The 96,499-nt window shown below is 69.7% G+C and carries 72 protein-coding genes and 1 pseudogene (1 of these 73 cut by a window edge); 47 read left to right on the top strand and 26 right to left on the bottom strand.

What is annotated here, in order from left to right; translation table 11 throughout:
• The 4 genes and pseudogenes from BLS95_RS21520 to BLS95_RS21510 all read right to left on the bottom strand — a co-directional run.
• Positions 1-184 (bottom strand): annotated as a pseudogene (locus BLS95_RS21520) (RICIN domain-containing protein); the annotation flags it as partial.
• Positions 185-199: 15 nt separating this feature from the next.
• Positions 200-2,176: an RICIN domain-containing protein gene (locus tag BLS95_RS21515; protein WP_245765193.1), complete on the bottom strand. Its 1,977-nt coding sequence runs from the start codon at positions 2,174-2,176 to the stop codon at positions 200-202.
• A 41-nt stretch (positions 2,177-2,217) separates the two neighbouring features.
• Positions 2,218-2,439, bottom strand: coding sequence for a hypothetical protein (locus BLS95_RS54320; RefSeq protein WP_143043818.1), 222 nt, complete (start codon positions 2,437-2,439; stop codon positions 2,218-2,220).
• Between the two features lie 453 nt (positions 2,440-2,892).
• Positions 2,893-4,335, bottom strand: coding sequence for an endo-1,4-beta-xylanase (locus BLS95_RS21510; RefSeq protein ID WP_090933935.1), 1,443 nt, complete (start codon positions 4,333-4,335; stop codon positions 2,893-2,895).
• Between the two features lie 817 nt (positions 4,336-5,152).
• Here BLS95_RS21510 and BLS95_RS21505 point away from each other — a divergent pair.
• The 6 genes from BLS95_RS21505 to BLS95_RS21480 all read left to right on the top strand — a co-directional run bounded on the left by BLS95_RS21505 (position 5,153) and on the right by BLS95_RS21480 (position 13,970).
• Complete coding sequence (locus tag BLS95_RS21505; protein WP_425434744.1) at positions 5,153-6,358, top strand: extracellular catalytic domain type 1 short-chain-length polyhydroxyalkanoate depolymerase; 1,206 nt, start codon at positions 5,153-5,155, stop codon at positions 6,356-6,358.
• Positions 6,359-7,152: 794 nt separating this feature from the next.
• On the top strand, positions 7,153-8,166 hold the full coding sequence (locus BLS95_RS21500) for a LacI family DNA-binding transcriptional regulator (protein WP_090933931.1): 1,014 nt from the start codon (positions 7,153-7,155) through the stop codon (positions 8,164-8,166).
• 181 nt (positions 8,167-8,347) lie between these two features.
• Complete coding sequence (locus BLS95_RS21495) at positions 8,348-10,525, top strand: alpha/beta hydrolase (RefSeq protein ID WP_090933929.1); 2,178 nt, start codon at positions 8,348-8,350, stop codon at positions 10,523-10,525.
• A 183-nt stretch (positions 10,526-10,708) separates the two neighbouring features.
• A complete protein-coding gene (locus BLS95_RS21490) occupies positions 10,709-12,070 on the top strand; it encodes an ABC transporter substrate-binding protein (protein ID WP_090933927.1) in 1,362 nt (453 codons plus the stop codon).
• A 143-nt stretch (positions 12,071-12,213) separates the two neighbouring features.
• Positions 12,214-13,089, top strand: coding sequence for a carbohydrate ABC transporter permease (locus BLS95_RS21485; protein WP_218135904.1), 876 nt, complete (start codon positions 12,214-12,216; stop codon positions 13,087-13,089).
• The gene (locus BLS95_RS21480) at positions 13,089-13,970 is read left to right on the top strand and encodes a carbohydrate ABC transporter permease (RefSeq protein ID WP_090933923.1); all 882 of its coding nucleotides are present in this window, start codon (positions 13,089-13,091) and stop codon (positions 13,968-13,970) included. Before BLS95_RS21485 ends, BLS95_RS21480 begins: the two co-directional genes overlap by 1 nt.
• A gap of 148 nt (positions 13,971-14,118) precedes the next feature.
• On the opposite strand, the gene BLS95_RS21475 is transcribed toward BLS95_RS21480, so the two are convergent.
• Positions 14,119-14,673: a DJ-1/PfpI family protein gene (locus BLS95_RS21475; protein ID WP_218135903.1), complete on the bottom strand. Its 555-nt coding sequence runs from the start codon at positions 14,671-14,673 to the stop codon at positions 14,119-14,121.
• Between the two features lie 47 nt (positions 14,674-14,720).
• On the opposite strand from BLS95_RS21475, the gene BLS95_RS21470 reads away from it, so the two are divergent.
• The 12 genes from BLS95_RS21470 to BLS95_RS21415 all read left to right on the top strand — a co-directional run bounded on the left by BLS95_RS21470 (position 14,721) and on the right by BLS95_RS21415 (position 27,414).
• Positions 14,721-14,972, top strand: a complete 252-nt coding sequence (locus BLS95_RS21470) for a hypothetical protein (RefSeq protein ID WP_090933919.1) — start codon at positions 14,721-14,723, stop codon at positions 14,970-14,972.
• Positions 14,973-15,044: 72 nt separating this feature from the next.
• Positions 15,045-17,681 (top strand): helix-turn-helix transcriptional regulator, encoded by a 2,637-nt coding sequence (locus BLS95_RS59075; RefSeq protein WP_090933917.1) that lies wholly within the window; start codon positions 15,045-15,047, stop codon positions 17,679-17,681.
• 46 nt (positions 17,682-17,727) lie between these two features.
• Positions 17,728-18,189 carry an Hsp20/alpha crystallin family protein gene (locus BLS95_RS21460; protein ID WP_218135902.1) on the top strand — a complete coding sequence of 154 codons (462 nt, stop codon included), beginning with the start codon at positions 17,728-17,730 and terminating at the stop codon, positions 18,187-18,189.
• A 19-nt stretch (positions 18,190-18,208) separates the two neighbouring features.
• On the top strand, positions 18,209-18,682 hold the full coding sequence (locus tag BLS95_RS21455) for a YflT domain-containing protein (RefSeq protein ID WP_218135901.1): 474 nt from the start codon (positions 18,209-18,211) through the stop codon (positions 18,680-18,682).
• 19 nt (positions 18,683-18,701) lie between these two features.
• Positions 18,702-20,594 (top strand): molecular chaperone DnaK, encoded by a 1,893-nt coding sequence (gene dnaK / locus BLS95_RS21450; RefSeq protein ID WP_090933915.1) that lies wholly within the window; start codon positions 18,702-18,704, stop codon positions 20,592-20,594.
• A gap of 1 nt (position 20,595) precedes the next feature.
• Positions 20,596-21,099 (top strand): nucleotide exchange factor GrpE, encoded by a 504-nt coding sequence (locus BLS95_RS21445; protein ID WP_090933913.1) that lies wholly within the window; start codon positions 20,596-20,598, stop codon positions 21,097-21,099.
• The gene (locus BLS95_RS21440) at positions 21,099-22,037 is read left to right on the top strand and encodes a DnaJ C-terminal domain-containing protein (RefSeq protein ID WP_090933911.1); all 939 of its coding nucleotides are present in this window, start codon (positions 21,099-21,101) and stop codon (positions 22,035-22,037) included. The genes BLS95_RS21445 and BLS95_RS21440 overlap by 1 nt, the downstream gene beginning before the upstream one ends.
• Complete coding sequence (locus tag BLS95_RS21435) at positions 22,034-22,324, top strand: chaperone modulator CbpM (RefSeq protein WP_090933909.1); 291 nt, start codon at positions 22,034-22,036, stop codon at positions 22,322-22,324. The genes BLS95_RS21440 and BLS95_RS21435 overlap by 4 nt, the downstream gene beginning before the upstream one ends.
• A 24-nt stretch (positions 22,325-22,348) precedes the next feature.
• Positions 22,349-24,952 (top strand): ATP-dependent chaperone ClpB, encoded by a 2,604-nt coding sequence (gene clpB / locus BLS95_RS21430; protein ID WP_218135914.1) that lies wholly within the window; start codon positions 22,349-22,351, stop codon positions 24,950-24,952.
• Position 24,953: 1 nt separating this feature from the next.
• On the top strand, positions 24,954-25,385 hold the full coding sequence (gene trxA / locus BLS95_RS21425; protein WP_090933905.1) for a thioredoxin: 432 nt from the start codon (positions 24,954-24,956) through the stop codon (positions 25,383-25,385).
• Positions 25,382-27,130, top strand: coding sequence for an FAD-dependent oxidoreductase (locus tag BLS95_RS21420; protein ID WP_218135900.1), 1,749 nt, complete (start codon positions 25,382-25,384; stop codon positions 27,128-27,130). The genes trxA and BLS95_RS21420 overlap by 4 nt, the downstream gene beginning before the upstream one ends.
• Positions 27,028-27,414 carry an ester cyclase gene (locus BLS95_RS21415; protein WP_245765200.1) on the top strand — a complete coding sequence of 129 codons (387 nt, stop codon included), beginning with the start codon at positions 27,028-27,030 and terminating at the stop codon, positions 27,412-27,414. The genes BLS95_RS21420 and BLS95_RS21415 overlap by 103 nt, the downstream gene beginning before the upstream one ends.
• A 235-nt stretch (positions 27,415-27,649) precedes the next feature.
• On the opposite strand, the gene BLS95_RS21410 is transcribed toward BLS95_RS21415, so the two are convergent.
• Entirely contained in the window at positions 27,650-28,759 is a 1,110-nt protein-coding gene (locus BLS95_RS21410) for a DUF2267 domain-containing protein (RefSeq protein ID WP_090933901.1), read from the bottom strand.
• 416 nt (positions 28,760-29,175) lie between these two features.
• On the opposite strand from BLS95_RS21410, the gene BLS95_RS21405 reads away from it, so the two are divergent.
• The 5 genes from BLS95_RS21405 (at position 29,176) to BLS95_RS59070 (ending at position 34,016) form a co-directional block, all read left to right on the top strand.
• Complete coding sequence (locus BLS95_RS21405; protein ID WP_090934089.1) at positions 29,176-30,336, top strand: glutathione-independent formaldehyde dehydrogenase; 1,161 nt, start codon at positions 29,176-29,178, stop codon at positions 30,334-30,336.
• Position 30,337: 1 nt separating this feature from the next.
• Entirely contained in the window at positions 30,338-30,913 is a 576-nt protein-coding gene (locus BLS95_RS21400) for a type 1 glutamine amidotransferase domain-containing protein (protein ID WP_090933900.1), read from the top strand.
• Positions 30,914-31,248: 335 nt separating this feature from the next.
• Positions 31,249-32,142: an SRPBCC family protein gene (locus tag BLS95_RS21395; protein ID WP_090933898.1), complete on the top strand. Its 894-nt coding sequence runs from the start codon at positions 31,249-31,251 to the stop codon at positions 32,140-32,142.
• Positions 32,139-33,308: a zinc-dependent alcohol dehydrogenase gene (locus BLS95_RS21390; RefSeq protein ID WP_090933896.1), complete on the top strand. Its 1,170-nt coding sequence runs from the start codon at positions 32,139-32,141 to the stop codon at positions 33,306-33,308. The genes BLS95_RS21395 and BLS95_RS21390 overlap by 4 nt, the downstream gene beginning before the upstream one ends.
• Positions 33,309-33,893: 585 nt before the next feature.
• Positions 33,894-34,016, top strand: a complete 123-nt coding sequence (locus BLS95_RS59070) for a hypothetical protein (RefSeq protein ID WP_281250020.1) — start codon at positions 33,894-33,896, stop codon at positions 34,014-34,016.
• 275 nt (positions 34,017-34,291) lie between these two features.
• Here BLS95_RS59070 and BLS95_RS21380 read toward each other — a convergent pair whose 3' ends face one another.
• The 3 genes from BLS95_RS21380 to BLS95_RS21370 form a co-directional block, all read right to left on the bottom strand.
• Positions 34,292-35,185, bottom strand: coding sequence for a M23 family metallopeptidase (locus BLS95_RS21380; protein WP_090933892.1), 894 nt, complete (start codon positions 35,183-35,185; stop codon positions 34,292-34,294).
• Between the two features lie 344 nt (positions 35,186-35,529).
• Complete coding sequence (locus BLS95_RS21375) at positions 35,530-36,687, bottom strand: pyridoxal phosphate-dependent aminotransferase (protein WP_090933890.1); 1,158 nt, start codon at positions 36,685-36,687, stop codon at positions 35,530-35,532.
• Between the two features lie 129 nt (positions 36,688-36,816).
• Positions 36,817-38,325 (bottom strand): endonuclease/exonuclease/phosphatase family protein, encoded by a 1,509-nt coding sequence (locus BLS95_RS21370; RefSeq protein WP_090933888.1) that lies wholly within the window; start codon positions 38,323-38,325, stop codon positions 36,817-36,819.
• A gap of 355 nt (positions 38,326-38,680) precedes the next feature.
• On the opposite strand from BLS95_RS21370, the gene BLS95_RS21365 reads away from it, so the two are divergent.
• The gene (locus BLS95_RS21365; protein ID WP_143043817.1) at positions 38,681-40,660 is read left to right on the top strand and encodes a metallophosphoesterase family protein; all 1,980 of its coding nucleotides are present in this window, start codon (positions 38,681-38,683) and stop codon (positions 40,658-40,660) included.
• A 144-nt stretch (positions 40,661-40,804) separates the two neighbouring features.
• Here the strand turns inward: BLS95_RS21365 and BLS95_RS21360 are convergent, their stop codons facing one another.
• The gene (locus BLS95_RS21360; RefSeq protein ID WP_090933885.1) at positions 40,805-41,794 is read right to left on the bottom strand and encodes a helix-turn-helix transcriptional regulator; all 990 of its coding nucleotides are present in this window, start codon (positions 41,792-41,794) and stop codon (positions 40,805-40,807) included.
• Positions 41,795-41,915: 121 nt separating this feature from the next.
• Here BLS95_RS21360 and BLS95_RS21355 point away from each other — a divergent pair, with 121 nt between their 5' ends.
• The gene (locus BLS95_RS21355) at positions 41,916-43,025 is read left to right on the top strand and encodes a WD40/YVTN/BNR-like repeat-containing protein (RefSeq protein ID WP_090933883.1); all 1,110 of its coding nucleotides are present in this window, start codon (positions 41,916-41,918) and stop codon (positions 43,023-43,025) included.
• A gap of 134 nt (positions 43,026-43,159) precedes the next feature.
• On the opposite strand, the gene BLS95_RS21350 is transcribed toward BLS95_RS21355, so the two are convergent.
• The 3 genes from BLS95_RS21350 to BLS95_RS21340 all read right to left on the bottom strand — a co-directional run bounded on the left by BLS95_RS21350 (position 43,160) and on the right by BLS95_RS21340 (position 49,460).
• Positions 43,160-44,128: an SLAC1 family transporter gene (locus BLS95_RS21350; RefSeq protein ID WP_090933881.1), complete on the bottom strand. Its 969-nt coding sequence runs from the start codon at positions 44,126-44,128 to the stop codon at positions 43,160-43,162.
• A 371-nt stretch (positions 44,129-44,499) separates the two neighbouring features.
• Positions 44,500-48,327: a S8 family peptidase gene (locus tag BLS95_RS21345; protein WP_090933879.1), complete on the bottom strand. Its 3,828-nt coding sequence runs from the start codon at positions 48,325-48,327 to the stop codon at positions 44,500-44,502.
• Positions 48,328-48,740: 413 nt separating this feature from the next.
• Positions 48,741-49,460 carry an IclR family transcriptional regulator gene (locus BLS95_RS21340; protein ID WP_176993304.1) on the bottom strand — a complete coding sequence of 240 codons (720 nt, stop codon included), beginning with the start codon at positions 49,458-49,460 and terminating at the stop codon, positions 48,741-48,743.
• A 155-nt stretch (positions 49,461-49,615) separates the two neighbouring features.
• On the opposite strand from BLS95_RS21340, the gene BLS95_RS21335 reads away from it, so the two are divergent.
• The 7 genes from BLS95_RS21335 to BLS95_RS21305 all read left to right on the top strand — a co-directional run bounded on the left by BLS95_RS21335 (position 49,616) and on the right by BLS95_RS21305 (position 59,910).
• A complete protein-coding gene (locus BLS95_RS21335) occupies positions 49,616-51,028 on the top strand; it encodes an aldehyde dehydrogenase family protein (RefSeq protein ID WP_218135898.1) in 1,413 nt (470 codons plus the stop codon).
• Complete coding sequence (locus BLS95_RS21330) at positions 51,025-52,509, top strand: sugar ABC transporter ATP-binding protein (protein WP_090933875.1); 1,485 nt, start codon at positions 51,025-51,027, stop codon at positions 52,507-52,509. Before BLS95_RS21335 ends, BLS95_RS21330 begins: the two co-directional genes overlap by 4 nt.
• Positions 52,506-53,516 carry an ABC transporter permease gene (locus BLS95_RS21325; protein ID WP_090933873.1) on the top strand — a complete coding sequence of 337 codons (1,011 nt, stop codon included), beginning with the start codon at positions 52,506-52,508 and terminating at the stop codon, positions 53,514-53,516. The genes BLS95_RS21330 and BLS95_RS21325 overlap by 4 nt, the downstream gene beginning before the upstream one ends.
• Positions 53,517-53,598: 82 nt before the next feature.
• Positions 53,599-54,579 carry a substrate-binding domain-containing protein gene (locus tag BLS95_RS21320; protein ID WP_090933872.1) on the top strand — a complete coding sequence of 327 codons (981 nt, stop codon included), beginning with the start codon at positions 53,599-53,601 and terminating at the stop codon, positions 54,577-54,579.
• Between the two features lie 47 nt (positions 54,580-54,626).
• Positions 54,627-55,616 (top strand): PfkB family carbohydrate kinase, encoded by a 990-nt coding sequence (locus tag BLS95_RS21315; protein WP_090933870.1) that lies wholly within the window; start codon positions 54,627-54,629, stop codon positions 55,614-55,616.
• A gap of 163 nt (positions 55,617-55,779) precedes the next feature.
• Positions 55,780-58,449 carry a DUF5107 domain-containing protein gene (locus BLS95_RS21310; protein WP_143043816.1) on the top strand — a complete coding sequence of 890 codons (2,670 nt, stop codon included), beginning with the start codon at positions 55,780-55,782 and terminating at the stop codon, positions 58,447-58,449.
• 57 nt (positions 58,450-58,506) lie between these two features.
• Positions 58,507-59,910, top strand: a complete 1,404-nt coding sequence (locus BLS95_RS21305; RefSeq protein ID WP_218135897.1) for a hypothetical protein — start codon at positions 58,507-58,509, stop codon at positions 59,908-59,910.
• A 292-nt stretch (positions 59,911-60,202) separates the two neighbouring features.
• Here BLS95_RS21305 and BLS95_RS21300 read toward each other — a convergent pair whose 3' ends face one another.
• The 10 genes from BLS95_RS21300 to asnB all read right to left on the bottom strand — a co-directional run bounded on the left by BLS95_RS21300 (position 60,203) and on the right by asnB (position 73,821).
• A complete protein-coding gene (locus tag BLS95_RS21300; protein WP_176993303.1) occupies positions 60,203-61,741 on the bottom strand; it encodes a SagB family peptide dehydrogenase in 1,539 nt (512 codons plus the stop codon).
• Complete coding sequence (locus tag BLS95_RS21295) at positions 61,738-62,856, bottom strand: thiopeptide maturation pyridine synthase (protein ID WP_090933862.1); 1,119 nt, start codon at positions 62,854-62,856, stop codon at positions 61,738-61,740. Before BLS95_RS21295 ends, BLS95_RS21300 begins: the two co-directional genes overlap by 4 nt.
• 3 nt (positions 62,857-62,859) lie before the next feature.
• Positions 62,860-63,201: a lantibiotic dehydratase C-terminal domain-containing protein gene (locus BLS95_RS21290; RefSeq protein ID WP_090933858.1), complete on the bottom strand. Its 342-nt coding sequence runs from the start codon at positions 63,199-63,201 to the stop codon at positions 62,860-62,862.
• The gene (locus BLS95_RS21285; RefSeq protein WP_090933856.1) at positions 63,159-63,692 is read right to left on the bottom strand and encodes a thiopeptide-type bacteriocin biosynthesis protein; all 534 of its coding nucleotides are present in this window, start codon (positions 63,690-63,692) and stop codon (positions 63,159-63,161) included. Before BLS95_RS21285 ends, BLS95_RS21290 begins: the two co-directional genes overlap by 43 nt.
• Positions 63,689-66,337 (bottom strand): lantibiotic dehydratase, encoded by a 2,649-nt coding sequence (locus BLS95_RS21280; protein WP_090933854.1) that lies wholly within the window; start codon positions 66,335-66,337, stop codon positions 63,689-63,691. Before BLS95_RS21280 ends, BLS95_RS21285 begins: the two co-directional genes overlap by 4 nt.
• 8 nt (positions 66,338-66,345) lie before the next feature.
• Positions 66,346-67,836 carry a nitroreductase family protein gene (locus BLS95_RS21275; protein ID WP_090933852.1) on the bottom strand — a complete coding sequence of 497 codons (1,491 nt, stop codon included), beginning with the start codon at positions 67,834-67,836 and terminating at the stop codon, positions 66,346-66,348.
• Entirely contained in the window at positions 67,833-69,689 is a 1,857-nt protein-coding gene (locus BLS95_RS21270) for a TOMM precursor leader peptide-binding protein (protein ID WP_090933850.1), read from the bottom strand. Before BLS95_RS21270 ends, BLS95_RS21275 begins: the two co-directional genes overlap by 4 nt.
• Positions 69,686-71,683: a hypothetical protein gene (locus BLS95_RS21265; RefSeq protein ID WP_090933849.1), complete on the bottom strand. Its 1,998-nt coding sequence runs from the start codon at positions 71,681-71,683 to the stop codon at positions 69,686-69,688. Before BLS95_RS21265 ends, BLS95_RS21270 begins: the two co-directional genes overlap by 4 nt.
• A gap of 68 nt (positions 71,684-71,751) precedes the next feature.
• Positions 71,752-71,919, bottom strand: coding sequence for a thiomuracin/GE37468 family thiazolyl RiPP peptide (locus BLS95_RS55785; protein WP_176993302.1), 168 nt, complete (start codon positions 71,917-71,919; stop codon positions 71,752-71,754).
• Between the two features lie 93 nt (positions 71,920-72,012).
• Positions 72,013-73,821, bottom strand: coding sequence for an asparagine synthase (glutamine-hydrolyzing) (gene asnB, locus BLS95_RS21260; RefSeq protein WP_090933847.1), 1,809 nt, complete (start codon positions 73,819-73,821; stop codon positions 72,013-72,015).
• A 367-nt stretch (positions 73,822-74,188) separates the two neighbouring features.
• Here asnB and BLS95_RS21255 point away from each other — a divergent pair, with 367 nt between their 5' ends.
• From BLS95_RS21255 to BLS95_RS21220, 8 genes are read left to right on the top strand one after another with little or no spacing between them, the layout of a single operon-like run.
• Positions 74,189-74,905: a class I SAM-dependent methyltransferase gene (locus BLS95_RS21255; RefSeq protein ID WP_090933845.1), complete on the top strand. Its 717-nt coding sequence runs from the start codon at positions 74,189-74,191 to the stop codon at positions 74,903-74,905.
• A 10-nt stretch (positions 74,906-74,915) separates the two neighbouring features.
• Positions 74,916-76,118, top strand: coding sequence for a nucleotide disphospho-sugar-binding domain-containing protein (locus BLS95_RS21250; RefSeq protein ID WP_090933843.1), 1,203 nt, complete (start codon positions 74,916-74,918; stop codon positions 76,116-76,118).
• A gap of 29 nt (positions 76,119-76,147) precedes the next feature.
• Complete coding sequence (locus tag BLS95_RS21245; RefSeq protein ID WP_090933840.1) at positions 76,148-77,584, top strand: flavin monoamine oxidase family protein; 1,437 nt, start codon at positions 76,148-76,150, stop codon at positions 77,582-77,584.
• The gene (locus BLS95_RS21240; protein WP_090933838.1) at positions 77,584-80,649 is read left to right on the top strand and encodes a ferritin-like domain-containing protein; all 3,066 of its coding nucleotides are present in this window, start codon (positions 77,584-77,586) and stop codon (positions 80,647-80,649) included. The genes BLS95_RS21245 and BLS95_RS21240 overlap by 1 nt, the downstream gene beginning before the upstream one ends.
• Positions 80,646-82,274, top strand: coding sequence for an FAD-dependent monooxygenase (locus tag BLS95_RS21235; protein WP_090933836.1), 1,629 nt, complete (start codon positions 80,646-80,648; stop codon positions 82,272-82,274). The genes BLS95_RS21240 and BLS95_RS21235 overlap by 4 nt, the downstream gene beginning before the upstream one ends.
• Positions 82,271-83,476, top strand: a complete 1,206-nt coding sequence (locus BLS95_RS21230) for a cytochrome P450 (RefSeq protein WP_090933834.1) — start codon at positions 82,271-82,273, stop codon at positions 83,474-83,476. The genes BLS95_RS21235 and BLS95_RS21230 overlap by 4 nt, the downstream gene beginning before the upstream one ends.
• Complete coding sequence (locus tag BLS95_RS21225) at positions 83,473-84,582, top strand: DegT/DnrJ/EryC1/StrS family aminotransferase (RefSeq protein WP_090933832.1); 1,110 nt, start codon at positions 83,473-83,475, stop codon at positions 84,580-84,582. Before BLS95_RS21230 ends, BLS95_RS21225 begins: the two co-directional genes overlap by 4 nt.
• Before the next feature lie 5 nt (positions 84,583-84,587).
• Positions 84,588-85,646, top strand: a complete 1,059-nt coding sequence (locus BLS95_RS21220; RefSeq protein ID WP_090933830.1) for a glucose-1-phosphate thymidylyltransferase — start codon at positions 84,588-84,590, stop codon at positions 85,644-85,646.
• A gap of 23 nt (positions 85,647-85,669) precedes the next feature.
• Here BLS95_RS21220 and BLS95_RS21215 read toward each other — a convergent pair whose 3' ends face one another.
• Complete coding sequence (locus tag BLS95_RS21215) at positions 85,670-86,476, bottom strand: SAM-dependent methyltransferase (protein WP_090933828.1); 807 nt, start codon at positions 86,474-86,476, stop codon at positions 85,670-85,672.
• 225 nt (positions 86,477-86,701) lie between these two features.
• Between BLS95_RS21215 and BLS95_RS21210 the strand changes: the two genes are divergently transcribed.
• Both BLS95_RS21210 and BLS95_RS21205 read left to right on the top strand, forming a co-directional pair.
• Positions 86,702-87,289, top strand: coding sequence for a class I SAM-dependent methyltransferase (locus tag BLS95_RS21210; RefSeq protein WP_090933826.1), 588 nt, complete (start codon positions 86,702-86,704; stop codon positions 87,287-87,289).
• Entirely contained in the window at positions 87,286-88,593 is a 1,308-nt protein-coding gene (locus BLS95_RS21205) for a cation:proton antiporter (protein ID WP_245765191.1), read from the top strand. Before BLS95_RS21210 ends, BLS95_RS21205 begins: the two co-directional genes overlap by 4 nt.
• A gap of 28 nt (positions 88,594-88,621) precedes the next feature.
• Here the strand turns inward: BLS95_RS21205 and BLS95_RS21200 are convergent, their stop codons facing one another.
• Together BLS95_RS21200 and BLS95_RS21195 are read right to left on the bottom strand one after the other, a co-directional pair.
• Positions 88,622-89,605 carry an aldo/keto reductase gene (locus BLS95_RS21200; RefSeq protein ID WP_090933824.1) on the bottom strand — a complete coding sequence of 328 codons (984 nt, stop codon included), beginning with the start codon at positions 89,603-89,605 and terminating at the stop codon, positions 88,622-88,624.
• An 11-nt stretch (positions 89,606-89,616) separates the two neighbouring features.
• Positions 89,617-91,002 (bottom strand): NDP-hexose 2,3-dehydratase family protein, encoded by a 1,386-nt coding sequence (locus BLS95_RS21195; protein WP_090934083.1) that lies wholly within the window; start codon positions 91,000-91,002, stop codon positions 89,617-89,619.
• A 279-nt stretch (positions 91,003-91,281) separates the two neighbouring features.
• Between BLS95_RS21195 and BLS95_RS21190 the strand changes: the two genes are divergently transcribed.
• The 5 genes from BLS95_RS21190 to BLS95_RS21170 form a co-directional block, all read left to right on the top strand.
• Positions 91,282-92,625: a glycosyltransferase gene (locus BLS95_RS21190; RefSeq protein ID WP_218135896.1), complete on the top strand. Its 1,344-nt coding sequence runs from the start codon at positions 91,282-91,284 to the stop codon at positions 92,623-92,625.
• Positions 92,626-92,642: 17 nt separating this feature from the next.
• On the top strand, positions 92,643-93,995 hold the full coding sequence (locus BLS95_RS21185; RefSeq protein WP_090933822.1) for a nucleotide sugar dehydrogenase: 1,353 nt from the start codon (positions 92,643-92,645) through the stop codon (positions 93,993-93,995).
• Between the two features lie 4 nt (positions 93,996-93,999).
• Positions 94,000-94,992, top strand: coding sequence for an NAD-dependent epimerase/dehydratase family protein (locus tag BLS95_RS21180; protein WP_090933820.1), 993 nt, complete (start codon positions 94,000-94,002; stop codon positions 94,990-94,992).
• Positions 94,993-95,031: 39 nt separating this feature from the next.
• Positions 95,032-95,559 (top strand): MarR family winged helix-turn-helix transcriptional regulator, encoded by a 528-nt coding sequence (locus tag BLS95_RS21175; protein ID WP_090933818.1) that lies wholly within the window; start codon positions 95,032-95,034, stop codon positions 95,557-95,559.
• 63 nt (positions 95,560-95,622) lie between these two features.
• A protein-coding gene (locus BLS95_RS21170; protein WP_090933817.1) for a LuxR C-terminal-related transcriptional regulator crosses the window boundary here: on the top strand, positions 95,623-96,499 show its start. 1,973 nt of this gene lie beyond the right edge of the window; only the first 877 of its 2,850 coding nucleotides appear in the window; its start codon is at positions 95,623-95,625; its stop codon lies off the right edge, out of view.

The following is a 96,499-nucleotide window of genomic DNA, read 5'->3' as shown; positions in this document are numbered from 1 at the left end:
TGATGCGGGCGCCGTCGTTGGTGGCGAGGTTGTAGACGTCCAGGGCCTTGCCGCTGTTGCGGTTGATCAGGACGTACCAGGCGTTGGTGTCGACGGTGGCCGCGCCGGCGGGCTGCGCGGCCACGAACAGGCTTGCCAGTAAGGCGGCGACCGTCGCGAGGACGGACAGGGGTCTGAGTCTCACGGCTGTGCCTTTCGGTCAGGGGGTGGTGAGGTCGAAGCGGCGTACGGTCACCGCGCCGCCGAGGTTCTGGGTGGCGTAGTTGAAGATCCCGAAGCGGTAGCCCATGAAGAACTGCCAGGCGTTGTTCAACGTGAATGCCGGGCCGAGACTCACGAAGGTGCTGCCGTCGGTGCTGTAGGAGAAGCGGGCCTGCCTGCCGGAACCCGGCCGGATGTCGGCGTTGACCCGCAGCCAGATCCGGCCGCCCGAGACGTTCGCGCTCCCCGCCTCGGTGCCGGTGCCGGTGGTCTGCCACGAACTGTTCATGGTCAGCCCGTTGGTCATCACGACCCGGTTGACGCCGTTGTCACGTTTGACGCCGATCCAGGCCGACTGGTCGCGCAGCATGGCCAGCCCGGCGCGGTCGCCGTTCGCCATCTGCGAGTAGTCGAGCTCGATCGTCGCCGTTGATGATGGGCCCTGGATGCGGTGGGTCAGGGTGTTGCGGGCGTTGTAGAGGTCGCCGGTGACGGTCGCGGTCTGCAGGCGCAGGCCGTTGCCGGTGGAGTAGCGGCTGGTGTCGGGGTTGTGGTTCCACTCCCAGCGGTGGCCGAGGCTGCCCGAGGTGAAGGTGTCGGGGCCGATCATGGATGCCACGGTGCGGTTGGTCTGGATGTTCGGCTTGGGGTAGGTGGCGCCCCATCCGCCGTTGACGGTCTGCAGGGTCGGCCAGTCGCTGGTCCAGGTGATCGGTGCGAGCGCGGGGACCCGGCCGCCCGGGTAGGCGTCGACGAACGACATGTAGTACCAGTCGCCGTTCAGGGTCTGTACGAGCCCGCCCTGGTGGGGCACGCCGCCGCCCGAGATGGGGCCGGGCAGGTTGAGCAGGACCTGGCGCATCTCGTACGGGCCCCATGGCGAAGTGGAGCGGAGCACGTACTGGCCGTTGGCGGGGCGGGTCAGCCAGATGTAGTAGTAGCCGCCCCGCTTGTAGAAGCGGGCGCCCTCCAGCGTGCCGACACTGCTCGGGGTCTGGAAGACCTGCTGGGCGCGCACCTGGCTGAGCCCGTCGGCCGAGAGCTGGGCCACACTGATGGTGCCGTTGCCGTAGGCGACGTACATGGTGTCGTTGGTGTCGATCAGCAGGCCGGCGTCGTAGTAGCAGTTGTTGATCTGCGAGCGCTTGGTCCACGTGCCGTCGACGGCGGAGGCGGTGTAGACGTAGGTCCGGTTGAATTCGACGCAGCCGATCCAGTAATAGGTGCTGTTGCTCGGCCGGTAGTTCAGGGTCGAGGCCCAGATGCCCTTCACGTACGCCCGGCCGCCGTTGAGGTCGTAGGCGGCCGAGTTGAAGTCAAGCCTTGGGACCGAATGGCCGGCGTACTCCCAGTCGACCAGGTTGTAGGAGCGCAGGATCGGTGCGCCCGGCGAGTAGTGCATCGTCGAGGCCGAGTAGTAGTAGGCGTCGCCGACCCGGATGATGTCGCCGTCGGCGAAGTCCTGCCAGACCACCGGGTTGGCGTAGTCACCACTCGGATTCGGGTCGCTGGTGACCGGGACGAGTTGCCATTGCTGGTTGGCGCCGCCCCAGTCGTCGTACTGGACGATGTTGGCTCCGTCGGTCGTAGAGGCGTTCTGGACTTCGAGGGCTTTGCTGCTGTTGCGGTTGATCAGCCGGACGTAGCCGTCCGCCGAGTCGGCCGGGCGCCATTGCTGGTTGGTGCCGTTGCCGTCGGCCCATTGCACGATGGCGCCGCCGTTGGCGGTGGAGAAGTTGTAGACGTCGAGGACCTTGCCGGAGTGGCGGGACTTGATGCGGTAGTAGCCGCCGCCGGAGTCGACGAACTGCCATTGTTGCTGGTTGCCGTTGTTGCGGGTCCACTGGGTGATGCGGGCGCCGTCGTTGGTGGCGAGGTTGTAGACGTCCAGGGCCTTGCCGCTGTTGCGGTTGATCAGGACGTACCAGGCGTTGGTGTCGACCGTCGCGGCCGACGCCTGAGGCGTGAGTAACACGCCCACGAAGAGAAGGGACGAGAGAACCGCGAGCACGCGTCTCACAGGAACCTCCAGGGGTTGGTGTTCGCGCCGTTGTCCGGACGTACCGACAACCTGGCCGTCGGCGCGGAGACGCCGCTCTCCATCGGCTCGTTAGCGTTAACATCGCGTCGCCGCCGTAGGGTCGGGGCGAGGTGTTCCTTCCAGGGGGATGCGGACCTGCGGCTGTCATGGCCGTTGCGGAGCATCTCGTACGCCGTCATCGGGGATGAGGGGGACATCCGGGTCTCCTCGACTGGATCGCAGATGGGCCACAGGGTTGTTAGCGCTAACATTCGATCCCTACGGAACGATGTGGCTTGTTGGTAGAGTGCGTTGTCGCGGAGTACATCCGACGGCCCGGCCCGGCGTCAACGAGGGGCAGCCCTCGCCGACCTGGGCGTTGTCATCGGAACGCCTTCCCGCCTGGAGTTTCACCTTCTAGGAGATCACGCCGAACTGCTCGTGAATGTGAAAGTTTCACAGAAGTTACCCGTTGACAACAGGGTAATTTACGAAGGTTCGCTCGTTAACTTGCGGGCTTCAGGTTGAAGCCATCGCAGAGCGCGGTCGTGGTCATGACCATCGGCCGCGCCCCGCGATGAACCGCGTCGTCTGCGAGCGGTGAAGGCGGCACACCACCGGCGGGTCCCCAGTCCCGGCGATGTTGTGCGTAGAGTCCTACGTGGGCACGATCAGCTAGTGACGGTCCATTTCTGATTGTTGCCGCCCCAGCACGAGTAGAGCTGCAGCCCGGTCCCGTTGGCGGTGCCGGCGCCGACGGCGTCGAGGCAGAGCCCGGACTGCACGCCAACTATCGTGCCGTCCGAGTTGATGCGCCATTTCTGGTTGTCGCCGCCCCAGCAGGAGTAGATCTGGATTCTGGCGCCGTTGCCCGTGCCCGCGGCATCCAGGCACTTGCTGCCGTACACCTTCAACTCCCCGGCCGTGGTCGGCGTCCACTGCTGGTTGGTCTGACCGTTGCAATCCCACAGCTGCACCGCGGTGCCGTCGGCGGTGCCGGCGTTGGGCACGTCCAGGCAGCGGCCGGAGGCCACGCTCCTGATCTGCCCCGCGCCGCCCCCACTCGGAGGCGGCGTCGTGGTGCCGCCGTTGAGCGCGTTGAGCACCGCGGTGTAGGCAGGCTTCTTGTTGCCGTTGCCGTCGAACAGGAGCGGGGTGTCGCCGGAGCGCCAGGAGTCGCTGTCACGCACGCCCCACACCGTGATGCCGGTACAGCGGGGCACGGCCAGGCAGTCGTTGGTCACGTTGGCGTAGGTGGAGGATGATGCGCCCTGAATGTCCAGCTCGGTGATCTGCACGTCGACCCCGAGGGCGGCGAAGCTCGACAGGGTGGTACGGAAGTTGCTGTTGTACGGGCTCCCGCTGTTGAAGTGAGCCTGAAAGCCGACGCAGTCGATCGGCACGCCGCGTGACTTGAAGTCCCTGACCATGTTGTAGACGCCCTGCGTCTTGGCCCATGTCCAGTTCTCGATGTTGTAGTCGTTGTAGCACAGCTTGGCGGCCGGATCGGCGGCGCGGGCGGTGCGGAAGGCCACTTCGATCCAGTCGTTGCCGGTCCGCTGGAGGTTGGAGTCGCGCCGGCCGCCGGAGTTGCCGTCGGCGAAGGCTTCGTTGACCACGTCCCAGGCGTAGATGTTGCCCCGGTAGTGGGCCATCACGCCGTTGATGTGGTCGATCATCGCCTGGCGCAGCGTGCTGCCGGACAGGGACTGCATCCAGCCGGGCTGCTGGGAGTGCCAGGCCAGGGTGTGCCCGCGTACCCGCTTGCCGTTCTGGACGGCCCAGTTGTAGATGCGGTCGGCGTTGGTGAAGGTGAACTGCCCCCGGTTCGGCTCGGTGGCGTCGATCTTCATCTCGTTCTCGGCCGTCACCATGTTGAACTCGCGGTTGGCGATCGTGGTGTAGGCGGAGTCGCCGAGCCTGCCCACGGCGATGGCTGCGCCGAAGTAGCGACCGCTCTGCGCGGCCGCCGCGCCCAGCGTGCTCTCCGCGGCATTCGCCGCAATCGGCGCCGTCAGCGCTGTGATGAGGCCTAGCGCACCGGCGATCAGCGCCCAGCGGCGCCCGCCGAGCGGCCGCCGGGCGGCAGATGGGGACATGGCGTTGATGGGCATGCCTGAGCCTCCATAAGCAAATCGTGGGGAAGGAGCGTGCGGGACACACCCGCAGGATCGACGCCGCGCTCACCCGGAACGCACACCACAAGGGCGTCGTGAGGGCAGCCCCCGCCGCTCGCCACCGATCCGGCACGGGAGATCGCCTCGGGAACTCAGTGTGGGAATCTCGCCGAAAGTTGTCAAGGAATAAGTAAAAGTTTCGGCGACGTGCATTCCCACTGGTGGCCCTTGTAGTGGTCAAATGCCCTGCGCTGTGTTTTGAAAGTTTCGGCGTGGGGCTCACCAGCGGGAGCTCCAGATGAAAGTTTCATGGAAAGCTCGAGCTCACCGACTATGGCCGGAACCAATAACGCGAGGTGAGCGCGCTTGACCACTGCTCACTTCGATCCGCTGTCGGCCTGGGGCCCTTGACGGTTCCTTTCCGCCTCGTATTTGCTCCGTCCCGCCACCACCTCTCACGAACCAGAGGAGGATTCCCGAGCCAGTCAGAGTGCTTGTTAACGCTAACAGCAGGCTTCGCTCGACATGCGCCGAGGGCCTGCGGTAGCCGGCCCGAGGAGTGCCGGCCCTGGGAGTGAACCCAGCGACACAGAGCGAGGGCTCGCGCAACGCGCCCCACCGCAACGCGTCTCCGCCGAGATGGCGGCACCGAAGAGAGGCGGAACGATGAGAAGAAGCGCAGCCAATGAAAACGCGCACTAGAGGGCATGTCGGCATCGGAGCCGGCATGGTGGCACTGGTCGCCGTCGCGGCCGTTGCCCTGTCCATGTGTCTCACGGCTACGCCGCGAGCGTCAGCGGCGGCCTTGACCGAAGTGACGGACTTCGGCGACAACCCCGGCGGTCTGCGGATGTACCTCTACGTCCCCGACGGGGTGGCATCCCGGCCGGGCGTCCTGGTGGCGATGCACGGCTGCAACGGATGGGCGACGGCCTTTCACCAGAGCACCGAGTTCGCCTCGTTGGCCGACCGGCACGGTTTCATCGTCATCTACCCGCAGGCGAACAAGAGCGCCAACGGTATGTCGAACTGCTTCGACGTGTGGTCCAGTGAGGCCCTGCGACACGGCGGCGGCAGCGACCCGGTGTCGATCGTTTCCATGGCGAACTTCGTGCTGCAACGCTACAACGGTGACCCGCAGAGGGTGTTCGCCACCGGCTTCTCCTCCGGAGCGATGGAGACCAACAACCTTCTCGCCACTTATCCGGACGTCTTCAAGGCCGGTGCGCCGTTCGCGGGTGTGCCTTACGGTTGCCTCGGACCCGCCGGGTGCGGGGACAAGACGCCGCAGCAGTGGGGTGACCTGGTCAGGAACGCCTACCCCGGCTACACCGGGCTCCGGCCGCGCGTGATGGCCTGGCACGGCACCGCCGATTCCGTCCTGCCCTTCACGATGTTGCAGGAAGAGGTCGACCAGTGGACCAACGTGCACGGACTGAGCCAGACCCCCTCCTCCACCGACAGCCCGCAGTCCGGATGGACCCGGCGAGTCTTCGGTTCCGGGCAGGTTGAGGCGTACACCATCACGGGCGCCGGACACGACCTGCCGCGAGCCGGGATGGCCGCTCATGCCATCCGTTTCTTCGGCCTGGACGGTGGCTCCACCACCCCGACAACGAGTCCCACGCCGGGCGGTGGCACCGGGCAGATCAGGGGAGTGGGCTCCGGGCGTTGCGTGGACGTGCCCAACGCCGCCACCACTGACGGCACCGCGGTGCAGCTGTGGGACTGCAACGGGCGGAGCAACCAGCAGTGGGCCGCCACCTCGGCGGGCGAGATCAGGGTTTATGGCGACAAGTGCCTCGATGCGGCCGGGACGGGCAACGCCGCCAGAATACAGATCTACTCCTGCTGGGGCGGCGACAACCAAAGGTGGCGCCTGAACTCCGATGGCACCATCACCGGGGTGCAGTCCGGATTGTGCCTGGATGCCATGGGCCAGGGCACCGCCAACGGCACCCGGCTCCAGCTCTATGCCTGCCACGGTGGCACCAACCAGCGGTGGACCTGGACGAGATGATCACGCCACGTTCCGGTGCGGCGCGGCCTGTCCGCACCGGAGTGTGGACTTGGGGGAGCCACGGTACGGGCCCGCTCCACACCCTGATCGTCCGTACCCGCAGGCAAGATCGCGTCTTGCGTCTTGCCCGCCTGTGAGTGTCGCGGTGTCAGGGACGCCGTCCGACCGTCGTCAGTGGGGTGAGCGGTGCCATGGGAACACCCGATGTGCACCGGCGGCAGCGGTCACCGCGCGATCTGGAAGCCGGGCGCGTCCCGGTCCACGGTCCCATCCCCACCGCAGATTGAGAGCTTCACCCTGCTCGTTCTCGCCGCGGTCCGAGCGGGTGGCCGGCGCGAGCACAGGCACGAGGACCGCGGAAGGGGGCCTGACCTTCTGAGGGCCGCATGGGCCTCTCCCCTCGTCCTGAGCTGGTTCCGAAATCTTTCGCAACTTGTTCGGCGTTGCGAGGACATTAGGCGGCGCATCTGTCCCGTGTCAACGGCTGGATACGGGAGCCTGCCTGGCCGACAGCGCAGTGAGAAGGGTCCGAAAGTTTCGAAGCGCCGGGTGGCCGGCACCCGCGGTCTGCTGGGCTCCGCCCTTCTGAGCGATGGTCATCGCAGAGCAGCCGAACCCCAGGTCAGCAGTGGTCATCCCGGTTCTGTCGCCGCCATGCCCGGCTTGGTCCGCCCGATCCGGCGCATGTTTCATTCGATGTACGGTCGGCCGGAAAGGTCTTGTTTCTGCAATCGTGATCGCTTACCTTTGCGCTGCAAACGTAACCGATAACGATTGCAACTGGTGAGGGCGGCATGGCCGAAGGCGGCACGCCGGTGACGATGAGCGATGTCGCACGACTAGCGGGCGTCTCCACCGCGACCGTGTCGCGGGTGGTCAACAGGCGTTACGGCGTCAGTTCGAGCACCACGGCACAGGTCCGCGCGGCCATCGAGCAGCTCGGCTACGAGTCGAGTCTGGTGGCGACGAGCCTGCGGCGCAGCCGTACCAATGTCCTGGGCCTGGTGATCCACAGCTTCCAGTCCTATACGGCCGAGGTGCTCAAGGGGGTGATGGACGCGTTGAGCCAGTCGGGCTTCGACTTGATCATCTACTCCAACAGCGATCTCTACGGAACCTATGCCGAGGGCTGGGAGCAGCGGCATCTCGCCCGTCTGTCGGGCACGCTCACAGATGGTTGCATCGTTGTCACGCCCTGGGGCGAGGTGCGGAGCGGGAGTCCGATCGTGGTCATCGATCCGGCGAGGGGCTCGACGGTGCCGTCGGTGACGGCGGACAATCTCGCGGGTGCCACCACGGTGGTCGAGCATCTCCTTGGCCTGGGGCATCGGCGTATCGGATTCATCGCCGGCCGTTCCAGCCTGGCGGCCGCATGGGCGCGAGAGGAGGGTTACCGGAGGGCGCTGGCCGGGGCCGGTGTTCCCGTCGATCCGGAGTTGATCGCGAGAGGGGACTTCAATCCCGAATCCGTGGCGCCGCTCGCGCGGGCACTGCTGGACCGAGAGGACCGCCCGACGGCGATCTTCGCGGCGAGCGACGGGATGGCGCTGAAGGCGCTGGAGATCGCCAAGGAGCTGGGGCTGCACGTTCCCGGCGACCTGTCGGTGGTCGGCTTCGACAATATTCCGGAGTCCGCGCTGGCCGAGCCGGGGCTGACCACGGTGGACCAGTCGATGTACCGGCTCGGATATGAGGCCGCGCGCATGCTGAAGTCGCTGGTGTGCGGTGACTGGGAGGGCCCGAGCCAGATTGTGTTCCCGACCCGCTTGGTGATTCGCGGCTCTACTGCGACACCGAGAGCTTTGTGACAGTGGCCTTACTCACAGAAGCGGCGTCCTGTCGCACCTGACGCTCGGGCCAACGAACGTCAGGTGGGCAAGCTGAACCCAACGGACGGAGGTGCGGACACCACACCCACAAAACTATCCACCGCTGTATCAGGCTGACCGGTCGAGGATCAATCGGGGCCAGCCATCATGGGAGTTTCGCATGCCTTCATTACTTTATCATGGCAGTTCACGCCCGCTGGGCGTGCGTCGGCTGTCGGCGGCGATCGCCGCCGGAGCCATGGCGATCGCGGCAGCGTTGTTCGCGCCGCTGCCCGCGGCGGCGGACACGCCGTGGCTGAATGTCTCGGAGGACGGCTACGCGTCGTTCAGTGTCCCGGCCGCGTACGTCCAGGCCAACGCCGGCCAGGTGTCGCAGGTCGTCATCGAGGGGAATTTCGGCCCTTCCTTCGCCTGGGCGGAGTTCGGTCTCACCCGCCGGGGCGACGTCTGGTCGGGGGTCCTCGGCCCGCTCAAGCCGGGGCTGTACTCCTACCAGGTCACGGGCGACGACACCAAGGGTCTCAAGGATCCGACGAACAGCACCAGCGTGGCGTCCAAGCCTCTTTGGAGCACCTTCTTCGTGCCGGGCGACTCGGTGCGCCTGCTGGCGGATGCGCCTCAGGGTCAGGGCGGCAAGGTCGAGACCCTGACCTATCGGACCAAGCACGAGGAGCGGTCGGCTCTCGTATGGACGCCGCCGGGGTACGCGCCCCAGAGCCCCAAGCCCTACCCGGTGCTGTTCCTGCAGTCCGGCGAAGGTGAGAGTGCCACCGACTGGCTTGACCTCGGCCGTGCCAAGCAGATCTTCGACAACCTGTCGGCCCGGAAGGCCATGGAGCCGATGGTGGTCGTGATGAGCGACGGTGACGGGCTGGACGAGGAGGCGAAGGATCTCCGAAAGGCGGTCGGGGACCGCTACCGCGTCCTTCGCGATCCGGCGCATCAGGCGATCGCGGGTGTGGCCGAAGGCGGGGCGCAGGCGCTGCGTGCCGCGCTGACCCGCCCGGGTCAGTTCGCCTACGCCGGCTCGTTCTCGGGTCTTCTGGCGGACGGCATCGGCCCGGCGGACGCGAACGCGATCAACCACCACGTCAAGCTGGTACGGCTGTACACGGGGAACGTCACGGATCCCGCGTACAACCCGACCAACCGTTTGACCAAGGCACTGGACCGCGCCCGTGTCACGTACGAATTCGACGGGGTCAACCCCGATGCCGGGGGGAACTGGAACGCCTGGCAGGAGAACCTGATCGATTTCGTGCCTCGGCTGTTCCGCAAGGTGTCGGACCATGGTCCGAGCGCCGGCCATGGGAGGCTGAAGGGCGAGTTCACCCCGCCGGCGGCCGGCACCACTCCGACGCCGTTCGTGACTCGCGACGGTTTCGTCACTTTCGAGACCACGACCGACTTCAAGGACGCTCAGCGCGTCAAGGTGTGGGCGAACTGGGCTCCCAACGGAAGCTGGCTGCGCTTGCCGCTGTCTCGTGCGGGCGACCGGTGGCGGGTGACCGTGGGCCCGCTTGACCCGTGGTTCTACTACTACAAGCTGATAGTGGATCTGAACTCGGTCAAGGACGTGTCGAACCCGACGAAGGTGACCTCCGAGCCGACCTGGAGCAGCTTCCTCATCTCCGGAGAGAGGTCCCGCCTGCTCTCGGACGTTCCCGCCGGCCAGGGCGGAAAGGTCGAGAGCCTGACCTATCAGAGCACCGTGGCCAACGCCGAACGGACCGCGTTGGTGTGGACCCCGCCGGGCTACGACCCGGACCGCGCGGAGCCGTACCCCGTCCTCTACCTCCAGCACGGTGCCGGCCAGAGCTATACGGACTGGACGGAGATGGGACGAGCCAAGCAGATCCTGGACCACCAGCTCCTCGATGGCGACCTGGTGCCGATGGTGGTCGTGATGGGCAACGGCAACACCTCCAACTTCAACAAGGAGTTGCTGGAGAACATCGTCCCGGCGGCCCGCGCCCGATACCACATCTCCAGCGATCCGTCGCGGCAGGCCTTGGCCGGCCTCTCGATGGGTGGCGGGCAGACGTTGGGGGTGCTCAAGGCGTACCCGGGTCGGTTCGCCTACGTCGCGGCGTTCTCGGCCGGCTTCGGTAGCGGCACCGGCGTCGACGTGGCGGCGATCAACGACGGGACGAAGCTGTTGCGTCTGTACGTCGGCGACCAGACCGACTTCGTGTACCCGACGTTCATGGCGTCCCTGGCCACCTTGAACAACCTCGGTATCCGCTACGAGTTCGACGGGGTCACCCCGGGGCCGCACGGCTGGGACGTGTGGCAGAAGAACCTCATCGACCTGGCGCCGCGTCTGTTCAAGCGCTAGGCATGCCCGTCCGAGACGACATGCCAGAGTGACGTCTCACGCGCAATGTTATCGCTCACATGAGCACCGGCACGAAGGACGGGGCGCGGGTCGCGTACCTCGCCCCGTCCCCGTCGGTAGCTCCGTCTCAGCGGCAGCGCACGGAACCTTTGTGCGCTGCGATCCCGAAGGGGAAACACGTCCATGAAGAAGAGACTTCCCGCCGCGGCGGCCATACTCGTCACCGCGACCGCGCTCGTCGCCTGCTCTCCCGGCGAGCAAGGGGGCGGAAGCACCGCCGCGAGCGGAAACGGCGCGAGCAACTGCACGAACACGATCCCCAAGAAGAATCTGCCGGTCGTGACGATGTGGGGCTGGTACCCCAACATGCAACTCGTCGTCGACAACTTCAACAAGCAGAACGGCGAGGTGCAGGTCTGCTGGACCAACGTCGGCCAAGGCAGTGACGAGTACGACAAGTTCCAGACGGCCATCTCGGCGGGCACCGGCGCACCCGACGTCATCATGATCGAGATGGACCGGATCCCGACCTTCCAGATCCAGAAGTCTCTCGTCGACATCAAGAAGTACGGCTTCGATCGCGTCAAGGCCGACTACGGCGATGGCGCGTGGAAGGACGTCTCGGTCGGCGACGCGGTCTACGGTGTGCCGGTCGACGGCGGACCGATGGCGATGATCTACCGGAAGGATCTCTTCGAGAAGTACGACATCACGCCGCCGAAGACGTGGGCCGAGTACGAGCAGGCGGCGCAGAAGATGAAGGACGCGGGCGGCCCGCAGTTCGGCGACTTCGCCGCGAACGTGTCGGCCCTCACGATGGCGCTGCAGATCCAGAAGGGCGCTGTTCCGTTCACCTACGACCCGGCGCAGCCGAGCTCGATCGGTATCAAGCTGAACGACCAGGCCTCCAAGGACGTGCTGGACTACTGGGCGGGCCTCGTGAAAAAGGGTCTGGTCGGGACGCAGGACCAGTTCACGCCCGAGTACATCTCCGGTGTGATCAACGGTAAGTACGCCACGTACATCTCGGCGGCCTGGGCGCCCGGTTACCTCACCGGAGCCGGTGTCGGCAAGGGCGAGGACACCGGCAAGTTCGCGGTGGCGCCGCTCCCGCAGTGGGATCCCGCCAACCCGGTGCAGGTGAACTGGGGCGGGTCGGCCTTCTCCGTGACGAGCCAGGCCAAGAACCCCGAGCTCGCGGCGAAGGCGGCGTACGGCCTCTACGCCGACAAGGAGTCGCTCACCCAAGGCTGGACCAACCAGATCATCTTCCCGCTGAACCTCAAGGCGCTCAACGACCCCGCTTTCGTGGACCTGAAAGTGGCGTTCTTCGATGGGCAGCAGGCGAACAAGGAGGTCTACGTCCCCGCGGCCAACGCCTACAAGGGCGTCACCTACAGCCCGTTCGGCCAGTACTACTTCGACGCCATGACCAAGCAGGTCACTGCGCTCCACGAGGGTTCCGTCACCGGCGCGCAGGCCGCCGACCGGCTCCAGGAGGACGTGGCGAACTACGCCAAAGAGCAAGGTTTCACCGCTCAGTGACGTGAAGGGCAGGGCCGCGCCGTCTTCGGCCGGCCGGCCCACCCGCGATCCCCAGCATCGACATCCCGGAGCCCAAGTTGACCCTCCTGATCGAGAACAGTGCACCACGCACCCAAGAGAAGACACCCAGAATCCGCGGCAAGGTGCGCCTACGTGAGCATCTGATGGGGTGGCTCTTCGTCGGGCCATTCGGGATCGTCTTCCTGGCTCTTCTCATCGCGCCGCTCGCGTACGCGCTGTATCTCAGTCTTTTCCAGAAGAAGCTGATCGGCGGCACCAGCTTCGTCTTCCTCGACAATTACGCGAAGGCGTTCACCGACCCGAGCTTCCTGTCCGGATCGTGGTTCGTCATCCGCTTCTCGCTGGTCTCCATCCCGCTGCAGATCATCGTCGCGCTCGCGATGGCCCTGATCCTGGATGGCGTGACCTCGCTGTTCACCCGCTTCTCCCGCCTCATGATCTTTCTTCCCTACGCCATTCCCACGGTCATCGGGGCCGTCATGTGGGGATTCCTGTACAGCAAGAGCTTCGGGCCGCTCACCGACATCTTCGGGATGTTCGGCGCCACCCCACCTGACTTCCTCAGCGGCAACCTGATCTTCTACGGCCTGGTCAACGTCGTCACCTGGCAGTGGGCCGGTTACTACATGATCATCCTGTACGCGGCGCTCCAGGGCATCGACCCGGCGCTCTACGAAGCCGCCCGCATGGACGGCGCCGGCAAATGGCAGATCGCGCTCCGGATCAAAATTCCGCTGATCGTCCCCGCGTTGCTCCTGATCCTGGTCTTCTCGCTCATCGGCACCCTGCAATTCTTCAACGAACCGCAGATCCTGCGATTCCTGGCGGCCGGAACGATCAGTTCGGACTTCACCCCGAACATGTACGCGTACCAGCAGGCATTCGCACTCGCGAACTTCAACTACGGATCGGCGATCTCCTTCGCTCTCGGCGGGATCGTCTTCGTCGGCGTCTACGCCTTCCTGTTCATCACCCGCAAACGGAGGAGCTTCCTGTGATGAGCGACCGCTCCCGCGCCATGACCCGCCGCCGCCCGCAACGCCACCTCCCACTGCAGGTACTGCTCGGCTTTCTCGTCGTGTACTTCCTTGTGCCGTTCTGGTGGGTCATCGTGAACAGCTCCAAAGACGCCCCCGGCTTGTTCGGCGGCGGCAACACTTTGTGGTTCGCCGACCAGATCGACTATCTCGGCAACCTCGGGCAGCTGTTCAGCTACGACAACGGCATCTATGGCAGATGGATTCTCAACAGCACGCTGTACGCGGTCGCGGGCGGGGTCGGTGCCACGATCCTGGCCGTCATGGCCGGCTACGGATTCGCCAAATACCGATTCGCCGCCAGACGCTTCAGCTTCGCACTCGTGCTCGGCGCGCTCATGGTGCCCGCGACGGCCCTGGTGATCCCCACCTTCATGATGTTCTCCGCGTTCGGCCTGACCAACACGGTGTGGGCGGTGATCCTCCCCTCACTGCTCAACCCGTTCGGGGTCTACCTCATGCACATCTACGCGCGCGACGCGGTTCCCGACGAGATCCTGGACGCGGCGCGGGCCGACGGCGCGGGTGAGGTACGAACGTTTCTCCAGGTCGCATTCCCCCTGATGCGGCCCGCGGTGGTCACAGTGCTGCTGCTGTCCGCCGTGGCATCCTGGAACAACTATTTCCTGCCCCTCGCCATGCTCTCCGACAACCGCCTCTTCCCCGTCACCGTCGGACTCGGCGTCTGGCAGGGGATCGCCTCGGGGAACAATGCGGGCAGTACCTCCCTCTGGAGCCTCATCATCATGGGCGCGCTCGTGTCGGTCATCCCACTCGTCATCGCCTTCTTCACTCTGCAGCGGCACTGGCGCGGAGGGTTGTCCGTCGGTGGCCTGAGGTAGGCCGGGGCCCGCGTTCGGTGGGGAGGGGACCAACCATTCGGCGCCCCTGAGCCCTTCCTCCCACCGGACGAAGGGCTCTGCGCTTGAAGTGATTCTCCCTGGGGGCAAATCCCACCGTGCTACCGACGCTGCCGTCCCGACGAATCACCTACACCGACACGTTCGCGCCCTCCAGTACGCGCATGAAGGCGCGCGACCATTCGGGCAGGTCAGGCCAGCCACGACAGGAGACCATCGCGCCGTCCACCACGTCGGGGGCGTCCACGAAGGTCGCGCCGGCCAGCTCCATGTCAGCCCTCAGTGGTGGGAACGCCGCCGTGGTACGGCCGCGCAGCAGGCCGAGCGCGGCCGGCACCTGCGGGCCGTGGCAAATCGTGCCCACCGGCAAGCCGCGCTCGAAGAAGTGGCGCACGATACGGGCGACGTCGGGATCGGTGCGGATGTACTCCGGTGCGCGGCCGCCCGGGATCACCAGCGCCTGGTAATCCTCGGGGCGCACGTCGGCGAACGCGAGATCCACCGGCAACTGATGGCCGGGCTTCTCGGTGTAGGCGTCCCAGCCGGGCTCGAAGTCGTGGACCACCAGCTTTACCGCACGAGTGGTGGGGGCGGCCACGATCGCCTCATGACCCCCTTCCCGGAGCCGGAAGACGGGGTACATGGAGTCCAGCTCTTCCGCCGCATCACCGGTCAGAACAAGCACTCGGGCCATAACTCCTCCTATTCTTCCCACGGTGGATCTTAATCCGCATGCGGCAGGAATGGCAGACCTTGACCGGAAGCCTCACCCTCGGCATCGCCATGTACGCCGACGGCTCTGACCTGTGGTTTGACGAGGTTCGTGCCTGCAGGCACGCCAGCGGTAATGCGCTTCCTGAGCGCTCGCGAAGCCTTCTTGACCAGATCCTGGAGGTCGAAGGCCAGTTCGCCGCAGACGCGGTGGAGGAACTCCTCGCCATCGGCCTTGACCGGCACGGTGCTCGGCCGTTGAACGGCGCATAACCGGTGTGAAAGATCTTGGCGGGCTTGGGATTCACCGTTCCCCGTCGTGGTAGGCGGCCATGGGAGGACAGCATGCGGGGACGCGATCGGGAGTGGCGTCACGTCGATGGCCTGCTGCGGGTGTTGCGGCGAGGTGCGGGCGGGACGCTGCTGGTGGACGGCGAACCCGGATCGGGGAAGAGCCGGCTGCTGGCCGAAGCGGTCGCCGAGGCGTCCGAACGCGGCATCGGGGTTGTACACGGCAGGGTGGAGGAACTGGGCGAGGTCGCCCCGTGCGGCATGTTGCTGGAGGCCCTCGATCTGCGCTCTGAGCGGGGCGACGCCGCCGCCCGTTTCGGTCCGCCGGTCCTGGAGCGGCTGCGGGCAGGGTTCGAGCAGTTGGCCACGTCACCGGTGCTGGCCGTGCTCGACGACCTGCAACGGGCGGACCCGGTGACCCTGAGGACGTTGCACAGCCTGCACGACCGGCTGGCCAACTGGCCCATCGGCTGGATGATGAGCCGCTCGACAGTGCCGGACGGGGGCCAGGCCGTGTCGCTGTTCGACCTCCTGGAGCGGGAGGGGGCCGACAGGGTGACGCTCGCGCCGCTGTCACCGGACGCGGTCGCGGCGCTGACGCAGGACACGCTCGGGCGGTCGCCGGACCCGGCGACGCGGGCGCTGGCGGCGGCCGCCGGAGGCAATCCGCTGCTGATCACCGAGCTGTTCGCGGGGCTGCGCGAGGAAGGGCTGCTGGGGGACGCGACGCGGGCCCGCGTGCCCGACCGGCTGCGGATGGTGGTGCGGCACTGGATCGACACACTGAGCGCGGAGGCCAGGAGCCTGATGGAGACGATCGCAGTGCTGGGCCGTTCGTTGTCGCTGGAGCACGCCGCGTCGCTGCTGGACACCACGCCCGCCGCGCTGCTCCCGATGACGGAGGAGGCCACGGCCGCGGGCATCCTCCTCGTGACCGAGCACGGCCTCACCTTCCGTCACGAACTCGTCGGGGACATCGTCGCCGCGGGCATCCCCTCATCGGTGCGGCAGACCCTGCTCGACCAGTCCGGCGTTCTCATGGGCTCTGAGCGGCCGGGGTCGGCCGGCCTGCTCACCGGCCCGGCCTCCTCCGACATAGACGCGGCGGTCGCCAATGGCCGGCTGGACGAGGCCGAGCAGATGGTGCGTGGCCGCCTCGCCGAGCACGGCTCCGTGTACGGGGTGGCCGAACTGCGCTGCCTGCTCGCGGACACCATGTACCTGACGGGCCGGGGTGAAGAGGCGATCCGCGAGGCCGAGACGGTGCTGGCGGTGCCCGGCCTCCCCCGCCACGTACACGAGCGGGCGACCCTCGTGCATCTGTACGCCACGGTGCGCCTGCGGGAGGACGCCGGCTCGCGGTCGTTCGCGCAGGAGGTCATCGACGGAACGGATCGATACGGTCCCGCGGCCAGGACCGCCGCGCTGGTCGCCCTGGCCACCGCCGAGCGGCACGAGGGCAGGCTCACGGCCGCGCTGGCCTTGGCGGAGAGCGCCGGACGGCTGGCCGCCGCCGACGCGCCCGAGGACCGCCGCTACGAGGCCTGCCTGGCCACCGTCGCCGTGCTCGTCGACATCCACCGGCTGGACGAGGCACGGATGATGCTCCGCCAGGCACGCAAGGACATGTTCGGCCACGGTCATCTGGCCTGGGCGGCGGACGCCTCGGCGCTGGAAGCCCGCCTGGAGCTGCTCGCGGGCCGTTTCGATAACGCGGTCACCCAGGCGAACAGGGCCCTGGACCTGGCCGGCGCGCTCATCACGCCGCTGTCGGCCGCGGCGGCCCGCGCCGTGCTCGCCGCAGTCGCGCTGCGGCGCGGCGACCTGCAGGGGGTGGCGCATCACGTCGCGGAACAGCCCGGGGGCACGGCCGAGGCTCGCTTCCGGCACGCCTTGCTGTCCGCGCAGCTCGCGGAGGCACGAGACGGGCCGCGCAGCGCCATGCCCCTGCTCGCAGAGCTGCCCCGCCCGCTGCTGCTCAGCATGGAGCCCGCCGCCGGCCCCTGGATGGTCCGGGTCGCCCTGGCCGCCGGCGACCGGGCGGCGGCCGAGCACGTGGTGGCCGCCGCCGAGGCCCTCGGCCGGGCCAACCATGAGTTTCCCACGCTTGCCGCCGCCGCGGCGCATGCCAGGGGCCTGCTCGACGGGGATCACGACGCCCTGGCCCTGGCCGCCGGGCGGACCGAGGACGTGTGGGCGCGGGCCTCCGCCGAGGAGGATCTCGGCATGCTGCTCTCCACCGCCGGGCAGCGCGTGGCGGCGGCCGAGAGCCTGGACCGCGCCTTGGGCCTGTTTCACGACATCGGCGCCCTGCGGGACTCCGCGCGCATCCGCCAGAGACTGCGCGGAATGGGGGTACGCCACCGCCATTGGAGCTACGCCGAACGCCCGGTCTCCGGCTGGGACAGCCTGACCGAGACCGAGCACGCCATCTCGTTGCTTGCGGCGGACGGATGGACCAACCCGCAGATAGCCGAACAGATGTTCATCAGTGTGCACACGGTCGCGTTCCACCTGAAGCACGTCTTCCGCAAGCTGAGCATCAGATCCCGGGTCGAGCTCGCGCGGCTCGCGGCGGAGCAGTCGAGGGACGCCTCGCCGGGCGGCGGCCGCGGCGCACGGAGTCGCGGCGATGACTACTCAGTTGGGGGATGTGCCCGCGAGACGCCTGGGCCAGGTTCGGAAATGTAGGTCGTTACATTTTCGGCCTGTTCAGGAACCCATCTAGGAGGTCCAGATGGCGTTGCTCACAGTACGTCGCAGGGGCGGCGAGATGTTCCCCGCCCGCGAGATCGAAGACACCTACGACAGGCTGGGACAGCTCATGAACGCGGCTCTGGGCGAGGCTCTGGGCACTCTTCCCGGCGATGGCGGCATGGGGGCTTGGGTGCCCATGGCGGACGTGTCGGAGACCGAAGACTCCTACGTCGTGGAGATCGATGTCCCCGGAGCGCGCAAGGACCAGATCGACGTCCAGCTGTCCGAGCGCGAGCTGATCGTCACCGGGCAGATCGAGGAGCAGGAGCGTCAGCGCCGGCACCGCAAGATGCGCAGGACCGGCCAGTTCGAGCTGCGCACGACGCTCCCGGGAGACGTCGACGCCGACCGCGTGGAGGCTCACCTGTCCGACGGTGTGCTGACCATCACCGTGCCCAAGGCGGAGGCTGCGAAGCCCAAGCACATCGAGGTTTCCGCCTGAGGCGGGGAGAGGAGGAGCCGTGCCCATCGCGTCGTCAGGCCCCATCACCACCAACCGGGAACCGATCGGGAGCTACCGCAACTACGAGGAGGCGCAGAAAGTCGTCGACTACCTGGCCGACCATGGATTCCCCGTGCAGGGGACGTTGATCGTCGGTGCCGGGCTGCGCTCGGTGGAGCGGGTTCTCGCGCGGATGACCCTTCTGCGCGCGGCCGGATGGGGCGCGGCCGCCGGAGCCTGGTTCGGGCTGCTCATCGGTCTGTTCCTGGCGATTTTCTCGATCATGGCCGCGGCAGTGTTGCCTTTGGTGCTCTGGGGGCTGGTGTGGGGCGCGGTGGCGGGAGCGATCTTCGGGCTGGTCTCGCACGCCCTCCAGGGCGGCCGGCGGGACTTCGTCTCCGAGAGCACCCTCGTGGCCGACAAGTACGAGGTTCTCGTCGATTCGGCCCACGCGGCCAGGGCCCATGAGCTGCTCCGGGCGATGAGTGGATAGCAGTACGAGGGAGCGAGTAATGGCGAAAGCAGTCGGCATCGATCTCGGCACCACGAACTCGGTGATCGCCGCCACGGTGGACGGCCATCCCACGGTGTTGCCCAACGCGGAGGGCTCGCGGACGACGCCGTCCGTGGTGGCCTTCACCGATCAGGGCGAACGGCTGGTAGGCCAGATGGCCCGCCGCCAGGCCATACTGAACCCGAAGGGAACGATCTATTCCTCGAAACGATTCATCGGCCGCCGCTTCGACGAGGTCAAGAGCGAGATCCACGCGGTCTCCTTCGACGTGGTCGAGGGACCCCAGGGAGCCGTACGCTTCCAGGTCGGCGGCAAGCAGTACGCGCCGGAGGAGGTCTCCGGCCTCGTCCTGCGGAAGCTGGCCGCCGATGCGGCGAAATACCTCGGTGAGAAGGTGACCGAGGCGGTCATCACCGTTCCGGCGTACTTCAATGACGCCCAGCGCCAGGCGACCAAGGACGCGGGGCGGATCGCGGGGCTCGAGGTCCTGCGGATCATCAACGAGCCGACGGCGGCGGCGCTCGCGTACGGGCTGGACAAGAAGACGAACGAGACCGTACTGGTCTTCGACCTGGGCGGCGGCACGTTCGACGTCAGCATCCTGGACATCGGCGAAGGCGTGGTCGAGGTCCGCGCCACCTCCGGCGATGGCCACCTCGGCGGCGACGACTTCGACCGCAGGATCGTCGACCACCTGGCCGACGAGTTCCAGCGGGACCAGGGCATCGACCTGCGCAACGACCCGCAGGCCCTGCAGCGGCTCTTCGAGGCGGCCGAGAAGGCCAAGGTGGAGCTCTCGGAGGTCACCCAGACCACGATCAGCCTGCCGTTCATCACGGCGGACGCCACCGGGCCGAAGCACCTCAACACCACGCTCATGCGCTCCACGTTCGAGAAAATCACCGCCGACCTGGTCGAGCGTTGCATCGCCCCCGTCAAGCAGGCGCTGGAGGACGCCAAGCTCCGGCCCGCGGACATCGACGAAGTGATCCTCGTCGGCGGGGCGACCCGGATGCCCGCCGTACAGAACCTCGTGCGCCGGCTCACCGAGGGCAAGGAGCCCAACATGACGGTGAACCCGGACGAGGTCGTCGCGATCGGCGCGGCTGTCCAGGCGGGGATCATCAAGGGCGAGGTGCAGGACGTCGTGCTGCTCGACGTCACGCCGCTCTCGCTGGGCGTCGAGACCCTCGGCGGGCTCATGACCAAGGTGATCGAGCGCAACACGACCATCCCCGCGCGCCGTACCGAGGTCTTCAGCACGGCCGAGGACAACCAGAGCGCCGTGGACATCGTCGTCCTTCAGGGCGAGCGGGAGCGCGCCGCCGACAACCGGGTGCTCGGGCGCTTCCGGCTGGAGAACATCCGGCCCGCGCCGCGGGGGGTGCCGCAGATCGAGGTCACCTTCGACATCGACGCCAACGGCATACTCAACGTCTCGGCCCGGGACAAGGACACCGGCACCGAGCAGCGGATCACCATCAGCGAGAGCTCCAACCTGGACAAGTCGGAGATCGAGCGGATGGTCACCGACGCCGAACGGCACCGCGAGGAGGACGCCAGACTCCGCGAGACCATCGACGCGCGCAACGAGCTGGACTCGGTCGCGTACCAGGTGGAGCGCCGGCTGGAGGAGCTGGGCGACGCGGTTCCCGTGCACGAGAAGGCGAGGGCCGGGCAGCTCGTGGAGGAGGCCCGGCAGGCGATCAAGGAGGAGGCGCCGATCGACCGGCTGCGCACACTCAGCGGCGAGCTGCAGCAGGTCTATCACAGCCTCGGAGCCGCCGTGGGCGGCGGGCCCAGCGTGCCGCCGCAGGGCAGGACGGAAGGTGTCCCTGGCGGTGAGGAGGACGTGATCGACGCCGAGTTCACGACGTCGGAGCCCGAGTGACATGAACGAGCACACACCCCAGGCCCAGGCCGGCGCGCGGGGTGAGGAAGCCATCTCGCCCTCGGAGACCGACGCGAAGCTCGCGGAGCTGGAGGACCGCTGGCTGCGTGCCGTCGCCGACCTGGACAACCTGCGCAAGCGCATCTCCCGCGACGCCGAGCGGATCAGGACGGACGAACGGGCGAGGGTGGCGGCCGAGTGGCTGCCCATCCTGGACAACCTGGAGCTCGCGCTGAGCCACGCAGGCGACGGCGGCGCGGACGCGGTACTCGACGGGATACGGGCCGTGCGTGACCAGGCTGTCGCCCTCCTGGCCAAGCTCGGCTACCCCCGCCATGACGAGGTGGACGTACCCTTCGATCCCGCCCGCCACGAGGCGGTGGCCACCGTCGAGCGGGCCGATGCCGACCCGGGCACTGTGGTGGAGGTGCTCCGTCCCGGCTACGGCGATGCCGAGCGGCAGCTCAGGCCGGCGATCGTGGCCGTCGCGAAGAAGGTGGAGTGATGGCCCCACGGCGCGACTACTACGAGGTGCTCGGCGTGGGCAGGAACGCCGACCCCGACGAGATCCAGCGGGCCTACCGCAAGCTCGTGCGCGCCTATCACCCTGATGTCAACAAGGATCCCGGCGCCGAGGACAAGTTCAAGGAGATCTCGGAGGCGTACTCCGTGCTCTCCGATCCCGAGACGCGCCGCCGCTACGACGCGTTCGGACACGATTTCCGCCAGGTGCCGCCCGATGTGGACCCCGCCGAGTGGGCCCGCGCCCGTGCGGGCGCCGGCGCGCGGGCCGGCGCGGGCGGCCAGTGGCGCCAGGCCCGGCCCGGGGACTTCGGCTTCGGCGAGGGAGTCGACCTGGAGGACCTGCTCGGCGGCATGTTCGGCGGCCGGGGCAGACGGCAGTGGGGCCCCGTGCCCGGTGCCGACCAGGAGGCGGAGCTGACGCTTTCCGTTGAGGAGGCCTACCACGGCGGGCGGCGCGCCATCACGCTACCCGGCGGGAGGCGGCTGGAGGTCAACATCCCACCCGGGGTCACCAACGGTCAGCGGATCAGGCTGGCCGGCCAGGGCGGGCATGGAAGCGACGGAGCGCCGGCCGGCGACCTCCTGCTGATCATGCGAATCGCCCCCCATCCCCGCTACCGCGTGGAGGGCCGCGACATCCACGCCTCGCTGCCTCTCGCTCCGTGGGAGGCGGCGCTGGGCGCCACGGTCGCGCTGGACACCCCGGGCGGCGAGGCGAAGGTGAAGGTGCCGCCGGGCACGTCCTCGGGCCGCCGCCTGCGGTTGAAGGGCCGCGGTATGCCAAACCCGCGCGGAGCGCCCGGCGACTTCTTCGCGGAGGTCCGGATCATGGTGCCGGCCAGGCTCACGGACGAGGAGCGGCGCCTGTTCGAGCAGCTCGCCACCGTCTCTCACTTCGACCCGAGGGGGCGTTCATGACGTACGCGATCGTCCGCCCGATCCGACTCGACCTGGACTCCTACGCGCGGGCCACGGGCCTGCACCCGCAGGCCGTGTGCCGGCTGGTGACGCTCGGCCTGCTGGAGCCGACCAGGAACGCCAGGGGGGAGTTGTGCTTCGCCCCCTCCCAGGTGGCAACCGCGGCCCGGATCCAGCGGCTGCACGAGGGACTGTCCATCAACTACGCCGCGATCGGCGTGGTGATCGACCTCCTCGACCGGATCGAGGAGCTGGAGGCCGCCCTGCGCGGCCTCTCACGACCCTAGGAGGCTGGAGTGGACCCGAACAGGATGACGCAGAAGTCGCAGGAAGCCCTGCACGACGCCCAGACCAAGGCCCTGCGCTTCGGCCACACCGAGGTCGACGGCGAGCATCTCCTGATGGCCCTGCTCGACCAGCCGGAAGGTCTGGCACCCAGGCTGGTGGAGCAGGCCGGAGCCGATCCGCGGCGCCTGCACGCCGACCTGGAGGCCGAGTTGTCGCGGCGGCCCAAGGTCAGCGGGCCGGGCGCCGCGCCGGGCCAGGTGTTCGTCACCCAGCGCCTGTCGCGGCTGATCGACGCCGCCGACCGGGAGGCACGGCGGCTGAAGGACGAGTACATCTCTGTCGAGCACCTGCTGCTGGCCCTGATCGAGGAAGGACCCACGACCGTGGCCGGTCGGCTGCTGCACGAGCAGGGGCTGACCAGGGACCGGTTCCTTCAGGCGCTCACCTCCGTACGCGGTCACCAGCGCGTCACCTCGGCCATGCCCGAGGTCGCGTACGAGGCGCTGGAGAAGTACGGGCGCGACCTGGTGGCCGACGCTCGGGCGGACAAGCTCGACCCGGTGATCGGCCGCGACGCGGAGATCCGGCGGGTGATCCAGATCCTCTCCCGCAAGACCAAGAACAACCCGGTGCTGATCGGCGACCCCGGCGTCGGCAAGACGGCCGTCGTCGAGGGGCTCGCCCAGCGCATCGCCAACGGCGACGTCCCCGAGGGGCTGCACGACAAGACCGTCTTCAACCTGGACATGGGCGCGCTCGTAGCGGGCGCCAAGTACCGCGGGGAGTTCGAGGAACGCCTCAAGGCCGTGCTGAACGAGGTGAAGGCGGCGGAGGGCCGAATCCTGCTGTTCGTGGACGAGATGCACACGGTGGTGGGAGCCGGGGCGACCGAGGGAGCCATGGACGCGGGCAACATGCTCAAGCCGATGCTCGCCCGCGGCGAGCTGCACATGATCGGCGCGACCACGGTCGAGGAGTACCGCAAGCACATCGAGAAGGACGCCGCCCTGGAGCGACGGTTCCAGCCGGTGCTGATCGACGAGCCCTCGGTCGAGGACACCATCTCGATCCTGCGCGGCCTGCGCGAGCGGCTGGAGGTCTTCCACGGCGTGAAGATCCAGGACAGCGCCCTCGTCGCCGCGGTGACGCTGAGCCACCGCTACATCTCCGACCGGTTCCTGCCCGACAAGGCGATCGACCTGGTCGACGAGGCGTGCGCGATGATCAGGACCGAGATCGACTCCATGCCGGCCGAGCTGGACGCCCTGACCAGGCGGGTGCGGCGGCTGGAGATCGAGGAGGCCGCCCTGGAGAAGGAGGAGGACCCGGCCAGCCGGGCCAGGCTCGCCGAGTTGCGCACGGAGCTCTCCGCCCTGCGTTCCGAGGCCGACGCGATGCGGGCGCAGTGGGAGGCCGAGCGCTCGGCCCTGCGCAAGGTCCAGAGCCTGCGGCAGGAGATCGAGCACGTACGGCGCGAGGCCGAGCAGGCCGAACGCGACTACGACCTCAACCGGGCCGCCGAGCTTCGCCACGGCAGGCTCCCCGAGCTGGAGCGCCGGCTGCGCGCCGAGGAGGAGCGGCTGAGCAGCCGGCAGCACGGGCAGCGGCTGCTGCGCGAGGTGGTGACCGAGAACGAGATCGCGGACATCGTCTCCCGCTGGACCGGCATTCCCGTGTCCCGGCTGCAGGAGGCCGAGCGGGACAAGCTGCTCAAACTCGATCAGATCCTGCACGAGCGGGTCGTCGGCCAGGACGAGGCGGTGCGACTGGTGGCCGACGCCATCATCCGCGCCCGCTCCGGCATCAAGGATCCCCGTCGCCCCATCGGGTCGTTCCTCTTCCTCGGGCCGACCGGGGTCGGCAAGACCGAGCTGGCCAGGTCACTCGCGGCGGCCCTGTTCGACACCGAGGACAACATGGTGCGCATCGACATGAGCGAGTACCAGGAACGGCACACGGTCAGCCGCCTCGTCGGCGCCCCTCCCGGCTACGTCGGCTACGAGGAGGGCGGGCAGCTCACGGAGGCGGTGCGGCGCAAGCCGTACTCGGTGGTGCTGTTCGACGAGATCGAGAAGGCCCACGCGGACGTCTTCAACACGCTGCTGCAGGTCCTCGACGACGGCCGACTGACCGACGCGCAGGGCCGCACGGTCAACTTCCGCAACACCGTGATCATCATGACCTCGAACATCGGCTCCCACCACCTGCTCGACGGGATCACCCCCGACGGCGAGATCAAGCCCGAGGCCCACGACGGGGTGATGGCGGAACTGCGCCGGCACTTCCGCCCCGAGTTCCTCAACAGGATCGACGACGTCGTGCTGTTCAAGCCGCTGACCGAGCCGGAGATCGAGCGGATCGTCGAGCTGATGTTCAACGACATCAGGCAGCGCCTGGCCGAGCGGCGGCTCACGCTGGAGGTCACCGAGGACGCGCGCAAGCTCATCGCCAACCAGGGGTACGACCCCGTCTACGGCGCCAGGCCGCTCCGCCGCTTCATCGCCCGCGAGGTCGAGACCAGGATCGGCCGCGCCCTGCTGGCCGGCGACGTCCCCGACGGCTCGACCGTCACGGTCGGCGCCGACAAGGGGGAACTCAACGTCACCTTCCACCCGCCGAGGAGCTGACATGAACACCGTCGTGACCTGCGTGAACTGCGGGAGGCAGAACAGGGTTCCGGCCGCGGCCGAGGGCCGGCCCCGCTGCGGGAACTGTCACCAGCCGCTGCCGTGGATCGCCGACGCCGGCGACGACACCTTCGCCGAGGTCGCGGAACGGGCGCGCCTCCCCGTACTCGTCGACTTCTGGGCGCAGTGGTGCGCGCCGTGCCGGGCGGTCACGCCCGCGCTCGAACAACTCGCCCACGAGATGGCCGGACGGGTGAAGCTCGTCAAGGTCGATGTGGACCGGGCCCCGGCCCTCTCGCAGCGCTTCACGATCACGGCCGTCCCGACGCTCATGATGCTCAACGAGGGCCGCGTCGTGGCTCAACGCGCCGGCGCGGCCCCGGCGCCCCAGCTGCGCGAATGGGTCGAGGACACGCTGAGGACGCCGTCATGACCCAGTCGCCGGTCACCCTGACCGAGACACCGGACCTGTACGGGGCCTATCCCCGGCTGGACGAGCGGCGCATCGCGGACTTGTCGCGGTGCGGCGAGCGCAGGTCCGTGTCGCCCGGCGAGGTCCTCTACCGGGAGGGCGAGCCTGCCGGTGAGTTCATCGTGATCCTTCGCGGCAAGGTCGCCACGGTCGAGGGATACGGCAGCGCGGAGGAGCGGACGATCGCCGTTCACGGCCCCGGGCGTTTCCTCGGCGAGCTGGGCCTGCTCACCCGCCAGGTCGGGTTCCTGACCGCGGTCGTGCGGGAGGCCGGCGAGATCCTGGCCGTCCGGGCCGACCAGGTGCGCACGCTGGTGGCCGGTGACCCGGAGTTCGGGGACCTCGTCCTGCGGGCCTACCTGACCCGCCGTACCCTGCTGATCGGCATGGACGCCGGGTTCCGTATCATCGGCTCCCGCTACTCGCCCGATGCCCGCCGGCTGCGCGAGTTCGCCGCCCGGAACAGGCTCCCGCACCGGTGGATCGACCTGGAAAAGGACAAGGAAGCGGAGGCGCTGCTGCGCCAGCTCGGTATCTCCCCGCAGGAGACGCCGGTCGTGATCTGGCACGGAGACCAGGTGCTGCGCAACCCGTCCGTCGCCACGCTGGCCAAGACCGTCGGCCTGCCCGTACCGCGGCGCGGCGACGCTGTGTGCGACCTGATCGTCGTGGGCGCGGGCCCCGCGGGCCTGGCCGCGAGCGTGTACGGGGCCTCGGAGGGCCTGACCACGGTGGTGCTTGACGCGGTCGCCGCGGGCGGCCAGGCGAGCACCTCCTCCCGCATCGAAAACTATCTTGGCTTCCCGTCGGGCATCTCGGGCACCGAGCTCGCCGAACGCGCCGTCATCCAGGCGGCCAAATTCGGCGCCCGGCTGACCGTACCGGCCGAGGCGAGCGGGCTGGAGTCCGACAACGGCCACTACAGCGTGCTCGTCGAGGGTGGGGCCGCTGTGCAGGGCCACGCCGTGCTCATCGCCACCGGCGCTCGCTACCGCAAACTCAACGTTCCCGACCTGGAGAAGTACGAAGGTTGCGGCGTCTACTACGCGGCGACGCCGTTCGAGCTGCGCATGTGCCGGCAGGCGCCGGTGGTGCTCGTCGGCGGCGGCAACTCCGCGGGCCAGGCGGCGTTGTACCTGGCCAGGAACGCCTCGTCGGTGCGCATGCTCGTACGCGGCGGCGATCTCAGCGAGAGCATGTCCCGCTACCTCATCGACGCGATCGGCCGGACACCCGGTATCGAGATCATGTTCCACACCGAGGTACGCGAACTGCTCGGGGACGGCTCGCTGCGGGCTGTCCGCGCCCAGAACAATCAAACGAGGCAGTCCATCGAGATCGAGACCAACGCGATGTTCGTGTTCATCGGCGCGGATCCGCACACCGGCTGGCTGGCGGGCGCCGTCGCGCTGGACGACCGGGGCTTCGTCACCACGGGTAACGACTCGTCGCACGGGCAGGCCCTTCCCCCTGGAGACCGGGCGGCCGGGCGTGTTCGCCGTGGGGGACGTCCGCAGCGGGTCGATCAAACGGGTCGCGTCCGCAGTCGGGGAGGGCGCCATGGCGGTACGCCTTGTGCACGAAAGGTTCGCCAAGACCGGGAATTGACAGGGAGGATGGTGATCCCGATACCTGTGATCGCGGTTTCCAGGTTCGAGCCTCGTTCTACGAGGACCTCTTCAAAGGGTTTCCGGACCTGCGCATGACGGTCTGGCACACGGTGCACTGCGCCGATCCCGCGGTGACCGAATGGATGCTCACCGGCACGCACAACGGGCCTTTGATGCTGCCCGGCGGGGGCGTACTGGATGGAACCGGCCGACCCGTCGCCGTTCGCGGCACCAGCACCTGCTCCGTCGGTAACGACAAGATCATCACTCATCGGATCTACTACGATCAGCTGGAGCTGTACAGTCAGCTAGGTGGCGAACTCGTCTTCGACGATCGCTCATCACCCGCGGGCGAGGGACGCCCGGCACCCGGCGACTGAGGATTCAATGTCGCCGTTCGGCGTGGCCGTCGGGCGGCTCCGCCGGCATCCGCCGGTCACCGCGCCTGCCGAAATCTCATCCACCCAGCTCGCACCGTCAGCAGGCCGAACAACCCCCTCATCAACCGGTACACGGCGAGCAAGGCGTGGGCACGCACAATCCGTGTCTTCGATCTCGCCGGCGGCGCCGGCCTACGGTGCCCGTCCGGCAGTGCGGACGACCCCGGGGCGGAAGCTACGTGTCCTGCTCGTCCCGCCAGCCACCGGGTTCGGGATGGTAGCCGTAAGCGGCGGCCCGCACCGTGTCCTCGTCCTCCAGCCCGGAGCCGATCGTGCCGCCGACGGTGGCCAGCGAGCTGATGATCCAGGCCAGGTTCAGGTAGTCGGTGAGATCGACCGGCCGCTGCAGGTTATGTTCCAGCACGGATGTGTCGATCAGCAGCGCCGCGGCGACTGTCGTTCCGGCGAACAGCACCAGATAGGACACCGCGGCGGCCAGGGTGAGGGTGAGGATCGTGCCCAGGTTGAACAGCCGGGCCAGCTCAGCCGGTGTCTCCCGGTCCGGTTTCTCCCACAGGTCGTGCGCGATGATCAGCCAGGTCACCAGCGCGGTCAGCCCGAGAAGCATGATCACGGTGAGGCGGAGTCCGTCGAGCGCATCGCCCATTTCCCAGATGGTGTTGGTGGTGAGCGCGAACGCGGCCGTGGCGAATGCGCCGGCCAGGAGTTTGGACAGGCCCAGCAGGGCGCGCCCCGGGCGGTTGGCCCGGATCATTCCGGTCAGCAGCCGCACCCGGCCGGCCAGCCGCGAGGCGACGTAGCCCAGTTCCCCGGTATCGGCCTCGCCGACCACCCGGTGAATGGCGGCGAGCCGGCCGGCCAGCTCGGCCGGTGCCCGGCCGGCCGGCGGCACCCGCTCCTCGGAAGTGTCAGTGAGCAGCCGGCCCACGAGACCCGGAACGGCGGCGCGGAGCGCTCGCAGCTGGCGCAGCCCCAGCGCGGGCAAGGACACCGCCGCGACTCGGCGCCGGGCGGACGTATGCGCCACCAGCGGCACCCGCTCGGTGTGCAGCGGCAGGTCGGTCAGGCAGATCGCGACGTCCCACCGGGCCTCGGCGCGCCGGCGGGCGAGATCGTCGAGCAGCGCCTCGACGCCGCCGTCGCGGCGCGGAGCGACTTCACCCCAGCCTGCCCGGACGGTCCACCGCACGTGCGGGTTCACCTGCTCGGCGAGCCGGTCGGCCAGCTCGGCGGCGAGCCGCGCGACCACCTGCGCCGGATAGTCCGGCGGGGTCGCCACGAGTCCGACGACGATCTCCGGCCGATGCTGCTCACTGATGGCCATGGGCGCTCCTCGCCGGTAACCGGACGCCATCCCGACAATGACTACCCTTGTGGCGCGACACATGCAGCGGCGCCGGGTGGGGGCCAGGGTATGCCGGAGGAGTGTGGGCGGACAGGGCGAGACCGCCGGCCTGTAGAACAGCGGTCGACCGATGCCGCGGTCACGGGCGAGGCACCACGGCAGGGCCGAACCCGCCATTCGGGTCGCCGTCCTCCAGCCAGGCCAGGAAGGTCAAGGCCCGGGCGCCGTCCCCCGGCCCTCGCGATCAGATCACCGTTCCGAGCCCTCTGTTGTGTGACGGTTAGTGATCGTTCGGACACTGAAAGGCGTCCGGCTGTGGTTCAGGGGGTTTTGCGGGGGTATCGGCGTGGAGGGCCGCCCGTGGGGAGGGAGGCATCCGCGACGGGGAGATGGTCATGAAGGCAGTGGTGTACGAGGGGCCACGGCAGGTCAGTGTCAAGGATGTGCCGGACGCGCGGATCGAGCGGCCGACCGACGTCCTGGTGCGGATCACGTCCGCGAACATCTGCGGCTCGGACCTGCACATGTATGAGGGGCGGACCGACTTCGAGTCCGGCCGCTGGTTCGGTCACGAGAACATGGGTCAGGTGGTCGAGGTCGGCATCGGGGTCGACAAGGTCCAGGTGGGCGACTGGGTCGTCCTGCCGTTCAACATCTCGTGCGGGCACTGCAAGAACTGCGAACGTCAGCTGACGAACTACTGCCTGACCGCCCAGCCTGAGCCGAATATGGCCGGCGCCGCCTACGGCTTCGCCGACATGGGTCCGTACGGCGGCGGGCAGGCCGAGCTGTTGCGCGTACCCTGGGGCGACTTCAACTGCCTGCGGCTGGGCGAGGACGCCGAGCAGCGCCAGACCGACTACGTGATGCTCGCCGACATCTTCCCGACCGGCTACCACGCCACCGAGATGGCCGGCGTGCAGCCCGGCGACCAAACGGTCATCTACGGCGCGGGCCCGGTCGGGCTGATGGCTGCCCTCTCGGCGACCATCCGAGGAGCGAGCAAGGTGATGGTCGTCGACCGGCACCCCGACCGGCTGCGACTGGCCGAATCGATCGGCGCGATCGCCATCGACGACTCGAAGGCCGACCCGGTACAGGTCGTTCTGGACGAGACGATGGGGCTGGGCGCGGACAACGGCTGCGAGTGCGTGGGCTATCAGGCGCACGATCCCGACGGCCAGGAGCAGCCCAACCTGACGATGAACCGGCTGGTCGCCTCGGTACGCTTCACCGGGAAGATCGGCAATGTCGGCGTCTTCGTTCCGCAGGACCCCGGAGCCGGCGACGAGCTGGCCAAGCAGGGCAAACTCGCCTTCGACTACGGCATGTTCTGGTTCAAGGGCCAGCACATCGGCAGCGGCCAGGCCCCGGTCAAGAAGTACAACCGGCAGCTGCGCGACCTGATCGCCGCAGGCAAGGCCGAACCGTCCTTCATCGTCAGCCACGAGCTGCCCCTCGACCGCGCACCGGAGGCCTACGAGCACTTCGACAAGCGAGACGAGGGCTGGACGAAGGTCGTCCTGCACCCGGCGATGGCGGGGGCGGGTGCCTGACATGGCTGGAGAGCTGAACGGACGTCGGATCGCCATCCTCGCGGCCGACGGGGTGGAGCGAGTCGAGCTGGAGCGGCCGCGGCAAGCGCTGGACGACGCCGGCGCCCGCACCGTCGTGGTCTCCATCACCAGCGGCGAAATCCAGGCGCGCGACCACGACCTCGAAGACGCCGGCACCTTCACGGTGGACCGGCTGGTCGGCGAGGTGTCGGTCGACGACTACGAGGCGCTGCTCCTGCCGGGTGGGACGGTGAACCCGGACAAGTTGCGAATGGAACCCGCTGCGGTGCGGTTCGTCCGGGACTTCGTCCAGTCGGGCAAGCCGGTCGCTTCGATCTGCCACGGCCCGTGGAACTTCGTCGAGGCCGACGTCGCGCGGGGCCGCCGGCTGACCTCATGGCCGAGCGTGCGTACCGACCTGCGCAACGCCGGGGCCGACGTGGTCGACGAGCCGGTCGTCACCGACGGCAACATCACCACGAGCCGGTCGCCCGACGACCTGCCGGTCTTCTGCGAGCGCATCGTGCAGGAGTTCGCCAAAGGCCCGCAGGCCAGCGCCGCTACACGTCGGGCGTGACCTCGCCGACCACGAACGTGCTCCCATCGTCGTCCGCGCCGGCACTGCTCCCGGAATGAGACCTGGTGGGGGCGGCTGCCCGCGTGCGCGCTGCCAGGCTGGGAGCCGGCCCATGTCCAGGCGCTTGAGGATGCGCCACACGCCCGGTCAGCAGGTCGGGTGCGGGATGTGAAGCCCGTCGTGGACGGCCATTGAGGCGACGTGCACTTTTCGTGCCTGGATCCGCTGGTGTCATCCGTTTTGTCGGGGGCAAGGGACGGGTGACGCGGGGGGGTCAGCAGATCGGAGGCCGCCTGCGGCGTACGCACATACCACCACAACCTGCGTTAGGACACATGATGACCGACAGATTCGCCCGTGCGCTCGGATGGGCCAGCCTCGCGCTGGGCGCGGCGCAACTGACGGCACCACGGGTCGTGACCCGCCTGTGCGGCGTCGACGACGCGCCTGGAGCCACGGCCTTCGCCAGGCTCGTCGGCGGGCGCGAGCTCCTGCACGCCGCGCTGCTGCTCGGCGCCAAGAACCCCGCCTCGTGGGCGTGGACCAGGGTCGTCGGCGACACGATGGACCTCGGCGTCCTGGGCAGGGCCGCCGCCAACCGCACCGGCGCCCGCCGCGCCCGCGCGCTGGCCGCGCTCGGCGCGGTCGCCGGGATCGCCGCCCTGGACACCGCCTGCGCCCGGCGCGGGACCGCCAACGCCAAGGGCCCGCTGCAGGTGCGCGCCTCCATCACCGTCAACAAGCCGCGCGAGGAGGTCTACCGCTTCTGGCGCGAGCTGGAGAACCTGCCCACGTTCATGGTGCACCTGGACTCCGTGCGCACCCTCGATGAGCGCCGCTCCCGCTGGAAGGCCAAGGGCCCGATCATCGACCTGGAGTGGGAAGCCGAGATCATCGACGAGCGGGCCGGCGAATTGATCGCCTGGCGGTCGGTGCCCGGCACCGGCGTCTCCAACGCCGGCCTGGTCGGCTTCACCACTGGCCCCGGCGGGCGCGGCACTGTCGTGGACGTCTCGATGGAGTACGGCGCGCCCGGCCGCAAGCTCGCCGCCGCCGTCGCCCGGATGTTCGGCGAGCACCCCGAGCAGCAGGTCCGCGACGACCTGCGCCGCTTCAAGCAGGTCATGGAGACCGGCGAGGTGGTCCGCTCGGAGGGCAGCCCCGAGGGCCACCGCGCCCTGCGCCAGCTCCGCCAGCGTCCCGCACAACCGATCGGAGGACGGGCATGAAGGCCAACGTGTGGACGGGCCGCAACCGCCTGGAGATCCAAGACGTTCCCGACCCGCAGATCCTCAACGCCCGCGACGCGATCGTCCGCGTCACCTCCACCGCGATCTGCGGCTCCGACCTGCACCTCGTGGACGGCTACATCCCGACCGTCAAGAAGGGCGACGTGCTCGGCCACGAGTTCATGGGCGAGGTCGTCGAGGTCGGCCCCGGCGTACGCAACCTGCACGTCGGCGACCGTGTCGTGGTGCCCTTCCCGATCGCCTGCGGCGCCTGCTTCGCCTGCGAGGCCGAGCTGTACTCGGTGTGCGAGAACTCCAACCCCAACGCCGGGATCGCCGAGAAGCTGATGGGCCACGCGCCCGCCGGCATCTTCGGCTACTCCCACATGCTGGGCGGCTTCCCCGGTGGGCAGGCCGAGTACGTGCGCGTCCCGTTCGCCGACGTCGGCCCCATCAAGATCGAGGACGACCTGCCGGACGAGAGCGTGCTGTTCCTGTCCGACATCTTCCCCACCGGTTTCATGGGCGCGGAGATGTGCGACATCAAGCCGGGCCAGACGATCGCCATCTGGGGCGCGGGGCCGGTCGGGCAGTTCGCCGCGGCCAGCGCGTTCCTGCTCGGCGCCGACCGGGTCATCGTCATCGACCGCTTCCCGTACCGGCTGCGGCGGGTCCAGCGGACCGGCGCCGAGGTCCTCAACTACGAGGAGGTGAACGTGCTGGAGGCGCTGCGCGACATGACCGGCGGGCGCGGCCCGGACGCCTGCATCGACGCCGTCGGCATGGAGGCGCACCACCCGACCCCGGCCATGTACGCCTACGACCGCACCAAGCAGGCCGCCCGGATGGAGACCGAGCGCCCGTACGTGCTGCGCGAGGCCATCATGGCCTGCCGCAACGGCGGCGTGGTGTCGGTCATCGGGGTCTACGGCGGGTTCGTGGACAAGTTCCCGATGGGCACCGTCATGAACCGGTCGCTGACCATCCGCACCGGCCAGTGCCACGTGCAACGCTACACCGAGCCGCTGCTGAACCGGATCCGCGCGGGCGAGATCGACCCGAGCTTCGTCATCTCGCACCGGATGCCGCTCAGCGAGGCGCCGCGCGGGTTCGAGCTGTTCAAGCACAAGCAGGACGAATGCAACAAGGTGGTCCTCACTCCGTAGCGCCTGCCTTCGCGGCCCAGAGCCGGTTCCACTCAATTTCCACGGTGGACCGCTGGTGTGCCACGGCTTGAGTGAAGTGGGACTTCTGGATTCTTGTGCCGTTTGATGAGGGGAAAGTGGCCTGGGGCGCTCGGGACTGCGAGAAGTCGAGAACGTCCGCAACCCGACAGGCCACGCCCGCCGGACCATCGGAACTTGGCCGACGGCAAAAGCACTGGCAAAGCAGCACAACAGGTTGGCAGGTGCTGCTCGGGGTGGCAGGCAATGCGGCGTCTGCAGGCAAGTGGACGCCATGGTGAACCTTGACTCGGACGAGCACGGCAGAATGATCGCCATTGAGATCATCGCCGCATGGCCAGAGTCGGCACCGGAAGGAACCACACCTTGAGTGCTCACCAGTGCACCCGCCCCGACACCGATCACGCCGACCCGTGGCGCTGCCCCGACTGCGGCACGCTGTGGGAACCGCTCCCAAAACAGCCAGCCGAGCACGTCGACCATCAGACGGACACGCAAGAGCAGACCGAAACCCCGCCATGGGCCCAACAGCCCTTAAGCAGGGGCAGCGTAGTCGCTGGAGTCGTCATGGGCACCATCGTGGGTCTCGCGCTGCTCCTGCAAGACCAGCAGCCCGTTCTCGTCGCCGTGTTGGGCAGCCTGGCTCTGGTGATTGTCGCCTGTTGGTTCTGGTTAGTCGTCCGGAAGTGAGACGATTACCGACGAACCACAAGCGTCCGCATGCGGCAGACTCTCTGAACGCGAAAGCGGCCCGTTGCCACGAACAACGCGCCCGAGCTGAGCGCTTATCTTGGATCCGCGCACAGCCGCCGACAGCGGAATGACGGTCCGCCTGCCCGTTCTCACCTACCGGGCTCTGTTGGCGTCGGAGGTTTCCAGGATCGCTCGTGGGTGCAGGGTGAGGTGGCGTGTAGCGTGCGACACAGTGCCCCCACACCGGTGGCGGTGTGGGGGCAGGGTGCTCACTAACCGCAGTGTTCGAAGGGGCTGGTGTAGGAGCTGCTTCCGATAGAGCCGCCCCACTTGACGCATTGTCCAGGGGCGGAAAGCCTGATCGGACCGGCGTAGTAGCCGAAGCTCCCTGCGTTCGTTGTTCTGGTTTCTCCCTCTGGTTCGAGGAAGGCCGACATTGACGATGGCGATCCGACGTTCGTCGTCTTCAGGGTTACGGCGCAGTTGTAGCCGTTGCTCGTGTTGTAGAGCAAGTAGGTGCGGCCGCCGGTGAGGGCGGCCGAGTCGATGACGGCGTAGCCGGTGCCGCAGACCTCTTCGGGTGTGTAGGGGTTGCTGCCGCAGGCGTTGGTGCTGGTGATGGCCTTCTTCTGTCCCAGGGATACGGTTACGCCGTCCACGGTGGGGCTGGTGTCCATCGCTCCGGTGGAGGTTCGCTGTTCGTAGTGGAGGTGTGGAGCGGTGGAGCCGCCGGTGGAGCCGACTGTTCCGATCGATGTGCCCTGGCTGACGCTCAGTGAGCCGCCGGCGGCTCGTGCCATGGTGGCGAGGTGGGCGTAGCGGGTTCTGGTGCCGTCGCTGTGGCGGACTTCCACCCATTTGCCGTAGCTGGTGTTTCCCTCGTCGTAGAAGTACGCGGTGCCTGAAGCGGTGGCGCGTACGGTTTCGCCGTTGATGTCGTCGCTGCCGTAGTCCTGCCAGTCGAGGGAACCCGAGGGGTTGTGGCCGGGGGACCAGTTGTTGGCGTTGAAGGTCTTTCCGCAGTTGAACGGGCTCTTGTGGGAGGTGGCCAGGGTCTGGACGGGGTCCGCGGAGGCGGGCTGGGGAAGCAGCGCCGCCGTGAGGGCGATTAACAGGGCGAGGGTCGCGGAGTTGAGGGCCTTCGGCCGAACGGGACTTCCGGTCATGGGCATGCTCACCTCTTGAACAGGCGCTTGGGGGGAGTAAGGGGCTGCCGGGAGCGGGCATCTCGACATCTCACCGTCCCGGAGGAGGGCGGGTTGATCGTGAAGATATCCTCGAAAGTTGTCTTCATCAATCCCTGGTGAGGTGAAAGTTTCCGGCTTATTAGGAGGAGGGCGTGCGGTGAGCCATCGCCGCCATGGCGCTCCTGACGCCGGTGCCACCGGGGACCGGCCTGCGGCAACGAGGAAGCCGCCAAACGGGCGGAACGCACCCTGGGCCCGATCACCAACTGACCTGCCCGGCATCCACGGCCACGGGTCACCGCTGCCGGGCAGGTCCGGTGTCCTCAGCCGGAGGTCAACGCCGTGTCGAACCGGTAACGCAGATCGCTGAGGCGTTCGACGGGTTCGCGGCTGTAGACGAGGCGGACGTAGTCGGGTGCGATCGTTCCGCCCCAGGCCGTCATCGGGGTGGCGGCAACGCGCCCGTACCGGAGCAGCCGAGACGACAGTTCCGGGGCGGTGAGGCCCAGAGCGGTGGCGTTGACCAGGCAGGACCAGCCGCCCGCCGCCCGCACCACCGGGAGGCCGGCGAGCTGGTCGATGACCGTGTCGTGCCGCCGCTGGTATTCGGCCGCAGCCTCGTCGACCCCGGAGCCCGACGGGTCCGTGAGCGCCGCCGCGGCGCCGAGCTGGGCGAAACCACTGGACACCGTGGTGTTGTAGATGACCGCCATCCTGATGCGGTCCATGAGGTCCACCGGGCCGGCGATCCAGCCGATCCGCCACCCGATCATCCGATATTCCTTGGAGACCGAGCCGATCGTGATGGTCCGCTCCGCCAGGCCCTCGACCTGGCACGGGTTGATCCGCGGGTGGCCGTCGTAGACCAGGCGCTCCATCGCGGCGTCGTAGATGAGGTACGCGCCGGTCCTCGCGCAGGTCTCGGCCACGGCCGCCCAGTCGTCGCGGTCGAGGAGCACGCCCGACGGCATCGACGGGCTCATCAGCAGCAGCGCCGCAGCCGTGGTGACCTGGGTCAGGGCGTCGCGATCCAGGCGCCAGTGGCCGCCCTCGACCCGGAGCGGGAGGAAGTGCGGGCGGGCACCGGACAGCCGTACCCGCTGGAGGAGGCCGGCATAGGTGGGGTCGGTGAGCGCCACGGTTTCGCCCGGCTCGGTGGTGGCGAGCAACACGGGCATGACCGCCGAGGTGCCGCCCGAGGTGATGACGACCTGCCGCGACGGGTCGTAGTCGAGCCCGGTACGACTGCGCAGCTCGCCCGCGACCGCCTCGCACAGCACCGGTAGACCGGTCAGCGGCAGCCAGCTGTTGCCTTCCCCCGAGGCCAGCGCCTGGGTGGTGGCGGCGACAGCGGCGGGCGGGGGAGGAACGTCGGTGTCGAGGTTCTCCAGGCGCAGGACGTCGGGATCGGTGCCCGCGGCCGCCGCTACCGCGTCGAGGCCGATCGGCTGTACGTCGGTGAAGCGGGCGTTCGGCCGCAAAAGGCACCTCCATGTGTCCGGGTATTGAGCACAAGATCCATCAGAGCCATGTGATCGTCAAGCGCTCGGCTCAGCGGGCGGGCTCAAGGCTCGGCGCTGATCGTCCGGCTTGTGTGCTGGTGACCTGGTCTAGCGGATGCGGAAGGTTGTCAGGACCGCGGCGTGGTCCGAGGTCCACGCGTTGTTCTGGTGGTTCGGGTAAAGCGCCGGGTCGCCCTCGACGACGGCCTCGGAGGAGAGCACATCAAGAGCACCCTTGAAGTAGACGAAGTCGATGCGGTCCTGGGGTTCGGGCTCGCCCGTGTGGGAGTCGTAGCCGTAACCGCCGGTGAAGGTCTTGTAGATCGGTGACCAGGTGATGCCGGGCGCCGTGGCGGGGTTCGGGTGGGCGGCGCGGTAGGAGTCGGTCAGGCCCGCGTTGACCGGGGCGGTCGAGGTCGGCCAGCTCACCTGCCCGTAGCCGCAGTGGCTGTTCGCGGACGTCCAGTCGAGGTGCGACGGGGCGTTGAAGTCGCCGACGAGGAAGACGGGGGTGGAGCCCGAGTTCGCCAGGTCGGTGTTCATCGCCGAGATGATGGAGTTGATCTGCCCGGTGCGGCCGGACCGGGACTCGCGGTCCATCAGCTGCTGGACGGACATCCCACCGAAGCACGCGTCGTAGGGTCCGTACGGGGTGTAGCCGAGGTGGGCGCTCCACAGGACGGCCGACCTGGTGCCGAGCCTGACCTTGGCCCACACGGAAGCCGTGCCGGAACCCGTCGCGGAGATCGGGTACCGGCTGAGGATGGCGACGTCGCTGTTCTGGTGGTAGCTCCAGCCGAGGGCGTCGGCCAACGCCTGTGCTGATGTGCCCTCGTTCTCCTGGATGCCGACCACGTCGACGTCGCGGTCCAGGAGGAATTTCAGCTGCTTGTCGCGGTAGCCGTTCACCGGCGTGCCGCCGTGCCAGAGGTTGTAACTCATCACCTTGAGCTCGGGGACGAGCGCGGCACCCGAGGCCTGGACCCGGATCGTCACAGTGGCGGTGGCCTTGGAACCCGTACTGTTGCTCGCCTCGATCCCCGCGGTGATCGTGCCCGAGGCCGTCGGTGTGCCGCCGGCCGTCCCGCCCGGGGAGACCGTCAACCAGGACGGGCCGGAGACCTTGCGGAAGCTCAGCCCGGCCGTGTTCCCGCGCACCAGCCTGGCGACCGAGGCGCTGTAGTCGCTGCCGACCTGGCCGTTGCGGAGCGGGAACGCCGAACTCACCCAGCTCACCGGGCCGGAGGCCACGAGCTGGAGTTTCACCGGCTGCGCCAGCCAGGTGTAGCCGTCGTTGTAGAGGTAGTAGACGATCCAGTCGCCCGCCGGCAGCCCCTCGGTCGGCAACGAGCCGGTGCCGCTCGACTCCGGTGTGTAGACCCACTTGGTGGACGGGCCGACGAACTCCTCGTTCACCGGGCCGTTGCCCGGGTCCTGGTAGAGGCCGACCCAGTTCTGGGCGTCGGGCCGCGGGGTGGAGAAGGAGAACGTGATCGGGTCACCGATCTTGACGGTCGTGGAGGTCAGCCTGAGCGTGCCGTCGGGGGCGGCCTGCGCGGGGCTGACGGACAGTACGACGGCGAACACGGCCAGGACAAGGACGACGATTCCGCGCACGGAGACGCGCTCCTTTTGCCTAGGGGACTGGTTTCGTCGTGGAGCGCACCCTGTGGCACCCCGGGTGAACGAGTCCGGATCACCGTACGTCTGTGGTTCATGGAAACAATGACGATGAGTCGACGCCGGCCGGGCACGCAGATGGCGAGTGGGGATCGGCGCGACCGCGATCCGGCGAGGCGGGCGGTCGAAGGGTGACCTTGCTCCCTGTTCACCGTCGTGCGACCACTCGGTGCCCGTTCGCGGGGCACGCGACCGGCGTCCCTTCGATGGCGGCAATCCGCCGGGCGTTCACGCAGGCGACAGCAGCCGTGCCTATTACTTGAGTGCCGTACTCCTTTGTCAAGGGATGCAAGTGAATAGGTACGTTGAAAGCAACCGCCGGCGCGCACGCTGGCGGCGCCCGGCCACGGTCGTCCTGCTGACGGCGTCGGTGCTCGCGCCGGTCACCCAGTCCGCCTGGGCGGACGGTTCCGCACCGCAGCTCTCGATCGCCGACGGTCAGGTGCTCCGCGGCGAGGTGACGATCTACGCCGGTGGCGGGGCGGACGGAGCCGGCCTCGGCTTAGCCCTGGACGGCGCCTCGGTCGCCACCGCTCCGGTGCCGAGCCTGCCCGCGACCGTGTTGTTCGAGGCCGATGGCATTCAGAGCGGTTCGCAGAAGCTGCTCAACTCGGTCTGGGTCAACGGAACGATGGTCGCGCCCGTGAACCGCGACTACTCCGGGTACGCCACGGTCTCCGTCCCCGTGCCGCCGGGCGTGCTGCACGAGGGAACCAACGTAGTGACGGTCCGCGCGGGCGACTCCGTCTCCCCGACCAGCCTGGCGAAGAACCACGACGACTTCACCATCCGCAACACCCGGCTGCGGCTGCTCGGCGGCACCGAGGTGACCGACCCCGCGGTCCCCGCCACCAAGGTTCTGTCGATCGGCGACGGCTACCCCGGCGGGAACGCCACCGAGGAGCAGGTCACCGAGAACTTCACCATGACCGTGCCGGCGGAGCACCTGCGCGGTGTCTCGTACGGCCTCGACACGCGGCGGCTCGCCGACGGCCCGCACACCATGGACGTCGTCGCCGGCGCGGAGTCCCGCAGGACCGTGCCGTTCATCGTGGACAACACCGCGCCGCAGATCACGTCCACCTCCCCGGCGGACGGCGCGCGGATCGACGGCGGGGACGTCACCGTGAGCGTGCAGGCCACCGACGCGCTGTCCGGTTTCGCCGGGGCCACCGCGGTGCTGGACGGCCGGGCGATCCCGATGCCCGACCGGTTTCCTGTGGAGAACATCCCGGCCGGGTCGCACCGGCTCAGCATCACCGTGACCGATGTCGCGGGCAACGTGGACACCGAGACCGTGCGCTTCGACACCACGGAGGTGCCCATCGCGCGCGGCACGTACGACAAGGGACGGCAGGACGAGGGCGCCGTCTCCGGCCCGGACGCGCCGGTGCTGGTCGCGGCCGGCGACGTCGCCTGCGCGGCCACCAGCGCGGTCACCGCCACGACCTGCCACCAGGCCGGCACCGCGGCGTTGATCCAGCAGTTGCGCCCGGACGCCGTCGCGATGCTCGCCGACGGGCAGTACGACGTCGGCACGCTGGCCGCCTTCAACTCCTCCTATGACAAGACGTGGGGGGCGTTCAAGGACATCACCCACCCGGTCGTGGGCAACCACGAATACGCCCAGGCGTACTACCCGGGCGCGAATGCGGACGGGTACTTCGACTACTTCAACGGCGTCGGCGCGACGGACGGGCCCGCAGGGGACCGGCAGCGCGGCTACTACTCCTACGATCTCGGCCGCTGGCACGTCGTGGCGCTGAACAGCGAGTGCGGCGTCGTCTCGTGTGCGCCCGGCTCCGGGCAGTACCGGTGGCTGGAGCAGGACCTGCGGACGCATCCGAACAAGTGCACCCTGGCGCTCTGGCACAAGCCGCTGTTTTCCGCGCTCTACCCGGGTGTGCTCGCCAACCCCGACACCAAGCCGCTCTGGCAGCTGGCCGACCGCTACGGCGTGGACCTCGTCCTCAACGGTCACGACCACAACTACCAGCGCTTCGACCCGCAGGACGCGGACGGCACGGCCGACCAGGACGGGATCCACCAGTTCGTCGCGGGAACCGGCGGCGTCGGCTTCCATGGCACGATCTCCCCGACGGCGAACCTCGCCGTCGCGAACGCCAACACGTTCGGCGTGCTGAAGCTGACGTTGCGGCCCACCGGCTACGACTGGCAGTTCGTACCCGAGCCCGGCAACGGCAACGGTGACTTCACCGACGCCGGCTCGGCCAGGTGCGGCAACGTGCCCGCGGGCCAGGCCCGGCAGTAACCCGTACATCTCAAGTTCCTCGCACAACGGCCCGGCCGAAGCGACCGATCGCACCGGCCGGGCCGCCGAGGCCACTGACCTGCGCCGGTGCCGGTTGTCGCGCTCGGTGAGGTAGACGTCCTCCCCTCTGCGGCTCCGCACCCGCTACGACAAAGGGTCCGACCAGCCGCGGCGGGCGGCCAGCAGGCCCGCCTGGAAGCGCGTACGCGCACCCAGCCGGTCCATCAACTCGCTGACCCGGCGGTGGACGGTCCGTAGGCTCACCCCGAGCTGGCGTGCCACCGCCTCGTCCTTGAGACCGGCCGCGAGCAGGGTGAACAGCTCCGGGTCCGGCAGGTCCGCCGGGAGGCCGGACAGGGACTTGGCCGGGAGAGGCAGCGCCGAGCGCCACAGCACCTCGAACAGCGTGACCAGGGCGTCGAGCAGGGTCGAGGAGTACACGATGACCGCGCTGTCGGCATGCGCGGACGCGGTGGTGCTCAGGGGCAGGATCGCGCTTCTACGGTCCGCGATGGCCAGTTTCATCGGTACCTCCGGACTGATCCTGGCCTGTTCGCCGGCCGCCGCCGCCTCCTGGGCCAGGCGGAGTTTGCCGGGGATCTCCAGGGCCGAGACGTCGTAGATGCCGCGGACCAGGACGCCGTGCGCGAGGCGTTCCATCTCGGTGATGTTCTGCTGGGACGGGTCCTGCGCGTAGGGCGGCCGGTCCAGCACCAGGAGTTCCTCGGTCGCGGTCTGCTGGAGCTGGGTGAAGCGCTGCACCACGGCCGTCTGGCCCTGGACGACCTCGACCAGTTCCTCAGGGGCCTGGTTCTCCGTGCGCGGTGTCTCGGCGAGCAGGGCCAGGGCGGCCAGGCGGGCCTGCGCCAGCCCTTCCTCCCGGCGGGAGATGAGGGCGGCGACCGCGATGTCGGGCCGGGTCGGCACGAACCGTATCGGGCGCCCCGCCATGCGGCTCACGAGCCCCAACTCCTCCAGCCTGGCGAACGCGCGGCGCAGCCCCACCGTGGTGCGCCCAGTGTGCGCGGCGAGCTCGGGCAGGGTGGCGCGCGGGCGGCGGAGCAGGTCCCGGTAGATTCGCTCGTCATCGGCATCCACCCCGACGGCCGACAGCGCGTTATCGTCAGTGTTCATGATCCTCTGGCTTGTCGGATTCCTGCAACGTCATAAACCTGCCAATCATTTTGCCTAGCGTAGGCCATCCGCTCCCCGGTAGGACGGACGCGGAGCATTGGCGCTTGTTATGGAGGAAGTTGTGAAGAAGGTGCTCACTCTTGGGGTGGCGACCGCGCTCGCGGTCCTTTCGACCGCCGCGCCCGCCGCCGCGGACGAGGGTTTCGGCGGCTGGCACCAGCCGCGATGCGAGACGGTCAGCGGTGACGGCACGGTGACGTTCACCCGGAACGAGGGCAGGACTATCACGCCGACCAGCCAGGCGCCGCAGCGGGTCGTCTACACCAGCGGACTGGTCGCCCTCGACCGCCCTGACACGTTGCTTGCCCTGTCGAACAACCTGCTGTCGGCCTCGGGTGACGCCGGTTGCAGCTGGAAGCAGGTGGGCAAGGTGAACGGGTCGTACATCGAGCTGGTCGCGGCGAGCGGCGGCCGGGCCTACGCGTGGGACCGTGACGGCAACCTCACGCTCGTCACGCCGGACGGCGGTACGCCGCTGACCTCGCCGGCCGGCCAGGTGGCGGGGCTGGGCACGGACCGGCGCCGCGGCGACCACCTGCGGGTGGCCGACGGGTCCGGGCAGTTGTACGACTCGCGGGACGGCGGGCGCACCTGGCGGCCCATCGGAGTGCCCGCCTGGCCGGCCAGCGAGCTGCTCATGGTCTACACCGCGGCCTTCGACCCGGACAACCTGGACCATGTGGTGCTGGGTGCGGCGAGCCACGGCGCTCGCGTCACCTACGACGGCGGCCGCACGTGGACCACGTCCACCGGTCTGGGCGACAAGGGCGACAGCGTCAACGTGTTCAGCGCGGTGGTCTCCCCCGCCGCCCCGAACGTCGTGTACGCGATGGGCCTCAACCTGGCGGAGTCGGACGAGGGCGTGCCATCTGACGGCCGGCACATCTACCGTTCGTCCGACGGAGGCCGCCGCTTCGCCCCCGTCGTGGACCAGGGGAACGGGATCACCCTCAGCAACGGGCCGCTGCTCGCCGCCCACCCGACGGACGCGGAGAAGCTCACCTTCGAGTACGGCACGAGTTGGGCGGGCACCGGCACGTACCTCTACACCTACGACTCCCGCCGGAACCGGGTCACCACCACCCACAGCTCCTACGACCGGGTGACCTCGATCGCGTTCAACCCGAAGAACCAGAAGGTGATGTACCTGGGCGTGGCCGAAGAAGGGTAGCGAGTTCACCTACCACACCGCGAAGTACGCGGTCGTGGGCATGTCAGAGGCGCGGGCCGCGCTGGAGGCCATACAGGCCGGGCGGTCCGTGCCGACCAGCTTTGCCTGAGATCCACTGTCGGCTGCGCCTGCGGTTACTGGAGTCGGGGCAGGAATTTACCGTGGGCGAGGGCGGCCGTCGTCTTGGCGGCGAGCGCGGCGATGAAGGCTGTGATCGCGAGCAGTACGCACCAGGCCCACACCGTGTACCCGACGGGCCTTCCGTAGCTGATCCAGTGGAGGGCGAAGATGGCGACGGCGGCGTAGGGGAACGCGAACGACCAGAACGGGGGGCCGAACGACAGCCGGCGGTACACGGGGATCAGCCGAAGCTGGACGATGACGGCGAGTGCGGTGAAGCCGCCGAACACCAGGGCGACGGCGTCAACCTTGTCGTGGGTGATGGCCAGGTAGGCCAGGCCGCCGAGAGCGGGCGGCGCGACCTCGATGGCCAGGGTCGGCAGCAGTGGCGCGGGCAGGCGGGGGCGGAACAGTAGCCGGGCCATGATGACGGAGCCGATGAGCAGCCACGACACGACGCCGATGCCCATGAAAGCGTGGGCGACGGCGGTCCAGCCGGCGCGGGCGGCGCCGATGGAGGCGATGAGTCCTCCAGCGACGGCGGGCAGGACGTAGCCGGAGTGCAGCCGGTCCAGGTCGAGCCCTTCGACGATCCATTGGCCGGTGATCCACCCGGCCAGGATGGTGGTGGCGGCGGCGAAGACCGCGAACAGCCACCGGCCGGCGGTAGGGGCGTGGGGCATCAGACCGGTCGCCAGGAGCATGCCGACGATCGGGATCAGCGACACGAACGGCCCCATCACCGGATCGGCCAGTTCGGCGCGCCAGCCGCCGGGCCGGCGCGGCACCTGCGACACGTAGCCGGCGATGAGCACCAGCCACACGACGGCGGTGAGGATGAACAGGACGTCGGCCACCAGCGCGGGCGCCACCCTCAGCATGGCCGCGTACCCCCAGCAGGTGGCCAGACCGGCCAACCCGTAGGAGATTCCAAACACGTTCGGGGTGATCCCGACCTGTGGCTGAGCTGTTCGCGTGTTCATCGAGCCCTCCACCGCGAGTACCGGCGGCGCGTGCCCTGTGCAAATCGCTGACGCTGACTGTGTTTGTCCGGGCGACGTTGAACGATCCGGCCGCCTGACAGTTCGACCTACCCCGAAAACCCATGCCCATGTCACATGCGTGATCCATGCCGGACAAGATCAGGCTGTCACCAGGCCGTGGAAGACCATGCGTCACCTGGCCGCGCCGTGGCCCGGTACATGCTAGATAAACCGCAGACGTCCACCGCAGGTGAGCGCGGTGAGGGCCGCCCGGCTCCCGGGAGCCGGGCGGGTCTCGGTTGGGGCCCGCCCGGCTCCCGGTTTCGGTGCTTCGCCGTACAGGGCGGCTCGCCGTCCGGGGACGTGCGCCGTCAGCGCCTGGCGTAGGCGCGGATCACCTCCTGGGTCAGCGTGCCGCCCCTGTGGTCGGCGGCCTTGACGCGGAGCGAGACGTGGTCACCGGTGCCGCGGCCGAGGGTGGCCTCGTAGGCGTTGCCGCCCTTGGCGCGGAGCCGTTCGGCGGCACGCCAGGTCGCGCCGTCGTCGTAGGAGACCTCCAGGGACACGTCCTTGATCGCGCTCGTCGCCGCCCCCTTCTGGTGGTACACCCGCAGCCCGAGCTTGCCGGAGTCGCTTCTGTTGCGCAGGTCGGACGGGATGTCGTAGTCCGCGAACAGCAGCGGGAGCACCGTGGTCGCGGCACCGCCGGGCCGCTGCGAGCCGAACGTCCACACCGACCTCGTCCGGGTGGACAGCCTCGCCCAGGGGGCGCGCATCTCCAGGTCGTACTCCATCCGGTAGGTCGCGGCGACCTCGGGGATCGCGATGGTGCCGACGGCTGCCTGGGTGGTTCCGGCGAGCAGGGTGTCACCCTGGTAGAGGCGGAAGTCGGTCTTCGTGCCGTTCTCGAACGGCTCGGTCCAGGCGGGCCCCATATTGCCGTGGGCGTCCGCGAAGCCCTGCAGGTTCACCGAGATCAGGTCGCCCTGCCGGCGTATCGGGTCGTTCGGCGGGACGCCCGGGAGGATCGGCTGTTTCAACCAGTCGCGTGTGGTCCGTTCGCCCGGCCGGTAGGAGCGGTTGTCCGTTTCCGCGAGCAGGGTCCTGGAGATCTCCGGCGGCTGCCATTGGGCGTTGTAGTACGGCTCCGGCGTGATGACCGCCGCGGACCATTCGACCCCGGGATCGGCCGTGATGTACTCCGCCCTGGTCAAGGGCGTTCGCCGCACCGGATGCTGGGCGTCGTACGCCGCGTCCTCCCATGACTGCCTGCCGGTGCGCGTCTCGGCGATGACCGTGTTGCCGGTCTGCTGGGTGCGGAACGTCGTGTCCACCCTGGCCATGGATCCGGCCCGCGCGAGGTATTCGAGGTTGCGGGGGACGCGACCCTCCTCGCGTGGATAGAGGTCGTACACGTAGGGGCTGGCCACGACGCCGGTAGCGGTGATGGTGACCGGCCGGCGGCTCATCCGGTCAAGCAGTTGCCTGCCCTCTTCGTACGTCAGCCGTACGGTCGGGACGGAGAGCTTCTCGCCCGTGCCGGGGAACACGCCGTCTATACCGGGGGTGTCACTGTAGACGGCGACCATCTTGGCACCGGCCGCGGCGGCGGCGTTGGCCTGGGCCGCGACCGTGACCCGCGGGTCGCGGCGGATCAGCGCGAGCCTGCCGCGCAGGTTCACCCCGGCCAGGTCCTTCGCCTCGGCCCGCCGAGCGTCGGCGGCGAGCAGAGTCGAGGTGCCGTCCAGGCGCGGGTATTGGCTGGAGTCGTCGCTGAACCACACCGGGTCGTAGTACTCGGGGCGCAGTTCGATGCCCTGGGTCTTCATGGTGATCTCGGGTGCCTCCAGCCGCCAGCGGCTGGCGACGCCGAACTCGCCCTTGGTGACGCGCTCGGTGGGCTGGATGAAGATCCGCTCTTCGAGGTTGCCGCCGAGGCTGAGGTAGAAGTCGGCGCTGTCCGGCCCCTTCTCGGGAGAACGGTGCCAGCTCAGCTTGGACGCGGCTCCCGGGTTGCGGTGGGTGCGGTGGTCGGGGGTCGTGATGAGCACCTCGGTCGCCTTGCGGGCGTCGAGCACGATCTCGGTGTCGCCGGTGACCTCCACCTCCGGGTCACCGACCAGGCTGCCGTGCAGCACGCTGCCGCGGTCGCTGTTGTACGGGTCCTTCGACGGGTGCATGGTCTCGACCCGTCCGAGGACCGAGTACGTGCCGGGCAGGACGAGCAGGCATTCACCCGCCTGGTCACCGGGGCAGTGCTGGACGGGGTCGTGCGGCATGGCCTTCCCGTCGAGGCCACCGTCCGCCAGGTTGACCACGTTGGTCACGGCACGAGTGGCCCGGCCGTCCCTGGCGATCGGGGTCATCCGCAGTCTCACCCGCTTGGGCTCGGCGTTGCCGGTCAGCAGGACACGCAGGGTCCCGCCGGCGCGCGAGGTGGCGACCAGTTCGGCGCGCTGAGGTCCGGCCGTGACCTTGGCGGGGTCAAGGGTGACGGTCACCTGTGCTTCGCCGCCCGGGGGCAGGGAGAGCTCGGCGGGGGTGACGGTGAACGCGCCGCCGGCCGTCAGGTCGAGGACCGCCTGGGCGGACCCGGGGTTGCGATACGTCACCTTCCGGGTGACGGGCTCGCCATCGGTCGTCACCATCAGCCCGAAGCCGAGTGAACCCGAGGAGGCGACGACCGGTCCGGCGAGCGCGGCGGCGACGTCCACCCTGCCGGCGCCCTGCCGGTCCGGTGGGACATCCGCCGTCGGCTTGGCCGTACCCATCAGCAGTGACTTCAGCTCCGCGGCCTTGATGCCGGGCCTGGCCTGCCTGAGCAGCGCGGCGGCACCGGCGACGTGCGGGGCCGCCATCGAGGTGCCCGACATTCTGGTGTAGGAGTCGTCCACCGGCTCACCGAGCGCGGTGCCGTGAGCCCTGGCTGCGACGATCCCCACGCCGGGTGCGGTCACGTCCGGCTTGATCAGGCGGTCCAGGCCGACCGGGCCGTAGTTGGAGAACTCCGCCATCCGGTCCTCGGAATCCACCGCGCCCACGGTCAGCGCCGCCGGTGAGTCTCCGGGGCTGCCGATGCACGCCGCGCAGCCGTAGTTGCCGGCGGCCACGACGAAAAGGGTGCCGTGCCGCTCCGTCAGCGCGCCGATGGCGTCGGTGAGCGGGCCGCCGGGCTGCGAGCTTCCCAGGCTCAGGTTCACGATGTCGGCGCCGGCCTCTCCGGCCGCCCATTCCATCCCGTCGATGGCCCAGGATGAGAGCCCGATGCCGTCCGCGTTCAGCACCCGGCCATTGACGATCCGGGCACCGGGGGCGACGCCCTTGCGCTCGCCGGCTCCTCCCACGGTCGCGGCGACGTGCGTGCCGTGGCCGTTCAGGTCCTTGGTCGAGCCTTCGTCGCTGAAGTCACGCTCGGCGGTGACCCGCCCGGCCAGGTCGGGATGGCTGGTGTCGATCCCGCTGTCCAAGATCGCCACGGTGGTGCCCGCGCCGTCGAACCCGGCCTGCCACGCGGCGGGCGCGTTGATCTGAGGCACGCTGCGGTCCAGCACTGACTCGACCTTCCGGTCGAGCCAGATCTTCGCCACCCCGTCGAGCGGGCTCGCCGCCTTGGTACGCGGCGCGGCGGCGAGCCGGGACAGCGCACCGCCGAACTGGGCCGCCTGGTCCTTGGCCAGGGACACGCCGGCGCCGTTCAGGCTTTCCAGCGCACGTACCTGTTCGACCTGCGGGATCGCCGCCTTGGTGGCATGTTCGCGGTAGGTGAGGATGAGCGGGATCGAACGCGCCGTCGTGTCGGCCTGGCCCTGCTCGGCCAGCGCGGTGACGTTGAACAGCTCGGGGTCCAGGCGCTCGGGGATCAGGTCCAGCATGTCGCCGGGGTAGACGTAGACCTGCCCGTCGCGTTCCTGGACGTGGAAGCCGGCGGGCAGGACTCCCTTCGCGCGGGGCGCCGGGGTCACCGTCGCCGTGCTGCGACGGTCGGCGGACACGGTGACGTGCACCCGGTCGCCGGTGATCAGGGTGATGTCGTGGGTGGTGGACTTCACGGTGCCGAATTCGGCCTGCGGCGCAGCGGTGCGCGCGACCGCCTGCCCGGTGAGCATGGTGGCGGCCATCGCGGTGGCCAGGCAGACGGTCGTGACGGATACGGTGACGGCGGGACGGCGTAAGCGTCGTTCTCCGTGCCGGAACCCCATAGCAGTACCTACTTAATTGGCAATAAAGGCTGTCCAATTCATAGTCATCAGATCAATCGATGTCTACGACCGTTGCTGGCGACAAACAGACATGTCATGAATCAGACAGTGGGCTGACGCCGGCTCCAAGCGGCGCCGGCGGGAAGGCTCTCGGGGTTGACCGTTGCCCGGGGAAGGAGTGGGCTGCGTCGTCAGGTCGCCCGGCCTGGCCGATCGGCTGTTACCCGCTCGCCTTCGACTGCATCGCATTGTGATGCCCGGCACGCGGGACACCGCGCGGTCGCATGTGCCGCTCTATATGGCTCGGGTACTTAAGCAGTCCAGTTGACATGCAAAATGACAAATGAGCCCGAGGGTTGTTCGCCCTCGGGCTCATTTGCTTCAACTCCTGCGCTGCTGGGCGCACATTGTCATCAGAGCAGGTTTGTCAGGGAGGCGACGGCCGTTTGCAGGACGGGGGCGAAGGTGAGCAGTTCCTCGCGGGGCAGGAGAAGGGCGACCGTCGAGATGCTGACGCCGCCGACGACGGTGCCGGTGCGGTCGAAGACGGGGGCGCCGATGCACCGTATGGTCTTCTCGTTCTCCTCGTCGTCGATGGAATAGCCCTGTTCGCGGATTTGCGCCAGCTCTACGGACAGCCGGTTGAAATCGGTGATCGTCTCGGACGTCTTCGCGGGCATTCCCGCGCTGGCGACGATGGCCGCCAGTTCGGGCTCCGGCAGGTGCGCCAGGATGCATTTCCCGATGGCCGTGCAGTGCAGGGGCAGGCGCATGCCGACGCGGGAGGCCATCCGGTAGGGCTGGTCGGCCTCGACTTTGTGGACGTAGACGGCGTGGTCGCCGCTGTGCAGCGCGAAGTGGACGGTCTGGCGCACATCCCGTGAGAGCCGGGTGAGGACGTCGCCGATGCCGGTCGCGCTGGCGGCCTTGACCTCCTCGGCGAGGGCGAGCATGCGGGGGCCGGCGCGGTAGCTGCCGCCGCCCTCGCTGGTGATGAAGCCGAGGTCGGCGAGTACCGCGAGGATGCGATGCACGCTGGCCTTCGGAACGCCTGATTCGACGCTGATATCGGCGAGTCGGCGCGGTCCCGGTCCTCCGACGGCGGCCTCCAGCACGTTGATCGTCTTGGTCACCGCGTTGCCGGCCGATGAAGCTCGGCCGCTGTGACGCACGTTTTCGGCTGGTCCGTAACCCATTGACAACCCGTTTCCGTCCGTTTACTGTGCTGACGATTCCACCATACGAAGTGTGATTCTACATAGTGGAACGACCGGCAAGGAGCGATACGTTGACGAATCCGTTGACCGACGGACGTGCTCTGCCCGTTCACAACCCTGGGACCGGCGCTGTGCTGGGCGAGATGCCGGTCTCGACCGAGGACGAGGCACGTGCGGCGGTCCGGACGGCCCAGGACGCCCGGACCGCGATGGCCGCGACCGCCTCGCACGAGCGGGCACGGCTGTTAGCCAAGGTCGCAGACGGGATCGAGGCGCGGGCCGAGGAACTGGCCCGGGATCTGGCCGCCGAGAACGGGAAGCCGATCCGGCAGACCCGCGAGGAGATCGCAGCCGCGGTCCGGATCTTCCGCGGGTTCGCTGGGGAGGCGGTCAGGATCTTTGGCCGGCAGATCCCGCTGGACGCGGTTCCCGGGCTTGAGAACCACCTGGCGGTAACGGTCCGGGAGCCGATCGGGGTGGTCGCGGCGATCGTCCCGTTCAACTACCCGGTCGAGCTGTGGGCGCACAAAGCCGCGGCGGCATTGGCAGCGGGGAACGCGGTGATCGTGAAGCCGCCGGAGAAGTGTCCGCTCACGCTGATGGAGATCGGCCGGATCATCGAGGCGGCCGGTTTCCCCGAGGCGGCGCACCAGATCCTTCCCGGCGGGCCGGAACTGGCGCGGTTCCTCGCGTCCGCCGACGGCGTGCAGATGATCAGCCTTACCGGCAGCACCGCCGCGGGTAGGGCCATAGCCGAGCTCGCCGCCGGGACGCTGAAGCGCACGCATCTGGAACTCGGCGGCAACGACGCGCTGATCGTGTGTGCGGACGCCGACGTGGAGCGTGCCGCCGAGGCCGTCGTGCTCGGGCGGCTGGCGCGCGGCAACGGACAGATCTGCTGCGCCGTCAAGCGCGTCTACGTCGAGGACGGTGTGTACGACGCGTTCGCTGACGCGCTGGAAGCGGAGGCCGGGAAGCTGGTCGTGGGTGACCAGCTGGATGAGGCCACCGACGTCGGCCCGCTGATCACGGAGCCTGCCGCCGCCGCTGTGGACCAGGCGATTCGGGCAGCCGTAAATGACGGTGCGCGCGTCCTGGTGGGCGGTCCCCGGGACGGGGCGTTCGTGCCGCCGACGGTGCTGGTGGACGTCGCACCGCACGCGGAGGCCGTGGCCGAGGAGATTTTCGGGCCGGTCGCACCGCTGTTGCGGGTGGCCGACGCCATGGAGGCGGTGCGGCTGGCCAACGAGTCCGCCTACGGGCTGCAGGCGGCGATCTTCACCAGGGACATCGCACGGGCCTTCTCAGTGGCCCGGCGCCTCCAGGTCGGGGGTGTTGTGATCAACGGTTCCACGGCACTGCGCGCGGAGAACCTTCCGTTCGGGGGCGTGAAGCTGACCGGCGGGGCCCGCGAAGGACTGCACGACACCCTCCTCGACATGACCGAGCAGAAGACCATCATCGTCATGGACGCCCTGGCATGAAATTGGAACTGCGGGGCGTCCGCAAGGGATACGGCGGGGTCGAGGTCCTGCACGGCGTAGACGTGACCGCCGAGGGCGGCCGGGTTCTCGCCATCGCGGGCGCGAACGGCGCCGGCAAGTCGACTCTGATCAAGGTGCTGGCGGGGGCCGTACCGCTGGACGGCGGGGAGATCCTGCTGGACGGCGAGCCGCTCAGCCTGCGCGGCCCCGAGGACGCGCAGGGTCTGGGGTTCCGGACCGTCTACCAGGAGCTCAGCCTCGTGCCCCAGCTGACGGTGACGGAGAACGTGTTGCTGGGGGCGCTGCCCACCAAACGCGGGCTGATCGACTGGCCGGCGGCGCACGCACGGGTGCGGGCGCTGCTGGAGGAGATCGGGTTCGCCGACATCGATCCGCGTGTCCGCGCGGGCAGGTTGTCGGTCGCGCGCCAGCAGATGGTGGAGATCGCCAAGGCGCTGGCGGTCGAGCCCCGGATGCTCGTGCTGGACGAGCCGTCCGCCGTGCTCGCGGGCACCGACCTCGACCGGCTCTTCGACCTGATCCGCAGGCTGCGGGAGCGTGGCGTCGCGATCCTGTACGTCTCGCACCGGCTGGCCGAGGTGATGGAGATCTCCGACTCGATCACCGTCATCAAGGACGGCCGGGTGGTGGATACGCTGACCCCGGCCCGTACCAGTGAGGACGAGATCATCGCGTTGATGGCCGGGCGCCGGCTGGAGCAGATCTACCCGGACCGCGTGCCCGAGCCTGGCAAGCCGTTGCTCAGCGTGCGTGGCCTGAGCCTGGACGGCGTGTTCGACGACGTGTCCTTCGACCTGGCAGCGGGTGAGATCGTCGGCATGTTCGGACTGGTCGGCAGCGGCCGCAGCGAGGTCGCTCGATGCGTGTTCGGCGCCGACCGGCCGACGTCCGGAACGGTTGAGCTGGACGGCGCCGTTACGCGATTCCACACGCCCGGCGACGCCATCGGCGCCGGGGTCGCGCTTGTCACCGAGGACCGCAAGCACAGCGGGCTCGTCCTCGGCATGGACGTCACCGACAACATCACCTTCGCGACGATGGCCCGCATCTCACGCGCGGGCCTGCTGGACGTCAGGCGGCGGGCCGCGCACGTTCAGGACATGATCGAGCGGTTGGGCATCCACCCGCCACGTCCGGAGGTTCCGGTCCGCCATCTCAGCGGCGGCAACCAGCAGAAGGTCGTGCTGGCCAAGTGGCTCCTGACGCGGCCGCGGGTGCTGATCCTGGACGAGCCGACCCGCGGGGTCGACATGGCCACCCGGGTCGACATCTACCGCATGATCGACGAGTTGACCCGGGAGGGGGTGGCGATCTTGTTGATCTCCTCAGACCTGACCGAGGTCCTCGGTGCCACCGATCGCGTGCTGGTGATGCGTGGCGGACGGCTGGTCGCCGAGGTCGGTTCGGCGGACACGACCGAGGACGAGGTCCTCGCGCATTCGGTGGGGGTCGCGGCATGACGAAGCAGCCGGTTTCGGCGGTGCTGGACACGGATTCGGGTGAGGTGGCGGAGGCTACGGCACCGGCGTCCGCCCGGTGGCGCGCGATCGTCCCATCGCCGACCGTCCTGGTGTTGATCGGCGCCGCGGTCGCGATCGTCGTGGTGGCGGGCATCACCAATGACTCGTTCCTCACCGAGGGGAACATGACCAACCTGCTCCGGCAGATGGTCTCCACCGGGCTGCTCGCCCTCGGCATGCTGCTGGTGATCCTCACCGGAGGGATCGACCTGTCGGTCGGGTCGGTGGTCGCGCTGACCGGCATCATGTCGGCCGGCCTGGTGAGCGGGCTGCCGCTGCCGGTGGCGATCCTCGTGGCGATCGTCGTCGGTGTGCTGTGCGGAACGGTCAACGGCGTCATGGTCGCGCGGTTCTCGCTGGCTCCGTTCGTGGTGACCCTCGCGTCCATGACGACGTTTCGAGGGCTCACCTACGTCTACTCCAAGACCCCGATCACTCCGACCACACCGGACTTCCTGACCCTCGGCTCGCAGAATGTCGGCCCCATCCCCATCGCGGCGGTCATCACGCTGGCGATGTTCGGGCTGGGCTGGGTTCTGATCAACCGCACGTCGGCGGGCCGGGCGCTGCTCGGCATCGGCGGCAACCGGGAGGCGATTCGGCTCGCGGGCGTCAAGGTACAGCGTCACCTGGTGCTCGCGTACGCGCTGTCCGGGTTGTGCGCCGCGGTCGCGGGCGTCATCCTCGCCTCCCGGGTCGGCATTGCCCAGCCGAGCGTCGGCGTGGGCTTCGAGCTCGACGCCATCGCCGCTTGTGTGATCGGTGGAGCCAGCCTGTCGGGCGGACGCGGCACCATCGGCGGCACCCTCGCCGGCGTCGTCCTGCTCGGGATCATCGACAACCTGCTCAGCCTCTACGACGTGCAGAGCTACTGGCAGCAGGTACTGAAGGGGCTCATCATCGCGGTCGCGATCCTCGTGCGCCGAGGCGAACGACAGAACACCTAGCCACACCGTCCTCCAGGTCCCCGTCCCCCGTCGCCTCGTTCGCCGTGTCGTGAGGCGTCCATGCCACCTCGAAGGAAGAACCATGAAGAAAATCGCCGGATGCGCTCTCGTGGGTGCGCTCGCACTGTCGCTGGCGGCGTGCGGAGGCTCCGATGGCAGCGGAGGTGACAACAGCGGAGGCGCCGCGAAGAAGACCCTGACCATCGGCGTCGCGAACTACAGCCTCCAGGCGCCGTACTTCATCGCGATGGCCAAGGCCATTGAGACCGAGGCCAAGACCTACAGCAACGTCAAGGTGATCAGCACGGACGCGCAGGGGGACGCGGCCAAGCTGACCACGAACGTCAACGACCTGCTGACCCAGAAGGTGGACGGGATCATCATCTCCGGCGGCCCGCTGAACGCCGCGCCCGCCGCGATGAACGCGATCGTGCAGCAGAAAGTCCCCTCGATCCTGGTGGACCGCAAGTTCGCCGGCGGCCAGTACACCAGCTGGATCGGTCCTGACAACACGCAGATCGGGCAAGGCGCCGGCCAGTACATCGCTGATCGGTTGAAGGGCAACGGCACTCTCGCCCTCATCACGGGCGGCCCGGCCGACAACACCATCGGTCTGGACCGAACGAACGGCCTGCGCGGCGTGGTCAAGCAGTCGCCCGGTATCACGGTCGTGACCGCCCCGGACTTCGGGGGGTGGAGCTCCGACGGCGGTCTGAAGGTCATGGAGAACCTCCTCGCCAAGAACGAGCACATCGACGCGGTGTTCTGTGAGAACGACGCGATGTGCCTCGGCGCGCAGAAGGCGATCTCCGACGCCGGGCGGACCAGCGAGATGTTCCTCGTCGCCGCCGACGGTCAGAAGGAGGCGTTGGCCGCCATCAAGAGCGGCTCGAACTTCGCCGCCACCGCGGTCAACAACGCCGACACGATCGGCCGCGCGGGCCTGGACCGGATGATGGCGGTGCTCGCGGGGGCCGAGCCCAGCAAGGACACCCCCTTGAAGGCCCCGCTGGTCACCAAGGACAACGTGGACCGGTACAGCAACCCGGACAGCATCTTCTGAGCCGTCCGCTGTTGTGCCGTACCGATATCGGGAGTGAGGAAGCCGGCGTGATCCAAGACACCACCGACCCCGTGAGCAGCGAAGGGACGCCCGTCCTCGTCGCCGTGGGCGAGGGGCTGCTGGAGGTGGGCGTACGTGACGACCTTCCCTCCGACTACCTCGGCCGGGGCTTCGGAGGGGACGTCGCCAACGTGGCCGTCATGGCGGCGCGGATGGGCACCCGAGCCAGACTGCTGACCCGCCTTGGCGCGGACACTCCAGGCCGCCTGCTGCTGGACTTCTGGCGGCGTGCGCACCTGGACGTCGACCGGGTCACCGTCGATTCCTCCGCGCCCACCGGCATGTACGTCAACGCGGTGCGGCACGGCGGGCACTCCTTCGGCTACTACCGGTCCGGCTCGGCGGCGACGCGGCTCAGCCCGGCGGACGTGGACAGGGGCCTGCTGGACGACGCCGGGGCGCTGCACGTCAGCGGGATCTCCCTGGCGATCTCCAGCAGTGCTGCCCTGGCCGCCGAGCGGGCGGCCGAACTGGCCCGCGACAGGGGCGTCACGGTGACCTTCTGCGTCAACCACCGCCTGATGTTGCGCCCCGACACCGAGCGGAACCTCGCGTTCGCCCGCGCCGCCGACATCGTGATCCTGTCCAGCGAAGACGCACTCGCGATGCTCGACACGGACCATCCCGACCGGATCAGGTCCGCGCTGGGGGAGGGGCCGCAGGAGATCGTGCTGACCGACGGCGCGGCCGGGGCGGTGGTGCTGACCGGCGGTGAGATCCATCGCGTCGTGGCGCCACAGGTCGTGGTCGTCGACACCGCGGGCGCCGGCGACGCGCTGGCCGGCGCCTACCTGGCCGGACGGCTCGCCGGGACCGCACCGCCCGACGCGCTCGAGCTGGCCGTGATCGCTGGGGCGCTGTCGTGCCGGTGGCCCGGCTGCGCCAGGTCCTATCCGAGCGCGGAGGAGGTCGTACGGGTTCGGGCGGGTGCGTCCCCGGACGTCGAGCAACAGCTGTCCTCCAGCGAATCCGCCTGACCGCCGCCGAACCAAACCGTTGGCTCTGATCCGTATCCCCTAGCTCGTACTCCCGCCCGCCTACGCAAGAGGACGGATGCGGAGGTCACTCCACATCCCGAAAGCCACCGGAGCCCGGCCTGCACGCCGGGCTCCGGGATCACCCCTCATGGGAGAAGGCAACATGGACAGTCAGTTCAACCGGACGCGCCCGCGCGGCGTGACCCTCGCTCTGGCCCTGGCTCTGACCACGGCGGCCGGCACGATCGTGTCGCTGCCGCAGCCGGTGCTGGCCCAGTCCCAGCACTCGGAGCAGCCCTCGCTGCGTGTCAGCAAGGTGTCCTCGGCCGACGACAAGTCGATCGACATCACCTTCAACAAGGCGCTCGGACCGGACATCCTGCAGTTCACCGCAGCCAACTCGGCGTACGCGGCCCAGTACATCAAGGTCAGCGGCGGCGTTGCCGGCGGTGCGGACGCGGCGCTCGACGGCCGGCCGCTCTCGCAGATCGCGGGCACGACGGTCCGCCCCGTGGACACCCCTGACCACCGGACACTGAGGGTGGTGTTAGGCGCCGGCGCCACGCTGGACGGCCACACCTACGAGCTGTGGTTCGACGGCGGAAGCGACAAGCTCGGCGACCTGTTCTTCCGCTCCGCGGACGGCGGCGTGCTGCCCGGCTCGTCGACGAAGCGGTCCGCGTTCCGCGGGACCTCCCAGGACGCCGCGCTCGCAACCGTCTCGTCCGCCGAGCAGGTGGACGCGCGCACGGTCGACGTCACGTTCGCCGGGACGGTCTGGTCGGGGATGCCCGTCGGCGTCTACACCGGATCGAACATCACGCTCACGAGCGGCGACTCGTCCGTCCACCCGGTGTACGTGGAAAGCCTCGCCGGGACCGGCCAGCGCGGCTACCGGCTGTACTTCGGCGCCGACCTGAACAGCGACGCCTCCTACCAGTTGGCTCTCAGCGCCGGCCTGAGACTGACGACGAACGCGGGACCGGCCACCGCCGAGGTCGTCGCGACCGTCGCGGGCGGCGGAGGCGCCTACGCCGCTCCCAAGATCGCCGGTGCCGAAGTCGGGGCGTCCGGCGACACGATCAAGGTCCGGTTCAGCCGCCGGATCGCCAAGGCCGGCGACCTCGACGTGAAGGAGACCAAGACCGGCGTGAGCGGCACCAACGTCACGGCCGATCAGGTCCGCGGGCTGCTGCGCTTCACCGGCCTCACCACCACCTCGGGCCTGGACGTGAGCCAGGCACTGCGCGACGACGCGGCGTACTTCTCTGACGCTTCCACCCTCGTGATCAAGCTGGACAGCGGGCAGACCCTCAGACCTGGCGCGCGCGGCGGGGTGGCGCTGGCCCCAGGGGCTGTCACCGACGTCACCGGCACCGCCAGCACGAGCACCGCGGCCGTGCCCGTCGAGGCCCCGAGGCACTTCACCTCGCCGGGTACCGGCTTCAACGCGAACGGCCCCGATTACCTCAAGGTCAACACCCACGCCACCACGGTCTTCCAGCGCTACGACTACAAGGTCAGCGACGACGGTGTGTCCGTCCGGTCGGACGGCGTGGCCGACAAGGTGGTCGGTCAGACCATCAAGACCATCGAGGTGGAGAACAAGTACATCAAGGCGACGTTCGCGCCCGGCTACGGCGGCCGTCTCCTCTCGATCATTTACAAGCCGACCGGGAACGATCTGCTCTACACCAACCCCGTCGGCACTCCGTACGGGTTCTCCAGCGCGGCGCCCGGGACCCCCGGCAACTCGCCGTTCTACCAGAACTGGCTGATGGTGTACGGCGGTGTGTTCCCGACGCTCACCGAAGCCGAGCACGGCAAGTACTGGAATGTGCCCTGGGACTACAAGATCGACCAGAGTAACGGCAAGTTCTCGGTCACCATGACCAAGACCGACGACGTCGACTACCCGTTCAAGCCGTCCAGGTACGTGCACGGCGCCACCGGCATCAAGACGTCCGTCACCTACTCCGTGGACGCGCGCAAGCCGACCGTCGACATGGCGGTCAGCCTGAACAACCCGAGCGCCCAGGACCAGCAGTACGAGTACTGGACGTGCACGACGCTCGCGCCGGGCGCCCCGTCGACCTCGGGATCCCCGACGATGTCGGTCGTCTCGCCGGTCAAGACGGTCTACCGCGACCCGGGCTACAAGTGGATGGAGAGCGTCGAACAGCCCGCCGGTCCCGCCGGCTCCGGCCTGCTCAAGCTGGACAAGCTCAAGCAGATGTCCAACTGGACCAGTTCGGGCATCGCCTACGGCCAGGACCTGGCCACCATGCGGCAGGGCAATTGGTGGGGCGTCGTCAACCACGAGAACAACGAGGGCGTCATCCGGGTCGGCGACAACGCCAAGACCCCCGGCATGAAGTTCTGGGAGTGGGGCCAGAACGGCTCCTTCGACACCAACGTCTTCAGCAAGGGCAACTCGGCCCGCCCCTACATCGAGCTGTGGGCCGGTGTGTCCATGAAGTTCTTCACCCCCGCCACGCTCAAGGCCGGGCAGACCCTGTCGTGGACGGAGACGTTCCTGCCGACGATGGACCTCGGCGACGTCACCAACGCGAACACCAACGGCGCCGCGGACGTCAAGGTGGACGCGTCGGGCAACGTCACCGGCCGGCTGTTCTCGACCGCGATCGGGCAGGAGCTGCGCGCGACCCTGGTCGACGCCACGACCGGCAGGACGCTGGACGAGAGCACCTTCACCGGTACGGCGGACACCGCGGTCAAGCTCAAGGGCAAGATCACACCCGGTGCGCAGGCCCAACTCGTACTCACCGACACCCACGGTGCCACCCTGCTCACGGCCGAGTCCGGCACCTGAGCCTGGGGTTGCAACAAGCAGAATTCACTAGGAGATGCAGTGCGTAGTAAGCGAACAATGAGGATCGGTATCGCCGGACTCGTCGCCGCGGCGGCCGCGATCCCGGGCATGAGCGTCCCGGCCACCGCGGCCACGCCGGGCGCCGAGCCGGCGGCGGCCACCGACTGGCAACTGAAGTACTCGGAGGATTTCCAAGGCCCCGAGAAGGACCTGAACACGGACTCGAGTCCGTGGATCCGCTTCACCGGTGACCAGCCCTTCGACACGATCATGGACGACTACGGGGACTGGTGGAAGAACGACTACGGCCCCGCCATGCAGGCGGCGCTGGGCAGCTACGCGACTTACCGCAAGCAGGTGCAATTCGGTAAGGACGGCTGGCTGACCGCCTCACTGTCGGCCCGCGACTGGGACAAGAACGGCACTCCTGAGCGGCCGCCGACAATCTCGACCGAGAAGGCGAAGGGCGGCAACGTCCTTAAGATCAATTCACCGGACTCCTACGACGGCGCCCTCGTCACCACCACGCAGAAGCTGCCACCCGAATACCGTCTCGAGTACCACCTCAAGACGCTCGACTTCGGCGGGGAGCGCAACGGCAGCATCTCCTACGACGGCAAGGAGAACGGCTACACGACAGTGGCCGGCGAGTGCAAGACGCAGTTCCCGTACGCGGAAGGCATCGGGACCCGTGGGTGGAACAGCGAGATCACGACAGATCCGTGTGACTGGCAGAGCGTGACGAACGGTCCCTACGGATATAACGCCTTCCACCTGCTCGGCATCGTCGACTTCTCGAACCCGCAGCCGGCGAACCTGCACTTCTGGCACTACCGGCGGAAGATTCTCATGGACTCCTTCGCCCAGCACCCCGACCGGATCGGCACGGGAAGCGGCGGGCGCGTCTGTGACCCGACGACAAACACGTACTACCCGTACCGCGACAGCACCAAGAACGTCGTGGACATGTGGATCAACGGCCTGCCGAACTTCCGCCCAGGAAAGGGCGGAATCACCGGCAACTCGCAGTGGTTCATGACCACCTGTTCCAACGGCGTGGCCTCGGCGGAGGCGTCGCCGTCCGCGGCGGCGGAGATGATCCCCGAACTGATGCCGAACAGCGACTACATCTTCGCCGTCGAGCGGGACAAGACCGGCTACACCCAAGAGGTCACCGGAACGTTCCTGCACGGCGGGTACCGGACGATCCGCTTCCACCGGGACTTCGTCGTCGACAATGTGCCCATCTGGCACTACAACAACACGCCCGATCAGTACGACGGCCGCTACAACAACACCCTCGTACAGAACGGCGTCTACGAGCACCAGGAGTGGCCGGACCAGTGGCCGGCCGGCTCGGGTTACCCCGACTTCCCGGTGATCGGCGACCCGTACACCGACGCTGGTGAGGGCAGCGCGACGATAGACTCGATCAAGTTGTACGTCCCCAAGAACAAATAGCCTTAACGAGGAAACTGAGCAGGAGGATCGGGTCGCCCGATCCTCCTGCTCAGTGGACGTTTTTCTATCCTCAATGGAGAAACGCCAGATTTGTAAACACAGGCGTTTCCTTCCTGCGTCGTCGTCACGGTCGCCTTCCAGCTCACCGCGTTACTTCTCCCACGCCGCCTTCTCGCGGGGAGTGCGGCAGCTCGCCCGTCTCCAACCGGCGCACGGTCCGCGCGTTGAGCCCCGCCCGTTCACGCCAGGCGCGCACCAACGTGCTGAGAGCCGCCGTTGACGCCCGAGCCCCCTACCAGGCCACACCCGAGAAGGACGGCGGCCCAGGGTAAGGGGCGGTTCGCTGGAGAGCAGGCGAAAAGCAGAGGTCGGCGGGAACGGAACGCCGGGGCGGCACCCCGAGCGTCATCAGGGCCAGGGCATCCAGGCCGGAGCCGTCCACCCCCATCCGCGCCAGCAGGGCGGGCCCCGGGAAATCGCAGTGGACGCGGCAGGCCAGCCCGGCAGAGGTCGCGGCGAGGGCGGCACGCTGGAGCTGCCTGCCCGTTTCCAGGGTGAGCAGGCGGTGGCCGAGTTCGCCCCCACCGGCATAGTCGCCGACCGGTACGAGGACTGCGGCGGCTTCGCCGTACTCCTTGCGCAGCAGGGGAGGCACGGCCGGCAGGACGTCGGGGCGGAGGCCGATGCGCAGCAGCGTGTGGTTCGTCGCGTCGTAGTGGTAGGAGCCGGTCGGCAGGCCTGTGACGCGGTGGACCAGAACCAGGTGCCGCACCGACGAGCCGGGCTGGAAGGAGCGCAGGATCCTGGCGAGGCCGGCGGGGATGATGGCCGTCGGGCTGTAGCCGGAGAGAGTGGAGCGTCTGGTGAGCAGGGCGACGTCCAGGGATGGCGCGGCGTACAGGGGCTGCTCGGTGCGGGGGAGAGGGTGCTCGGTGAGGGTGTCGGGCTGTCTTCCCGGTCCCCACGGTTCCCGCACGCGGGGTTCGGGTGGTGGCGGGGTGGCGCGCATGGACGCCGCGTGTACCTCGGCCAGGTCGGCCAGGTGATCAAGGCCGATGATGGAGGTTTCGGGTGACACCGCGGTGGCCGGCCTTGAGAGGGGAGCCGTGCTGGGCGGCACCGACCGTCCGCAGGTCACGGCCGCCACGGTCGACTCGGCGAAGGTGTCCAGGCCCAGGATCCGGTCGGCACGTTCGAAGGACCAGGTGGTGTGGAGCGTGGCGGGCAGGCCATGGCAGGCGGCCGCCTGCAGCGTCTGCTCGGCCGCGACTCCGGCGTCGAGCCCGAGCAGCCGGTGGGCGAAGGCCCCGTACTTCGCTGCCGTGCGCCAGAACACGGTGGTCAGGAGCACGATCAGCTCCGGCACCGGACCGTCGCCGGCACCGAGCGCCCGGTTCACCTCGGCACGGGATTCGCCCGATCGCACGACGTCCAGCGCGTGGCGCGGCGGGTCGTAGTGGTAGATGCCGGGAGGCAGGCCCGGCACTTCCGTTCCGGAGCAGACGTACAGCTCGACGGGATAGCGAGCGCCCGCTGAGGGGATCGGCCGCGCGGCCTCCACCACGGCGATGGCGGATGCGGCACTGGAGGGTGTGCCGTGGTGGAGTGTCAGGTCGGCGTCGGTCAGCCACAACAACCGGCTGAGCCCGTTCACCGAGAAGAGCAGGTCGCCGAGGCGTCCCAGCTCGTTCCTGGTACGGCGAGGCGGGTACGGCAGGCGGACACCCTGCCGCGGGTAACGCTTGTAGCGGGCGGGCAACGCACCCTGGTCCACCCCGTTCAGGTCGGGCAGCTCACGGCCGGCGGCGACGAGCCGATCGAAGGCGCTCACGCACGCGCGCCCGAGTTGGGATGGGCACGTACATACCGCTCGACGTGCTCCAGAGCGGACAGGCCATAGACCTCCTCGACGGCACAGGCGGCCAGGTGGCAGAGCTGGAAGCGCTCGACGGCGGAGAAGCCCAGCCGGTGCAGGTGCAGGTAGAGCTGGTTCAGCATGAGCCGGTAGAGATGGAACCACGGCTCGGCCCACAAGAAGTCCCGGTAGGCGTCGTTGGCGTAGATGAGCTGGTGGAGCCGGCTGTGGCGAAGCCCGGCCCAGTCCCACTTCTCGTCCTCGCGCTCGTGTTCGGTCGGCGTGATCTCGCCGGAGCGGATCAGCTGAGCGCATCGGTTCGAGATCGGCTCGGTGGCGGCCAGCCAGTCCCGCACGAGCGGGATCGCGGGACCGGTGCCGTCGGCCGCCGCGACGACCTGGCCCAGGCGCCGCGTGAGATAGGCGCGATGGCGCGAGTACTGGGCGTCGAGCAGGGCTCGCGTCGCCTCAGGCTCGCGTGTGGAAGCGATCATGGCATCCGCGTGGGAACGCAGCGAGATGAATCCCCGCCTGATCCCGCCACCCTCCGGGTCCGCGCAGCGCGCGTGGGCGACGGCGAGAAGCAGGTCGAGGGCGAGCACCATGCGGGACACGCCGGTCCGCACGGCCGCGATCGTCTCGAAGGTGCTCGGCATCACGGCCACGTGGAAGTCGGCGAACAGCTCGGCCGCGGCCCGGCTGCCGAGTACCTCGGCGCGGTCGTCGTAGGGCTGGTAGTGGATGCTGTTGTCCGGGCGGAAGGGCCACAGCGGTCCGCTGTCCTGCTCGGTGTGGGCGAGCTCGCGGTGGGCGGCCAGCAGCAGCCGCTCATCGATCCGGGCTCTGGACGGGTGCTCCTCAAGGTAGGCACCCACGGTGCCGTCAATGACGGGGCGGGCGACCTCGTCGAACCAGTCCTGGTCGGCCCGGATCTGCAGCCGCAGGTGGTCGCCGCGCCGCCAGTGCCGGACGAAGTACGCGGGAGCGGCCAGGTGGGCGAAGAGCGGTTGTACGGCATCGAGTACCAGCGGGTAGAAGTCGGGCTCGTAGTAGTGGACGTGGACGCTGTGCCACTCGGTCGGCTTGTCCATCGGCTAGGCGGTCCTTCCCAGACGGGTGGTCGCGGCGGCGGCCATCCGGCGCAGGGCGGCCTCGGTGTCCAGCGGCACGCCCAGCCGGTTGGCGAACAGGTGCGCGCAGTGGTCGAGCGCCACGCGCACGGCGGGGTGGCGGCCGGTGCCGGCCTGGTCGGCCCAGAGCGGCCGCCGGGCGTCGAAGCGCCCGGCGTCGTCCAGCGCGACCCAGGTGTCGTGCAGGGTGCGGATCGTCTCCTGCCAGGCCGATTCCGGCGCGGCGGGGGACCATTCGTACTCGCCGCGGGCCGCGCGCCACATCAGCTCGGCATGCCGTACGACCTGCTCGGGCGGCTCCTCCACCGGGCCTGGTTCGTACGGTCTCCACCAGCGCAGGCCCTCGGCCAGGCGGACGGCGGCCGCGCGCGGACCGGAGTCGCCGGTGAGCTGGGTGAGCAGGACGCACGACAGGTCAGCGCCACCCGCTGGGCCGGGCTGGGCCGCTGGGCCAGGACCCGGCCGGCGAGTGCGCTCGACTCGGCGAAGTGCCGTTCGGCCGCCTCGATCGCCGCTCCGGTGCCGTACTTGTCGGTTTCGGGCTCGTACGGCACCAGCACGGGCCTCGTCCGCAGGGTGTGCGCGCGGGCACGGATCCGTTCCCACGCGGCGCCGGGATCTCCGGTGAGCACGCGCATCCGGATGTGCGGCCCGCCGTCGGCGTGACGCAGGAAGAACGCCGACTCGCACAAGCCGTCGGCGGTCAGCTCGGTGATCAGCGGGCGCACCGTCTCCAGCAACAGATCGTCCAGGTCGCCCGGGTCGAACAGATGCGCGCTCAGCCACGACACGCTCATGAGACCTCCACAAGGAATTCGGTCACCCGGCCCGCCGGGACCGGCAACGCCTCGGTGAACAGCAGGACCTTCTCCTCGGGGCGTTCGCGGATGTCGCGGTCGAGCGCCAGGAGAAGGAACCAGTTCGCCGGGTCGAAATACAGGGGTTTGCGGGACTTGGCGAACAAGCCGGTGCCCGCTCGCAGCGCCGGGACGTTGAGGATGCGGACGAAGCAGGGCGCCGGAATGCCTGCCTCGCGTCGCCACCGTTCCATGCGCAGCAGGAAGCGGGCGTCATCCTCGCCGGAGGCGCGCCGGGGCACCTCGGCGGCGCTGATCGCCCACGTGCGCCGCAAGAGGGTCACCCGGCCGAGGTCGACCCTGGGTGTGTGGACCACCGTCCGGGGAGGCTCGGCGCGACCCACGTCGTGCAGCCAGTTCTGGTTGGGGAAGAGCACGGTGGGGGTGAGGGCGAAGACCTCGGCCAGGAACCTGGCCGGCGGAGGCAGAAAGATCTCGGACATGACGCCGGTGTGGGGTGGCACGACCTGCCGGCGCAGCCTCGGCCAGCGAAGCACGGGCAGGCCGGTGATCGGGTCGAGCGAGACGGTCAGCTCGCCGAGCGGCGCCACGAGGTCGGGACGGCGGGTGCTGGACAGGGACGGGTAGCCGATCGCGTGGGTGGCCGCGGGGCTGCGGGCGTTGAGGGTGAAGTCGAAAAGGTTCTCCAGCTCGGCGACGAGAGGGCCGTCCTTGGACAGCTCGGCGACGAGGAGATCGTCATCAGGCGGCGCGGTGGCTAGGGGGTCGTCGCCGGTGCGGTGTCGTCCGGCGAGCCGTTCGACCCTGGTGCGCCCGCGCCCGCCCGCGCCGGCCACCGAGTTCAGCACCAGGCGCAGGCCGTCCTCGTCCGTGCAGGGCTGCACGTAGTAGGCGTGGGTGCCGGGCGGTCCTGTCAGGTGCGCGGCGGTGGCGCCGAGCTTGATCGCCAGCTCCGGCGGGATCCGCACCACGCCGTCGGCGCCGGGCCGCAGGGCCCGGAGGGTTTCCAGGGCGCCGGCCCGCAGCCGCGCGACCTCCCTGACCCGCGGGGAGACGCTGGCGGTCAGCCGCGCCAGGGGGACGACGCCGCCCTCGGTGGGATCCATGGTCCGCAGGAGCCGCAGGCCGGCGGCGACCGGGTCCTCGGTGTCCTCGCTGATCGCCTCGTAGAACAGGACGAAGGGGATCTCCGCCGTGCGGCCGAACCGCCGGGTGAAGTAGTGGGCCGCGCAGTGGCGCACCGGGAGGTTGCGGTCCAGCAGGGTGACGAGCGCCCCGAAGGCGGACAGGTCCGTGAGCGCCTGCTCCCAGGAGTCGTCCAGCGTGATCGCAGGGGGAGCGGCGAGGATGGCGTGCTCGTCGAAGGCAGCCGGGTGACGGCCGGCCCGGCGGGAGGGGGAGAGCCCGGCCAGCCTCATGGCCTCCTCCAGGTGTCCGTTCGAGGAGGCGGCCAGCCGGATCCGCTCGCCGGGTCCGGTGGCCGCCCGGTATCGCCCCAGATCGGCGGCGAGCGCGGTGAGCGCGGCGGTCACCGGCTGCCAGTGATCGGTTCCGGAGGTCAGCTGGAGTAGCCGCCCTAGCAGGTCCGGTTCCTGGTCGGCGACCGGCAGCCGGGCCTCGATCAGGCCGGTCTCGATGAGCTTGGCGACGAACTGCCGTACCTGCGTGTACGGCGGCCGGCCACAGCGGCGCAGGAACTCCTCCAGCGAGCACTCGCCGAGATCGGTCAGCAGATCCAGGATGGCGTCGACGGCGGGCGTCAGGCGCATGCGGCGGACGGCGCTGCTCGGCGGGGCGCCCAGGAAGCACACCTGGTCACCGGTGCGCACCAGGCTTGGGTTCGGCCGGACCAGCAGCAGTGCGTCGGGGGCGTCCGCGCGGGCCAGCGCGGCGGCGATGCGGTGCAGGGCCGCCGCATCCGGCTCGACGACCACCCGTACGGGGGCCGGGTGGCCACCGAAGGGGGCTGGCCGCGCTGGGATGGGGGCGTCGCCGCTGGCGGTCCAGGCCGGACGGGTGGAGGACCAGGTGGTGATGCCCGAGGCGGTCAGCGTGCTGCGCGGGCTGGTCTTCGCTGCGGCTCTGGCGACGTATTTGACCAGGCTGACGAGCTGGCGTTCCCGCGGTGGGCGGTCGTCGCCGGCCAGCCACCCGGCCAGGCTCCGGTACAGGTTCGGCTGCACGTGCACGAGCGCGTCGCGCAGTTCCGGACGGACGGTCACGGCACGCAGCTCTCGCCGGGCCCCGCTCAGGTCATCGGCCAGCAGCTCCGGCAGGGCGGCCGTGGCCCTGGCCACCTCCGAGCGCAGCCGCTCCCACTCCGTCACCCGCACGGTCGTCGAGGCGGGCAGCGCCTCGGCCGCCGCCCGGAGCTCGCCCTTCAGCGGGAGCCCCCGGTGGATCGCCCGGCGCAGCGCCACGAGCACGGGCTTGGAGCCTGTGGGCGGGTCGGCGCCGATGACCTGGTAGAGCTCCCGCGACAGCTCCTCGGCCAGCGCGGACAACTTCTCGTGCGCGCCCGCGATCTCCTGCGTGGCCCGGTGCGCGCGCTCGCAGCGCAGCCGGTCCAGCACCGCCGCCTCCAGGCCCGCCGTACGGATCACGAACTCTTTCGCCACCTGCATGAACCCCCCTAGAAACTGATCGGCAGGCGATAGACGCCCGTGGGACGCGCGGTGCCGACGACCACCTGGAAGAGGACGGTCTGGTTCTCCGGAAGTCCGAGAGCCTCGCGGAGGGGACGGGCGAGGTAGCCGTTGTGCACCCGTGCCGTCAGGCCGTGCGCGGTGCACATGACGCTCACCCGCTGGGCCACGATCCCGGCTTCGTGGTGGAGGATCCGGTAGCTCCTGGCGCCGAAGAGCGCCATGGCGGCCTCGGGGTCGGCGCTCACGTAGACGACCAGGTTCGCCGAGTGGAAGTTGATCGGCGGTGGCCGGTCCGGTTGCACCCGCATGAGCGGTCCGCCGAGGTGGCCGGCGGCCATCAGGTCCGCCGTGCCGTCTGCCAGGCGGTAGAGGCCGGGTGCCACACCGTCGAGCGCGTTGACCACGGCGTAGTTGCGCACGAGCGGGTCGCCCTGGGAGGCGTCCGAGGTGTGGGTGCCGTCGGCGTGGGCGGCCAGCCACCGCAGCACGGCAGGATCCGCGGGGCGGGCGACCGAGTTGAAGACCGGCCCGCCCGACTCCCGCGCGGCCAGCACCTCCGCCAGGTCAGGATCGCGCCCCGCCGGCAGGTCGGCCGGGCGCGCCGCGGGGCCGCCGCCGGGGGAGGGCGACTCGGGACGGGCCGCGTCCGGGAGCCGCGATGCGCTGTCCAGAGCCAGCAGCTCCGGGCAGTCGCGCAGGTCGAGCGAGGAGACATGGCCGTCAGAGACCGCGGCGGAGGCCGTACGCGACGCTGGTTCAGCCGATCCGGAGCCCACAGAGATGATCATGAGCGGCGCCTCTCCTGGCACGGTCAGGCCGAGCAGCCGCTGCACCGCCGCGTCCGGGAAGCGGTGACTCACCCGGCCGGTGAGCCCGAGCGCGCCGGCGACCATGAGCAGGTTGCCCGCGACCAGGCCGGCCTCCTGCACGCACAACCGGTAGGCGTAGTCGCCGTAGCGGAAGGCGGTCTTGATGAACAGGGAGGTGAGGACGAACACCGCCCCGGCCCCGGTCGCGTTCAGCCCGGAGCGCCAGTCGCCCTCGAGGATCAGCACGAGGTGGTGGTGAGCGGGGTCGTAGTAGAACAGCCCGGCGGGGCGCTCGCCGTCTCCGGGAAGCCAGGCGTACAGCTCGACGGGGAACAGGCAACGCGCCGAGGCCACCGTCCGGTGCAGCGGCCACATGGCCAGGGGGCCCAGGTGGAGGCGTGACAGACCGTAGGCGTAGCGCAACAGCCGCCCCCACCCGGCGGTCGTCAGGAGATCCCGCCCGGCGGCTGGGCAGAGCGCGGCCGACAGGGGTCCGAGCTCGTACGGCACGCGGGCGGGCAACGGGTAGCGTTTCGCGTCGCCGTACACCTTGGCCTTCAACGGCTCCTCCCGCCCGGCACCTGAGCCCAGCAGGCCGGCGTAGTCGTCCAGTGAGCGATGCCAGAACCGCCGCGCCGTGGCCACCGCGTCTGTGGAGCCGGTCATGGGAACGGGTGGGGGTCGGGGTTCGGCTCGGCCGAGCGTGCGGTCGAGCTCCAGCCGAGCCGGGCAGGCACGGTCGAGATCCTGGTCAGCCCCGCCACCCGCCGCCTGGCGTGGCCGAAGGTCATCGGCAGGGCGCCGGGCACGATCACCTTGACGCACGACAGCCCGGCGGCCCGGTGTTCGGGCGTCGTCTGGTCCACGACCACCACGTCCAAGCCGGAGTCCAGGTAGCGCCGGATCATCTCCGCCAGGTCGTCCCGCAGGTCGTCGTGGGCGGGCCAGGCGGCCGGCGGCCCGGCGATCGGGCCGCCGAAGAGGAAGGAGAGCCGTTCGGCGGCCGCCGGGTGGCAGTAGAGCAGCGCGTGATCCTTCATCTCAGTGACCAGTTCCGGGTCGGCGGCCATGTGCGCGGCGCGTTCACGCTCGCCGGGGTAGCTGTCCAGGTGGGCCTCGACCATCGTGCTCAGCTCGTGGAGCGCCGCCCTGACCGCTTTGGCGGGCAGCAGAGCCGAACCTGCCGCGCACAGGGCGGCCGGGAGGTCCGGCCGGCCGGGCGGTGCCGTGGCCAGGGCCCAGACGCTGGGAATGCCCTGTTCCGCGGTGATGTCGAAGGCGTGGACGTCGTAGCCGGTGAGCTGGCGCAGGCGCGTGACCATCAGCGGGATCCGGGGGTCACCGGTCGCGTCGAGGTCGATCGTCGGCGGGGTCGCGCGGGAGTACCAGGCGAGCAGGAAGGCGTCTCGCTCGGCGACCTCCAGCAGCCCGTGCAGGATCGCCTCCTCCAGGCAGGTGCCGAGCGCGCAGCCGTTGGAGATCTCGTAGACGAACGGGCGGTCGGCCCCGTGGCGGTGCAGGCCGTAGTAGGCGTAGCTCTCCGGCACCAGGACGGCGCCGTCGCGCGCGAAGGAGTGCCCGTGAACCCAGTCACACCTGGCCGACTTGGTGAAGCGCCGGAAGGGGAAGCCGGGGGAGTCGTAGCGTGCGCTGTCGTGCAGCCCGAGGGTGCGGGGGTCGAGTGCCCGGCCGGCGAGCTCGGCGTAGGAGGCGGTGACCACGGTCCGCCTCCCGCCTGGACGGATGCCGCCGAAGCGTTCCAGGGCCTCCAGGATGGCGACGAGCTCGGCGCTGCCGTGGTCCAGGGCCCGGCCGTACCCCATCTCCGCCGTGGGCCGGCCAGGAACGCCGACGGGAGCCCCGGAGGTGGGAAAGGCCACCAGCTCGTCCACGCGGGGGCGGCCGATCACCCCGTGATGGTCGTCCACGTAGCGGCGGCGCAGCTCGGCGCCGTCCACCGCGCGTGCCCGGAAGGTCTCGACGCCGGGCTTCGGGCGGGAGATCAGCGTGATGGCGGCGGCTTGGGGCGTGTCGGCGGGTAATCCTCCGCACAGCGGGCAGGTCGGATCGGGCAGCAGGGAGTGCCGGCTGATTTCGAGGGTGTCGGGGTCGAGCCGGAGCAGATCATCCGGCACGGCTCCCAAGCGCAGGCTGCTCAGGCGCGTCTCGGCCAGGGCCGCGACTGTCAGCAGGGCGAGCCCGAGGGCGGGCCTCGGGCGCGGACGGCTCTGCGAGGCGCCGGTCGCGGTGCGCATCGCCAGGTTGCGCCGCCGTACGCATTCCGGGCAGCCCGGCCGGCCGCCGCGGGTGGCCGGGCCGATCCAGAGCCCCTGGTCGTTCTCCTCCACCCAGAGGATGGGGCCGGACTCGGCGCGCATGCGGGCCCCGATCGTCTCGGCCGCCAGGCCGGTGGCCTCGTGGACGGCGAGGCGGGGCTCGTCGTCGAGGGTTTCCTGCCCGCAGGAAAGCCGGTGCGCGACCGCTCGGAGCAGCGGCTCTCTCTCTGGCCGCCGGTTCATCGGGCCGCCCCGTCGCACGGGACCAGGCCGGCGAGGTACGGCAGGACCCGGGTGACCGCCGGATCGGCGTGCAGCGGCTCGACGGCCAGGTGACGGCCATGATCGGCGAGGCGGGCGGCGATGACCTGGCGCCTCTCGGCCGGTTCGCCGAGCAGATCCTTTGCGGCGGGGGCGTCGTCCGGCTCCGCGCCGCGCATCCGCGCCGGCAGGTCCGTGCGGGCGGGGCGGCCGAGCTCGGGAAGGCCGGTCAGGCGGGCCTGGAGGTCGAGCAGGAGGCACTCCAGCCCGTCGCGGATCGCGTCCGCGCTGGTGACGCCGGCCCGGTAGTGGACGACCCGGTCACCGAGGCCGAACGCGTAGAGGGGGAGGTCGAGCAGCTCCCCGAGGTCGTAGATGTGACAGCGTTCCCCGCCGGCCAGGAGCAGTTCGTGGTAGCGACGGGCCTGCTGGTCCAGGAGCTCGTCGCGGAGCGCCACCGCGGGGAAACGCCGCCCGGCGCTCGGCGACGACTCGCCCGCCGGGTCCGCTGCCAGCTCGGCTGCCAGGTCGCCGCAGGCGGTCAGCAGTGCCTGCTCGACGGCGCCGGCCCAGGTGGCCCCGGCGGCCACGATCGAGGCTGGAGCGGTCACCTCGACGACATGCCCGTCGGCGAGCCGTACCCCCTGAGGCGGGCGGCCGGAAGGCGCGTTGTCATTGCCGGCACCGACGTGCCCCGGAGCAGCGGCGTAGCGCGCCAGAGCGTCCCTCGCCGCCCTGCAGCGAGCCGTGGTCAGGTCGAGTGCGGCGCCGTACACCTCGATGGGCGCCGCGTCGCCCGGCACGGTCACGACCGCCTTCGACACCCGCAGCGGCAACTGCTCGAGACCGCCCTCGGTCACCAGGTCGAGCACACCGAGCCGATCGTCGATCAGCGCGGTCACCCGCGCGGCGAACTCCTCGTCGCCCACCTCCGGCCCCTCGTCCAGCTCACGCAGCCTTGCCTCGACGCTTTTCCCGGAGGAGGCCACGGGCGCGTACGGGACCACGCGATGGCTTGTGGTGCGCAGGGTCTCCAGGTCCAGTCGTACGGCGGGCCCGGGCTCGGCGACTCCGGTTCGGTCCCTGAAGCACATGAAGACCAGGTGGTTGGCGACCAGCGAGGCGGTGGGCCCACCGAGGTAGCGGCTCGGGCCGGTGCCCGGCAGCGGGCGCGTGGTCAGCCGGTTCCAGACCGCCGCCCAGCGTGTGTGCGCCTCGCCGTACCGGAAGACCGGGCCGATCCAGGCCTCGTCACCGGTGACCACGGCATGCACCAGGTCGGCTCCGGACGCCCCGCACGCGGCGTCGAGCTGCGCCGCCCGCTCGGGCGAAGGCAGGTCGCTCACATGCAGCACGACGTCGGCCGCCGAGGCCACGGCACGCAGGGCGGCCGGTCCTGAGCCGGGCAGCGGCTCGACGGTGAGGGTCTGCGCGGGGTCACGATCTCGCCCGCGTCGCGCGTATTCGTCCAGCAGCCCGAGATCCGTGGGGACCTCCGGGCTGATGAAGGCGCGGACGTCGCGCAGACCGGAATGCAGGCAGGAGTGTACGAGCGATTCCATGGTGAGCCCGGCGCCGACGAGCACAGCGCGGGAGGTCCGGTATCGCTCGAAGCGGTGCTCGGCGGAGTCCTGGAACTCGTCGACGAAGGCGATCTCGGCGGCGTACGTGGCCATCTCGGCGGCGGTCAGGCCGTGCGGCCGGTCGGTGGCCAGATCCTTGACCAGGCCGTGCCGGTGCAGCACGCTCACCAGGTCGACGACCATCGCCCTCCGCTCCTCGCCCAGACCCGCGGTCAGCTCGCTCAGCAGGTGGGTTCCGTCGAGCAGGGGCGTGATCCGATCCAGCCAGGCGTGCAGCGAGGAGCCGCGCAGGGTCAGCACGCTGCGGTTGCCGCTCTGGAAATGCACACCACCCTCGACGGGCACATAGAAGGCGCTGGCCTTGAGTCTGGGCCGCATCCTGTCCACGCTCACCGATCGACCTCCCGGCGTCGGCCTTCCGGCCGCTTCTACGAGCGGCCGGAAGACGTTTCCCAACGGACTTAGCAACTGCAGCAGCAGCTACTGCAGACGATGCTGCAGCAGGCCGACGCGCCGGTCTCCGGCATGCTGTGCCCGGCGGCCAGCGAGTCGGCGATGCCGGGGATCTCCACGACGTGGATCGCCTCGATATCGAGGTCGTCGAGCGCGAGCAGGGTGTTGGATGGCACTGATCTTCCCTTCCTCCAGTATCCGGGCGCGTCCCGGATTCTCTTTCCCGCGCCCGCGCCTCTTGCCGGAGCGGGCGGGAAACCTGAGGTCTGCTAGAGAACGAGCCTCACCTTGTAGTCACGCAACCAGTCGTTGATGCGCAGGACCGTTTCCAGGACGGTCCGGACGACGCCCCGATGCTCGGGCGGCAGCCGCCAGGACAGGACGCCCCGCGCCGCCTCCCGGTCGAGCAGGCCGAAGACGGGCGCGTCCGAGTCCGCGAAGAGCGACTCCAGCTCCGCGCGCAGCGCCGCCTCATAGGCGGGGTCCGCGATCATCGGGTACGGGGTCTTGCGCCGCTCCAGGATGGACGGCGGCAGCAGGTCGGTCACGGCCGCCCGCAGCAGCCCCTTCTCCCTGCCGCCGTGCGCCTTCATCCGCCACGGCACGTTGAAGACGTACTCGACCAGCCGGTGATCGCAGAACGGGACCCGGATCTCCAGGCCGTGGGCCATGCTGAGCCGGTCCTTGCGGTCCAGGAGCATCGGCAGGAAGCGGGTCAGGAAGAGGGCGGCGGCCTGGCGGAGGCGGGCCTCGTGCCGGTCCTCCCCGGGCAGGCGCGGGGTGTCGGCGACCGCCTCCTTGAACCGGACGGTGGTGTAGGACCGCAGATCGAGGATCCCGGCCAGGTCCGGGTCGAGGAAGGAGGGGCCGCCCGCCTGCCCCTGGGAGGCCATCCACGGGAACGTCTCGCCGCGCAGGGCCTCCTCCTGCTGGAACCACGCGTAGCCGCCGAACAGCTCGTCCGATCCCTCCCCGGACAGCCCGACGGTCACGTGTCGCCGGACCGCGCGGAAGAGCAGATACAGGGAGTTGTCCATGTCGCCCAGCCCGAGCGGGAAGTCCCGCGCGTGCACGACGCCGGCGCGCAGGCCACGCTCTGCCAGGGCGGCGCTGTCCAGGACGAGGTCTCGGTGGTCGAGGCCGAGGTGCTCGGCGGCCTCGGCGACGAACGGCGCGTCGGCCGTGCCGGCCCCGTCGGGCTGGCGGAAGTCCACCGCGAAGGTGCGGACCGGCGCGTCCGCCTGCCGCATGGCCAGGGCCGCCAGCGTGCTGGAGTCGAGCCCGCCCGAGAGGATCACGCCGAGCGGCACGTCGGCCACGAGCTGCCGGGCCACGATGTCCTCCAACAGCTCGCGGACCGTGGAGACGGTCCTGTCGAAGCCGTCGGTGTGCGGCCTGGCCGCCAGCGACCAGTAGGCCGAGTGCTGGACGCCGTTCCTGGAGAAGGTGACCGTGCTGCCCGGCCGTACCTGGGCCATTCCGCGGAAGACGCCGTGGCCGGGCGTGTTGACCATCGTCAGGAGCTCGCGCAGGCCATCGGCGTCGAGTTCGGGGTGGACGGCGGGGTGGCGCAGGATCGCCTTGGGCTCCGAGCCGAACAGGACGCCGTCGTCCGTCGGGAAGTAGTACAGGGGTTTGATGCCGAGCCGGTCTCTGACCAGCGTGAGGGTCTCGGTCATGACGTCCCACACGGCGTAGGCGAACATGCCGTTCAGCCGGTCGGGCAGTCCCGCGCCCCATTCCAGGTGGCCGCGGAGCACCACCTCGGTGTCCGACCTGGTGCGGAAGGCGTGGCCGCGGCTCTCCAGCTCGCGCCGGAGCTCGCGGAAGTTGTAGATCTCCCCGCTGAAGACCACCACGGCCAGGGGGCGGCCGTCCTGCTCGGCCGTCATCGGCTGGGCGCCGCCGGGCGGATCGATGACGGCCAGCCGCGTGTGCGCGAGCGCGGCGTGCCGCGACAGCCAGATGCCCCTGTCGTCGGGGCCGCGAGAGCCGAGGCAACCGGCCATGGCCCACAGGGTCCGGCTTTCCGCGCTCAGGTCCCTGGCGAAGCCGATCCAGCCGGTGATACCGCACACGGGAGCTCCTCCTTCGATCGGATGGCGTGAGCGACGCTAATCCCGCTCACGCGGCGGGCCCCGCGGTCAGGAGCCGATGCCACCTCGATTGGTGGGGTGGCCGGTCGCACGCGCCTCGCGGTACGCGGTCAAAACCCATGCGTCGCCGTCCCCGTCACGCGATGTGGTGGGTCCGCGGCGAGGTGGACCAGGTCACGCACCGGCCTACATCACTCGCGGCACGGGGTGGCGTGTGGGGATTGCGGGGCGGGAAGGGCCGCGGGCACCCGTGACCTCTCGCAATCGAATGGGATCCGCGCGGGTCCTGAAGCGGCGCGGGGGAGCGAGATTAGCGTCTCTGACACCGTTCGGGACAGGGAGAAACGTCATGTTCGAGCAGGATGTCGCTGATGTCTATGACCTCGTCTACCGGAGCAGGGGCAAGGATTTCGAAGCAGAGGCAGCCGAGGTGGCCGAGCTGGTGCGGTCCCGGAAACCGGATGCCGAATCCCTGCTCGACGTGGGGTGCGGCACCGGTGAGCATCTGCTCTACCTGCGCAAGATCTTCGGCCATGTGGAGGGGCTCGAACTGGCCGAGGCCATGCGGGTCATCGCCTGCCGCAAGCTGGCCTCCGTCACGGTGCATGCCGGGGACATGCGGACTTTCGAGCTCGGCAGGAGGTTCGACTGCGTCTCCGCCATGTTCACCGCGATCGGCTACGTCGGCTCGGTGGCGGAGATGCAGGCGGCCATCGCCCGGATGGCCGCGCATCTGAACCCCGGCGGGGTGCTGGTCATCGATCCCTGGTGGTTCCCCGAGACCTTCCTCGACGGCTACATCGGCTCGGAGATCGCCCAGGACGGAGAGCGCACCGTCGCCCGGGTGGGCCGCTCCACCCGCCACGACCGCACTTCGCGACTGGAGATCCACTACATCGTCGCCGACATCGGCGGCATCAGACACTTCACCGACACCCAGGCGCTGACCCTGTTCACCCGCGAGGAGTACCTCGCCGGCTTCGACCGCGCGGACTGCGACGCCGAGTACGTCACCAGCGCCCACTCCGGCCGTGGCCTTTTCGTCGGCGTCCGCCGTCAGGTCTGAGGAGAATCACGTGCGCGTCCTTTTCACCACGTTCGCCTGGCCCTCGCACTTCTACGGCATGGTCCCGCTGGCCTGGGCCTTCCAGTCCGCCGGCCACGAGGTCGTCGTGGCCAGCCAGCCGCAGCTGACCGAGACGATCACGGGCGCCGGGCTGCACGCCGCGGTCGTGGGCCATGACCCCGACATGCGCGCGATGATGCACCAGCCGCAGTACCAGCAGGTCGGCGACACCCTGCTCGACGAGGCGGTGGGTACGCTGCCCCCAGAGGTGCTGCCGGAGGCGGAGAAGGCCAAGTGGCTGACCATGCTCTGGCACACCTGCCAGGTCGCCGAGACCATGACCGACGATCTGGTCGACTTCGTCGGCGACTGGCGGCCCGACCTGATCGTCCGGGATCCCAGCACGTTCGGCGCGAGCGTCGCCGCGAGGAAGCACGGGGTCCCCGAAGCCCGGGTGACGTTGTGCCCCGACGTCATGGGCAAGGCCTACGACGCGAGGGCCGCGCTGGGCTCACCCGATCTCGCCGGGTTCTTCGAGCGTCACGGGCTCACCGTGGAGGACTCCTGTGCCCGGTGGACCATCGACCAGTGCCCGCCCGCCCTGCGGCTGCCCACCGCGACCGAGCGGATCCCGATGCGCCACGTGCCCTACGCCACCGGCGGCACGGTGCCCGACTGGCTGCTGGCGCCGAAGAGCAGGCCGCGGATCTGCCTCACCTGGGGCTTCACCACCGAGTTGCTGCGCAGCGAGGCGATCGGCGTGCCGCAGTTGCTGGGCGCTCTGGAGGGGCTCGACTGCGAGGTGGTGATCCCGGGCGGGCGGCGCCTGCCGGGGATGCCCGCCGACCTGCCCGGCACGGTGCGCGTGCTCGACTACCTGCCGCTCACCATGCTCCTGCCGACCTGTGACGCGCTCTTGCATCACGGCGGCGGCGGCTCCATGCTCATGGCCGCCGCCCAGGGCGTGCCGCAGCTCATGTTTCCCCAGATCATCGATCAAGCCGTCTACGCCCACCAGCTCGCCAGGACCGGAGCAGGTCAGGTGGTCGACAGGTCCGACACCGACCCGGCCGCGCTGCGCCGCCACGTGCGGCGGTTCCTGGAGACGAGCTCTCACCGGGGGGCGGCGCTGCGCCTGCAGGCGGAGATCGCCGCCCAACCGGCTCCGGCCGCCGTCGTGGACACGCTCGGCAGACTCGTCGACCGCACGTAGGCCGACGCCATCAAAAGGGGGATGAACCGATGCCCAATCGCATCACCGTACTCGGTGCCGGGATCGCCGGCCTGGTCGCCGCCTGGGAGCTCGAGCAGCTCGGCTACTCCGTCGAGGTCCTCGAGGGCAGCTCGCGCTGCGGCGGCCGCATCTACACCCATCGTTTCGCCGACGCCCAGCCCGCGCCGCTGGTCGAGCTGGGCGCCATGCGCATCCCGACCAACCACCTGCACACCAGGGCCTACATCGACAAGCTGGGCCTGAACGACCGGGTCCGCGACTTCCGCACCCTGTTCTCCGAGGACGGGGCCTACCACACCACCAGCGCCGGCTTCGTCCGCGTGGGCGAGGCCGCCGAGGTACTGGTGGAGGAGTTCCGCACGGGGATGGTCGCCGAGCGGTACGGTGAGCCGACGATCCTGTTCGGCGCCTGGCTGATGGCCATGGCCGACGCCATCGCCCCGCCCGACTTCAGGATCACCCTGCAGAAGGAGCTCGGCCGGGGCCTGCTCGACGAGCTGGAGGGGCTCGACCTGGCGCCCTTCCGCTACGGCCGCGGCCGCGACCGCATCGACCTGCACGCCTTCTTCGCCGCTCACCCCCAGGTCCGCACGGCCTGGAACGGCCGGCTCAACCACTTCATCGACGACGTGCTCAACGAGACCAGCCCCGAGCTGATCCGCCTGGAAGGCGGCATGGACCAGCTCATCACGGGCCTGGTGGAGCGCATCCGCGGTCCGATCACCTACGGCCAGGAGGTCGTGGGCATCCATGTGCGCGACAACGACGTGCTCCTGGAGATCAGGGACGGCGCCGGCGTCACCGTGCGCCGCTGCGACCAGGTGCTGTGCACCGTGCCCTTCTCCATGGTGCGCCGCATGTCACTGAGCGGGTTCGACGGCGACAAACTCGACGTCATCCACGCCGTGAAGTACTGGTCGGCCACCAAGGTCGCCTTCCATTGCCGGGAGGCGTTCTGGGAGCACGCGGGGATCTCCGGTGGCGCCTCCTACAGCGGTGGCAGGATCCGGCAGACCTACTATCCCGCGGCCGAAGGCGTCCCGGGCGGCGGCGCGGTGCTGCTGGCGAGCTACACGATGGGCGACGACGCCGACCGGCTCGGCCGCATGCCGCCCGCCGCCTGCCGTTCGGTGGTGCTGGACGAGCTCAGCAAGATGCACCCGGAGCTGCGCCGTCCGGGGATGGTGCTGGACTCGGCGAGCCTGGCCTGGGGGCAGCACCGCTGGAGTGAGGGTGCGGGCGTCACCCGGTGGGGCATGAGCGTCGCCGCCAGCGAGGAGCAGCGCTCGCGGGCTGCCAGGCCCCAGGGCCGGCTGTTCTTCGCCGGCGAGCACTGCTCGTCCACCCCGGCGTGGATCGACGGGGCGATCGAGTCGGCGCTCGAGGCCGTCGGTCAGATACGGCTCGGCACGCGCGAAGACGCGGTCGCGGTGGGGTCGCACTGATGAGCCTCTTCGACCTGCCGCGCCTGCACTTCGCCGGCGTGGCCACGACCAGGCTGCCGACCGGGCCGCGCAACGGCCTGATCGACCTGGCCACCAACACGGTGCTCACCCACGAGGGGCCCTTCCCCGTGGATCGTCCGGCCCACGACTACCACGCCTACCTCAACGAGTACGGCACCCGCTATGGCGCGGACGGCCGCGCCGACCCCGAGGGACCCTTCAACGCGCTCAAGGGCTGGAACTTCGCCGGCAACGGCCACTTCGCGGTCGACTCCGAGATCGTCGGGGTCGAGACGCCGGACGGATTCGACACCGGGGACCTGCTGGTCGGCCGCAAGGTGGACATGTGGGGGCACTACAACGAGTACCTGGCCACCACCGCCAACCGGGCCAGGATCTTCGACGTCGATCCCGCCTCGGACCTGACCACCACGGTGATGGTGGGCCGGCTCTCCTTCGGTCGGCAGGGGCGTTCGCACGACGTCGGCTACCTCGTCTCCGGCGGCGTGAGCGGGCTGCTCCCGCCGCGCTGGCAGAACGACCGCCACGTTCAGGGCGTCACTGGCCACTGGCTCGCGGGCCAGCTCGGGCGGGCCACGCTCTACCAGTTCGTCGTCCCCGCGGACGAGGAGCTGCGCTGGTGGGAGGAGGCGGCCGGCTCGCCCGCCCTCCGGCTGTTGCGGCGGCTGATCGACGAGGGCAGGGCGGACGGGCTCGTCGTGCAGTTCGCGCTCGCCGGGATGGCGCCGCCGGCCGCTCCCGGCCCGCCGGACCAGTGGGGCCTCCGCGGCACCATCGCCCCCTGGCGGGCGGGGGAGCCGCGGACCGCCCCCGCCGGCCGGCTGCTCGTCCCGGTGGACGGCGGGCCGTTGCACACCCTCTCGCTGCGGCTCGACGCCGAGCACGTCACGCTCAACATGATCACCGCCGTGCCCGTCGCCCATCGCCTCGGCCCGCCGCTGGACCTGGGGGACCTCGAGCTCCGTACGGCGAGCGGCGACCGTTGTCTGGTCGCCGTGATCCCGAGCCGGGCCTACACCGCCTCGGCCGGGACGAGCGGCGTCGTCACCGTCGCCCGCGAAGCCGGGGTGGCGGCCGAGGACGAGGCGCTCGTCATCACCGCGGGAGGCCGGACCCTCCTGCGCGAGCAGGAGACCGTGCTGGTGGTGGATGACGCCGCCGTCCTGCTCGACTACGAGGAGGAGACGGAGGTCGAGGTCTCGTGCTTCGTCCGCGGCGAGCCCGCTCCCGCCGGAGCGGTCCGCGTCAGGCAGTTCGCCAACCCGCGGGCACGGCCGCTCGACCCACCGGGTGACGTCGAGATCGTCGAGGTGGCGACCGGCGAGGGGCGGCTCACCCTGCGCGGAGTCCGGCCCGGGACCACCTGCGTCCTCCTCGCCGCGGACCCGGCCGAGCTGCCCGAGCCGGGCCACGCCCTGCACGACGGCGACGCGGCCGCGCTCTGGCGCGCACGGCTGGGTGCGATCGCCGTCCGGGTGCTGCCCGACCACCGGCACCTGGACGCCATCCCCCAGCAGGACGTCGGCTTCGAGGTGCTCTACCGGCATGTCTTCGCCTACTACGAGCTCACCAACACCTTCATGAAGAGCGAGGTCTTCAGCCTGGCCGACCGCTTCAAGGTGGAGACCCACCCCCGGCTCATCTGGACGATGTGCGACCCGAAGAACAAGGGCAAGACGTACTACATGCCCCCGACGCGGGACATGTCGGCTCCCCAGGCCCGGCTGCTGCTGAAGTTCCTGCGCCGCCAGCACACCCAGAGTCCCGCGCTGACGCCCGTCAGGGCGGCAGAACGCAGGGACGGCGGCATCACCACCCGCCAGCAGCTCATCACCGCGCTGCGCCAGGCCGCCACGATCGAGCTCGCCGTCATGCTGCAGTACCTCTACGCGGCCTACTCCGTCCCGCTCTACGGCGCCGGCCTCGACCGGGTGCGCAGCGGGGAGTGGACCCCGGAGCAGCTCCGCCTGCTGTGCGGCTCCGGAGGGGAGAGCCTGGACAACGGCATCCGCGGCACGCTGATCACCGTGGCCCGCGAGGAGATGATCCACTTTCTGGTGGTCAACAACATCCTCATGGCGTGCGGCGCGCCCTTCTACATCCCCGACGTCGACTTCACCAGCATCAACGAGCGGCTCGCCGTACCTCTCGACTTCGCGCTCGAACCGCTCAGCCTCGGGAGCGTCACTCGCTTCATCGCCATCGAGCAGCCGGAGAGCATGATCCCGGAGGTCGGTCCGCAGACCGGGGCGACCCACCCGTACGGCTCGCTGAGCGAGCTGTACGCCGACATCCGCCAGGGCCTGCAGCGGGTGCCGGATCTGTTCATGGTGGACAAGGGACGCGGCGGGGGCGAGCACCATCTCTTCCTGCGCAGGTCCGTCAACGACGCCCACCCCGACTACCAGCTGGAGGTGGACGACCTGGCCAGCGCGCTGTTCGCCATCGACGTGGTCACCGAGCAGGGTGAGGGCAACATCCTGAGCGAGGCGGTCGAGGGGGAGCCCTCCCACTTCGACGCCTTCGTCGGCATCGCCGACCGGCTCAGCGCCCAGCCGAGAGCCGGGCGCGCCCCGTGGGCGCCCGCCTATCCCGTGGTGCGCAACCCGACCCTGCGGGCCGGCCGGGCGGCAGGGGAGCACGTCACCGATATCGAGGCGCGCCAGGTCATGGGGCTGTTCAATCGCTCGTACCACATGATGTTCCAGCTCATGGCCCAGCATTTCGGCGAGCGCCCGGACAGCAGCCTGCGGCGGTCGGACCTGATGAACGCCGCCATGGACGTCATGGTCGGCGCCATGCGACCGCTGGGCGAGCTACTGGTCACCATGCCGTCGGGCCGGCGCGGCAGGACCGCGGGGCCCTCCTTCGAACTGGAGGAGATCCCGGCGGCCATCTCGCGGCCCGACGTCGCGAGGCGGGCGATGAGCCTGCGGTTCGACCACCTGGCGAAGGCCTGTCACGCCTCGCAGGTGGTTCCGGAGCGGGTGGGGGACAACTTCGCCCTCCTCGCAGACTTCTATGGACGGGCAGGTAGGGCATGACCACGGCTTACGAGACCGACGTTCTGGTCATCGGGGGCGGCCCGGTCGGCATGGCGCTGGTGCTGGACTTGAAGTACCGGGGAGTTCGCTGCCAGCTCATCGAGGCGAGCGATGGCTCGGTCTCGCACCCACGGGTGGGCTCGATCGGTCCCCGGTCGATGGAACTGTTCCGCAGGTGGGGGATCGCCGACCGCATCCGCGTCGCCGGCTGGCCCGGCGACCACTCGCTCGACACCGCCTGGGTCACCCAGGTGGGCGGGTACGAAATCCACCGGCTCCGGACGGGCACCGCCGACAGCAGGCCGCTCCCGCCGTACACGCCGGAACCCGAGCAGGTCTGCCCGCAGCACTGGCTGGCGCCCCTGCTGCTGGAGGAGGCCCGCACCCACCCCGGCGGGGTCGTGCGCACCCGGTCCAGGCTCGACGGCTTCACCCAGCACGACGACCACGTCGAGGCGACGGTCACCGACCTGGCGGAGGGGCGCGAGCTCCGGATCCGCGCCCGCTACATGGTGGCGGTGGACGGCGCGTCCTCTCCGGTGCGCAAGGCCTGCGGCATCCCGTCGTCGGCCCGCTACGACGTCATGACCTTCCGCAACATCCTCTTCCGCGCGCCGGAGCTGCGTGCGCGGCTCGGGGATCGGGAGGCGATGTTCTACTTCCTCATGCTGAGCAACCAGCTGCGCTTCCCGGTCCGCGCCCTGGACGGCCGGAGCCTGTACCGGCTGACCGTCTCCGGGACCGACGCCGACGCGCGTGACCTGGTCACGATGGCGCTGGCGTTCGAGACGCCCGTCGAGATCCTCTCGGACGCGGTCTGGCACCTGACCCACCGGGTCGCCGAGCGGTTCCGGCAGGACCGGATCTTCCTGCTCGGGGACGCCGCCCACACGCTCTCCCCCTCGGGCGGGTTCGGCATGAACACCGGCATCTGCGCCGCCGCCGACCTCGGCTGGAAGCTGGCGGCGGAGCTGGACGGCTGGGCCGGGCGTGGCCTGCTCGACACCTACGAGGAGGAGCGGCGGCCGGTCGCCGTGGAGAGCCTCGAGGAGGCCAACCTGAACCTGCGGCGCACGATGAGCCGCCCGGTTCCGCCCGAGCTGCACCTGGACACCCCCGCCGGCGCCGAAGCCAGGGCGCGGATGGCACGGCAGCTGTCGCTCAGCGACGTGGCCCGCGAGTTCGACGCTCCCGGCATCCACTTCGGCTTCACCTACCGATCCAGCCTGATCGTCGCCGAGCCGGAGCAGGCGCCGGTCGACCCGCGCAAGTGGCAGCAGAGTGCCACGCCGGGCGGCCGAGCCCCGCACGCCTGGCTGAGCCCGGGGGAGTCCACCCTCGACCTGTTCGGCCGCGGGTTCACGCTGCTGACCTTCCCCGGGTCCGGGCGGGCAGCCGGTTCGGAGGAGGCGTCCGGTCCGGAGGGGGTGGCCGGTCTGGAGGGGGCGTTCGCCGAGCGCGGGGTGCCCCTGACGACGGTCCGCTGCGACGACCGGGCGGTGGCCGACCTCTACGAACAACCCTTGGTTCTGGTACGGCCGGACGGCCACGTGGCCTGGCGGGCCGAGGCTCCGCCGGACGACCCCGGCGTGCTCGCCGACCTGGTGCGCGGGGGCCGGCGATGAACCCCTTCGACCCGACCGGCTGGAGCACCGCCGACCTCGCCGACCCCTACCCGATCTACCGCCGCTACCGCGAGGGCGACCCGGTCCACCTGGGCGCGCACGCCACGTGGTACCTGTTCGGCCACGACGACATCACCGAGGTGCTCTCCGCCCCCCACTACGGCCGCAACCCGAGCGCCGCGGGCAGTACCGTCATCCCGCCCGCCCACGACAGGCTGCGCCGGATGGTGGAGAACTGGCTGGTCTTCATGGATCCGCCCCGGCACACCAAGATCCGCGCCCTGCTGGCCAAGCGGTTCTCCCCGAAGATGGTGGCCGGGCTGCGGCCGCGCATCGAGCAGATCGCCGCCCGCCTGGCCGAGCCGCTGCGTGATCGCCCGCTGGTCGACCTGGTCGACGAGTTCGCCGCGCCCTTCCCCATCCTGGTCATCTCTGAGCTGCTCGGCGTGCCCGACGACCGGCTGGGCTGGTTCCGCGAGCAGGCGGTGACCCTGCAGGAGGCCAGCAGCGCACGATCGGGGCGGCGGCCGGACGCCTACGCTAAGGCCGAGCGGGCCGCGAACGAGCTGACGGCCTACTTCCTCGCCGAAGCCGACAGCAGGACGGGAACCGGCGAGGACCTGGTGACCCTGCTGGTCACGGCAAGGGTCGACGGCGAGGCGCTCACCCGTGAGGAGATCGCGGCCACCTGCGTTCACCTGCTCACCACCGGGCACGAGACGACCACGAACCTCGTCTCCAAGTCGATGCTGGCGCTGCTCGCTCACCCCCGCCTGCTCGGCGAACTGCGTGCCCGGCCCGGCCTGCTGCCCGACGCGGTGGACGAGCTGATCCGCTTCGACGGCCCCGTGCAGATGGTCACCCGGTGGGCCTACCAGGATGACGTGGTCCACGGCCGGAAGATCAAACGGGGCGACAAGGTCGTCCTCGTGCTCGGTTCGGCCAACCGCGACCCGAGCCGTTTCGAGCGGCCCGACGAGCTGCGCCTGGACCGCCGGGCGGCCCGGCACTGCGGGTTCGGCATCGGCATCCACTTCTGCCTGGGCTCGCCGCTGGCCAAGGCGGAGGCGGAGATCGCGCTGCGCGCGCTGCTGGCGGCCATGCCCGCCTTCGACCTGGCCGGCGAACCCGTGGTCTACGTCGACGACCTGGTCTTCCACGGGCCCGCCCGCCTCCCCCTGACGACAGGAGTGCACGCATGATCCCCTTGTTCAAGGTGGCCGTGTCGCCCACGGCTCTGGACCGGGTGGCGGAGGTGTTCGCCAGCGGCTACCTCGGCCAGGGTCCGCGGGTGGTGGAGTTCGAGTCGGCGCTGGCCGCGCGGCTGGGCAACCCCCGGGTGGTGAGCGTGCACAGTGGCACCTCTGGGCTGTCCCTCGCGCTGCGCCTGCTGGACGCCCCAGAGGAACGCGACGAGGTGCTGAGCACGCCGCTCACCTTCGAGGCCACGAACTGGGCGATCCTGGCCGACGGGCGGCGCATCACGTGGGTGGACGTGGACCCGGAGACCCTGACCATGGATCTCGACGACCTCGAACGCAAGATCTCCCCGGCCACCCGGGCCGTCGTCGTCGTGCACTGGACCGGATACCCGGTGGACCTGGACCGGCTCGCCGGCATCCTCGACCGGGCCGAACACGAACACGGCTTCCGCCCGGCCGTCATCGAGGACTGTGCGCACGCGTGGGGCGCCTCCTACCGAGGTGTCCCGCTGGGCTCGCACGGCAACATGTGCGTGTTCAGCTTCCAGGCGCTCAAGCACCTCACCTGCGGTGACGGCGGCCTGCTCACTCTGCCTGGCGACGAGCTCCACGAGCGTGCCAGGCTGCGCCGCTTCTACGGCATCGACCGGGCGGCCGACCGCCTCCGGGGCGCCTACGACGTGGCGGAGTGGGGCCTGAAGTGGCACATGACCGACCTCAACGCCGCCATCGGCCTGGCCAACCTCGAGACGGTCGACGAGCAGCTGCGCCTGCACCGGGAGAACGCCGCCTTCTACGACAAGGAGCTCACTGGCGTGCCCGGCCTGGAGCTTGTCCAGCGCTCGCCAGACCGGGAAGGCTCCTTCTACGTCTACGACGTCAAGGTCGACGACCGGCCGGCCTTCCAGCGCAGGATGGAGGCCGCCGGGATCATGGCCGGCCTGATCAGCCGCCGCAACGACGAGCACTCCTGCGTCGCACCCCTGCGCACCTCGCTGCCAGGCCTGGACAGCGTCTACGACCGCATGATCTCCCTCCCGGTCGGCTGGTGGCTGACCGAGCAGGACAGGGAGCACGTGGTCAGGACCATCCGGTCGGGCTGGTGAGCGGGATGAAGGCACTCGTCCTGGCCGGCGGCAGCGGGACCCGCCTGCGGCCGCTCACCCACACCCTGCCCAAGCAGCTCGTGCCGGTGGCCAACAAGCCCATCCTCTTCTACGGCCTGGAGGCCATCAGGCGGGCCGGCATCACGGGGACGGGCATCGTGGTGGGCGCGACCGGGCCCGAGATCAGACGCGCCGTCGGCGACGGCGCGCGCTTCGGCCTGCGGGTGACCTACCTGGAACAGGACGCGCCACGCGGCCTGGCCCACGCGGTCTCCACCGCCCGTGACTACCTCGGCGATGATGACTTCCTCATGTTCCTCGGCGACACCTTCGTCTCCGACGGGGTCAGCGGCATCGTCGACAGCTTCGCCGCCGGCCGCCCGTCCGCCGAGATCCTGCTGGCCAAGGTGAGCGATCCCCGCTCCTTCGGCGTGGCCGAACTCGGGCCCGGCGGCGCCGTCGTGGGGCTGGAGGAGAAGCCCGCTCGGCCGCGCAGCGACCTGGCGCTGGCCGGCGTCTACGCGTTCACCCCGGCCATTCATGACGCCGTCGCCGGACTGCGGCCGTCGGGCAGGGGCGAGCTGGAGATCACCGACGCCATCGCCCGCCTGGTCCGCGAGGGCCATCGGGTGACCGGCAGCATGCTCACCGGCTGGTGGCGCGACACCGGAGAGGTCGAGGACCTCCTGAAGGTCAACGAGCTCATCCTGCGCGAACTGGAACCCCGCACGCTCGGCCAGGTGGACGCCGCGAGCACCCTGTCGGGCATCGTCGTCGTGGAGGAGGGGGCCGTGGTGCGGGACTCGCGGATCGTCGGCCCGGCCATCGTGGGCGCGGGAAGCGTCGTCGAGGGCTCGTCCGTGGGACCGGGCACCTCGATCGGCCCGGACTGCGCCGTGTCCGGCAGCGAGATCGCGCACTCGATCCTGCTGAGCGGCGCCTCCGTCACCGGAGCCAGGGGCCTGGCCTGGTCGATCATCGGCAGGCAGGCGCGGGTCGCCGCCGTCCCCGCCGCCCCGACCCGGCGGGTCGTCCTCGGCGACCACAGCCGAACCGAGATCTAGGAACGGCGGCCGGCACGGGGCCGCTAGCTGCGGCGGGCGGCGAACAGGGCGTACCCGATCTGGGGCACGGTGGCCGCCCGCTCGAAGTTGTCGATCAGTCGCCGCAGGCCTTCCTCGCCCATCAGCGGCAGGAAGGCGTCAGCCGCACCCCTGATCGCCTCCGCGGTGCCCATCATGGACGGCCGTACGTTGGCGCTGATGTCGCTGGAGGACGTCAGCGTCAGCCCGGCGTCGGCGATCTCGGCCTCGTACTCCGCGATGCCGGTCAGCGTGTGCACGCCACCGCCCGAGCGGAAGGCGGTCATGGCCTCCTGGTCCTGCTCGTGCACCGGACCGAGCTGCACGAAGTCGGCGATCGACAGCACGCCGCCGTGCCGCAGCACCCGGGCGACCTCACGCAGCGCCTGAGGCCGGTCGGTCATGTGGTGCAGCGACTCCATCGCCCAGACGCCGTCGAAGGAGGCGTCGGCGAACGGCAGGCGCATGGCGTCGGCGTAGCGGAAGGACACCCGGTCGGCCAGGCCCGCGGCCCTGGCGGCCTCGTTGGCGATGCCGATCTGCGTCTCGCTGATGGACACGCCGACGACCCGGACACCGAGATCGCCGGCCAGGCGCAGGGCGGGCTTGCCGACCCCGCAGCCCACGTCGAGCACGAGGTGGTCGCGAGCCACCGGCAACCGGGCAATGAGCTGCTCCGTCAGCCGGTCGGCCGCCTCCGCCAGCGTCGCGGGGTCGCCGGGCCCTTCGAAGTAGCCGAGATGGATGTTTCCCGCGCCGAGGCCGGCGAACGGATCGGACAGCTGATCGTACATCTGGCTGATATCCGTCATCGAAATTCCCTCCCGGATGTGACTGTGCCGTCGGCGTGATAATAGGAAGGCAATTGCGGGGCGCCGGGCGCCCGGCGGATTCTCTGTGCGATCGCGCGGGCTAGCCGTGTGGTTTCCCGCCGATACAGGTGATGTGCGCGGCCCGGCCCGCGTGATAAGCAACGATAGGAAAACCGCGTGATCTCGCGATTCCGCGGTTCGCGGCCGTTATCTATCGTCTGAGGAATGCGCCCACTTCTTTATCGGCTTATGTACGCCGTGGGATTCACGCCCTGGGACAGGGACGTGCCTTCCGCCGAACTCGTCGAGCTGGTCAAGGAACTGCCGGATCCGCACGGACGGCGCGCCCTGGATCTGGGCTGCGGCACCGGCAGCAACGCGGTCTACCTGGCCGGTCTCGGCTGGGACGTGGTCGGCGTGGACACCGCGCCGAACGCGATCAAGCAGGCCCGGCGGCGGGCAAAGGCGGCGGGGGTGGACGTGCGGCTGCTGGTCGGCGACGTGACCGAGCTGTCGAAGATGGGCCTGGGCGGGCCCTTCGACCTGCTCGTGGACCGCGGCCTCATGCACGCCCTGCCCGGCCCCGTGCGCGTCGGCTACGCCCGGGAGATCGCCGAAGTTGCCCGGCCCGGCTCCGTGCTCCTGATGACCGGCTTCTGGACGGGCAAGGCCTTCACACCCGGCACCCCGGGCCTGGACGCAGGGGTGATCTCCGGCCTGCTCGGCGCCGCCTGGGAGCTGGAGCGCAAGGGGGAGGCCGAGGACGGCCGCTTCGTGCTGCTGCTGTTCCGCCGCCGGGACCGGTGCTCGTGATCGCTGCCCAGGTGCCCGCCCCGCCCGGCTTCTCGCCGCTGGTGTTCCTGCTGCAGATCGGCGTCCTGCTGCTGCTCGCCCTGGTCATGGGACGGCTGGCCGTACGGCTGGGCATGCCCGCGGTGGTGGGTGAGCTCTGCTCCGGGATTCTGCTCGGGCCGTCGATCCTGGCGCAGGCCCTGCCCTCGGTGTCGGCGTGGTTGTTCCCCGCCGACCCCCAGCAGTCGGCGGTGCTCGACGGCGTCGGCCAGCTCGCCGTGCTCCTGCTCGTCGCGGTGGCCGGCGCCCACCTGGATCTGGGCATGGTGCGCCGGCAGGGCGCGACCGTCGCCAAGGTCAGCCTGCTGGGCCTGGTCATCCCGCTGGGCCTCGGCGTCGCCGTCGGCTTCCTGCTGCCCCTTTCACTGTTGTCGCCGGCGCGTGAGCAGGTGGTGTTCGCGCTCTTCCTGGGCGTGGCCATGTGCGTGAGCGCCATCCCGGTCATCGCCAAGACACTGCTGGACATGAAGCTGATCCACCGGGACTTCGGCCAGCTCACGCTCACCGCGGGCGTGCTCGACGACGTCTTCGGCTGGCTCATGCTTTCGGTGGTCTCCGCCATGGCCACCACGGGAGTACGGGCAGGGACCGTGCTGACGTCGGTGGCCACCCTCCTTGCGGTGGTGCTCTTTGCGTTCACCCTGGGCCGTCCGCTGGTCAAAGGCTGCTTCCGCCTGGCGGCCCGCTCGGGCGAGGCGGGGCCGACCGTGGCCACGACCGTGGTCCTGGTGGTGCTGGCCGCCGCGGGCACCCAGGCGCTGGGACTGGAGGCGGTATTCGGCGCGTTCCTGTGCGGGGTCCTGGTCAGCGAGTACGGACGGCCGGATCCCGCACGCCTGGCGCCGTTGCGGGTGCTGGTCATGTCGATGCTCGCACCGATCTTCTTCGCCACCGCGGGGCTGCGCATCGACCTCACCGAGCTGGCCAGGCCGCCGGTCCTGCTCGCGGCGCTGCTGATCCTCGCCGTGGCGATCGCCGGCAAGTTCGCCGGGGCCTACCTGGGGGCGCGCTTCAGCGGGCTGAGTTCCTGGGAGGGGCTGGCACTGGGGGCCGGGCTGAACGCCCGGGGTGTCATCGAGATCCTCATCGCCATGATCGGGCTGCGGCTGGGCGTACTCAACACGGCCGCCTACACGATCATCGTGCTGGTGGCGGTGATCACCTCGCTGATGGCGCCGCCCATCCTGCGCCTGGCGGCGCGGCGGATCGAGCAGACCGAGGCCGAGCGGCGCCGGCTGGACAGGCGGTTTACTCACTCGGCCTGACTCCGGCGCCGCCGGCCTTCCCGCAGGCTTACTCGATCCACGCCTTGGGGCCGGGCCCGCCTGCCGCGACCGGCGGGAACAGCTCGTCCAGCCGGGCGAGCTCGGCCGCTCCGAGGGTGAGGTCGAGGGCGGGCAGCAGGCTCTCCAACTGCGCCACGGTCCGCGGCCCGATCACCGGCGCCGTCACCCCCGGCCGGGACAGCAGCCAGGCCAGGCCGACCTGCGCCGGCGGGTGACCGAGCTCCGCGCACAGCGCCTCGTATCCCGCCGTCGCCTCGCGATGCCGTTCCAGAGCCGGGACCGCCCGGCCCTGAGCGGACTTGACCGCCTGTCCCGTCCTGAGCTTGCCGAGCACGCCTCCGAGCAGCCCACTGTGCAGCGGCGCCCACGGCAGGACGGCCAGGCGATAGGCCTGCGCGGCCGGGATGACCTCCAGCTCGGCGTGGCGGGTGGCGAGGTTGTAGAGGCACTGCTCGGACACCAGGCCGAGCAGCCCGAGCCGCTCGGCCGCGTGCTGGCCCGCGGACAGGTGCCACCCGGCGAAGTTGGAGGAGCCGACGTAGCGGACCTTTCCCTGGCTGATCAGCAGGCTCATCGCCTGCCACACCTCCTCCCAGGGGGCGGTGAGGTCCATCTGGTGCAGCTGGTAGAGGTCGATCCAGTCGGTGTTGAGCCGGCGCAGCGAGCCTTCGCAGGCCGCCACGATGTGCCGGGCCGACAGGCCCCCGTCGTTGCGGCCCGCGCCCATCTGGTTGCCGACCTTGGTGGCCAGCACGACCTCGTCGCGCCGTCCGGCTCCCTTGCTCAGCCAGCGGCCGATGGTCTCCTCGGTGTACCCCTTGTGCACCCGCCAGCCGTACATGTCGGCCGTGTCGAAGAAGGTGATCCCGTGTTCCAGGGCGCTGTCCATGATCCGGTGGCCCTCGTCCTCGTCGGTGCGGCCGCCAAAGTTGACCGTGCCCAGGCAGAACCTGCTCACCGTGAGCGCCGTGCGGCCCAGTCTCGTCTCCATGTCCGATCCTTTCACCACAGTGTCTGCAGGCAGCCGAGCAGTGTGCGCGCCTCGATGTTCAGGTAGCGGGAGTGGGCCAGCAGCGCCTGCAACTGGCCCGTGGTCACCCAGCGGTAGTCGTCGGAGAGATCGCCGACGGCGTCCCGCTCGACCTCGGCGATCAGGTAGCGGGTCCGGGCGTGGTGGAAGCGGCCACCCTCCTCGGACAGCTCCACGTCGTAGCGCACGCGAGTCTCCGGAGCGAAGAGCAGATGGCGGAAGCGGGCCTGCTCGTCCGCCTCGCCGCCCTGGTCCTGCACGAACGGGCCGATCTCGCCACCCTGGTCCTGCACCGTCGGGCCGATCTCGACGCCTTCGCTGTAGCCGGGCCGTACATCCGCGCGCACCAGCAGGCGCAGCTCGCCGTCGACCTCGCTCACCACGAGCCCGGCCAGGCCGGCACCGGCCGGGGCGAGCAGCGGCTGCGTCCAAGACCGCACTTCACGGTGGCTCGTGGTGACCGCGACGCCGAGCACGCTGAAGTGCCGCCCGTCGCGGTGCCGGATCTCGTGCTCGGTGCGGTGCCAGCCGTCCACGTCGCGCAGCGGGATGCTCAGGATGAGCGGGACGTGCCGGCAGCGGGCCTCGGTGAGCCAGCTCGTCAGCTCGCGCAGGCCGTCCGTACGGCGGGCCGAGCGGCGCACCGCCGCCCTGAAGGAGTCGTCGGCGACCCGGGGGACGGCGGGGGAACCCGGCGGCTCCCCGAAGGGGACGCATGACAGGACCGTGCGCGCATCCATATTGATCATGTTCGGCGTGTGCAGCAGGTCGTGGATCTGCCCCAGGGTGAGCCAGCAGAAGTTGGGCAGGACCGGCACGTCCTCGTGCACCTCGACGATCATGTTGCGGTTGCGCTTGCGTAGGAACCAGGCCCCCTGCTCGGACTGCAGGACGTCCACCAGCACGCTGTGGCGCCGTGTGTCGATGAAGTAGTCGACGTAGGGGGTCGCGTCACCCCGGTGGATGCGGGTGTAATTGCTGGGCGTGGCCTGGACCGTGGGCGACAGTTGCAGGCCGTTGAGATTGCCCGGCTCGGCCTTGGCCTGCATGAGGAAGTGCAGCTCGCCGTCGAACTCCTTGGCCAGGATGCCCAGGATCGCGATGTCGAGCTGGTTGAGGATGGGCTGCGACCACAGGTGCGCTCCGCCGGCCCCGGAGTGGACCGCCAGCCCCTCCACGGAGAAGTAGCGGCCGCTCTCGTGGGCGAGGTCTCCGGTCTCCGGGTGGAAATCCCAGCCGGACAATTCTGAGAAGGGCACGCGGCGTACGTCGAAGACGTTCTCCTGGAGCCGTCCGGCCCACCAGGTCGGGAAATCCGGGGTGACCGGCGATGACAACGTCAGGGCCGAAGCGGTCATCCGGCTCGGCGTGTCCCAGTGCGGTTGCCGCCTTTCCGTGAAATCGAAGATCGCGCTCACTTCCACCTCGCAGATACGCTGATACGTCGCTTCAGCATCCTCATCCGGCTGCGCGGGGCACATCACACGTTCGCGTGCCAAGGAGGCGGTTTCTGACCCGCCTGCCGGTAAAGCGCGGCACTGCATCCCTCGCATTCGTGTTGATTGGCGGCGGCAGTTGCAAAGTCCTCGCATCTGCCCCGTTAGCGTCTCGATTGCTGACTAGCGAAGGGGGCGCAGATGGCACGGATGCTCATGGCCACGACTCCTGGCGAAGGACATGTCAACCCGCTGGTTTCGGTGGCTCGGGTGCTGGTGGAGCGGGGGCATGAGGTCCAGTGGTACGCGGGGGCGGCGTTCGAGGGGAAGGTGACGGGGGCCGGCGCTCGGCACCGGCGGTTCCGTGCCGCCTACGACTTCAGCGGCCTGACCAGGGCCGAGGCATTCCCTCACCATGCGGGCGTGACCGGCCTGTCAGGCATGACGCTGGGTCTCAAGGAGATCTTCCTCGACCCGGCGCCGGACCAGATGGCCGACCTGCTGGAGATCCTCGACGGCTTTCCCGCCGACGTCGTCGTCACCGACGAGACGTGCTTCGGGGCCGGCCTGGCCGCCGAGCGGGCCGGGCTGCCGCTGGTCTGGGTGGCCACCTCCGTCTACATCTTGAGCAGCAGGGACGCCGCACCCATGGGGCTGGGGCTGCCGCCCGCCGGACGGCCCTGGAACCGGGTCAGGAACCGGCTGCTGGCGTGGACGGCCGACTCCATGCTGATGCGTGGCATCCGGCGGCACGCGGACGTGGTCAGGGCGCGGGCCGGGCTGCCCCGCCTGGCCGGCCGGGTGCTGGAGAACATCGTCAAGGAGCCCGACCTGTACCTGATGGGGACCGTGCCCTCCTTCGAGTATCCGCGCAGCGACCTGCGGCCCCAGACCCGCTTCGTCGGGGCACTGGCGGGCCGGGCCTCGGCGCCCTTCACGCCGCCGCCCTGGTGGGACGAGCTGTCCGACGGCCGTCCGGTCGTCCACGTCACGCAGGGGACCATCGCCGACGACGCGGATCGGCTGCTGGGCCCTGCCCTGGCCGCGCTGGCCGACGAACCGGTCCACGTCGTGGCCACCACGGGAAGACCGGCCGCACCTGGGGCGGCGGGGTCGGGGGCCTCTGTGTCGGCTGCCGGGTCAGGGGTGGACGGGCGGCTGCCCGCCAATGCGTGGCTGGAGCCGTACATCCCGCATGACGAGCTGCTTCCCGAAGTCCAGGTGATGGTGACGAACGGCGGCTACGGCGGGGTCAACGCGGCGCTTTCGCACGGTGTGCCGCTCGTGGTCGCCGGAGCCACCGAGGAGAAACACGAGGTCGGCGCCAGGGTGGCCTGGTCGGGGGCGGGGCTCCACCTGACCGGGAGGCTGAGCGAGGAGCGCCTTCGCGAAGCCGTCCGTCGCGTACTCGAAGACGGCGCCTACGCGGATCGGGCCGCCTCGCTGAAGGAGGAGTTCCGCCGCTACGACGGCCCCGAGCTGGCCGCCGCGGCGATCGAGGAGCTGCTGGCCGCCAGATCGGCCGGAAGAACAGCGATCAGTTGAGCAACTTGGAGGCGCAAGTGCGATTTCTAGCGGACGGCGACCGGGTCAAGGTCGCGCTCGTCGGCGTGGGATACATCGGGTCATGCGTGGCGGCCACCCTGGCGGAAGGACCGGCCGAAGTCGTCGGGGTGGACACGGACGAGACTCTGGTCGCCGAGCTGACGGCCGGACTGTGCCGGTTCAAGGAGCCCGGCCTGGCCGAGACGCTGGCCTGGGGCCTGTCCTCGGGACGCCTGCGGGTGACCACCGACTTCGATGCCATGACATGGGCCGACGTGCTGGTAGTGACGGTGGGCACACCCATCACCGGGGACGGAGAGCTGGACGAGTCGCAGTTGCAGGCGGCGTGCCAGCAGATCGCCCCACGGCTCAGGCGTGGCCAGCTGGTGATCCTCAAGAGCACGGTTCCGCCGGGGACGGTCAGGGGCATACTGGTGCCGATCCTGGAGCAGGGCGGCCTGAAGTGCGGCGAGGACTTCGGCGTGGCCTTCTCGCCGGAACGTATCTCCGAGGGCAAGGCCCTGGCCGAGCTGCGCAGCCTGCCGATCGTCGTCGGCGGCTGGTGTCCCGACAGCGTGGCCGCCACGCAGGCCTTCTGGACCAGGATGCTCGGTGTGCCGGTTCTCCCGCTGGAGTCGCTGGAGGCCGCGGAGATCGTCAAGCTGGCCGACAACTGGTGGATCGACCTCAACATCGCCATGGGCAACGAACTGGCCCGCTACTGCAGCGTGTTCGGGGTGGACGTGCTCGACGTGATCGCGGCGGCCAACAGCATCCCCAAGGGGGCGGCCATGGTCAACATCCTGATGCCGAGCGTGGGCGTGGGGGGTTCGTGCCTGACGAAGGATCCGTGGATGGTGTGGCGCTCCGCGCGCGAGCGGGGCATCGCCCTGCGGACGATCGAGACGGCGCGGGCGGCCAACGAGGAGATGCCGGACTACAGCGTCAGGCTCATCACCGACGAGCTGACCAAGCTCGGCAAGGACCCCTCCACCTCCAGGATCGCCGTCCTTGGGCTCGCCTACAAGAACGACACGAGCGACCTCCGGATGACCCCGACGCTGCCTGCGGTGCAGGCACTGCGGGTGCTGGGCGCCGAGGTGCGCGCGCACGATCCGCTGGCCGACCCGGACGAGGTGGAGCGGATGTTCGGCCTGCGGCCGTACGCCACCCTGGAGGAGGCGGCGGAGGGTGCCGACTGCCTGGCGGTCCTCGCCCTGCACCGCCCGTTCGAGCGGATCGACTTCGCGCGGCTGCGAGGCCTGGTCAATCCCTCGTGCCTCGTGTTCGACGGGCGCGCCTACTATTCCCGGCAGACCATCCAGGAGCTGCACGACCTGGGATTCGCCTACCGCGGGATCGGACGGTGACCCCATGACAGGACGTGTGGTGGTCACGGGCGGCTCCGGCTTCGTCGGCAGCCATCTGGCCGAACGGCTGGCCGAGCAGGGCCGCGAGGTCGTCGTGTACGACGCCGCCGCCACCCCGCCCAAGGACCGGGCGCGGGAGCCGGACCTGGTGCGGTACGTAACAGGCGACATCCGCGACGCCGATCGCCTCGCCGAGGTGATCACTCCGGAGGTGGAGGTCGTCTACCATCTCGCCGCCGTGGTGGGCGTGGACACCTACCTCGGCAGGCCGCTGGACGTGATCGACGTCGCCTTCGGCGGGACCAAGGCGGTGCTGGAGCGGGCGTGCCGGACGGGCGCCAAGGTGGTCATGGTCAGCACCAGCGAGATCTACGGCAAGAACCAGGTGGTGCCGTGGAAGGAGGACGCCGACCGCGTGCTCGGGAGCACCGCCACCGACCGCTGGAGCTACTCCTCCAGCAAGGCCTTGGCCGAGCATCTGACCTTCGCCTTCATGCGCCAGCACGGTCTGCGGGCGACGATCCTGCGCTACTTCAACGTCTACGGGCCGCGCCAGCGCCCGGCCTACCTGGTCAGCAGGACCGTCCATCGCGCGCTGCGCGGGCTGCCGCCCGTCGTGTACGACGACGGCCGCCAGACCCGCTGCTTCACCTACGTGGCCGACGCCGTCCAGGGCACGATCCTGGCGGGAGAGAGCCCGAAGGCCGACGGGGAGTGCTTCAACCTCGGCAGCACCTACGAGATGCCGATCGGGCACGTGATCGAGATGGTGAGCGAGCTCGCGGGCGGGCCGGCGCAGCCGGTCGCGGTCGAGACCGATCGGGCGCTCGGCAACCGCTACCAGGACATGCGGCGCAGGATGCCGGACACGTCTAAGGCGCTGGCCACGCTGGGCTGGCGGGCGAGCACACCGCTGGAGGAGGGACTGGCCGCGGTGATCCACTGGGGCCGGCGTAATCCGTGGTGGCTGGAGCTGCCGGAGAACGGGCTTCAGTGATCGCGTGACTCGGACTGTTCTGTACTAAACTATGTGATTGTGAACAATGAACCGGCCAAAGTCAGGGACCTCGATAATTTGGGCTTCGACGCGTGGCTCGCGCTGTGGAAGGGCGAAATCGTGGTCGCCAGGGCTCTCGACAGAGATCTCAAGGCGAATGGCTGCCAGCCGCTGACCGCCTGCGAGGTGCTGTCGCGGCTGGGGGCGGCGCCCCAGGGGCGGCTGCAGATGCACGAGCTCGCCCGGCGCTGTTTCGTCTCCAAGAGCGGCATCAGCCAGCTCGTCACCCAGCTGCAACGGCAGGGCCTGGTCGAGCGCGGGGGCGACGCGGACAACCTGCGCATCACCTATGCCGTGCTGACCGATCGCGGGCGCGATGAGCTGGGCCGTTCTGCCCCGATCTTTCTGGGTGGGGTCGGCAGGTACTTCTCCCAGTATCTCGACGAGGACGAGATGCGCTCGCTGGTGACGATCATGAACAAAGTGCTGCTCGGGCACGGCCAGACCGTGGAGGCTCCCGATCCGCGCGGAGCCGCGGAGAACCTGTACGAGATCATCGAAGAGTGATCGGTATATTTCCCGAGATCATGCCGGATTACCAAGAAAGAGACCTGCCGGTGAAATCGGAGAGTGCACAACTCGACACGTTTGACGTCAATCGAATATGTGGAGTGTTCGTTGTACTACAACCCGCACGCGAGCAATCAACACAATGATTCCGGTTCGAGAGAACACCCGCTCCACGGACGATTCACACATCTGACCCACGCCACGGAGCTCCTTCAACGACGCAGCGGCATCCTGCTGCTGGAGGGCCCACCGGGCATCGGAAAGAGCCGGCTACTGGCGGAGGTGCGTCACCTCGCTCTGGAGCAGGCTTTCAACGTCTCCCACGTCACGGCGGACCCGGTGCTGCGGCTCATGCCCATGGCACCGCTGCTCTCGCTGGTCGACCCCGCGCCCCACGGCAGGGTTGCCACCAGGGACTCGCTCGCTGCGGCCTCCGACACCCACGGCAAGGTCATTCAGTACCTTGGCGCCCGATTGGAAGAGCGCGCCGCGCAGGCCCCGACTCTGATCACCCTCGACGATTTGCACTGGGCCGACTCGGCGACCCTGCTGGCCGTCCGCCTCCTGCCGGCGAGGCTGGCCAAGTCCTCGATCGTCTGGGTTTTCGCCAAGACCTCCGGCAAGGGCGATCAGTCCCACGACCACTTGTACGACCTGCTCCAAGACGGACTTCGGGCGGCCAGGCACACCCTGCCCCCGCTATCGACTAGCGAGATGGCGCAGGTCGTGAAGGACCGGTTGTCGGCCACGCCTGATCGCCATCTCAAGGCCCTCGTGGCCAACGCCGACGGCGATCCCTCCCTCGCTGTCGAACTGCTGGAGGGTTTGGCCGAGGAAGGCAAGATCCAGACGGTCAAAGGGGTGGCCCGGTTGGTCACGCCCGGGCGCACCGCGCTACCCGAGCGCTTCCGCACCTTGATCAACAAGCGGCTGGCCG

It is taken from the genome of Nonomuraea jiangxiensis (assembly GCF_900099965.1).
GTDB classification, from domain to species: domain Bacteria; phylum Actinomycetota; class Actinomycetes; order Streptosporangiales; family Streptosporangiaceae; genus Nonomuraea; species Nonomuraea jiangxiensis.
Note: the sequence above shows the minus strand (reverse complement) of the source record. Positions and strands in the feature narration are given on the sequence as shown.

Excerpts from the sequence above, each read along its gene's own strand:
- BLS95_RS21240 (WP_090933838.1), top strand. The coding sequence starts at position 77,584 with ATGAGCCTCTTCGACCTGCCGCGCCTGCACTTCGCCGGCGTGGCCACG.
- BLS95_RS21405 (WP_090934089.1), top strand. The coding sequence starts at position 29,176 with ATGAAGGCAGTGGTGTACGAGGGGCCACGGCAGGTCAGTGTCAAGGAT.
- BLS95_RS54320 (WP_143043818.1), bottom strand. The coding sequence starts at position 2,439 with ATGTCCCCCTCATCCCCGATGACGGCGTACGAGATGCTCCGCAACGGC.
- clpB (WP_218135914.1), top strand. The coding sequence starts at position 22,349 with ATGACGCAGAAGTCGCAGGAAGCCCTGCACGACGCCCAGACCAAGGCC.
- BLS95_RS21295 (WP_090933862.1), bottom strand. The coding sequence starts at position 62,856 with ATGGACAAGCCGACCGAGTGGCACAGCGTCCACGTCCACTACTACGAG.
- BLS95_RS21225 (WP_090933832.1), top strand. The coding sequence starts at position 83,473 with ATGATCCCCTTGTTCAAGGTGGCCGTGTCGCCCACGGCTCTGGACCGG.
- BLS95_RS21330 (WP_090933875.1), top strand. The coding sequence starts at position 51,025 with ATGAAATTGGAACTGCGGGGCGTCCGCAAGGGATACGGCGGGGTCGAG.
- BLS95_RS21380 (WP_090933892.1), bottom strand. The coding sequence starts at position 35,185 with ATGACCGGAAGTCCCGTTCGGCCGAAGGCCCTCAACTCCGCGACCCTC.
- BLS95_RS21470 (WP_090933919.1), top strand. The coding sequence starts at position 14,721 with ATGCGGCAGGAATGGCAGACCTTGACCGGAAGCCTCACCCTCGGCATC.
- BLS95_RS21440 (WP_090933911.1), top strand. The coding sequence starts at position 21,099 with ATGGCCCCACGGCGCGACTACTACGAGGTGCTCGGCGTGGGCAGGAAC.
- BLS95_RS21345 (WP_090933879.1), bottom strand. The coding sequence starts at position 48,327 with ATGGGGTTCCGGCACGGAGAACGACGCTTACGCCGTCCCGCCGTCACC.
- BLS95_RS59075 (WP_090933917.1), top strand. The coding sequence starts at position 15,045 with ATGCGGGGACGCGATCGGGAGTGGCGTCACGTCGATGGCCTGCTGCGG.
- BLS95_RS21280 (WP_090933854.1), bottom strand. The coding sequence starts at position 66,337 with ATGCAGGTGGCGAAAGAGTTCGTGATCCGTACGGCGGGCCTGGAGGCG.
- BLS95_RS21285 (WP_090933856.1), bottom strand. The coding sequence starts at position 63,692 with ATGAGCGTGTCGTGGCTGAGCGCGCATCTGTTCGACCCGGGCGACCTG.
- BLS95_RS21220 (WP_090933830.1), top strand. The coding sequence starts at position 84,588 with ATGAAGGCACTCGTCCTGGCCGGCGGCAGCGGGACCCGCCTGCGGCCG.
- BLS95_RS21180 (WP_090933820.1), top strand. The coding sequence starts at position 94,000 with ATGACAGGACGTGTGGTGGTCACGGGCGGCTCCGGCTTCGTCGGCAGC.
- BLS95_RS21215 (WP_090933828.1), bottom strand. The coding sequence starts at position 86,476 with ATGACGGATATCAGCCAGATGTACGATCAGCTGTCCGATCCGTTCGCC.
- BLS95_RS21305 (WP_218135897.1), top strand. The coding sequence starts at position 58,507 with ATGAGGATCGGTATCGCCGGACTCGTCGCCGCGGCGGCCGCGATCCCG.
- BLS95_RS21435 (WP_090933909.1), top strand. The coding sequence starts at position 22,034 with ATGACGTACGCGATCGTCCGCCCGATCCGACTCGACCTGGACTCCTAC.
- BLS95_RS21360 (WP_090933885.1), bottom strand. The coding sequence starts at position 41,794 with ATGAACACTGACGATAACGCGCTGTCGGCCGTCGGGGTGGATGCCGAT.
- BLS95_RS21275 (WP_090933852.1), bottom strand. The coding sequence starts at position 67,836 with ATGACCGGCTCCACAGACGCGGTGGCCACGGCGCGGCGGTTCTGGCAT.
- BLS95_RS21480 (WP_090933923.1), top strand. The coding sequence starts at position 13,089 with ATGAGCGACCGCTCCCGCGCCATGACCCGCCGCCGCCCGCAACGCCAC.
- BLS95_RS21390 (WP_090933896.1), top strand. The coding sequence starts at position 32,139 with ATGAAGGCCAACGTGTGGACGGGCCGCAACCGCCTGGAGATCCAAGAC.
- BLS95_RS21320 (WP_090933872.1), top strand. The coding sequence starts at position 53,599 with ATGAAGAAAATCGCCGGATGCGCTCTCGTGGGTGCGCTCGCACTGTCG.
- BLS95_RS21460 (WP_218135902.1), top strand. The coding sequence starts at position 17,728 with ATGGCGTTGCTCACAGTACGTCGCAGGGGCGGCGAGATGTTCCCCGCC.
- BLS95_RS21190 (WP_218135896.1), top strand. The coding sequence starts at position 91,282 with ATGGCACGGATGCTCATGGCCACGACTCCTGGCGAAGGACATGTCAAC.
- BLS95_RS21245 (WP_090933840.1), top strand. The coding sequence starts at position 76,148 with ATGCCCAATCGCATCACCGTACTCGGTGCCGGGATCGCCGGCCTGGTC.
- BLS95_RS21230 (WP_090933834.1), top strand. The coding sequence starts at position 82,271 with ATGAACCCCTTCGACCCGACCGGCTGGAGCACCGCCGACCTCGCCGAC.
- BLS95_RS21395 (WP_090933898.1), top strand. The coding sequence starts at position 31,249 with ATGATGACCGACAGATTCGCCCGTGCGCTCGGATGGGCCAGCCTCGCG.
- BLS95_RS21350 (WP_090933881.1), bottom strand. The coding sequence starts at position 44,128 with ATGAACACGCGAACAGCTCAGCCACAGGTCGGGATCACCCCGAACGTG.
- BLS95_RS21490 (WP_090933927.1), top strand. The coding sequence starts at position 10,709 with ATGAAGAAGAGACTTCCCGCCGCGGCGGCCATACTCGTCACCGCGACC.
- BLS95_RS21510 (WP_090933935.1), bottom strand. The coding sequence starts at position 4,335 with ATGCCCATCAACGCCATGTCCCCATCTGCCGCCCGGCGGCCGCTCGGC.
- BLS95_RS21410 (WP_090933901.1), bottom strand. The coding sequence starts at position 28,759 with ATGGCCATCAGTGAGCAGCATCGGCCGGAGATCGTCGTCGGACTCGTG.
- BLS95_RS21210 (WP_090933826.1), top strand. The coding sequence starts at position 86,702 with ATGCGCCCACTTCTTTATCGGCTTATGTACGCCGTGGGATTCACGCCC.
- BLS95_RS21500 (WP_090933931.1), top strand. The coding sequence starts at position 7,153 with ATGGCCGAAGGCGGCACGCCGGTGACGATGAGCGATGTCGCACGACTA.
- BLS95_RS59070 (WP_281250020.1), top strand. The coding sequence starts at position 33,894 with ATGGGCACCATCGTGGGTCTCGCGCTGCTCCTGCAAGACCAGCAGCCC.
- BLS95_RS21495 (WP_090933929.1), top strand. The coding sequence starts at position 8,348 with ATGCCTTCATTACTTTATCATGGCAGTTCACGCCCGCTGGGCGTGCGT.
- BLS95_RS21325 (WP_090933873.1), top strand. The coding sequence starts at position 52,506 with ATGACGAAGCAGCCGGTTTCGGCGGTGCTGGACACGGATTCGGGTGAG.
- BLS95_RS21400 (WP_090933900.1), top strand. The coding sequence starts at position 30,338 with ATGGCTGGAGAGCTGAACGGACGTCGGATCGCCATCCTCGCGGCCGAC.
- BLS95_RS21255 (WP_090933845.1), top strand. The coding sequence starts at position 74,189 with ATGTTCGAGCAGGATGTCGCTGATGTCTATGACCTCGTCTACCGGAGC.
- BLS95_RS21445 (WP_090933913.1), top strand. The coding sequence starts at position 20,596 with ATGAACGAGCACACACCCCAGGCCCAGGCCGGCGCGCGGGGTGAGGAA.
- BLS95_RS21200 (WP_090933824.1), bottom strand. The coding sequence starts at position 89,605 with ATGGAGACGAGACTGGGCCGCACGGCGCTCACGGTGAGCAGGTTCTGC.
- BLS95_RS21310 (WP_143043816.1), top strand. The coding sequence starts at position 55,780 with ATGGACAGTCAGTTCAACCGGACGCGCCCGCGCGGCGTGACCCTCGCT.
- BLS95_RS21270 (WP_090933850.1), bottom strand. The coding sequence starts at position 69,689 with ATGAACCGGCGGCCAGAGAGAGAGCCGCTGCTCCGAGCGGTCGCGCAC.
- BLS95_RS21195 (WP_090934083.1), bottom strand. The coding sequence starts at position 91,002 with ATGACCGCTTCGGCCCTGACGTTGTCATCGCCGGTCACCCCGGATTTC.
- BLS95_RS21235 (WP_090933836.1), top strand. The coding sequence starts at position 80,646 with ATGACCACGGCTTACGAGACCGACGTTCTGGTCATCGGGGGCGGCCCG.
- BLS95_RS21420 (WP_218135900.1), top strand. The coding sequence starts at position 25,382 with ATGACCCAGTCGCCGGTCACCCTGACCGAGACACCGGACCTGTACGGG.
- trxA (WP_090933905.1), top strand. The coding sequence starts at position 24,954 with ATGAACACCGTCGTGACCTGCGTGAACTGCGGGAGGCAGAACAGGGTT.
- dnaK (WP_090933915.1), top strand. The coding sequence starts at position 18,702 with ATGGCGAAAGCAGTCGGCATCGATCTCGGCACCACGAACTCGGTGATC.